The organism is Aminobacter sp. MET-1, from assembly GCF_026521175.1.
Lineage (GTDB): Bacteria > Pseudomonadota > Alphaproteobacteria > Rhizobiales > Rhizobiaceae > Aminobacter.
Genome location: NZ_JAMSHL010000003.1, coordinates 56,601 through 167,292, shown reverse-complemented (window position 1 = coordinate 167,292; position 110,692 = coordinate 56,601). Strand labels below are relative to the sequence as shown.

General features: G+C 63.0%; 115 protein-coding genes, 2 tRNA genes and 1 pseudogene (2 of these 118 only partly in view). 66 read left to right on the top strand and 52 right to left on the bottom strand.

From position 1 onward, the window contains the following. Positions 1–269 carry the end of an alpha/beta fold hydrolase gene (locus NDO48_RS05805; RefSeq protein WP_018428869.1) on the top strand. 586 nt of this gene lie to the left of the window's left edge, so 269 of the gene's 855 nt are visible here — the last part of the coding sequence; its start codon lies off the left edge, out of view; it ends in the stop codon at positions 267–269. Positions 270–353: 84 nt separating this feature from the next. Here NDO48_RS05805 and carA read toward each other — a convergent pair whose 3' ends face one another. After that, on the bottom strand, positions 354–1,556 hold the full coding sequence (gene carA, locus NDO48_RS05800; protein WP_267321084.1) for a glutamine-hydrolyzing carbamoyl-phosphate synthase small subunit: 1,203 nt from the start codon (positions 1,554–1,556) through the stop codon (positions 354–356). Positions 1,557–1,845: 289 nt separating this feature from the next. On the opposite strand from carA, the gene NDO48_RS05795 reads away from it, so the two are divergent. Next, entirely contained in the window at positions 1,846–2,295 is a 450-nt protein-coding gene (locus tag NDO48_RS05795) for a GatB/YqeY domain-containing protein (RefSeq protein WP_267321083.1), read from the top strand. Between the two features lie 237 nt (positions 2,296–2,532). Here the strand turns inward: NDO48_RS05795 and NDO48_RS05790 are convergent, their stop codons facing one another. The 7 genes from NDO48_RS05790 to NDO48_RS05760 form a co-directional block, all read right to left on the bottom strand. Then, positions 2,533–2,982, bottom strand: a complete 450-nt coding sequence (locus tag NDO48_RS05790; RefSeq protein ID WP_267321082.1) for a hypothetical protein — start codon at positions 2,980–2,982, stop codon at positions 2,533–2,535. Between the two features lie 39 nt (positions 2,983–3,021). Continuing rightward, a complete protein-coding gene (locus NDO48_RS05785; protein ID WP_157632768.1) occupies positions 3,022–3,372 on the bottom strand; it encodes a metal-sulfur cluster assembly factor in 351 nt (116 codons plus the stop codon). Beyond that, positions 3,369–4,520 carry an amidohydrolase family protein gene (locus NDO48_RS05780; RefSeq protein WP_267321081.1) on the bottom strand — a complete coding sequence of 384 codons (1,152 nt, stop codon included), beginning with the start codon at positions 4,518–4,520 and terminating at the stop codon, positions 3,369–3,371. Before NDO48_RS05780 ends, NDO48_RS05785 begins: the two co-directional genes overlap by 4 nt. Positions 4,521–4,567: 47 nt before the next feature. Continuing rightward, a complete protein-coding gene (locus NDO48_RS05775) occupies positions 4,568–5,434 on the bottom strand; it encodes an alpha/beta fold hydrolase (protein ID WP_267321080.1) in 867 nt (288 codons plus the stop codon). After that, the gene (locus NDO48_RS05770) at positions 5,409–6,413 is read right to left on the bottom strand and encodes an ABC transporter permease (RefSeq protein ID WP_267321079.1); all 1,005 of its coding nucleotides are present in this window, start codon (positions 6,411–6,413) and stop codon (positions 5,409–5,411) included. Before NDO48_RS05770 ends, NDO48_RS05775 begins: the two co-directional genes overlap by 26 nt. After that, positions 6,410–7,924, bottom strand: coding sequence for a sugar ABC transporter ATP-binding protein (locus NDO48_RS05765; protein WP_267321078.1), 1,515 nt, complete (start codon positions 7,922–7,924; stop codon positions 6,410–6,412). The genes NDO48_RS05770 and NDO48_RS05765 overlap by 4 nt, the downstream gene beginning before the upstream one ends. A gap of 83 nt (positions 7,925–8,007) precedes the next feature. Next, on the bottom strand, positions 8,008–9,174 hold the full coding sequence (locus NDO48_RS05760) for a sugar ABC transporter substrate-binding protein (RefSeq protein WP_267321077.1): 1,167 nt from the start codon (positions 9,172–9,174) through the stop codon (positions 8,008–8,010). Positions 9,175–9,322: 148 nt separating this feature from the next. Here NDO48_RS05760 and NDO48_RS05755 point away from each other — a divergent pair, with 148 nt between their 5' ends. Next, the gene (locus tag NDO48_RS05755; protein WP_245262335.1) at positions 9,323–10,270 is read left to right on the top strand and encodes a helix-turn-helix domain-containing protein; all 948 of its coding nucleotides are present in this window, start codon (positions 9,323–9,325) and stop codon (positions 10,268–10,270) included. A 509-nt stretch (positions 10,271–10,779) separates the two neighbouring features. Here the strand turns inward: NDO48_RS05755 and NDO48_RS05750 are convergent. From NDO48_RS05750 to NDO48_RS05740, 3 genes are all read right to left on the bottom strand, one after another. Further along, positions 10,780–11,364, bottom strand: coding sequence for a glyoxalase superfamily protein (locus NDO48_RS05750; RefSeq protein ID WP_267321076.1), 585 nt, complete (start codon positions 11,362–11,364; stop codon positions 10,780–10,782). A gap of 171 nt (positions 11,365–11,535) precedes the next feature. Then, entirely contained in the window at positions 11,536–12,699 is a 1,164-nt protein-coding gene (locus NDO48_RS05745; protein ID WP_267321075.1) for an amidohydrolase, read from the bottom strand. Between the two features lie 420 nt (positions 12,700–13,119). Beyond that, positions 13,120–14,784, bottom strand: a complete 1,665-nt coding sequence (locus NDO48_RS05740; RefSeq protein ID WP_267321074.1) for a Na/Pi cotransporter family protein — start codon at positions 14,782–14,784, stop codon at positions 13,120–13,122. Between the two features lie 349 nt (positions 14,785–15,133). On the opposite strand from NDO48_RS05740, the gene dnaG reads away from it, so the two are divergent. Next, complete coding sequence (dnaG, locus tag NDO48_RS05735) at positions 15,134–17,089, top strand: DNA primase (protein ID WP_267321073.1); 1,956 nt, start codon at positions 15,134–15,136, stop codon at positions 17,087–17,089. A gap of 326 nt (positions 17,090–17,415) precedes the next feature. Next, positions 17,416–19,440: an RNA polymerase sigma factor RpoD gene (gene rpoD / locus NDO48_RS05730; RefSeq protein ID WP_018428855.1), complete on the top strand. Its 2,025-nt coding sequence runs from the start codon at positions 17,416–17,418 to the stop codon at positions 19,438–19,440. Positions 19,441–19,498: 58 nt separating this feature from the next. Here rpoD and NDO48_RS05725 read toward each other — a convergent pair whose 3' ends face one another. The 3 genes from NDO48_RS05725 to NDO48_RS05715 form a co-directional block, all read right to left on the bottom strand. Then, positions 19,499–19,900 (bottom strand): DUF930 domain-containing protein, encoded by a 402-nt coding sequence (locus NDO48_RS05725; protein WP_267321072.1) that lies wholly within the window; start codon positions 19,898–19,900, stop codon positions 19,499–19,501. 410 nt (positions 19,901–20,310) lie between these two features. After that, on the bottom strand, positions 20,311–20,877 hold the full coding sequence (locus NDO48_RS05720; protein WP_267321071.1) for a class I SAM-dependent methyltransferase: 567 nt from the start codon (positions 20,875–20,877) through the stop codon (positions 20,311–20,313). 29 nt (positions 20,878–20,906) lie between these two features. Beyond that, positions 20,907–21,665: an SDR family oxidoreductase gene (locus NDO48_RS05715; protein ID WP_267321070.1), complete on the bottom strand. Its 759-nt coding sequence runs from the start codon at positions 21,663–21,665 to the stop codon at positions 20,907–20,909. Positions 21,666–21,776: 111 nt separating this feature from the next. Between NDO48_RS05715 and NDO48_RS05710 the strand changes: the two genes are divergently transcribed. Beyond that, a complete protein-coding gene (locus NDO48_RS05710) occupies positions 21,777–22,376 on the top strand; it encodes a TetR/AcrR family transcriptional regulator (RefSeq protein WP_267321069.1) in 600 nt (199 codons plus the stop codon). 79 nt (positions 22,377–22,455) lie between these two features. Here the strand turns inward: NDO48_RS05710 and NDO48_RS05705 are convergent, their stop codons facing one another. The 4 genes from NDO48_RS05705 to NDO48_RS05690 form a co-directional block, all read right to left on the bottom strand. Then, positions 22,456–23,247, bottom strand: coding sequence for a phytanoyl-CoA dioxygenase family protein (locus NDO48_RS05705; RefSeq protein WP_267321068.1), 792 nt, complete (start codon positions 23,245–23,247; stop codon positions 22,456–22,458). A gap of 259 nt (positions 23,248–23,506) precedes the next feature. Next, positions 23,507–23,893 (bottom strand): DUF1801 domain-containing protein, encoded by a 387-nt coding sequence (locus NDO48_RS05700; protein ID WP_267321067.1) that lies wholly within the window; start codon positions 23,891–23,893, stop codon positions 23,507–23,509. A 105-nt stretch (positions 23,894–23,998) separates the two neighbouring features. Continuing rightward, positions 23,999–24,436 (bottom strand): acetyltransferase, encoded by a 438-nt coding sequence (locus NDO48_RS05695; protein ID WP_267321188.1) that lies wholly within the window; start codon positions 24,434–24,436, stop codon positions 23,999–24,001. Positions 24,437–24,584: 148 nt separating this feature from the next. Then, positions 24,585–25,805, bottom strand: coding sequence for a citrate synthase family protein (locus NDO48_RS05690; protein WP_267321066.1), 1,221 nt, complete (start codon positions 25,803–25,805; stop codon positions 24,585–24,587). Between the two features lie 76 nt (positions 25,806–25,881). On the opposite strand from NDO48_RS05690, the gene NDO48_RS05685 reads away from it, so the two are divergent. The 3 genes from NDO48_RS05685 to NDO48_RS05675 all read left to right on the top strand — a co-directional run bounded on the left by NDO48_RS05685 (position 25,882) and on the right by NDO48_RS05675 (position 27,865). Then, positions 25,882–26,964, top strand: a complete 1,083-nt coding sequence (locus tag NDO48_RS05685) for a citrate synthase (RefSeq protein ID WP_267321065.1) — start codon at positions 25,882–25,884, stop codon at positions 26,962–26,964. A gap of 122 nt (positions 26,965–27,086) precedes the next feature. After that, the gene (locus NDO48_RS05680) at positions 27,087–27,344 is read left to right on the top strand and encodes a DUF333 domain-containing protein (protein ID WP_267321064.1); all 258 of its coding nucleotides are present in this window, start codon (positions 27,087–27,089) and stop codon (positions 27,342–27,344) included. 206 nt (positions 27,345–27,550) lie between these two features. Continuing rightward, positions 27,551–27,865 carry a DUF3303 domain-containing protein gene (locus NDO48_RS05675; protein ID WP_018428843.1) on the top strand — a complete coding sequence of 105 codons (315 nt, stop codon included), beginning with the start codon at positions 27,551–27,553 and terminating at the stop codon, positions 27,863–27,865. Positions 27,866–27,892: 27 nt separating this feature from the next. On the opposite strand, the gene NDO48_RS05670 is transcribed toward NDO48_RS05675, so the two are convergent. The 3 genes from NDO48_RS05670 to NDO48_RS05660 all read right to left on the bottom strand — a co-directional run bounded on the left by NDO48_RS05670 (position 27,893) and on the right by NDO48_RS05660 (position 29,755). Continuing rightward, a complete protein-coding gene (locus tag NDO48_RS05670) occupies positions 27,893–28,549 on the bottom strand; it encodes an isoprenylcysteine carboxylmethyltransferase family protein (protein ID WP_323848089.1) in 657 nt (218 codons plus the stop codon). Positions 28,550–28,704: 155 nt separating this feature from the next. Next, on the bottom strand, positions 28,705–28,965 hold the full coding sequence (locus tag NDO48_RS05665) for a YiaA/YiaB family inner membrane protein (protein WP_267321062.1): 261 nt from the start codon (positions 28,963–28,965) through the stop codon (positions 28,705–28,707). 91 nt (positions 28,966–29,056) lie between these two features. Beyond that, entirely contained in the window at positions 29,057–29,755 is a 699-nt protein-coding gene (locus tag NDO48_RS05660) for a PspA/IM30 family protein (protein WP_267321061.1), read from the bottom strand. A 152-nt stretch (positions 29,756–29,907) separates the two neighbouring features. Between NDO48_RS05660 and NDO48_RS05655 the strand changes: the two genes are divergently transcribed. Next, positions 29,908–30,525, top strand: coding sequence for a TetR/AcrR family transcriptional regulator (locus tag NDO48_RS05655; protein WP_018428839.1), 618 nt, complete (start codon positions 29,908–29,910; stop codon positions 30,523–30,525). Between the two features lie 398 nt (positions 30,526–30,923). On the opposite strand, the gene NDO48_RS05650 is transcribed toward NDO48_RS05655, so the two are convergent. Together NDO48_RS05650 and NDO48_RS05645 are read right to left on the bottom strand one after the other, a co-directional pair. Next, positions 30,924–33,092, bottom strand: coding sequence for a right-handed parallel beta-helix repeat-containing protein (locus tag NDO48_RS05650; protein WP_267321060.1), 2,169 nt, complete (start codon positions 33,090–33,092; stop codon positions 30,924–30,926). A 244-nt stretch (positions 33,093–33,336) separates the two neighbouring features. Further along, on the bottom strand, positions 33,337–33,600 hold the full coding sequence (locus NDO48_RS05645) for a DUF2798 domain-containing protein (RefSeq protein WP_267321059.1): 264 nt from the start codon (positions 33,598–33,600) through the stop codon (positions 33,337–33,339). Positions 33,601–33,829: 229 nt separating this feature from the next. Here NDO48_RS05645 and NDO48_RS05640 point away from each other — a divergent pair, with 229 nt between their 5' ends. Both NDO48_RS05640 and NDO48_RS05635 read left to right on the top strand, forming a co-directional pair. Next, positions 33,830–34,441 (top strand): LysE family translocator, encoded by a 612-nt coding sequence (locus NDO48_RS05640; RefSeq protein ID WP_267321058.1) that lies wholly within the window; start codon positions 33,830–33,832, stop codon positions 34,439–34,441. 10 nt (positions 34,442–34,451) lie between these two features. Then, on the top strand, positions 34,452–34,922 hold the full coding sequence (locus NDO48_RS05635) for a GNAT family N-acetyltransferase (RefSeq protein ID WP_267321057.1): 471 nt from the start codon (positions 34,452–34,454) through the stop codon (positions 34,920–34,922). A 59-nt stretch (positions 34,923–34,981) separates the two neighbouring features. On the opposite strand, the gene NDO48_RS05630 is transcribed toward NDO48_RS05635, so the two are convergent. Beyond that, positions 34,982–35,827 carry an N-acyl homoserine lactonase family protein gene (locus NDO48_RS05630; RefSeq protein WP_267321056.1) on the bottom strand — a complete coding sequence of 282 codons (846 nt, stop codon included), beginning with the start codon at positions 35,825–35,827 and terminating at the stop codon, positions 34,982–34,984. Positions 35,828–36,000: 173 nt separating this feature from the next. On the opposite strand from NDO48_RS05630, the gene NDO48_RS05625 reads away from it, so the two are divergent. From NDO48_RS05625 to NDO48_RS05615, 3 genes are all read left to right on the top strand, one after another. Then, entirely contained in the window at positions 36,001–36,882 is an 882-nt protein-coding gene (locus NDO48_RS05625) for a helix-turn-helix transcriptional regulator (protein WP_267321055.1), read from the top strand. 136 nt (positions 36,883–37,018) lie between these two features. Further along, positions 37,019–37,312 carry a GYD domain-containing protein gene (locus tag NDO48_RS05620; protein ID WP_018428832.1) on the top strand — a complete coding sequence of 98 codons (294 nt, stop codon included), beginning with the start codon at positions 37,019–37,021 and terminating at the stop codon, positions 37,310–37,312. 93 nt (positions 37,313–37,405) lie between these two features. Further along, positions 37,406–37,696, top strand: coding sequence for an HlyU family transcriptional regulator (locus NDO48_RS05615; protein ID WP_018428831.1), 291 nt, complete (start codon positions 37,406–37,408; stop codon positions 37,694–37,696). Between the two features lie 111 nt (positions 37,697–37,807). Here the strand turns inward: NDO48_RS05615 and NDO48_RS05610 are convergent, their stop codons facing one another. Next, the gene (locus NDO48_RS05610) at positions 37,808–38,425 is read right to left on the bottom strand and encodes a TetR/AcrR family transcriptional regulator (RefSeq protein WP_018428830.1); all 618 of its coding nucleotides are present in this window, start codon (positions 38,423–38,425) and stop codon (positions 37,808–37,810) included. Positions 38,426–38,493: 68 nt separating this feature from the next. Between NDO48_RS05610 and NDO48_RS05605 the strand changes: the two genes are divergently transcribed. Continuing rightward, positions 38,494–38,919 (top strand): VOC family protein, encoded by a 426-nt coding sequence (locus tag NDO48_RS05605; protein ID WP_018428829.1) that lies wholly within the window; start codon positions 38,494–38,496, stop codon positions 38,917–38,919. Positions 38,920–39,433: 514 nt separating this feature from the next. Here NDO48_RS05605 and NDO48_RS05600 read toward each other — a convergent pair. The 4 genes from NDO48_RS05600 to NDO48_RS05585 all read right to left on the bottom strand — a co-directional run bounded on the left by NDO48_RS05600 (position 39,434) and on the right by NDO48_RS05585 (position 45,263). Then, entirely contained in the window at positions 39,434–41,335 is a 1,902-nt protein-coding gene (locus NDO48_RS05600; protein WP_267321054.1) for an autotransporter outer membrane beta-barrel domain-containing protein, read from the bottom strand. Positions 41,336–41,553: 218 nt separating this feature from the next. After that, on the bottom strand, positions 41,554–42,003 hold the full coding sequence (locus NDO48_RS05595) for a hypothetical protein (RefSeq protein WP_267321053.1): 450 nt from the start codon (positions 42,001–42,003) through the stop codon (positions 41,554–41,556). Between the two features lie 16 nt (positions 42,004–42,019). Then, complete coding sequence (locus NDO48_RS05590; RefSeq protein WP_267321052.1) at positions 42,020–42,550, bottom strand: TIGR00645 family protein; 531 nt, start codon at positions 42,548–42,550, stop codon at positions 42,020–42,022. A gap of 385 nt (positions 42,551–42,935) precedes the next feature. Beyond that, positions 42,936–45,263: an OmpA family protein gene (locus NDO48_RS05585; RefSeq protein WP_267321051.1), complete on the bottom strand. Its 2,328-nt coding sequence runs from the start codon at positions 45,261–45,263 to the stop codon at positions 42,936–42,938. A gap of 219 nt (positions 45,264–45,482) precedes the next feature. On the opposite strand from NDO48_RS05585, the gene NDO48_RS05580 reads away from it, so the two are divergent. After that, the gene (locus NDO48_RS05580) at positions 45,483–45,929 is read left to right on the top strand and encodes a YcgN family cysteine cluster protein (RefSeq protein ID WP_026227368.1); all 447 of its coding nucleotides are present in this window, start codon (positions 45,483–45,485) and stop codon (positions 45,927–45,929) included. Positions 45,930–46,159: 230 nt separating this feature from the next. Next, entirely contained in the window at positions 46,160–46,552 is a 393-nt protein-coding gene (locus NDO48_RS05575) for a hypothetical protein (RefSeq protein WP_267321050.1), read from the top strand. A 256-nt stretch (positions 46,553–46,808) separates the two neighbouring features. On the opposite strand, the gene NDO48_RS05570 is transcribed toward NDO48_RS05575, so the two are convergent. Beyond that, positions 46,809–47,525, bottom strand: a complete 717-nt coding sequence (locus NDO48_RS05570; RefSeq protein ID WP_018428822.1) for an SIMPL domain-containing protein — start codon at positions 47,523–47,525, stop codon at positions 46,809–46,811. A gap of 133 nt (positions 47,526–47,658) precedes the next feature. Here NDO48_RS05570 and NDO48_RS05565 point away from each other — a divergent pair. The 5 genes from NDO48_RS05565 (at position 47,659) to NDO48_RS05545 (ending at position 50,607) form a co-directional block, all read left to right on the top strand. Continuing rightward, positions 47,659–47,734, top strand: a tRNA-Ile gene (locus tag NDO48_RS05565). Between the two features lie 317 nt (positions 47,735–48,051). Then, positions 48,052–48,696 carry a class I SAM-dependent methyltransferase gene (locus tag NDO48_RS05560; RefSeq protein ID WP_267321049.1) on the top strand — a complete coding sequence of 215 codons (645 nt, stop codon included), beginning with the start codon at positions 48,052–48,054 and terminating at the stop codon, positions 48,694–48,696. Between the two features lie 24 nt (positions 48,697–48,720). Continuing rightward, positions 48,721–48,906: a hypothetical protein gene (locus tag NDO48_RS05555; RefSeq protein WP_267321048.1), complete on the top strand. Its 186-nt coding sequence runs from the start codon at positions 48,721–48,723 to the stop codon at positions 48,904–48,906. Positions 48,907–49,061: 155 nt separating this feature from the next. Beyond that, complete coding sequence (locus NDO48_RS05550) at positions 49,062–49,751, top strand: outer membrane protein (protein WP_018428800.1); 690 nt, start codon at positions 49,062–49,064, stop codon at positions 49,749–49,751. A gap of 523 nt (positions 49,752–50,274) precedes the next feature. Continuing rightward, positions 50,275–50,607: a hypothetical protein gene (locus NDO48_RS05545; protein ID WP_267321047.1), complete on the top strand. Its 333-nt coding sequence runs from the start codon at positions 50,275–50,277 to the stop codon at positions 50,605–50,607. 9 nt (positions 50,608–50,616) lie between these two features. Here the strand turns inward: NDO48_RS05545 and NDO48_RS05540 are convergent, their stop codons facing one another. After that, positions 50,617–51,309: an outer membrane protein gene (locus NDO48_RS05540; protein WP_267321046.1), complete on the bottom strand. Its 693-nt coding sequence runs from the start codon at positions 51,307–51,309 to the stop codon at positions 50,617–50,619. Between the two features lie 170 nt (positions 51,310–51,479). On the opposite strand from NDO48_RS05540, the gene NDO48_RS05535 reads away from it, so the two are divergent. After that, the gene (locus tag NDO48_RS05535; RefSeq protein ID WP_267321045.1) at positions 51,480–52,178 is read left to right on the top strand and encodes an SOS response-associated peptidase; all 699 of its coding nucleotides are present in this window, start codon (positions 51,480–51,482) and stop codon (positions 52,176–52,178) included. 8 nt (positions 52,179–52,186) lie between these two features. Here the strand turns inward: NDO48_RS05535 and NDO48_RS05530 are convergent, their stop codons facing one another. Next, positions 52,187–52,855, bottom strand: coding sequence for an outer membrane protein (locus NDO48_RS05530; protein WP_267321044.1), 669 nt, complete (start codon positions 52,853–52,855; stop codon positions 52,187–52,189). Between the two features lie 346 nt (positions 52,856–53,201). Between NDO48_RS05530 and NDO48_RS05525 the strand changes: the two genes are divergently transcribed. After that, positions 53,202–53,438, top strand: a complete 237-nt coding sequence (locus tag NDO48_RS05525; RefSeq protein ID WP_267321043.1) for a hypothetical protein — start codon at positions 53,202–53,204, stop codon at positions 53,436–53,438. 45 nt (positions 53,439–53,483) lie between these two features. Here NDO48_RS05525 and NDO48_RS05520 read toward each other — a convergent pair whose 3' ends face one another. The 3 genes from NDO48_RS05520 to NDO48_RS05510 form a co-directional block, all read right to left on the bottom strand. Further along, positions 53,484–53,972, bottom strand: a complete 489-nt coding sequence (locus NDO48_RS05520) for a hypothetical protein (protein ID WP_267321042.1) — start codon at positions 53,970–53,972, stop codon at positions 53,484–53,486. Positions 53,973–54,160: 188 nt separating this feature from the next. Beyond that, entirely contained in the window at positions 54,161–54,424 is a 264-nt protein-coding gene (locus tag NDO48_RS05515; protein ID WP_267321041.1) for a hypothetical protein, read from the bottom strand. An 86-nt stretch (positions 54,425–54,510) separates the two neighbouring features. Then, positions 54,511–54,879: a hypothetical protein gene (locus tag NDO48_RS05510; protein WP_267321040.1), complete on the bottom strand. Its 369-nt coding sequence runs from the start codon at positions 54,877–54,879 to the stop codon at positions 54,511–54,513. Between the two features lie 181 nt (positions 54,880–55,060). Here NDO48_RS05510 and NDO48_RS05505 point away from each other — a divergent pair, with 181 nt between their 5' ends. Next, positions 55,061–55,339 carry a hypothetical protein gene (locus NDO48_RS05505; protein ID WP_267321039.1) on the top strand — a complete coding sequence of 93 codons (279 nt, stop codon included), beginning with the start codon at positions 55,061–55,063 and terminating at the stop codon, positions 55,337–55,339. 583 nt (positions 55,340–55,922) lie between these two features. Here NDO48_RS05505 and NDO48_RS05500 read toward each other — a convergent pair. Next, complete coding sequence (locus tag NDO48_RS05500; protein WP_267321038.1) at positions 55,923–56,519, bottom strand: LexA family transcriptional regulator; 597 nt, start codon at positions 56,517–56,519, stop codon at positions 55,923–55,925. A gap of 535 nt (positions 56,520–57,054) precedes the next feature. Between NDO48_RS05500 and NDO48_RS05495 the strand changes: the two genes are divergently transcribed. The 10 genes from NDO48_RS05495 to NDO48_RS05450 all read left to right on the top strand — a co-directional run bounded on the left by NDO48_RS05495 (position 57,055) and on the right by NDO48_RS05450 (position 66,180). Then, on the top strand, positions 57,055–57,912 hold the full coding sequence (locus NDO48_RS05495) for a YdaU family protein (RefSeq protein WP_267321037.1): 858 nt from the start codon (positions 57,055–57,057) through the stop codon (positions 57,910–57,912). Continuing rightward, entirely contained in the window at positions 57,860–58,273 is a 414-nt protein-coding gene (locus NDO48_RS05490) for a hypothetical protein (RefSeq protein WP_267321036.1), read from the top strand. The genes NDO48_RS05495 and NDO48_RS05490 overlap by 53 nt, the downstream gene beginning before the upstream one ends. Further along, positions 58,273–58,668, top strand: a complete 396-nt coding sequence (locus NDO48_RS05485) for a hypothetical protein (RefSeq protein ID WP_267321035.1) — start codon at positions 58,273–58,275, stop codon at positions 58,666–58,668. Before NDO48_RS05490 ends, NDO48_RS05485 begins: the two co-directional genes overlap by 1 nt. Then, entirely contained in the window at positions 58,665–58,940 is a 276-nt protein-coding gene (locus NDO48_RS05480; RefSeq protein WP_267321034.1) for a hypothetical protein, read from the top strand. Before NDO48_RS05485 ends, NDO48_RS05480 begins: the two co-directional genes overlap by 4 nt. Beyond that, the gene (locus NDO48_RS05475; protein WP_267321033.1) at positions 58,937–59,581 is read left to right on the top strand and encodes a hypothetical protein; all 645 of its coding nucleotides are present in this window, start codon (positions 58,937–58,939) and stop codon (positions 59,579–59,581) included. Before NDO48_RS05480 ends, NDO48_RS05475 begins: the two co-directional genes overlap by 4 nt. Positions 59,582–59,714: 133 nt before the next feature. Next, a complete protein-coding gene (gene thyX, locus NDO48_RS05470) occupies positions 59,715–60,767 on the top strand; it encodes an FAD-dependent thymidylate synthase (protein WP_267321032.1) in 1,053 nt (350 codons plus the stop codon). Beyond that, positions 60,764–62,212 carry a hypothetical protein gene (locus tag NDO48_RS05465; RefSeq protein WP_267321031.1) on the top strand — a complete coding sequence of 483 codons (1,449 nt, stop codon included), beginning with the start codon at positions 60,764–60,766 and terminating at the stop codon, positions 62,210–62,212. Before thyX ends, NDO48_RS05465 begins: the two co-directional genes overlap by 4 nt. Beyond that, positions 62,196–63,227, top strand: coding sequence for a hypothetical protein (locus NDO48_RS05460; protein WP_267321030.1), 1,032 nt, complete (start codon positions 62,196–62,198; stop codon positions 63,225–63,227). Before NDO48_RS05465 ends, NDO48_RS05460 begins: the two co-directional genes overlap by 17 nt. Beyond that, the gene (locus tag NDO48_RS05455) at positions 63,224–65,236 is read left to right on the top strand and encodes a hypothetical protein (protein WP_267321029.1); all 2,013 of its coding nucleotides are present in this window, start codon (positions 63,224–63,226) and stop codon (positions 65,234–65,236) included. Before NDO48_RS05460 ends, NDO48_RS05455 begins: the two co-directional genes overlap by 4 nt. After that, positions 65,236–66,180, top strand: a complete 945-nt coding sequence (locus NDO48_RS05450) for a hypothetical protein (protein WP_267321028.1) — start codon at positions 65,236–65,238, stop codon at positions 66,178–66,180. The genes NDO48_RS05455 and NDO48_RS05450 overlap by 1 nt, the downstream gene beginning before the upstream one ends. Positions 66,181–66,912: 732 nt before the next feature. Here NDO48_RS05450 and NDO48_RS05445 read toward each other — a convergent pair. The 4 genes from NDO48_RS05445 to NDO48_RS05430 form a co-directional block, all read right to left on the bottom strand. Then, positions 66,913–67,419, bottom strand: a complete 507-nt coding sequence (locus NDO48_RS05445; protein ID WP_267321027.1) for a hypothetical protein — start codon at positions 67,417–67,419, stop codon at positions 66,913–66,915. 94 nt (positions 67,420–67,513) lie between these two features. After that, on the bottom strand, positions 67,514–68,101 hold the full coding sequence (locus NDO48_RS05440; RefSeq protein ID WP_267321026.1) for a hypothetical protein: 588 nt from the start codon (positions 68,099–68,101) through the stop codon (positions 67,514–67,516). A 101-nt stretch (positions 68,102–68,202) separates the two neighbouring features. Next, a complete protein-coding gene (locus NDO48_RS05435; protein WP_267321025.1) occupies positions 68,203–68,550 on the bottom strand; it encodes a DUF6693 family protein in 348 nt (115 codons plus the stop codon). A gap of 85 nt (positions 68,551–68,635) precedes the next feature. Continuing rightward, positions 68,636–69,226 carry a hypothetical protein gene (locus NDO48_RS05430; RefSeq protein WP_267321024.1) on the bottom strand — a complete coding sequence of 197 codons (591 nt, stop codon included), beginning with the start codon at positions 69,224–69,226 and terminating at the stop codon, positions 68,636–68,638. Positions 69,227–69,633: 407 nt separating this feature from the next. Between NDO48_RS05430 and NDO48_RS05425 the strand changes: the two genes are divergently transcribed. Then, positions 69,634–70,782, top strand: coding sequence for an amidohydrolase (locus NDO48_RS05425; RefSeq protein WP_267321023.1), 1,149 nt, complete (start codon positions 69,634–69,636; stop codon positions 70,780–70,782). A gap of 193 nt (positions 70,783–70,975) precedes the next feature. Here the strand turns inward: NDO48_RS05425 and NDO48_RS05420 are convergent, their stop codons facing one another. The 4 genes from NDO48_RS05420 to NDO48_RS05405 form a co-directional block, all read right to left on the bottom strand. Then, positions 70,976–71,173: a hypothetical protein gene (locus NDO48_RS05420; protein WP_267321022.1), complete on the bottom strand. Its 198-nt coding sequence runs from the start codon at positions 71,171–71,173 to the stop codon at positions 70,976–70,978. A gap of 203 nt (positions 71,174–71,376) precedes the next feature. Then, positions 71,377–71,450: transfer RNA gene (locus NDO48_RS05415), tRNA-Cys, on the bottom strand. Further along, positions 71,444–71,770, bottom strand: a complete 327-nt coding sequence (locus tag NDO48_RS05410) for a hypothetical protein (RefSeq protein ID WP_267321021.1) — start codon at positions 71,768–71,770, stop codon at positions 71,444–71,446. The genes NDO48_RS05415 and NDO48_RS05410 overlap by 7 nt, the downstream gene beginning before the upstream one ends. Beyond that, positions 71,767–72,030, bottom strand: a complete 264-nt coding sequence (locus tag NDO48_RS05405; protein ID WP_267321020.1) for a hypothetical protein — start codon at positions 72,028–72,030, stop codon at positions 71,767–71,769. Before NDO48_RS05405 ends, NDO48_RS05410 begins: the two co-directional genes overlap by 4 nt. Positions 72,031–72,564: 534 nt before the next feature. Between NDO48_RS05405 and NDO48_RS05400 the strand changes: the two genes are divergently transcribed. Next, entirely contained in the window at positions 72,565–72,876 is a 312-nt protein-coding gene (locus NDO48_RS05400) for a YMGG-like glycine zipper-containing protein (RefSeq protein ID WP_267321019.1), read from the top strand. A gap of 87 nt (positions 72,877–72,963) precedes the next feature. Beyond that, positions 72,964–73,266 carry a hypothetical protein gene (locus NDO48_RS05395; protein ID WP_267321018.1) on the top strand — a complete coding sequence of 101 codons (303 nt, stop codon included), beginning with the start codon at positions 72,964–72,966 and terminating at the stop codon, positions 73,264–73,266. A gap of 147 nt (positions 73,267–73,413) precedes the next feature. Here NDO48_RS05395 and NDO48_RS05390 read toward each other — a convergent pair whose 3' ends face one another. The 4 genes from NDO48_RS05390 to NDO48_RS05375 form a co-directional block, all read right to left on the bottom strand. Further along, the gene (locus NDO48_RS05390; RefSeq protein ID WP_267321017.1) at positions 73,414–73,662 is read right to left on the bottom strand and encodes a helix-turn-helix domain-containing protein; all 249 of its coding nucleotides are present in this window, start codon (positions 73,660–73,662) and stop codon (positions 73,414–73,416) included. A gap of 137 nt (positions 73,663–73,799) precedes the next feature. Beyond that, entirely contained in the window at positions 73,800–74,411 is a 612-nt protein-coding gene (locus NDO48_RS05385; protein WP_267321016.1) for a L,D-transpeptidase, read from the bottom strand. A 13-nt stretch (positions 74,412–74,424) separates the two neighbouring features. Further along, a complete protein-coding gene (locus tag NDO48_RS05380; protein WP_267321015.1) occupies positions 74,425–75,504 on the bottom strand; it encodes a helix-turn-helix domain-containing protein in 1,080 nt (359 codons plus the stop codon). 278 nt (positions 75,505–75,782) lie between these two features. Beyond that, a complete protein-coding gene (locus NDO48_RS05375) occupies positions 75,783–76,760 on the bottom strand; it encodes an AraC family transcriptional regulator (RefSeq protein WP_267321014.1) in 978 nt (325 codons plus the stop codon). 243 nt (positions 76,761–77,003) lie between these two features. Here NDO48_RS05375 and NDO48_RS05370 point away from each other — a divergent pair, with 243 nt between their 5' ends. Both NDO48_RS05370 and NDO48_RS05365 read left to right on the top strand, forming a co-directional pair. After that, on the top strand, positions 77,004–78,200 hold the full coding sequence (locus tag NDO48_RS05370; protein WP_267321013.1) for a M14 family metallopeptidase: 1,197 nt from the start codon (positions 77,004–77,006) through the stop codon (positions 78,198–78,200). A 27-nt stretch (positions 78,201–78,227) separates the two neighbouring features. Next, entirely contained in the window at positions 78,228–78,548 is a 321-nt protein-coding gene (locus NDO48_RS05365; protein WP_267321012.1) for a hypothetical protein, read from the top strand. 295 nt (positions 78,549–78,843) lie between these two features. Here NDO48_RS05365 and NDO48_RS05360 read toward each other — a convergent pair whose 3' ends face one another. Next, positions 78,844–80,322 carry a protein adenylyltransferase SelO gene (locus tag NDO48_RS05360; RefSeq protein WP_267321011.1) on the bottom strand — a complete coding sequence of 493 codons (1,479 nt, stop codon included), beginning with the start codon at positions 80,320–80,322 and terminating at the stop codon, positions 78,844–78,846. Between the two features lie 440 nt (positions 80,323–80,762). Next, a complete protein-coding gene (locus NDO48_RS05355) occupies positions 80,763–81,884 on the bottom strand; it encodes a helix-turn-helix domain-containing protein (protein WP_267321010.1) in 1,122 nt (373 codons plus the stop codon). Between the two features lie 54 nt (positions 81,885–81,938). Between NDO48_RS05355 and NDO48_RS05350 the strand changes: the two genes are divergently transcribed. Both NDO48_RS05350 and NDO48_RS05345 read left to right on the top strand, forming a co-directional pair. Beyond that, positions 81,939–86,201, top strand: coding sequence for an autotransporter domain-containing protein (locus NDO48_RS05350; protein WP_267321009.1), 4,263 nt, complete (start codon positions 81,939–81,941; stop codon positions 86,199–86,201). A 164-nt stretch (positions 86,202–86,365) separates the two neighbouring features. Beyond that, positions 86,366–86,836, top strand: coding sequence for a metallophosphoesterase family protein (locus tag NDO48_RS05345; protein ID WP_267321008.1), 471 nt, complete (start codon positions 86,366–86,368; stop codon positions 86,834–86,836). A gap of 124 nt (positions 86,837–86,960) precedes the next feature. On the opposite strand, the gene NDO48_RS05340 is transcribed toward NDO48_RS05345, so the two are convergent. Continuing rightward, complete coding sequence (locus NDO48_RS05340; protein ID WP_267321007.1) at positions 86,961–87,602, bottom strand: dihydrofolate reductase family protein; 642 nt, start codon at positions 87,600–87,602, stop codon at positions 86,961–86,963. A gap of 131 nt (positions 87,603–87,733) precedes the next feature. Between NDO48_RS05340 and NDO48_RS05335 the strand changes: the two genes are divergently transcribed. The 21 genes from NDO48_RS05335 to NDO48_RS05235 all read left to right on the top strand — a co-directional run bounded on the left by NDO48_RS05335 (position 87,734) and on the right by NDO48_RS05235 (position 108,083). After that, positions 87,734–88,066 carry an ArsR/SmtB family transcription factor gene (locus NDO48_RS05335; RefSeq protein ID WP_267321006.1) on the top strand — a complete coding sequence of 111 codons (333 nt, stop codon included), beginning with the start codon at positions 87,734–87,736 and terminating at the stop codon, positions 88,064–88,066. Further along, a complete protein-coding gene (locus tag NDO48_RS05330) occupies positions 88,067–88,555 on the top strand; it encodes an SRPBCC family protein (RefSeq protein WP_267321005.1) in 489 nt (162 codons plus the stop codon). Positions 88,556–88,615: 60 nt separating this feature from the next. Continuing rightward, positions 88,616–89,674, top strand: coding sequence for an aminopeptidase (locus NDO48_RS05325; RefSeq protein ID WP_267321004.1), 1,059 nt, complete (start codon positions 88,616–88,618; stop codon positions 89,672–89,674). Positions 89,675–90,163: 489 nt separating this feature from the next. Further along, on the top strand, positions 90,164–91,357 hold the full coding sequence (locus NDO48_RS05320; RefSeq protein ID WP_267321003.1) for an ABC-three component system protein: 1,194 nt from the start codon (positions 90,164–90,166) through the stop codon (positions 91,355–91,357). Continuing rightward, on the top strand, positions 91,354–91,842 hold the full coding sequence (locus NDO48_RS05315) for a three component ABC system middle component (RefSeq protein WP_267321002.1): 489 nt from the start codon (positions 91,354–91,356) through the stop codon (positions 91,840–91,842). Before NDO48_RS05320 ends, NDO48_RS05315 begins: the two co-directional genes overlap by 4 nt. Further along, entirely contained in the window at positions 91,839–93,785 is a 1,947-nt protein-coding gene (locus tag NDO48_RS05310) for a DUF3732 domain-containing protein (RefSeq protein ID WP_267321001.1), read from the top strand. Before NDO48_RS05315 ends, NDO48_RS05310 begins: the two co-directional genes overlap by 4 nt. Before the next feature lie 525 nt (positions 93,786–94,310). After that, the gene (locus tag NDO48_RS05305) at positions 94,311–95,462 is read left to right on the top strand and encodes a transporter substrate-binding domain-containing protein (RefSeq protein ID WP_267321000.1); all 1,152 of its coding nucleotides are present in this window, start codon (positions 94,311–94,313) and stop codon (positions 95,460–95,462) included. Between the two features lie 13 nt (positions 95,463–95,475). Further along, the gene (locus NDO48_RS05300; protein WP_267320999.1) at positions 95,476–96,084 is read left to right on the top strand and encodes an ANTAR domain-containing response regulator; all 609 of its coding nucleotides are present in this window, start codon (positions 95,476–95,478) and stop codon (positions 96,082–96,084) included. Positions 96,085–96,576: 492 nt separating this feature from the next. Beyond that, positions 96,577–97,824 (top strand): transporter substrate-binding domain-containing protein, encoded by a 1,248-nt coding sequence (locus tag NDO48_RS05295; RefSeq protein WP_267320998.1) that lies wholly within the window; start codon positions 96,577–96,579, stop codon positions 97,822–97,824. A 71-nt stretch (positions 97,825–97,895) separates the two neighbouring features. Continuing rightward, positions 97,896–98,786 (top strand): urea ABC transporter permease subunit UrtB, encoded by an 891-nt coding sequence (gene urtB, locus NDO48_RS05290; RefSeq protein ID WP_267320997.1) that lies wholly within the window; start codon positions 97,896–97,898, stop codon positions 98,784–98,786. Between the two features lie 25 nt (positions 98,787–98,811). After that, on the top strand, positions 98,812–99,972 hold the full coding sequence (gene urtC / locus NDO48_RS05285; RefSeq protein WP_267320996.1) for an urea ABC transporter permease subunit UrtC: 1,161 nt from the start codon (positions 98,812–98,814) through the stop codon (positions 99,970–99,972). Positions 99,973–99,974: 2 nt separating this feature from the next. Further along, entirely contained in the window at positions 99,975–100,763 is a 789-nt protein-coding gene (gene urtD / locus NDO48_RS05280; protein WP_267320995.1) for an urea ABC transporter ATP-binding protein UrtD, read from the top strand. Continuing rightward, the gene (urtE, locus tag NDO48_RS05275) at positions 100,756–101,451 is read left to right on the top strand and encodes an urea ABC transporter ATP-binding subunit UrtE (RefSeq protein WP_267320994.1); all 696 of its coding nucleotides are present in this window, start codon (positions 100,756–100,758) and stop codon (positions 101,449–101,451) included. Before urtD ends, urtE begins: the two co-directional genes overlap by 8 nt. A 71-nt stretch (positions 101,452–101,522) precedes the next feature. Next, entirely contained in the window at positions 101,523–101,975 is a 453-nt protein-coding gene (gene ureE, locus NDO48_RS05270; RefSeq protein ID WP_267320993.1) for an urease accessory protein UreE, read from the top strand. Further along, a complete protein-coding gene (locus tag NDO48_RS05265; protein WP_267320992.1) occupies positions 101,972–102,655 on the top strand; it encodes an urease accessory protein UreF in 684 nt (227 codons plus the stop codon). The genes ureE and NDO48_RS05265 overlap by 4 nt, the downstream gene beginning before the upstream one ends. A gap of 13 nt (positions 102,656–102,668) precedes the next feature. Then, positions 102,669–103,364 carry an urease subunit beta gene (locus NDO48_RS05260; RefSeq protein WP_267320991.1) on the top strand — a complete coding sequence of 232 codons (696 nt, stop codon included), beginning with the start codon at positions 102,669–102,671 and terminating at the stop codon, positions 103,362–103,364. 14 nt (positions 103,365–103,378) lie between these two features. Then, positions 103,379–105,091, top strand: coding sequence for an urease subunit alpha (gene ureC, locus NDO48_RS05255; protein WP_267320990.1), 1,713 nt, complete (start codon positions 103,379–103,381; stop codon positions 105,089–105,091). Positions 105,092–105,095: 4 nt separating this feature from the next. Beyond that, complete coding sequence (ureG, locus tag NDO48_RS05250; RefSeq protein ID WP_267320989.1) at positions 105,096–105,743, top strand: urease accessory protein UreG; 648 nt, start codon at positions 105,096–105,098, stop codon at positions 105,741–105,743. After that, positions 105,740–106,660, top strand: a complete 921-nt coding sequence (locus NDO48_RS05245; protein ID WP_267320988.1) for an urease accessory protein UreD — start codon at positions 105,740–105,742, stop codon at positions 106,658–106,660. The genes ureG and NDO48_RS05245 overlap by 4 nt, the downstream gene beginning before the upstream one ends. A gap of 40 nt (positions 106,661–106,700) precedes the next feature. Further along, entirely contained in the window at positions 106,701–107,303 is a 603-nt protein-coding gene (locus NDO48_RS05240; RefSeq protein WP_267320987.1) for a HupE/UreJ family protein, read from the top strand. Positions 107,304–107,369: 66 nt separating this feature from the next. Continuing rightward, positions 107,370–108,083, top strand: coding sequence for a helix-turn-helix domain-containing protein (locus NDO48_RS05235; RefSeq protein WP_267320986.1), 714 nt, complete (start codon positions 107,370–107,372; stop codon positions 108,081–108,083). Between the two features lie 60 nt (positions 108,084–108,143). On the opposite strand, the gene NDO48_RS05230 is transcribed toward NDO48_RS05235, so the two are convergent. Beyond that, a complete protein-coding gene (locus tag NDO48_RS05230; protein WP_267320985.1) occupies positions 108,144–109,478 on the bottom strand; it encodes a ComEC/Rec2 family competence protein in 1,335 nt (444 codons plus the stop codon). A gap of 147 nt (positions 109,479–109,625) precedes the next feature. On the opposite strand from NDO48_RS05230, the pseudogene NDO48_RS05225 reads away from it, so the two are divergent. Together NDO48_RS05225 and NDO48_RS05220 are read left to right on the top strand one after the other, a co-directional pair. After that, positions 109,626–109,846: pseudogene (locus NDO48_RS05225) on the top strand (hypothetical protein); the annotation flags it as partial. A 232-nt stretch (positions 109,847–110,078) separates the two neighbouring features. After that, positions 110,079–110,692, top strand: partial view of a DUF294 nucleotidyltransferase-like domain-containing protein gene (locus tag NDO48_RS05220; protein WP_267320984.1) — the 5' portion only. It continues 439 nt past the right edge of the window; the window shows 614 of its 1,053 coding nt (coding positions 1–614); it begins with the start codon at positions 110,079–110,081; its stop codon lies off the right edge, out of view.

Sequence of the window (110,692 nt, the reverse complement as noted above, 5' to 3'; positions counted from 1 at the left end):
CGCCGTTCGACTGGACCGCCGACCTCGCCAGGATCAAGGCGCCGGTGCTGCTGGTTGCGGGCGATGCCGACGTCGTCACGCTCGGCCATCTTGCCCAGATGCACGCCGCACTCGGCGGTCATGCCAATGGCGACATCAACGGCCCGTCGCGCAGCCAGCTTCTGGTGCTGTCGGGCACCACTCACATGGGCATCCTCGCCGACCCGGCGAAAGCGCAGCAGGTGGCGCTGGCGGCCAATGTCTTCCTCGGCGCTCCCGCTGCGAAATAGGCGCGCGTCCGGTCAGCTTCAGCGCAAAAGAAAAAGGCCCCGCATCGCGGGGCCTTTTGTCTGTTTGTCGGTGCCTGCCTGGTCTCAGCGCTCGGCGAGTACGGATTCGCCCTGGCGTTCGCGGATCAGGTTGGCGAAGCGGCGGAAGAGGTAGTGCGAGTCCTGCGGGCCGGGCGAGGCCTCGGGGTGGTGCTGGACCGAGAACACCGGACGGCCGGTCAGCGCGATGCCGCAGTTGGAGCCGTCGAACAGCGAGACGTGGGTTTCTTCCACGCCCTCGGGCAGCGAGTCGGAATCGACGGCGAAACCGTGGTTCATCGACACGATCTCGACCTTGCCCGTGGTGTGGTCCTTGACCGGGTGATTGGCGCCATGGTGGCCCTGGTGCATCTTGGCCGTCTTGCCGCCGAGGGCCAGCGCCAGCATCTGGTGGCCGAGGCAGATGCCGAAGACCGGCAATTCGGTCTTGAGCAGGTCCTTGATGACGGGCACGGCATATTCGCCCGTCGCCGCCGGATCGCCGGGGCCGTTGGACAGGAAGATGCCATCGGGCTTCATCGCCAGGATGTCTTCGGCAGAGGTCTTGGCCGGCACCACGGTCACCTTGGCGCCGAGGCCGGCGAGCAGGCGCAGGATGTTGCGCTTGACGCCGAAGTCGACGGCGACCACGTGCATGGTGGCTTCGTTGCGCTCGCCATACCCTTCGTTCCACACCCACGGCGTCTCGGTCCAGGACGACGACTGGCCCGAGGTGACCTCCTTGGCAAGGTCAAGGCCGATGAGGCCCGACCAGGCGCGGGCCTGCGCCTTCAGGTTGTCGATGTCGAACTTGCCGTCGGGCGCATGGGCGATGACGGCATTGGGCATGCCCTTTTCGCGGATCAGAGCGGTCAGCGCGCGGGTGTCGACGCCGGACATGGCGACGATGCCGCGACGCTTCAGCCACTGGTCGAGATGACCGGCGGCGCGATAGCTCGACGGGTTGGTGACATCGGCCTTGAACACCGCGCCGACCGCGCCGGAGCGCGCCGCCGGGTTCAGGTCCTCGATGTCCTCGTCATTGGTGCCGATGTTGCCGATATGCGGGAAGGTGAAGGTGACGATCTGGCCGGCATAGGAAGGGTCGGTGAGGACTTCCTGGTAGCCGGTCAGTGCGGTGTTGAAGCACACTTCGGCAACGGCTGTGCCGGTGGCGCCCAGGCCTCGGCCGGTGATGACCGTGCCGTCGGCCAGAACCAGAACGGCGGTCGGCACTTCGGTTGCCCAGGGGGCGGTCTCTGAGGCCATGGCGATGCTCCTGCGTAACGGGCGCCGCGACTTGAAGAATGGCTCGCAAGGGGCCATATCGCGCAGCGAAAAGCACGGACGACCACCGTCAGGCGGGCCCCGTGCACAAACCAAAAAAGTCCTTGCAAGGCGCGGACAATAAGCGAAGGCCCGATTGCGGTCAATGACTGCGGCGGCATTCGTGGCTAATTATTTTTCTGAATAGAATCAGGAAGTTGGCCGTTGTCATCGGGTTTGCCGCTGTGGCAGATCGGCGCTATTGTCTGCGACACGTTCAGGAGAAATGGTCATGCGTGCAACGCTCGCCGAGGCGCTAAAGACTGCATTGAAGGCCGGCGACAAGCGCCGCACCTCGACATTGAGGCTGATTCAGGCCGCGATCCAGGACCGTGACATCGCCCAGCGCGGCGCCGGCAAGGACGCCGTGACGGATGATGAAATCCTCCAGATCCTGACCAAGATGGTCAAGCAGCGGCAGGAATCGGCCAAGGCCTTCGAAGACGGCAACCGTCTGGAACTGGCAGCCCAGGAGCGCGACGAAAGCGCCATCATCTCCGAGTTCCTGCCCAAGCAGATGAGCGAGGACGAGGTGCGCGAGGCGGCGAAGGCGGCGATTGCCGAGATTGGCGCGGAGGGGCTGCGCGACATGGGCCGCGCCATGGCCGTGCTCAAGGAGCGTTATCCCGGCCAGATGGATTTCGGCAAGGCCAGCGGCATCATCAAGGCGCTGCTGCAGTAAATTCGAGGGCTTATGCCCCTGTGAACGCGACGCCCCGCCTGCGATGCAGCGGGGCGTTTTTCGTTTTTGGGCGCTTTTCCGGCATTAGGTTGCAAAGACCACCAGCCAGAATGCGACGCTGCGTGGCGACTGGTGACCTTTGGCAGCAAGCGACCTCAATTGAGACATAAGAGGTCGAACTACGAAATCCCAAAAGCAGTCATACACCCTCGAGCCTGCGACAGCAGCTTTTAGTCCTCAAGTCGGCCGTTCGCCTACGCCGCAGATTTCCCGAAAGCGGATATCTGACAGCCTATGGCGCAGCGGCGCGACTGCCGGCGCGTCGGTGGCGCATGCCAGATCGTCTACCGTATTGCTTCCATAGCTTACCGGCCAGCTTTGACCCAGAGTATGTCCTTGATCGTCGTCGGCACGCCGTCCGCCGGGGAAAGCGGTGCGATTCTTCTCCATCTTTGTTCCGAAAGGCGCGCTGCTTCCAGCGCGCCTTTCGGAATCCAGTCTGGTGAAGGCGTTGAACCGCGCCTGTACCAATTCCGCCCGCTTCAGGACGGAATGGGTCACTTCGACAGGCGAAAGCGATCCCGATGCGTAGGCTAAGGCCAGTTGCCGGGCGTCGAGCCTGCACACTTCGTCCGCGTCAGCCAGCGAAGCAGCGCGCGGCCCATCAGCGCTTATCGTCTCGGCCATGCAGCCTCCCCTAGGCTGTTCCGATCAGGCAAGAGCGTCCTATGTCTCGGGATAGCCGATCCGCGGTCCGCTCAGGGTCGCGCGATAGGACGCGGCCATATGCCCGGGCGTCCAGTCGATCTCCGGCGAGATGGACACCTCGACCGAACCAATGCCCTGCAGGTTCATCAGCTTTTCCTTGGCTTGCGCCGTGAAGCTTGGGCCCATCATGCAGCAGGGCGATGTCACCCGCAGCTGCAGTTTCACGGCGATCGCGTCGCCTTCCGTCTCGAGGTCGAGTCCCTTGATCAACCCCATTCGTACAAGTCCGACAGGCTTGCCGATCCCCGCGCTGCAGGGATCTATGATTTCATCTAGTGCGGCTTCCACCACGCTGCGCATATCCATCATGCTGTCCTCCTGCCGCTTGTCCAAGGCTCTGCCAGTCGGTCGCGATTGGCAAACTCATCGGTGGCGGCAACCCGCTTCAGCTTTTCCACGTCAAGGTTCAGGATGCGTGCCTGGGTCCCCCCGAGCATCATGCGCTTGATCTCGGGTGTCAGCGCCGGATAGGCATAGCCTTCCTGCATGCTGACCGGAATCTGGAAGTTCCAGAACGCCTCGAGGAACGGCTGGGGATGGATGACCGGAACGCCGGTTCCCCAGACAACACGGTCCGCCGCGCCCGCCTGAACCAGCGAGCCGAGTATGTGGGCAAGCCGTTCCGGTGCATAGAAGATCAGCGCGCTGGTGCCTTCCAGGTTGATCGTCACGTTCGAGTTGTAGGTCGCCTTGAGGACGGTGTCTTCGAGGAAGGCAAAACCGCCGTGGAAGATTTCGAAGTTCATTTCCGGGAAACTGGTCGCGGCATCGTTGACGTCATCGACCATGAAGTACTCGTGGCCGACATTGCCGAAGGGGATCGCCTTGTGCATCGCCACGGTCTTGATGCCACGCTTGAGCATCCGCTCGTACAGCGGGAACATCAGCTTCTCGTCGTCCATCCTGGTGCCGCGCACCGTGCCGCCCACCAGATCGAGGGGATAGAACTTGAAGGCCGATACCTGCTCCTCGTCGATGAAGCGGTCGATCTCGTCGAGCACGTTGTCGTGGTAGGGGCTGATGCCGCCATAAATCAGGACACGGCCGGGCCAACGGTCACGCATCTCCTTGCCGACGTAGAGCGGACCGCCGCCATCCCTGAAGAGATTGAAGATTGGCAGGTGATGATAGACGCACGCATCGACCTGGCTCTCGCCGAAGAGCGAATGGCCGATCAGGTCGGCGTCCTGCATTATCCGATGCTGCTGCGGCACAAGCCATTTGGGCACACCGCGCGGCGTATAGAATTCGTGGATGCCCCACAGCATCTGCGTCATCATGGGCGCATATGAACCGGGCACCAGATTGTCCGGGTCGTGATTATAGGTGTGCGCAACCCCGTCTATGACGAAGATGTCATCCGGAAGCGCCTCCCAGGCCTTCCCGTCGGAAATGCGGGCGGCAATCTTCTGGTCGATCCCGGTTCCTCCACCAAACTGCGCTGCTTGCTCCGACATCGTTTTTCTCCCTGGCTCTCTGGCTGTATATGGCCGCCCTACCTTCTTCATTCCTGCTGGTGGCGAAGCAGGAAGTTCAGGGCGGCTGCGTTGAAATCTACCGGGTTCTCGATGTTGAGAAGATGGCCAGCATCCGGCACCACGGTCAACGTAGCCTGCGGGATGAGCTGGGTGATCTCTCTGGACATGGAGAGCGGGGTGAGCGGATCGTCGGACCCGCACATGACATGGGCCGGCACTGCGATGTGGTCCAGGCTGACATGGGTGTCGAGATTCACCAGCGCCTCGATACTTTTGATGTAGCTGTGCTTGTGAAGCCTCGACATGCTGTCGACGAGCTGGGCCAGAGCTGCCGCTGACGCCTTCGGCCCCATGAGCGATTGCGCCACGGGCCCGGCGATGTCGACCGGCTCCTTTCCGTTCATCAGCGGTTCCCTGCGGGAGCGGATGAATTCCGCTCGGGCCTCCGGCGAGAAGCGCGAAAAGCCTGTGTTGGTCGCGCATAGGGTGATCGTGCGCAGCCGGTCGGGATAGGCGTAGGCGAAATCCATCGCGATGCGACCGCCCATCGACAGTCCGATGATGTGCGCGCGCTCTTCGCCGAAATGATCGAGCACCCTCGCCAAATCGTCGGCGAAATCCCGGAACCGCAGCTCCGTTTCGTAGTCGTCGCTGTCGCCGTACCCGCGAGCATCCCAGGCGACGGCGCAAAAATGCTCGCCGAAAACCGGGAGATTATCTCGCCAGTTTCGCCTGTTGCCGCCGATGCCGTGCATGAAGACGACAAGCTCTCCCTCGCCAACGCTCTCGACCGCGATGCGGGGAGATGCGCCGACGAAACTCGTTTGTATTGTGGCGTTTGGCATGGCGGGAGTCACTTGGCTGGCATCACTTGTGCGGGAGGTTGCGGACACGTGATCCGCCTGTCGCAGCGATAAGTACTGCACCTGCGAACAGCTGCTGCGAATAGGCCGGTGCGCCGATCAGGAGCAGGCCAAGGGTGCCGGTCCCGATGATATAGACGCCGATCACGGTGCCGAGAATGTGGAAGCGCTTGTTGGCCAGAGTCACATAGCCGAGGAAGGCTGCGGCATATGCCGGAAGCATCATCGATGTGCCGAACAGGGGCGTCAGCGAGCCCTGCCTGGCGGTATACATGAAGCCGGTGATGCTCGCCAGGACGGCGCAGGCAATGAACGCGAGAAGGACGTTGCGGTTGACCCGAATTCCAGCCATGCGGCTTGCTGCCCGGTTGCCGCCGGTCGCGTAGAGATGGCGTCCAGTAACCGTGTAGCGCAGTGCTACGGCGATCACGACGGACAGAACGAGAAGATAGAAGAATGGCGCCTGCAATCCGGCGATGCGCCACGAGCCGTACCGTATGAACGCATCGGTAAAGCCGGTGAAAATGACAGAGTTTCCTGTCACCCAGAGCGTCGCGCCGTCAAGCAGGCTTGCCGTACCGATCGTCGCGACCAGTGCTGGAATTTCAAGCACTGTGACGAGAATGCCGTTGAACGCACCGATCACCAGAGCGCTGATCAAAACGACCAGCAACGCCGTCGGAATCGGCCAGCCGAACTGCGTGATCAGGACTGTCGCAAGCGCGCCGGCGAAAGATGCCGTCGCGGCGATGGAAAGATCGAATTCGCCGACGATCAGCACCAGCGTCAGGCCGCAGGCGAGGAGCGCGAGCAGGGCTCCATCATTGAGGATGGTCACGAAGTTTTCGCGGGTCGGGAAATATGCGGGCTCGGCGATCGAGAAGCCGATGATCAGCACAAAGAGAAAAATCACAGGCGCCGCGGACGCCAGGTCAAAACTGCCGGTCCAGGAAGAGCGCTCGGTGGGACTGGTTGTGGTGGTTTGGGCGGAAGTTTCCGGGATCGTCATACCGCGACCTTTGTGCTGTCAGAAGAGGATAGAAGACGATGCAGCATCGAATCCTTCGAGATATCGGCGCCGCTAAGTTCGTCGATGATCGTTCCATCCCTCAGCAACAGAACGCGATCGCAAAGGGCTTGGAGTTCCTCCAATTCTGATGACACCACCAGAACCCCGCGACCTTCGCCGGCAAGCGCGCGAATGGCGCCATAGATCTGGGTCTTGGATCCGATGTCGACGCCATGCGTCGGCTCATCGAGCAGGAGCAGGCGAACCGGACCCAGCACCCATCGCGAGAAGATGACCTTCTGTTGATTTCCGCCGGAGAGAGCCGACATGGAGGCGTGGATCGAAGGCATCCTCACGGAGAATCGCTTCGTCGCTTCCTCGGTCTTCTGTTGTTCGGCGCGAAGATTCAGAAGTCCCCCGGTTCGGAACCGGCTGGCCCATGGCAGGGTTACATTCTGCCAGATGGGCAGCGTGTCGACGAAGCCATCATGGCCCCGTTCTTCCGTCACAAGCGCAATCCCCGCCTTCAGGGCGTCCCGGACGGAGCCGGTTGCGACGGGCCTGCCTTCAATGAGCACGTCGCCGGCAGTGCTGGGTGACGCGCCTGCAAGCATGCGAAGTATTCGTGACCTGCCTGAGCCTCCGAGGCCGGCTATTCCAATGATCTCGCCCCTGGCTATGTCGAAGTTGATATCGCTGAGCCTGCTGTCGCCAAGCCCTTTCACCGAAACCAGCGTTTCGCGATCCTTGGCGACCGGACCGGTCTTGCGTACAAAAAGGTCCTGCATGTCGGACCCAACGATGTCGCGCACCAGTCCGCCCTCGGTCATTTCTGCAAGCGGCGTGGTCGATATCCGCCGCCCGTCGCGCAAGACCGTCACACGGTCGGCGATCCTGAAAACCTCTTCAAGGCGATGACTGACATAGATGACGCTTACACCGCGCTCCTTCAGTTTGCGGATGGTGTCGAGGAGAGTACGAACTTCCGGTTCGGACAGAGACGCCGTGACCTCGTCGAGAACCAGCAGCCTGGGCTTGCGCAGCAAGGCCCTTCCCAATGCGACCATCTGGCGCTGATGCGCGCTCAGGGAGGCGAGAGGAGTCCGCGGATCGACCGAGAGTCCCAGCGATGCCAGACTCGCTTCGCATTCGCCATGCTGGGTTTTCCAGTCGATCAGCCCTGCCTTCCGATGTTGATAGGGAAGGCCGAGGAGAAAGTTCTCCGTGATCGAAAGGTCGGGGATGAAAGGCGGTCTCTGATGGACGAAGCCAATTCCGGCAGCCAGCGCATCGCTTGGATGCAGGAGGCGCAGCGGGCTTCCGGCCAGAAGCATTGAACCGTGATCAGGCGAGAAGTCTCCCGCGAGTATGCGGATGAGTGTCGACTTTCCGGCGCCGTTCTCTCCGACGAGCGCGTGGATTTCGCCTTTGCGCACATCGAAATCCACTCCCTTCAGTGCGCGGGTCTCGCCGAAGGTCTTTGCGATGTTCGAGAATTGGAGAAGCGACATGTCGATGCTTTGTCCGCGAGCGTATGGAGCCTGCGGCGGGCGCTGTGCCTGCCGCGATGGCCCCGACACATGTGTTCCGCCGGCTAGTTCGCCGCCGCCCAGATCTCACGATATTTCGTCTTGAAGTCGAAGCCCGGATCGTAGCGCTTGCGGGGTGTTGCATTCGACTGGATGGTCAGCTGAAGTGGGAAATCCTTGTTCACGCCGACCTCAGCCTTGTTGATCGCGCGATTGCATTCGTCGATGCCAGCCCACGCCACCCATTCCAGGCCCCAGTTGATCGTCGCGACCTGGCCGCCTCCCGAAACGATGGAGTCTACCGCGACGGGTTCACCGTCAAAGCCCAGCGCCTTGATCTCGGTCCGGTCGCGCTGCCGTGCCGTCGCGAGAACCGGAACGAGCGATTCGTCATACGGTCCCAGCACCCACTGGATGCTGTCCTTGGGGTGCTTGGTCAGCAGCGCCTGTGTCTTGGTGATCAGGTCGGCGGCGCCCGCGCCTACATTGAACTCTACCTCTTCCACGACCGTGGCGACATCACCGCCATGCTCGGCGAGATAGTCCTTGAAGCCCTGAAGCCGTTCACCCAGCTGCGGGAAGGCGGGGGCCGTGAACATGACGACGTTGCCGCCGCCATTGGCAACCACATAGGCTGCGAGAAGCTTGCCGGCAGCGGTCTGGTCGATGCCGAAGCCAATATCGCCGCCAAACTCCCTCGGGTCGTCGGAGAAGCCCGTCACGAAAGCGATCCCCTTCTCCTTGCCCCGCTGGATCTGAGCGCGGATATCGCGCGATGGGGAGCCAAGGGTAAGCACGCAGCTTACATCGCGGTTTATTGCTGCCTCGACGGCTTTTTGGGTAACCGCGGGATCGCCCTTCGAATCGATCGGTATGACCTTCCAGCCCATAGCCTCGGCGGCCGCCGTGGCGTCCGCAAGTGTGGTCTGGCAAACGGAGAGAGCGAGAGGGCATGGAACCACCGCGATCGTCGCGTCCTTGACGGGTTTCGGCGAGGCTTCCGCGCCGGTCCAGCGCGATGAGCCTTCGCCCAGCGGATCGCGTGACATGACGGTGTTGGTAGCCTGGCCGACGACTTTCTTGGCGAAGTCGATGGCGGCCTGATTCGCGCTGGCCGGCAGCACTGCGGTCGCCGCCAATGCGAACGCTGTAAACGACACACCAGTCATTCTGCGTGAGATACGGTTCATCGTTGTTCCCCAGATTGTTGAATGCATGGTTGTGATCACCATCGCTTGATCCCAGTAAAGCTTCGACGGGGAAGGAAGTCTTGGTACGATCGTGCATGAAGAGTGCCGCGATTGTGCACTCCGGCGGGTGGAGTTGTGCACTTGTGAGCGCTGGACCGCTGCGCTAACGTGCATGGGGTTGTTGGTGCCGATGATCACTGTCCTGTCCACTGATGCGGTCGATCCGACCGCCCGTTTCACGAGTTTCCAGGAGGCAATCTGCCAGATCGCCGATTTGTCGGCTCATCGGTTCGAAACCAACGCCTACCAGGCCAAGATTAGAAAGAGTCAGGTCGGTTTCCTCGACTGTTCCTTCGTCGACTGTGAACCGGTCGTCATCGAACGAAGCCTTGCCAATATCGGCCGTGACAATGGCAAGGACTATCTGCTGGCGCTGCAGGTGGTCGGAACCGGTGTCACGCGGCATATCGGCCGTGACGTGCGTCTGACGCCAGGCGACTTCAGCATCGTCGACAGCACTCTGCCCTATTCCATCGAGTTCGAAGGCCCGGTTCGGCGGGTCGTGGTCCGGTTCCCGCGCAACGAGTTCGTTCACCGTGGGCTGAGCACCGACAGGGTGTGCGGGCACATATTCCGCGGTGAGGGCGGCGCCAGCGGCCTGGCTTCCCGGATACTGCGATCGCTCGAAGCCGATCCCACGGATATGGGACCACAGGCTGGATATTCACTCGCTACCGCGATCCTGGATCTTATCGCCGATTCAGACCCGGACGACGATACGTCCCTGGGCGATGAACTCACGCAATCGCACGACCATATCATCCGACGCATCCGCAGCATCGTGATCGTCAATCTTTCGGACCCGGAGCTGTCGGTTTCCTTCGTGGCGGCAAAGGCGGGCATTTCCGTTCGCTACTTGCACAAGCTTTTCAGTGCCACGGGAACGACCTTGCACAAATGGATCGAGAGCGAGCGCCTCGACCGCTGCTACCGCACGCTCCAGCGCTCAAACCAGCGCAACCGGACGATACAGGACATTGCATTCGCCAACGGGTTCAATGACCCGGGCTATTTCAGCTACCGCTTTACCCGCAAATACGGAAAGAGTCCGCGTCAGGTGCGAATGAAAGCTCGTTAGCTGCTTGTCCGACCAGAAACTCGCGCTTGTTCTGCTTGAATAAATATAGTCTCCAGAAGCCGCCGATCCGATTTCGGCCCCTGGTTCGCTAACCCACCAATGTCTGCTTTTCTTGGAGGCTCTTCCAAAAGCCGACAGTTCACTAACCACCCCTTGTCAGTCATCGAAAATGCTATTTGCAATCAATGACTTGATATGGCGTTGGTGGCGTTTTCTACCTAATGTCGCGCTTTTCCTTCTCCCCTTGTGGGAGAAGGTGGATCGGCGCGCAGCGCCGAGACGGATGACGGGTGCTGGAAGGAATGAGGCGGGGCAGAATAGGGTGCTGTGAAGCGACAGGCCTTCGGATGCCGAAGCTCCGTCCAGCACCCCTCATCCGCCCCTTCGGGGCCGCCCGGCCCTCCGCTATGGCTCCGGGCGTTCGTCGTTGGAAAAGCCAAATCGTTGGCTTTTCCTGGCCTTCGGCCACCACTCCTTACCCCGCAAGGGGGGCAAGGGGCGCTGCTCCGTCAGGCCGCGCGGCGGAGCCTGACGGGCGTCCTGTCGCGCAGGGCCCAGATGTGGCCGAACGGATCAAAGACAGTGGCACCGCGCCGGCCGTCGGTGGCGGACGCGAGCTCTCCTCGTAGCCTTGCCCCTGCGTCGACTGCCCTCTGCAGGGCCGCCGCTGCGTTGGCGACCTCCAGTATGAAGACGACGCTGACGGCACCATCAGCCTTGGGGAAGAAGGGACCGCCGCGATGCGGCTCGAGTTCCCGCCGCGGATTGGCGCCGCCAACCTGGACGGCAACGTCGCCGATCCTGAGGTCTATCGAAATCGGCCTGCCCTCAAATCTGTAGACCCCGCCTCTGACGGCGCCGAAGGCATGCTGGTAGAAGGCTGCCGCTTCTTCCTCGCGACCGTGTTTGACCAATATTGAGATGCCGAGGCCCGTTCCGGCGTCGCAACTGGCCTTCAGCATGTTCCAGTCGGTGCAGCCGAGTTGCCGGGCAACGGTTTCGAGACAGGCGCTGTGGGAGAGGTGTATGCCCTGTTCGGCCAGGCTGTTGCGCAGGTCTCTGGCCATGGACTTCACGCGGTCAAGCGTTGGCATGGGTGTTTTCCCTATGGGGGCGACTTCAGGCGTCAGTGCTCGCGTTGCCGACGGTCGCCCGCGAGGGGAAAACCTGGTTCGTGGTGCATTCACCAATCCCAAGGGAGCGAGCGGCAGGCTGCACGGCCTTTTCAGAGTTTACGAACTCGGTCGATTCGCGCAAGCAGCGGTTCACCCGACCGGCAGGCGCTGGCGCACGATGGCGGCGTGGAAGCCGGCGCCGTGGATCAGGGCTGCGTCGTTGAAGTCGAAGCGCGGATTGTGCAGCGGGGCCGAGGTCTCGCCATTGCCGATATAGGCAAAGCAGCCCGGCACGTGGTCGAGGAAGCGGGCGAAATCCTCCGAAGCGGTGACCAGTTCGCCCTTGCCGTTGATCGCGGCCGGCTCGAACACCGCTGCTGCGGCTGCAAGGGCTGCGGCGGTGGCGTCGGCATCGTTGACCAGCGGCACGAATTCCCTGCTGTAGGCCACCGAGACCGTGCAATTGTAGGCAAGTGCGGTGCCTTCGGCGATGATGCGCATCTGCCGTTCGATCTCGGCGCTGACTTCGGGGCGGAAGCTTCTGGCGTCGCCGAGGATGCGGGCGTGGCCGGGCAGGGCGTTGCGGGTGCCGTCGGTGATGAGCTCGGTGACGGAGACGACGGCGACATCGGCCGGGTTGAGCCGGCGCGCGGCAATGGTCTGCAAATTGGTGACGACAGCGCAGGCCGCCACCAGCACCTCGCGGCCGACATGCGGGCGGGCGGCATGGCCGCCCAGGCCTTCGAGCACGATCTCGAAATTGTCCTCGGCCGACATCAGCGGGCCGGGCCGCGTCTCGAAATGGCCGAGCGGCAGGCCGGGCATGTTGTGCAGGCCATAGATCTCGTCGAAGGGGAAGCGGCTCATCAGGCCGTCGTCGAGCATGGCGAGAGCGCCCTTGCCCCATTCCTCGGCCGGCTGGAAGACGAAGCGCACGGTGCCGTCGAAGCCGCCGTCGGCGGCGAGCATCTTGGCGGCGCCCAACAGCATCGCGGTGTGGCCGTCATGGCCGCAGGCATGCATGACGCCTGGCGTCTGCGAGGCGTAGGCGTGGTTGCCTTGCTCGGCGATGCGCAGTGCGTCCATGTCGGCCCTCAGGGCAACGGCACGGTTGCCGCTGCCGCGCCGGAGCGTGCCGACCACGCCGGTTCCGCCGACGCCCTCGACCACCTCGTCGAGGCCGAACTCGCGCAGCTTCTGCGCGACGAAGGCGCTGGTGCGCCGTTCCTCGAAGCCGAATTCCGGGTGGGCATGCAGGTCATGGCGCCAGGCGGTCATGTCCTGGATGAGGCTTTCCCGGTCGAGCGCGGCCATGTGCTGATCCCCTGAAGGTGGAAATGCAGCCTCGCCCGGATCGGGGCGGACAGGCAAGGGCCGTCGCTGGGGCCAGGATGGGCGCTTTTCGTCTCGGGGCGAGGGCGGCGCAAACTTTCCTTCTCCCCTTGTGGGAGAAGGTGGATCGGCGCGCAGCGCCGAGACGGATGAGGGGTGTTGGAAGAAATGAGGCGGAGCAGAATAAGGTGCTGTGAAGCCTTGGGACGCCGCGTTCCGTCCAGCACCCCTCATCCGCCCCTTCGGGGCACCTTCTCCCACAAGGGGAGAAGGGGAGGTCGCGCTGGCCGGGCCCTCCGCCAGGGCTCCGGGCGTTCGTCATTGGAAAGGCCAAATCGTTGGCTTTTCCTGGCCTTTGGCCACCGCTCCTGACCCCACAAGGGGAGAAGGGATCGACGCTGCTCAGCTTGCCTTCAGGCGCGAGCCCTGGAGCAGGCCGTGCTCTTCGAGGACCGGATAGGCCATGGAGGCGAGCATGGAGTTGATCTGCTTGAGGTCGCGGATGGTGTCGAGGTGGATGGAGCTGGTCTCGACGCTCTTGATGGTGCCGTCGCGCAGCCTGAGGAAATGGCTCTGGCTGGTTTCCTTCTCGACGTCGCGCAGATGGTCCTTTTCGGCCACCAGCTGGCGCGCCGTCTTGAGGTCGCGTGAGACCAGCACGTTGAAGGACAGCCTGGCGTTGGCCAGCACCGCCTGGTGGAAGCTCAGCAGTTCGCGCCAGCCTTCGGTCGTGAATTCGAGGCCGCGGTCGAGCTTCTTCTGGACATGGGCGAGCATGTTGCGGACGATGATGTCGCCGACCTGCTCGAGCTTGACGCAGGCGCCGAGCAGCTCCTGGCAGCGCAGCGCCTCGTCCTCGGTCATCGGCCGGATGGTCGCCTTGGCGAGGTAGAGCTTGATCGCCGCATGCTTGCGGTCGACGCGGTCGTCGAGGGCGGCCAGCGCCTTGATCTTGTCGGCGTCGGCATCCTCGTAGAGCTCGATGATGCGCTGGAGCATGATCTCGACGGTTTCGCAGACGCGCACGACCTCACGGGTGGCGTTGGCGAGCGCCTGGGACGGGGTATCGAGCGCTGCCTCGTTCAGCGCGCTGAGCTCGACCACCGCCATGTCCTTGGCGGCATCGGGCTTGGTGCCCATCGCCACGATCTTTTCCGAGGCGCTGTAGACCAGCCTGGCGAGCGGCAGGCCGGCGACCAGGATGATGCAGTTGAACAGGATGTGGGCGTTGATGATCTGGTCGGGCACCGATGTGCCGAGGAAGGCCACCGGCGGCTTGAACGACAAGAACAGCACCAGCATGACCAGCGAGCCTGCGCCGCGCATCAGCAGATTGCCCACCGGCACGACGCGCACCGCCGGCTCGGCGCTGCGGGTGAGCAGGGGGGCGATGACCGAGCTGCCGAGATTGACGCCGAGCACCAGGACGATGCCGAGTTCGGGCGGCACCAGCCCGCGGCCGGCCAGCGTGACGATGAGCAGCACCGCTGCGATCGACGAATGGAACAGCCAGGTGATCAGTGCCGCAAGCAGATAGGCGGTGACGGGATCGCCTTTGAAATAGTCGATGATGACGGGCAGCAGCTTGCTTTCGCGCAGCGGCTCTGATGCCTGGCCGACCATCTCCAGCGACAGCACCAGCAGGCCGATGCCGACGAGGATGCGGCCGAACTGCTGCCAGGAGCGGCGCTCGGTGGCGAGGAACATGGCGGTGCCTGCGGCAAGGCAGACCGGCACCAGAAGCGACAGGTCGAAGGTCAGGATCTTGATGACCAGCGCCGAGCCGATCTCGGCGCCGCGCACGGCGAGCTGGCCGGCCATGCCGCTGACGATGCCCGCACCGGCAAAGGAGCCGACGAGCAGGGTGACGGCGGTGGAACTCTGCAGCGCGATCGCCAGCGCAGTGCCGGCAAGCACCGCCATCAGCGGGTTGCGCATGGTGTCGCGCAGCTTGTGGCGCAGCACGTCGCCATAGGCGCGCTCGACGCCGGTGCGCACCATGCGCGTGGCAAACAGCAAAAGTGCCACCGCGCCGGCGAGATGGAGGAGGACGACCGAACCGCTCACCGTGCGTACCTCGCTGGGGTGTTGGCCTGCTGTCCTGGCTTTTGGGCGCTGAGGCGAATCACTGTGTTGACCATGCCGATTAGATTAGCCGGATAATATCTTTCGTCCATATTGCACAGCTGTGCAAATGCAACAAGAGGCGACTGTCCATATGTAGTGAGGTTCGACATCGGGCGTGGTTCCGGCGCGACCGCGACGCGCCGCAATCTGGATGGCCTGGCTGAATGGCCTCGCTGAATGGCTGGCTGGACGGCCGGGCTTGTGACCTGTGAAAACCGGGCATGGGTGCGAATAGGGGTCGCTGGCCGGCGTGGGCTTGCTTATATGAGGATGAAACAAGCAGGGCCCGATGCGCTTTTCCGACGGATTTTTGAGCGAGATACGCGACCGCGTGCCGATTTCGGCCGTGATCGGCCAGCGCGTGACCTGGGATCGCAAGAAGACCAACACCCAGAAGGGCGACTTCTGGGCCTGCTGCCCGTTCCATGGCGAAAAGTCGCCGTCGTTCCACTGCGAGGACCGCAAGGGCCGTTACCACTGCTTCGGTTGTGGCGTGACCGGCGACCATTTCCGCTTCCTCACCGAACTCGACGGCATGAGCTTTCCCGAAGCGGTCGAGCGTATCGCCGAGATGGCGGGTGTGCCGTTGCCGGCGCGCGACGCCCAGGAAGAGCGGCGCGAGCGCGAGAGGGCGTCGCTGCACGACGTCATGGAGCTGGCGACGCAGTTCTTCCAGGACCGGATGCAGGGGGCGGACGGGGCCAAGGCCCGCGCCTATCTGCGCGACCGCGGACTGACGCCTGCGACGCAGCAGTCGTTCCGGCTCGGCTATGCGCCTGAAAGCCGCAATGCGCTGAAGGAGTTCCTGGCCTCCAAGGGCGTCGAAAAGGTCCAGATGGAGGCCTGCGGGCTGACGGTGTTCGAGGACGTGCCGGTGTCCTATGACCGGTTCCGCGACCGCATCATGTTCCCGATCCCGGATTCGCGCGGGCGCATCATCGCCTTTGGCGGCCGCGCCATGTCGGCGGACGCGCCGGCCAAATATCTGAACTCGCCCGAGACCGAGCTCTTCCACAAGGGCAACGTGCTCTACAACTTCGCCCGGGCCCGCAAGGCGCTGCAGAAGGGCGGGGCGGTGATCGCCGTCGAAGGTTATATGGACGTGATCGCGCTGGCCCAGGCCGGGTTCGAGAATGCGGTGGCGCCGCTCGGCACGGCGCTGACGGAGAACCAGCTCGAGCTTCTGTGGCGCATGTCGGGCGAGCCGGTGCTGTGTTTCGACGGCGACAAGGCTGGCCTGAAGGCGGCCTACCGCGCCGCCGACATGGTGCTGCCGCTGGTGGCGCCGGGCCATACGGCGCGCTTTGCACTGCTGCCCGAGGGCAAGGACCCCGACGATCTGGTCAAGGCCGAGGGGCCGGAGGCGTTCCGCACGGTGCTTGAGGCGGCAAGGCCCTTGTCCGACCTGATCTGGATGCGCGAGACGTCGAACGGCATCTTCGAGACGCCGGAGCGGCGGGCGGAGCTTGAAAAGACGCTGCGCGAGCTGACCAGCCGGATCAAGGACGAGAGCGTCCGCTACCACTACCAGCAGGAGATGCGCGAGCGGGTGCTGAATTTTTTCGGCAGCCAGCGCGGCCGCCAGCAGGGCGGCCAGGGCGCGGGCGGCAAGGGCTCGTTCAACAAGGGCGGCAAGGGCGGCGAGCGCGGCCAGTGGAACAAGGGTGGGCCAGGTGTCGCCGCCGGCAGGCTGGCGGTGTCCGACAGCCTTGCGCGTTCGGCCCTGGTCAAGCGCGCCGGCAGCATCCTGCCGCTGCGCGAAACCTGCCTTGTCGTGGCGCTGGTCAATCACCCCACGCTGGTCGACGAGAATTTCGACCATGTCGAAAGGCTCGATCTCAGCAATGCCGAGCTCAGGCAGCTGCATGTCGCGCTGATCGACGCGATGGCCCATGACGAGGCCAACAACCGCGACGAGGTGGTGGGCGCCATCAGCCGCGCCGGCTGCAACGAGATCTGGGAGCGGGCCGTGGCACTTGTGCGCAAGGCGCGCCAGTGGACGGCGCTGGAGGATGCGGCGCTCGAAGACGCCCGCGACGCCTTCGCGCAGACGTTGCACTTGCACCGAAGCGCTCGCACCTTACATAAGGAACTGAAACAGGCCGAAGCGGCACTCGCAACCGATCCGACGGACGAAAATTATCGGCATCTGGTGGAGATCCAGGCGCAGTTTCATGACGTGCAGGCCACCGAAGCGCTTATCGAAGGCTTTGGCGTGTCCTCTGGCCGAACCGGGCGGAATTGAGGCGGGGACGCTGTCCATCCAGCAATTGATTCGCCTTTTTGAGGCGAATCATGCGACAGGCGCTTGACCTTCCGCCAGAATGACGGAATCAGGTCGATTCGAAAAGTTAACCGGTAGCCAGGCTGCCGATCGAGTCACTGGCCTGAAAATGCGGGGTGGTGGTGCTTGTCACTGGACAGGAAGATATTCCGCCACAGATATCAGGGTTAATCTGGACTTAAGACAGGTGAAGCTACTGGCAGTTCAGGCGCAGGTTGGATGAGCGCATCTGATTTGCACTGTACGGAAGTTTAAGCGGCTGAAAGGCCGTCTGGAGAAAGCGAAGAATGGCGACAAAAGAAAAGGAAGAGGTCGAGACCGAACGCGAGGGCGCAACCGACGGCCCCTTGCTCGACCTTTCCGATGACGCTGTCAAGAAGATGATCAAAGTCGCGAAGAAGCGCGGCTATGTCACCATGGACGAGCTGAATTCGGTGCTGCCCTCGGAGGAAGTGACCTCCGAACAGATCGAGGACACGATGGCGATGCTGTCCGACATGGGCATCAACGTCGTCGAGGACGACGAGCAGGGCGAAGAGGCCGAAGCCGCTGAAGGCGACGCCGAGGAAGACGCCAACGAGCTTGCCGAACAGACCGGCACGGCCGTTGCCGCCACCACGACCAAGAAAGAGCCCACCGACCGTACCGACGACCCTGTGCGCATGTATCTGCGCGAGATGGGGTCGGTCGAGCTTCTGTCGCGTGAGGGCGAAATCGCCATCGCCAAGCGCATCGAGGCAGGCCGCGAGACGATGATCGCCGGCCTGTGCGAGAGCCCGCTGACCTTCCAGGCCATCATCATCTGGCGCGACGAGCTCAACGAAGCCAAGATTCTGCTGCGCGAGATCATCGATCTCGAAGCCACCTATGCCGGCCCCGAGGCCAAGCAGGCGCCGATCGTCGAGCGCGTCGACGAAGACGCCAAGCCGAAGGACGAGCCCAAGGCCGGCCGCCGGCGCGGCGGCGACGACGAGGACGACATCACCAATGTCGGCGGCGACAATCGCGGCGAGGAAGAGGAAGAAGACGAGGACGAGGCCAGCCTGTCGCTGGCGGCCATGGAAGCAGAGCTTCGGCCGCAGGTGATGGAGACGCTCGACGTCATCGCCGACACCTACAAGAAGCTGCGCAAGCTGCAGGACCAGCAGGTCGAGAACCGTCTGGCTGCCGCCGGCACGCTGTCGCCGAGCCAGGACCGTCGCCTCAAGGAGCTGAAGGACCAGCTGATCACGGCGGTGAAGTCGCTGTCGCTGAACCAGGCCCGCATCGAGGCCCTGGTCGAGCAGCTCTACGACATCAACAAGCGCCTGGTGCAGAACGAGGGCAAGCTTCTGCGCCTCGCCGAAAGCTATGGCGTGCGCCGCGAGGAGTTCCTCAGGGAATACCAGGGCTCCGAGCTCGACCCGAACTGGATCCGCTCGATCTCGAACCTGTCCAGCCGCGGCTGGAAGGAGTTCACCAAGAACGAGAAGGACACGATCCGCGACCTGCGCGCCGAGATCCAGAATCTCGCCACCGAAACGGCGATCTCGATCCTCGAGTTCCGCAAGATCGTCAACCAGGTCCAGAAGGGCGAACGCGAAGCCGCGATCGCCAAGAAGGAAATGGTCGAGGCAAACCTGCGCCTCGTGATCTCCATCGCCAAGAAATACACCAACCGCGGCCTGCAGTTCCTGGATCTGATCCAGGAAGGCAATATCGGCCTGATGAAGGCCGTCGACAAGTTCGAGTACCGCCGCGGCTACAAGTTCTCGACCTATGCCACATGGTGGATCAGGCAGGCGATCACCCGTTCGATTGCCGACCAGGCCCGCACCATCCGCATTCCGGTGCACATGATCGAGACGATCAACAAGATCGTCCGCACGTCGCGCCAGATGCTGCACGAGATCGGCCGCGAGCCGACGCCGGAAGAACTGGCCGAAAAGCTCGCCATGCCGCTCGAAAAGGTGCGCAAGGTGCTGAAGATCGCCAAGGAGCCGATCTCGCTCGAAACCCCCGTGGGCGACGAGGAGGATTCGCATCTCGGCGATTTCATCGAGGACAAGATGGCGATCCTGCCGATCGACGCGGCGATCCAGGCCAATCTGCGCGAAACGACCACGCGCGTGCTGGCCTCGCTCACCCCGCGTGAGGAACGCGTGCTGCGCATGCGCTTCGGCATCGGCATGAACACCGACCACACGCTGGAAGAAGTCGGCCAGCAGTTCTCGGTCACCCGCGAACGTATCCGTCAGATCGAGGCCAAGGCGCTGCGCAAGCTCAAGCACCCGAGCCGGTCGCGCAAGCTGCGCTCGTTCCTCGACAGCTGATCGGTTCGACATCGTTCAGGAAAAGCCCGGCTCAGGCCGGGCTTTTTCGTTTCGGCGCCTAGTCTTCCGGGTCGCCGGCGACGAGGTTGTATTCGGCCCATCTCGCCTCCGGGATCGGCGCGCCGACACTGAACTCGAAAGCCGTGACAGCGCCTTCGGCGACATCGCAAGAGAAGGTCACGCCGTACCAGAGCCCCCTTGAACGGAAGGCTCCGCCTTGCGCGTGGATCGCGCCGCCGTCGATGCCGAGATTGCCGGTTGCATAGGGGACGACGAGATCGGGGCGGAATTCTGCCTTCCAGCGACGGATCTGCTCCATGGCCTCGATGTTGCAGAGCTGGATGGCGCGTTCGTCGGGGGCAAAGGTCGTAAGCTCCTGCCGGGCGCGGCGGCTGCGCGGATCGGCGAGCACCTTGGCGGCGTAGAAGCTGTGTGCCTTGACCAGGGCCGGTTTTGGCACTGCCGGCGCTTCGGCTGCTTGGGTTTCGGGCGCTTGGGTTGCGGGCGCTTGGGGTGCGGGCGCTTGAGTTGCGGGCTCTGGGGTTTTGGGCGCTTCGGGCGCCTCGGGCCGTGGTGGGAGCGCAGCGCTGGGTGACTGCGCACCGGTGGGAGCTTGCGGTTGGAGTTTCGCCTGATCGGGCGTGGGCGCCACCAGCTCGACCGGCACCGAATCCTCCGCAGGAAGCCTCAACTGATGCGGCCTCGGCAACGACAGGATGGCCGCCAGCAGCAGGCCATGCAGTGCCAGCGAGATGGGCCAGCTGGGATCCAGTTTCACGGCATGCGTCATGCGACCGGCTTTCTGATGCAGCCGGTTGGTTCGCCTGTCACTGTGGCGCGATTGCGGCGCGGGCTACGGCCGCTCGCCGGTCAGCCCGCCCAGTTGCGTTTGCGCCTGAAGACGTAGACGACCGCCGGCGGCAGGTTGCGGCAGACACGCGGCGAGCGCGTGAACTCCAGGCCGAGGCTTTCGGCGATGCTTTTGCGCAGCGGCGAGAACAGCCCGTAGGTGAACTGGATGTAGACGCCGTCCGGCCCGAGCCGCGAGAAGGCGGCGGACAGGATCGCCTGCTGCTGGCTGGCCGACATCGACAGCAGCGGCAGGCCCGAGACGACGGCATCGACATGTGCGGGGCCTGACGACGCCAGTTTCTCGGCCGGTTCGTCAAAGACGGACACGTCGGGATGACGCTCGCGCAGCATGCGGCAGAAGACCGGGTTGACCTCGTAGAGGAAGAGATCGGCAGGCGCGATGCCGAGCTTGAGGATTTCGCGGGTGATGTTGCCGGTGCCGGGTCCGAACTCGGCGACCCGCCGCGCCGAGTGTGGAATCTGGCCCGCCATGAGCTGGCACAAGCTCGGCGACGAAGGCGCAAGGGCCGACACCTCACGGGGTTTTCGCAGCAGTTGGGCTGCGAAGGTGTTGAATTCGGTCATCTCTGAGGTCCTGGCTGGGGGATAGACGGTCAGCGGTCGCGCATGATGCGGTAGGCGAGCCCGGGCGAAAGCCGGTGGACGAGGCGCAGAAGCCTGGTCTTTTCGATCCAGATCTCGTCGAGCCCGCGTTCGACGCCTGAAATGACGTCGGCGGCGGCGCGTGCCGGGGGGTATTTGCGGAACGAACCGGCGCGCGACAGCGTGGTGTCGACGACGGTCATGACGGCCTCGGTGACCTGGACCGGCAGCCTCGCGGCGCGGCACTGGTCGCGCAGCGAACGGGTGAAGCTGCGCAGGGCGGCCTTGGTGGCGCAGTAGACGGCGGCCCCGCGCTTCGGCGCGATGGCGAGCCCGGAGGTGATGTTGACGATGGCCGAGGCGGGGTGGGCCTTCAGCACGGGCACCATGGCGACCGACAGCTGAAGCGGTGCGGCCAGGTTGACCGAAATCTCGGCCGCTATGGCGTCGAGCCGGGCCGGGCCGTCCGCTGTCAGGTCGTCGTGATGCATGATTGCGGCGTTGTTGATCAGGACGCTGCATTGTGGATGCGTTTCGCGCAGCCAGTGTGACAGGGCCTCGACGCCGCCGGGCGCGCCGAGGTCGGCCTGCATGACGGTGACCGAGCCATTGAGCTCCATCGCCAGCGCGTTGAGCGAGGCTGCGTCGCGTCCGACCGCGATCACATGCGCGCCTTTGGCGACCAGCTGGCGGGAGAGCTCCAGGCCGATGCCGCGCGCGCCGCCGGTGATGAGCACGGTTCTGGTGTCGAAGTCGAAAGTCTTGCGCATTCCCTGACCCGGTCGGCTCCCTGTTCAGGCGACTTGCCTGTTGACCCGTGTTCGGGTGCGGGAAATATTGCGAATATTCGCTTCCCCCTCTACTCGCATCCGAGGAACGCCTTGCAGTCCAGGCTGAACCCCCGCAAGACGCCGCGGCAAGAGCGCAGTGCCGTCACTTGCGCTGCGATCCTGGAGGCGGCTGCTCGCATTCTGGAGACGTCGGGAAGCCAGGGACTCACCACCAATCATGTCGCTGTGCTGGCGGGCGTTTCTGTCGGCACGCTCTACCAATACTTCCCGGCGAAAGAGGCGATACTGGCCGAGCTGGTCCGCCGGATGCGCCAGGAGATGCTGGCCGACTTCGTCGGTGCAGCCCGCCAGGCCGAAGGCAAGGGGCTTGGCGATGCCGTCGATGCGATGGCGGCGGCGAGCCTGCGCCATCATCTCAGGCGACCGGCCCTGGCGCAGGCGCTGGAGCATGAGGAGCTCGAGCTCAAGCTCGACAAGGAGACGGTGCAGCTGAAGGCCGACATGCGCGACCTGATCGTCGGCGTCCTGCGCGACCACGGCATCGACCAGCCGGAGCGGACGGCCTTCGACCTGATGGCGCTGTCCAGGGGCATCGTCGACGCCGCGGTTCGGGCCGGCGAGCGCGACTTCGACGATCTGCAGGCGCGGCTGCGCCGGGCGGTTTCAGGCTATCTTGGCGTCGCTGGCTAAATTGTCTTCGCAATTCCTGATGGAAAACATTGCTCAGGAAGGCGGGGCCCAGAACGGTCCTGTCCCAGGCCCCTGACGACTAGAGTTCCATCCCAATGGCCCTGCGGATGGCTATTTGCACTGCAGATGGAGGTAGCGACGGGTCAAACTCACCCTTCGGCAGGAGCGGAGGTTGGGCCATGAAACGGGGCCTGGCTCCCCGATGCGGTTGTGCGGAGTGGACGAGGAAGGGGTGGCAGAGATAAACGGTCCCAGGCTCCCCGGTGGCCAGCACTTCGGCACAGTCGGCAGTCGATGCGAAGCCGTCAGCAGCCAGTTCGCCGAGTGTGAGACCTGCCTCTCCGGCTGGCAGCAACTGCTTTGCGATCGTGCTGTGCGACCCTTTCCTGATCTTTGTCGGCGCATCCAATTCACCGACATCGGAGAAGAGGAAAAGCATGAGCAAGGCGCGGCCGCTGCTTTTCACGTTGACCCGCCACTGCATGAAGTCGGGGTTGTCGGTGCCGAAGCTTGCATCAACGTGCCATCCCGCATCACCTGGATCGTTTGGTGACGGAAAACGCACCGGGAAAGTGCCCAGGCCATTGGGCCTCAACCACCGGCCTTCGCCGACCAGGGCATCGTATGATGCGTGCAGGAGCGGTGTGTTGGCGGCCTCCGCGAAAGGCTTGCCAGTCAAAAAGCCCAAGCGCACAACCGGCTGTTTCCACGTCTCTGGCGCGTCGGGGGAAAGGCCCATGGCCCTCCAAAGCTGCTCCTGCCCCTGTGAGGCAAGGCCGCCATCGAAGGCACCCTCCAGTTTGATGTATCCATGTTCAATGAAGTGCGCGATCTGAGCCTCACTCAGACCGGAACTATTAGCTTCCGACATTCGACAATTCTCCGCACGGCCTCCACTCGGGACAGGCCGTTATGATCTTAAGCGGGCACCTGGATGCTACGACGATACTGGAGCGTCAGATCAGCGGGAAGAGTGTGGACTTAAACATCATCATGGCGCGTGTTTAGCAGCCGCATATTTTCCAGGCAAGAATGTCAGCAATCTGGCTCAAAGTCAGATAACGATGTCCGCACTTCAGAATATGACGGAATGCATACTCTGGCCGAAATGGAGTCGACAGCCGAATGGCCTAGACGCCCTTCGTCGGGTCGCCGACCTCGTTGTTCAGCCGCACGGCTTCGCGGACGAGCGTTTCGGCAAGCCCGATGTCGACCGTGTCGCCCTCGACGAAGGTCATGGTGGCGAGCTGGTATTTGCCGCCCGCCTTCAGCCTCGGCTCGATGTGGCGCAGCCGCTTGCCGCGCCAGAAGCCGAACAGCACGCGCGCTTGCTCGGCACGGATGAGCAGGACCGGGCCATTGGAAAAGCAGACGATGTGGCCCCATTTGATGCGCGCCTCGGGATCGCCCGCCGCGCGCGTGGCCGCGCGCAGGGCTTCGACGATGTCGCGGCGCCAGCCGCTCAAGGCCTCGACATAGGCCTCCGGGCTCTCGGCCGGAATTTCCCTGCGCATCATCGGCTGTACTCCCCGGTCGGGAAGTCTATCCCGGTCGTAGCGGCTGTGAACCCCTTACATTCGGCGCAATGACGTGGCCGGGATCGAAGTTCGGAGGCCGGCCGATCAGTTCAGATGTTCCAGGTGGATGAGCGGATACGGCCGACCCTTTCCGTCGACAGGCGAACGGCCTGTCTGTCTGAACCCCATTCGTTCATAGAAGCGAACAGCCTGATCGTTCTGCGCGTTGACATCGGTTGTCATTTTGGGATGAAGCGCGAGACCGTGCCGCACAAGGGCAGCACCGATGCCGGTTCCGCGATGGGCCGGATCGACGAACAGCGCCTCCATATGCCCACCGTCGATCAGCATGAAGGCCAGCGGGCGGTCGTTTTCATCAACCGCCACCCAGAGAGGCGCTTGCGGGAGGAAACCGCACACCATGTCGTCGATGGCGAGACGATCCGCAGGCGTCAGAAAATCATGCGTGGCGTCAACCGCGCTTCGCCAGATTTCGATGTTGCGGTCGCCCTCGTCGGGGCGGGAACGTCGGATCGTGATCATGGTCCCGGGATACACCAGTTTTTCCAGTGCGCCAGAGGGCTCGCGAAAAGACTTGCCGCAAGGCATGCCACGCATTGGCGACAGCGGCCCGATCGCGCGGCCTTACGGTTTCCTGTTTGCTCTCCGCCCGGTTTTCGATCATTCGCATTCATGAGTTCGAGACCTGGCCGCCGCCACGCCCCAGTGCGGGCCCGACATAGCGGGCGCGCGGGCGGATCAGCACGCCCGAGGTCAGCTGCTCGATGGCATGCGCGACCCAGCCGATGGAGCGGGCGATGGCAAAAAACGCCGTCTCGTGGCCGATCGGCAGGCCGAAGGTGCGCACCATCACCGCCAGCGCGTAGTCGATATTGGGATGCAGGCCGGTGGCTTCGGTGATGAGCGCCGGCGCTTCGACGGCGAGGCGCCGGTCGGCGCCAGCCTCGGCCAGGGACGTGAGCAGGCTGTCGGCGCGCGGATCGCCGTCGCGGTAGACGGTATGGCCGAAGCCGGGGATGCGGTCGCCGATGGCGACACGCTCGCGGATGTTGGCGGCGACATCGGTGGCGGCGAAGTCGGCGACCATATGGGCGGCCAGCGGTCCGGCCCCGCCATGCCTGGGGCCCTTGAGGGCGACCAGCCCTGCGATCAGCGCATCATAGAGGTTGATCCCGGTCGAGGCGGCGCAGCGCACCGTCCAGGTCGATGGGTTGAGCTCGTGGTCGGCGAGCAGCACCAGCGCGCGGCGGAAAATGGCCTGGGCGTGCGGATGACCAGGGGCCCAGGCGTCGGCGACCTGCCGATGGATCGGCGCGGGCGAGGGCGTGGTGCCGAGGATGCCCGAGGTGAGCAGGCGGATGGCGCGGGCGCCGACCTCGACGCGGCCCTGGCGCGAGCGGTTAAAGGCGCGTGAATCGTTGCCGCCGGCCAGCGCCAGCATGGCAATGGCGCGGGGAATGGGTGCTTCGCCCGTTGTGACGGAAGCCACCGACCGCATCGTGTCGCTGACGACAGGCATGTTGGCGGCGGCGAACGGGTCGGCGTCGTTCATGTCCCACAGAAGCGTCGCCGCCTGTTCCAGCGTCGCATGTTCGGCCAGCGCCACCGCCTGGACGCCGCGATAGACCGAGCCTTCGCTGGTGATGGTCGAGATGGCGGAGTCGAGAACCGGCGCTTCGCTTTCGCCGGCGCTTGCCAGACCCGCCGGGGCGCGCCGCGCCAACAGGGCACGGACGTCGTCGGCGCGGTAGCGCCGGGCGCGTGCGTCGTCAGAGGGTTCGGAGCGGATCAGGCCGCGGCTGACATAGGCATAGAGGGTCGCCGGCGAGACGGCGAGCTCGCCTGCGGCCTCGCGGGCGGAGAGATAGAGCGGTTCGGAGGCTTTTTTCATATTGATCAAGCTAATCAAGATTGATCAATATGAAAAGCACCGCATCTTTGTTGCATCGCACCAAGGAGCAGAGCCCATGACACTTCATCAGACCACCGCCGGGCTGGACGGCGTGACCGCGGCCTTAACAGCGCTTTCCCATGTCGACGGCGAGGGCGGCGAACTGATCATCGCCGGCAGCCGCGTGGCGCAGCTGGCGGCCGAGACCGACTTTGAAGGTGTCGCAGCACGGCTGCTGTCGGCGGCGGGCAAGGAAACTGCCGCCGGCGCGCTGAGGGCGAAGCTCGGCGAGGCGCGTGTCCGGGCCTTTGCGCGCCTCGACAAGATCCTGCCCGCCACCGAAGGCCTGGCGCTCGGCGCCGGCTTCCGCGCCGCGATCGCGGCGATCGACAAGGGGGAGGGGCTGGACGACGAGGTCGCGCTTCTGGGCGCGATGCCGGTGCTGGCGGCGGCGCTGGCGCGCCGCGCCGACGGCCTTGCCCCGGTGGCGCCCGATGCGACGCTCGGCCAGGCGGCCGACATGCTCAGGATGATGCGTGGCCAGGCTGCGCGCGAGGCGGAAGCGGCAGCGCTCGATGCCTATCTGGTCACCGTCAGCGACCACGGCATGAACGCCTCGACCTTTGCCGCGCGTGTCGTGGCATCGACCCAGGCCGATCTGTTCATGGCGATCACGGCGGGCTATTGCGCGCTTTCGGGCCCGCTGCATGGCGGAGCGCCTGCGCCTGTTCTCGACATGCTGGAGGCGATCGGCACGGCCGACAACATCGCGCCCTGGATCGACGCCGCCCTTGGGCGCGGCGAGCGCCTGATGGGCTTCGGCCATCGCATCTACAAGGTGCGCGACCCGCGCGCCGACGTGCTGAAGCGCGCGGTGGGCACGCTGGGCTCCGAAGGCATGGATCTCGGGCTCGCCGCCGAGGTCGAGGCTTATGCCCGCGAGGCGCTCGCCCGCGCCAAGCCGGGCCGGCGGCTCGACACCAATGTCGAGTTCTACACGGCGATCCTGCTCGGCGCGCTCGACATTCCGCGCGAGGCCTTCACGCCGGTCTTTGCCGTCGGCCGCACCGCTGGCTGGGTTGCACATGCGCTGGAACAGCAGCGCACCGGCCGCCTGCTGCGCCCGGCGTCGGTCTATACCGGGCCGATGCCGGCCTGAGGCTGGCAACGCGGCATTTTCCAAAAGCCCGGGCACGCTCCCGGGCTTTTTCATTTGGCAATTGCCTTTGCGTTGAACAACTCTAGTTGCAGCGATGGACAGGAAGCTTCAGGGAGAGCGCGATGCGGCAGCTTGCGGCACGTTCGGCGGGACTGGCGGCGATGTCGCTTGTCATCATGGGGGCGGCGGCGGCGCCGGCGCAGAAGCCGGTCGGCCTCGCCAACCCGGCCTCGGTGCATTGCGGCAAGATCGGCGGACGGCTGGAGATCCGCAAGGATGCGGCCGGCAACGAAACCGGCTACTGCCGCCTGCCCGATGGAAATCTGTGCGAGGAATGGGCGCTGTTCCGCGACCAGCAATGCGTGGCGCCGAAAGACTGATCTCGCCGGGTCGGGCGGTGCAAATGTATATTCAATTGTGCTAATATTTATGTGCTGATATTTTTGCCGGGCCGTGCTGTCGGCGGCCTGCATTTGCATGCAGCGCGACCTTTGAACTCGGTCTTTTTGGAAGCTGGAACCATGGCGGCGCGCCTCGTTGGATGTGGCGCGGTTTGCCGTTGCGGCTCAATCGTGGAGGCTGGTCGATGAAATACATGATCAACTGGTTCGAACGCTCGCAAGGTTCGGCGGCGGAATATGAGCAGGCCCAGAAGCGCATACTCGACGTGTTCACCCAGTGGACGCCGCCGGCCAATTTCAAGATCGAGATGTTCGTGGTGCGGGTGGGGGAGTGGGGCGGGCATATGCTTGTCGACTGCGACGACCCGGTGGCCGTCCACAAGGCGTGCTCGACCTTCGCTGCGTTCGAATTCGAGGCGCGGCCGGTGATCCCGGTAGAGGAGGCGGTGCGCGTCGAACTCGAGGCCATTGCCTGGCGCGACGGGCTGAGGCGTCATTGATTGAACACGGCCCTGCGGGCCGCCGCTTCAATACAGCCCGGGGATGAGCCGCCAGGTGCGGCTGAAATAGGCCTCGTAAGGTGCGCCGAAATGCTGGCGCAACAGGCGTTCTTCGGAACGGATGCGCGCCACCAGCGGCACCAAAGTGAGCGCGGTCAGCATCAGGCCTGCACCTGAACGGAAGACCAGCGCCCAGCCGAGCGAATTGACCAGCAGGCCGAGATAGCTGGGATTGCGGATGACGGAATAGATGCCCGAGGTGACCAGCCTGTGCCCGGGCTGGATCGCGACCAGTCCGCTGAACCTGTTGCCGAGCACGAACACCGGCCACAATCTGAGCACGCCGCCCGCCGCAAACAGCGCGACGCCGATCCAGCGCAGGGTTTCGCCGCCGAAGGTCCAGACGTCCAAGCGGTCGGTATAGGCAGGCAGGAAGGCATTGAGCAGGCCGATGACGCCGAAGGCCACGAGCACCCAGCGGTCGGAGCGGTCCTCGCGCTCGCCGCGGCTGAGATTTGCGTCGCTGAACAAGGCAGCAAGCCACAATGCGATGGTGAGGAGGGCAGCAGCGGTGCGCGCCGGATTGGAAAAATAGGCTGTCATGCCGCCCGCGCCGACAAAGGCGAGGCCCAAGGCGACAAGCATGCTTGCCATGGCAAACAGCAGCATTCTGGGCGAGGTCATCGTCATTGCCGCCCGAGGTCCAACTGCAAGCCTTGATAGCAGAAAATGCCGCCGGCAGCGAATGACGGCAAAGGCCCGCGCGGCGTGTACCGCGCGGGCCTGCCAGACAGCTGGCCAGATACCGGCCAGATGCCGGCCAGATGCCGGCCAGAGGGTCATTCCTTGCCGACATACTCGCTGAGCAGCTTTTCGTTGCGGGCCTTTTCGATCTTTGCCGTCTGCTCTGCGGCCAGGCGATCGTCCATGCGGTACTTGACCAGGTTGACCAGCGCGCCGGTGAGCAGCAGCACGCCCATGCCCCAATAGCCCTTGGTCGAGAGATCGACAGGCGCCAGCCACAAGGACAGTGACAGCATGAAATAGGCGACGGCGACGGAAGCGGCGTTGAACAGGATGTAGGTCTGGTTCGGGCTCATGATTTCCTCCTTGGTTGCTGAGACTGAGATTGCTGAGATCTGGGGTTGCTGAGTTGGAATTGCTGAAAGTTGGGGTTGCTGCGACTTGAGATCAGTTGGTCGGCGGGCTTTCGGTGCTGGCTGCGAGACGCTGAAGAACCTGGGCCGCGTCGACCCTGACCGGCCGGCCGTGGCCGGCATTGGCCAGTCTGGTGCGAACGGCATCGCCGTTCAGTTCGTCGTCGATGGCATCGATGACGAAGGCTTCCTCGAGCGGGTCGCTGCGGTCATGGATGCGGGCGATGAGCGCTTCCGCCTCCTTGAAGCCAGTGGAACCACCGAGCGAGCTGTTGAGACCGCGCTGGGCGCGATGCTCGGCGTCGAGCGCCCTGGCCGAGATCAGGCCCTGGTTGAGGTCGACGATCCTGGCATGGGCCTTTTCGATGGACAGCCGCATGCGGGTGATGCGCTGCTCGAGTGCTGCAAGCGTCGCCTGGCGAACCGCGCGCTCATTCTCCAGTTCGGCGATGACGGTCGCCCCGTCATGGGCCAGTTCGTTCGAGCCGGCCTGCAGGGCGCTGGCGGTCCGCTGTTCGAGGTCGCCGATGCGATAAGCGAGGCGCGACAGTGCCGCCTGTTCGCCCCGGTGCCGGATGACGATTGCCGCAAGCGTCTGCTTGGCGGCGGCGAGGCCGGACTGGGCATTCCTGATGTGCTGTTCGAGCAGGTCGATGGCAAAGCGGTTTTCAAGACCGGTTTCAGCCTTGGCTCCCGCCACTGCCAGCAACGACCTGAAGACGTTCCGTATCATGCTTTCCTCCCATGAACATTGTTCATATTTGCAGGCTACCATAAAATGAACATTGTTCAAGAGGAATTTTGAACGATGTTCATTTTAGGTCGTCCGTGCTATCAGGATGGCAAGGGCAGGGCTTCGACACAGGCCCTAGAGACAGGAATCACATGGCGCTGGATCGCAACGAAACCAAGGAACGGGTGCTCGGCATCGCCGAGCGGCTGCTCAACGAGGGCGGGGCTGCCAGGCTGCAGGCGCGCACCATCGCCGGCGAGGCCGGGATCGCCGTCGGCTCGATCTACAATCTGTTCGGCGACCTGACCGGCATCCTGCGGGCGGTCAACACCAGGCTCTTGGAAAAGCTCGATGCTGCCGGCAAGCAGGTGCTCGGCGAGCTGGAGCGTCAAGGCGTGAGCGATCCGGTGCAGCTGCTTCTGGCGCTGGCCGGGGTCTATCAGCGTTTCGTCGGCGAAAATCCCGGCAGCTGGCAGTCGCTTCTGGCCACCGGCCTTGCCGGGGAGCCCTCTGATGAAACCAGGGCTTACGAGGATCGGCTGTCCAGCAGCTTCATGCTCATTGCCGACATTCTGGAAAAGAGCGGCCTGATAACCGACCCGCGCCTGAGAGGGACGGCAGCCCATGCCTTGTGGTCGAGCGTCCATGGCATCGTCAGCGTCGGTTATGCGACCGAGGCCATCGAGGGCAGGCGAGGGGACGTGTCGGAGCAGATAACGCTTCTGGTGACGACCTTCGTTGCCGGCCTCAGGCAAAAGGCGAGCGCCTGACGGGGCAGGCGTAAGACCCGCGCAGTTTGCGCCGTGCGGATCCTTGGAGGTGACAAGCCATCGAGGGCGCAAACTTCCTTCTCCCCTTTTGGGAGAAGGTGGATCGGCGCGCAGCGCCGAGACGGATGAGGGGTGTTGGAAGAAATGAGAGGGCAGAGGCTGGTGCCCTCCTGAAACGCCGCGTTCCGTCCAACACCCCTCATCCGCCCCTTCGGGGCACCTTCTCCCACAGGGGGAGAAGGAAAGGTCGCGGCGCCCGGCCCTTTGCTACCGCGCCGCGCGTTTGTCGTTGGAAAAGCCAAATCGTTGGCTTTTCCTGGCCTTCGGCCACCATTCCTCACCCCACAAGGCGAGAAGGAACCGCGCCACCGAAAACCGCTGCGCAGTTTTCCTGGAGGTCAGCGGCAGGTGGTCTTGAGCCTGCTTGCCTCGAGTTCGCTGCCGTTGAGCCTGAGCACCGCGCCGCCGGTCTGGGTCAGCGCGGTGCCTGACCATGCGCCCTGGTCGGCGAGGCAGTCGAGCGGCGTGCCGACGACTGAGACGTCGCCGCGGATGTTTTCCGCCGGGCCGGAGAAATAGAGGCCCGCGGTGCGTGCGCCTTCGACGCGGAAGTTCTCCAAGGTGATGTCCTTCACCGGGCCGCCGAGGAATTCCCACTCGCTGCCATAGATATAGGCGCCATAGGTGCCGGCATTGGTGACGGTGACGTTCTTCAGGTGAATGTCGGACACCGGATTGAAGAAGACGCCGGCATTGCGCGTGCCGTCGATCCTGAGCCCGTCGACACGCACATTGGTGGTTTTCGCCTCCTCCGGCAGGGTCGAGGCCGAGACCAGCATCAGACCGTTGATGCCACCCAAAAGCGTCATGTCGCTGATCGTCACGTTCGAGGTGCCCTGCAGCACCACCAGGTCCATGTCGAGGCCCTGCTCGGAATTGTCGACCGTCACCTTGTTCATCTTCACGTCGTCGGCTGCGACCAGAAGGATGCCCTCGCGGCGCGACCTGGAGATGGTGACGTTGTCGATGACGATGTCGTGCGCGGCATTGGCGATGACGGGCGGCCAGTCGCTGTCGTCGATCCGGCTGCCGGCGAAGATGCCGTAGGTGACGCTGTCGATGACGGTGTCGCGGACCGTAAGCCCGCTGGTGCCGAGCGCGGCGATCGCGGCATGGGGGGCGAGGTTGGGCCGGCCGACGGCGAATTCGCAGGCTGTGTTGCTGTTGCAGATGAAGAGGTCGTGGATATTGGCCCCCTCGATGGTGGCGCCGACGACATTGTCGAGACGGATTCCGTCGCCGGCCGTCCTGGAAATGTCGACATCGCGGATCGAAATGCCGGACGCGCCGTTCGCGGCGATGCCGGCCAGGCCGCCGGTGATGGCGAGGCTCGATATCTCGCTGCCCGATGCCATGGTGACGACATTGGCGGCGGCATTGGTGCCGTTCAGCGTCGTCGCCTGGCCGGCGTTGCGGAAGGCGGTCTCGATGCGGCTGTTCTGGCCGCGCACGCCGATGACGCCGCCGCCGCCGAGCATGTGCTGGCCGGCGCCGAGCTGCAGGGTCTGGGCCAGCGTCATCGTGCCATTGGCGAGCACGAGCGCGTTCTGGCCGGCAGCGGCGAGGGCTGCGTTGATCGCCGCAGCATCGCCCGATGCGGCGTCGACGGTGATCACCTGACCGACCGCCTGGCCGCCATGGACGAACTCGGCTGCCTCGACCGTACCGTTGCCGTCGGCGTAAGTGCGGACGAAGTCGCTGCGCTCGATACGCTGGAACAGCGGATCGAAGGCCGCCTTGCCGGTGCGGTTCGAGCCGCCGAGCGGCACGCGCAGGCGCGCGGTCAGGCCGAATTCGGTCTTCTTCTCGTTGTCGTGGGACACAGAGGCGCCGAGCGTGAAGGTCGAGCCGGAGACGCCGGGCAGGCCGGCGAAGCTGACTTCGGTGCGCGCCTTGATGCCAAGCGTGTCGTCGAGGCCGCGCGCGCCGTCATACCAGTAGGCGCCGCCAAACACCTTCATCTCGGCATTCATGTCTTGAGGGAAGACGGGCAGGCGCATGCCTGCTTCGGCGTCGGCGCCGGTGCGGGCGAATTCGCGTCCGGCCTGGAATTTGAGCTCGCTGCCGGAAACGAAGGCATGGCTCAGCTCGGCTGCGACCTTGTCGCCGCCGAGCGGCAGGTAGATGTTGGCGCGCCCTTCATAGACAGGCCCGAGCACCTCCGCGCCGAAGGACAGCTGGTTGAAGCTGTTGCCGTGGTCGCTGTTGAAGACGTCGAAATAGCCATAGCCACCCAGCAGCCAGCCGTTTTCGATGCGATGGCGATAGCCCATGCCGAACGAGGCCTGCCGGGCCGAGCCCTCGACGAAGCTGCCGCTGGCGTCGAAGAACAGCGCATCGCCGCCATCGAGCAGGAAGGGCAGGAACACGCCGAGGCCGCCGGTGCCCTGTCCGTAGGCGAGATTGCCGTCGAATTCGAGGATGGGCTGCTGGGCTTGCGCGAGGGCATGGCTGGAGAGGGCGGTGCCGGAAACCAGCGCCGCTGCAAACAGGCTCGAAAATTTCATGATCTTTATGTGGGCTTCCGGTTGAACGGCGTTCGAATATTATACATGAGTAGAAGAGTCCAGTTTTAATCTGGGCCAGATGTCGACGGAGCTTGTTGTGCCAATTCAATGGGTTGGCGCGCGGGGATGGTTTTGCCGCGCGCGCCGTTGCGGACGCTGGGGCAGGTCGGCGCAGGCAAAGCCTGTGGAAAAGAGCCGTGTCGGCCGGGTGGAGGCAGGGCGGCAGGCGCCGCCCTGACTGAGGTCACGATGTCCTGGGAGCCTCGACGACCAGCGCCACGATGCGGCGGACGAGCGGCAGCACGAGGAGCAGGGTGGGGAACGCCACCAGCCACGACAATGCCCAGGCGGACGGCCAGGTGGCGAGGAAGGCCGGCGTCGGGCCGAGGCTCTTCAGCGTCGAGATGGCAGAGACCATCGAGGTCATCAGCACCGACAGGACGAGTGGCATGACGAGGGCGGCATAACGCGCCGGCAGCTTGCGGCGCGGCTTCGGATGGAAGGTCATTGGGGATATTTCCTGGAAACGGCATCGATCACGAGAGCGCAAGACATGGCATTCCTCCCGGTCGGGCCGGTTGAATGCGTTGCTTGACGTGAGACGCTTACGGCGTGCGCGTGGCGCAGCGGCCCGTTCCTAGTGGGCCTTTCCGGAAAAGGCAAGGCGCGCGAAATCGGGTGGCTTCCGCCACGTGACGGCTTCAACTAAGTTCGTCGCATTCCAAGGGGAGAGAGCCGTGTCGATCGAATTCCTGCTGACCACGCTGATCATCGTCGCTTCGCCGGGTACCGGCGTGGTCTACACGCTGGCTGCGGGGCTTTCGCGCGGCGGCAAGGCAAGCGTGCTTGCCGCCTTCGCCTGCACGCTCGGCATCGTGCCGCATCTGGTGGCCGCCCTTACCGGCCTCGCCGCGTTGCTGCATGCCAGCGCGCTTGCCTTCGAAATCGTCAAATATGCCGGTGTCGCCTATCTGCTCTACATGGCCTGGCAGAGCCTGCGCGAGAACGGCGCGCTCAAGATCGACGACCAGCCCGATGCCCGCAGCGCCCGCCAGGTGCTGGTCGACGGCGTGCTGATCAACCTGCTCAATCCCAAGCTGTCGATCTTCTTCGTCGCCTTCCTGCCGCAGTTCATCCGGCCGGGCGAGCCGAGCGTGCTGCTGCGCATGCTGGAGCTGTCGGGCGTGTTCATGGCGGCGACCTTCGTCATCTTCGCCATCTACGGCCTGTGCGCGGCTGCCGTGCGCGACAAGGTCACCGGCAGCCCGCGCGTCATGGCCTGGATGCGCCGCACCTTCGCCGCAGCCTTCGTGGCGCTCGGCGCCAAGCTGGCCCTGACCGAGCGCTGAGGTCCCCATCATGGTGTTCCGTATCGACCGCGAAGATCCGGCGACGCCGGAGGTGATTGCACTGCTCGAGGATGGCGACGCCTATGGCGCCTCGCTCTATCCGGCCGAAAGCAACCACTTCCTGCCGCTGGACGCACTCAGGGCCGACAATGTGCATTTCGTCGTCGCGCGCGACGAACAGAATGCGGCCGTCGGCACCGGCGCGATCGCGCTTGCCGATGACGGGGCCGAAGCGTGGGCCGAACTCAAGCGCATGTGGGTGGTGCCTGAGGCCAGGGGCAAGGGCCTGTCGAAGGCGATCCTCGGCGACCTGGAAGTGCGCGCCCGGGGGGCTGGGTTTGCGCTGCTGCGGCTGGAGACCGGCATCGCCAATCACGAGGCGCTGGCGCTTTATGAACGTACCGGCTTCATCCGGCGCGGACCCTTCGGCGACTATCGCGAAGACCCGCTCAGTGTGTTCATGGAAAAGCGCCTCGACTGATCCGGAGAGACGCCGCCACGGAGGGCGGGCAGGGCGCAGCGTCTGCGCCCTGCCTGTCGTTATCTGGCGCTCGCCGGGAAGGCCGGCAGCTTTGCGATGTCTGAGGCGTCGTGCTGGACGACGAGCGTTGCCTTCAGCGCCTTTGCCATGTCCTCGAGGCGGTCCATCGAAGCCAGGCTTTCGGCGCGGTCGAAATTGAACGGCGGCACGCCGTGGTTTGCGAACTGCTCCTCGAAATGGACGGTGTCGCCGCTGAGCAGCACCGGCCCGGTCGCGGCCAGCCGGACCAGCAGCGAATAGCTCGACGGGGTATGCCCCGGCGTCGCCAGCATCACCACCGAGCCGTCGCCGAAGACATCCCTGTCGCCGGTGACCGTTTCGACCCTGGCGCTGCCGTCGAGCCATGGCTTGACCAGCGCCGGATCGACCCCGAAACCGGGTGGTTCGGCGCGGAAGCCTTCGAGATCGGCCTTGCCGATCAGCATGCGGGCATGGGCGAAATCGGTTGCCTGGCCGACATGGTCGAAATGGTTGTGGCTGATGCCGACCGTCTCGATCTTGTCGGGTTCTATGCCGATCTCGGCCAGCTGCTCCCTGATCGTCCTGGCGAGCGTCGGGGCCATGGGGCTGGCCTCCTGGGCGGCGCCGAGCAGGGTCGCCGGCAGGCCGGTGTCCCACAGCATGTAGGCGCTGTCGTGCCGGATCAGGTAGCAGCTGTCGGTCAGCGTGCGCGCCTCGCCCTGGTAGCGGAAGGTGTCGGAAAAGGCCGAGAGATCGCTGACCTTGATCGAACCGCAGTCGAGCCGCCAGAGCTCGACATCGGCGGCCTGTGCCGCGCCGAGGGCCGGGAACGCCATCAGGGCGGCGAAGACGATCTGACTTTTTCTCACGTGACGTGGTCTCACTGGATATCTCCTTGCTTGCGGGGCCGGCCGGCCTGAAAGCCGTGGCACCGCGATCTGTGCGGCGCGAAGATGCTGGAACGCCGCCGGCGAGATGTGCCGCGATGTCGCTTCCGATGTGCCCGAAACGCTCGAACTGCGGTCGACATGGTCGCCGGCGGCGCTAGACTGCCGGCATGACGTCGCTGATCGAAATCCCCGGGCAAACCCATGCGCAGCGCCTGCTGCACCTGTTGAAGCCGCTCGCCATGGCCAGCCGCAATGCGCGCGGTCCGGGCCTGCACAGTCATGCGAGCCAACTGTTCAGCTATTGCTGCGTCGAGCGCGAGCGGCTCACAAGCGTGGTGTCGGAGACCAGCCGGATCGGTATCGTGCTGTCGGGCGAAAAGGAGTTCTGGCTGGGCGATGCCGGCCAGCGTTTCGTCGCCGGCGACGTGTTCGTGCTGCCGAAGGGGCAGGCCTTCGATGCGGTCAACATCCCGTCAGAGGCGAATGGGCTCTATGAATCGCTGCTGGTCGACGTCACCGAGGTGCCGCGCTGGGTGATGGAGATGAGAGGGGCGCGGGCGCCCTCCGGCTTCGACCTCAGGGTGCCGCTCGGCGGCGAGCTCGTCGATGCGCTCGGCCATGCCGCCATTTCGCTCAGCGCCTCCGACCATGCCGACGCGCTTGCCGGCCACAGGCTGGCCGAGGTCCTGATGCTGCTGCGCAAGGTGCCGGCGGCCGCCTGCCTGTTCGAGCAATCGCTGGCCGAGCGCGCCACCTGGCTGGTGGCGGCGGCGCCGTCGAAGCGCTGGACGGCGGCTGGTATCGGCCGGGAGCTTGGCCTGGGCGCATCGACGCTGAGGCGCAAGCTCGGCGAGGAGGGGACGTCGCTGCGCCAGGTTCTGGCTGTGGCGCGCATGCGGCTGGCGCACGACATCCTGGTGCGGGGCGAGGGCAACATTTCGGACGCCGCAGGCATTGCCGGCTACGCCTCGCGCTCGCATTTCGCCAGGCGCTTTGCCAGCGTCTACGGCACCACGCCGGCGGCGGTGCGGCTGGGCGAACGCGTCTGAAAAAGCGCCTGAATTCGGCTGCTTGCGCAGTCCCGCCCGGGGGAGGATAATTCGGCGTCGGACGCATTTTGAGGGCAATGACCCGGTGCCTGCCCCGGCCTTCCGCCGTGCGCCGTGGCACCGGAGGGAGGTTGCCATGACGACTTACATCATGCTGATCAACTGGACGGACCAGGGCATGCGCGATGTCAGGTCCTCGCCGAAGCGGCTGGACGCCGCCAAGAAGCTGCTCGGCGAAATGGGCGGCTCGTTCAGGCAGTTCTACCTCACCATGGGCGAATGCGACATGGTGGCGGTCGCCGAGGCCCCCGACGATGCGGTGGTGGCGCGCTTTGCGATGATGCTCGGCCAGGGCGGCAATGTCAGGACGCGCACCATGAAGGCGTTCCCCGAGCTCGCCTATCGCGAGATCATCGCCTCGATGGGATGAGCACATGAAGTCAGGCCAAGTCACGGCCAGTCCAAAACGCCTCGACTGAATCAAGACAAGCGTCTAAGCTTCGGAAAACAAAGGGAAGAACCGATGTCGTTTCTGAAGAGGCTTTTTGGCGGTGGCGGTGCGAGCACTGAGCCGGCTGCAACGGCGGTCGCCAAGGAGATCGAATATAAGGGCTTTTCGATCAAGGCCACGCCCTACAAGGAAGGCGGCCAGTTCCAGACCTGCGGCCTGGTCGTCAAGGAGGTCGACGGCGTGATCAAGGAGCACAAGTTCATTCGCGCCGACCGTTTCGCCGGGCTCGACGACGCCGTCGAGGTGTCGCTGACCAAGGGCCGGCAGCTCGTCGACGAGCAGGGCGACGGCATTTTCGGCTGACGCCCGAAGACATCTCCGACAACATGTTCGGCAAGGGCCCGGCCATGCGCCGGGCTTTTTGCCATCCAGAAGACCCTGTTCCGGTCGCGATTTCCGGGCGGAAAACCGCGTTCACGCCGTTGCTGGACCGGCATTTGCAGGCACAATCAGGCCGTCGATGACGGCCGATATCACCTCCAGCTGCTCGCCGGCATCAGCACCGGCATCGATGGCGAGCGCGGCGCGGTCGAAGGCAGCGGCCAGTTGCCCGGTGAGCGCCGAAAGCGGCAGCTTCTTCATCGCCCCCAAACGCATGGCGATCGCCAGGCCCTCGCGCAGGGTGCGGTTGCCGTGGCGGGCGTCGATCTCGTCCATGCCGGCGCGGCCGAGCACGGCCGGGCCGTCGAGCAGAAGCAGCCGCGTGCGGCCGGGCGCCTGCATGGCCTCGAGATAGGCCCGGCTGCCCGACATCAGCGCCTGGCGTGCGTCCAGCGCCTCGGGCGCGGCATGCTCGATCTCGGCGGCGACGGTTGCCGCTTCCTCCTCCGCCACGGCGCGGAACAGCGCCTGCTTGTCTGTGAAGTGGTGGTAGAGCGCGCCGCGCGTCACCCCGGCGGCGGCGACGATCTCGGGCGTGCTCGTCTCGGCATAGGATTTTTCGGCAAACAGCCGGCGCGCGGCGGCGATCAGCTGGGCCCGCGTCGTCTCTGTGCGGTCGCGGTTGGAGCGGCGTTCCGTTCTCTCTTGCATACATGCAGCCTGTATGTTAATTGCATCTACATACAGACAGTATGTTTTTTGAGAGGAGAAGGAAAGCCATGAAAACGACGAGCTACTATCCCGTGCTGATGACCGGTGACGTCGCCGGCACCGCGGCCTTCTACATCGAGCATTTCCGCTTCGAATCGCTGTTCGATTGCGGCTGGTACGTCCATCTGCGCTCGACCGAGGACAAGCGGGTCAATCTCGCCATCGTCGACGGCGACCACGAGACCATCCCGGCCGAGGGCAGGGGGCGCGCCGCCGGCCTGTTGATCAATTTCGAGGTCAAGGACGTGGATGGCGTGCATGACCGGCTCGTTGCCGCCGGCCTGCCCATCCTGCGCTCGCTGCGCGACGAAGCCTTCGGCCAGCGCCATTTCATCGTTGCCGATCCCAACGGCGTTTTGATCGACGTCATCAAGCCGATCCCGCCGACCGGCGAGTTCGTGGCGCTGTATTCACCCGATGTGGTGCCGGCGTGACGTGGCTGGCAGGCATGGAGGCGCCGCAGGGCGCCTCCATGCCATGTCGTTTGAGGGTCAGAGGGCGCAACCTTTCCTTCTCCCCCTGAGGGAGAAGGTGGATCGGCGCGCAGCGCCGAGACGGATGAGGGGTGTTGGCGGAAATGAGGCGGTTCCGGACGAAAGCTTGCTTGAAGCGCCGCGTTCCGTCCAGCACCCCTCATCCGCCCCTTCGGGGCACCTTCTCCCACAAGGGGAGAAGGGGAAGGTCGCACCTCCCGGCCCTCCGCTACGGCTCCGGGCGTTCGTCGTTGGAAAAGCCAAATCGTTGGCTTTTCCTGGCCTTCGGCCACTACTCCTCACCCCACAAGGGGAGAAGGAAAGATCGCGCCGTCTGGCTTCTCCAATTCCCATTAGCCTTCGGTCAGCACACTTAGAGCGTTTCCGCTTTTCTTCGAATTGCGGAAACCCTCTATCTCTTTGTTTGTGCACAATTCCTGATGGAAAACCGCTGCGCAGTTTTCCTGGAATTGCTCTAGAGCTTGCCTGAAAGGCCGATCTTGAGCGTGTGCTGCTCCCGGTCGGCGCCGAACGATGCGGCGTAGCTCGAGGTCAGCCCGATGCGTTCGCCAAGATCGACGGCAAGTCCCGCCTCGAAGCGGCCAAAGGCGCCTTCGCCTGTTTCAAGCTGGCTCAGGAACGAAGTTGCCGATGTCGTGTAGCGGGTCGAGATCGCGCCGTCATCGCCGAGAAAGGCAGCGCCGAGGCCGAGGCTGCCGAAGCCGCGCAGCGTCGTTCCGCCGGCGAGCTGCCAACTGCGGGACAGGCCGACGCCGGCAAACGTCTCGAGCCGGTCGACATCATAGGACGGCACGGCGAGATTGGCCGCGCCGGCTCCTGTCTCGGTGTAGTCGTTTACGTGTGTGCGGAGGTAGGACAGGTTGGCGAAGGGCGTGACCTTGGCCCAGGCCATGTCGAAGTCGTGCGCGGCGCCAAGGCGGGCGCCCAGGCTGTAACCGTCGACGTCGGCATTGGCCGTTCCCGCCCCGGCCGCGCGGGCGTAGCTCCAGCGCTCCGACGATGCCGACAAGCGTGCGTCGAACATGGTGCCGTTCGGCGCCTGCCAGCGGGCATAAGGCGACAGCGTGAACTGCGTGTTGTCGAGGTCGGAATAGACGCCGTCTATATCGCCATTGCCATGTCCGTAGCCGCCGGCGAGGCCGAGCAGAAGCTCCGGCGTCACGGCATGCTCGATGCCGAGGCCGGTGACATAGCCGCCGAAATCGAGGTCGCCGGCCGAAAATGTCTGCGAGCCCACGGTGTAACCGCCGAACAGGAACGCCTGATCGCCCTCGAAGCCCGAAATCCTGACCTTGCCGCCGGCATCGCTGACCGAACGGGCCAGCGCGGCAGCGCCGTCGGATCCGTTCGCGGCGTCGTCGGATGCATAGTGCAGGGCGCCACTGGCGATCTGGGCCGATACACCTCCGATCCAGGCTGCGTCGCGGTTGAGCAGGATGTCGTAGGCTTCGTGGACGCGCTGGGACAATGCGACCAGGCCGCCGGCGGCGGGCAGCGAGCCGTCGATGGCGACGTTCCAGTTGATCAGGCTCTGCACCTGCGCTGCAGTGAGGCCGGCAAAGATCGGGCTGTTGACGAAGAGCTCCGCCTGCTGGATGGCCAGGGCCACGTCGGCTGCGTAGAGAGAACCGTCCGTATCGTCGTCTCGGTCGGTGTCGCCGAACAGCAGGTTTACGTTCATGATCGAGACGGTCTGCCCTGGCGCAACGGCGATCGGGAAAACGATGAAAGGCTCGTCGTCGCCGTTGGCGAAGGACGTCGTGAGGGCAAACGCGTACTGGTTGTTGCCGTAGAGATGGGCGATGACGGGGTCGTTCGAGCGGTTGCCGGGGAGACGGTCGCCGGTCACGAAAAAGCCCTGGCCGACGCTGTGAATGTAGGTGCCGCCGTCCGAGCCGAGATTGCCGCCAAAGACGATATTGGCCTCGATGACGGCGCCGGTGTTGTTGGTGAAGCTGTCGAACCAGCGAACCGAATTGCCGGGAAGTTCGGGTATGGCGGCGTAGCTCTCGGTCTGGCGCCAGGCAGCCAGCCCATTGAACCCGGTGGCGTAGGAGGTGACGTTGGAGAGACTGCCGCCGGCGGCGCTCTGCGAACCGTACAGAATGCCCCAGGTATCGTAGGCGTCGCTGACGGAATCCGAGCCCGCTTCTTCCGCAGCGCCGGCTTCATTCCTGTCGTCGAGTGCTGCGTCGTATCCTGTGCCGATATAGGAGTCCGAGCTCAACTCGTCGCAAATTCTGGAGTTGCAGATATCGAAGGTGATCGTGCTTTGGCCCGCCTCGGACGAAGCCATGCCCAACAGAAGGGCTGCGGCCGACACCGACGTGCCGAACCCGAATGTTCTCAAATTCATCAAGTTCCCCAAAAGTCTTGTAAGTATATGCAGAATCTATTCTGCAACCCGGCCCAGATGTCTGTTAGCGCTCTGGTCGAATATATACCAGGGCTAAATTACAAAAAACTTCCGGATACATGTGCACGTCTTGGTTGCGTGGTATCGAGGCGCAAGCTGTAATTGCTCGGCAGCCCTTGATGGGTGCGTGGCTGCGCGTCGGCGCCGGCCCGGGCAGCCTAGCGGCGCCTGTCGCTGAAGAGCAGCGTGGCGCCCGTCGCGGCCAGGACGATGCCGACGATGAAGGGCGGGATGAAATAGGCCAGGGCCTCGGTGTCGTGCCAGGCAAGGCGGAAGCCGTTGCACCCCGTCGGCGACATGCCGCAGGCGAAGGCATTGAGCCAGATCCAGCCGGCAAAGGTGGCCGCGCAGAGCAGGGCTCCGAAAACGACCAGTGCATAGCTCAGCAGGCGCAGTGGAGCCTCCCTGACAAGGCGTGGCAACAGGAACGGAGACGGCTTCCGTTCGATATCTGTCTGCCGGAAAAGATTGAACAAATTCAGCCTTGTCGACGCATCTGCTGCGAAACTGAATCCGTCCGAGCCTAGAGCGTTTCCGCTTTTCTTCGAATTGCGGAAACCCTCTATCTCTTTGTTTTGCGCACTTCCGGACGGAAAACCGCTGCGCACTTTTCCTGGAATTGCTCTAGATGCTCGGGCCGTCGTCGCCCCTCTTGGCGCCCTTGGTCAGGCCGGTGAGGCGGTCGATATAGGCAAGCAGCAGGGCCGACAGCACGAAGGTGAGGTGGATCAGCGTCAGCCACATCAGCTGTTCGGAGGTGTATTGCTGGTGGTTGAGGAACACCTGCAGCAGATGGATCGACGAGATCGCCACGATCGTCGAGGCGACCTTGATCTTGAGCGAGCTGATGTCGATGGTGCCGAGCCAGTGGACCTCGCCGTCATGGTCGTCGAAGCGGCTGACGAAGTTCTCGTAGCCTGAGATGATGACCATCACCACGAGCGAGGCGACAAGTGCCGCATCGATCAGCCCCAGCACCTTCAGGATGGTGTCGGTGTCGTCGAGCACCATCACCTTGACGGTGAAGTCGTAGAGCTTCTTGACGAAGGACAGGGCGTAGATGCCGAGCGCTACGGCAAGGCCGAGATAGAACACCACGAGCAGCCAGCGCGAGGCGAGAATGACGGATTCGATGGCGAGTTCGAGGCGTTTCATCAGACGTCCGAAGTTTTGCGGTTTGGGGAAAACTGGCGATTGGGTGAGGAATTGTGCCGCACGAATGCAACAGGCGGCCGGATAAAACAAGGCCCGGCCGCTGGAGGGGGGATTCGGCCGGGCCTGTGTCTCCTAATGGTGCCGGAGACGGACGGGGCAGGGAACCACGTCACGTTCAAGGTGGCATCAAAATCCAGCGAATCAATGGCGAAAGCCTGTTGCTCGCGTGATTGTTACCGGCGGCATCAGGTCAAATGTGGCAGCCCCGGCCGGGGCAAAACCCTGCCGGGGCTGGTCTTTACAGGCACGGGCACGATGACGAACTGAATCATCGTGCCCGTGCAACCCTTTGTTTCCGCGCGGAAACCTCCGCGCGGACGCGCCCTCAGTTGGCGTTGGCGCTGGCGACCGGCGCCACCAAAGGCGTGATGCGGCGGATGGCGACGCGGCGGTTTTCGCGCTCGCGGGCCTCCGTCTTCACCTTGAGGTAACGCTCGCCATAGCCTTGCGTCGTCAGGTTCTCCGGCGGGATGCCGAAGACATTGGTCAGCGCATCGGCAACGGACTCGGCGCGACGATCCGACAGCGCCAGGTTGGCGACATCGGAGCCGACGGCGTCGGTGTGACCCTCGATCAGGAAGGTCTCGGCCGGGTTCTTCTTCAGGAGCTTCTCGATCGCGTTGGCGACGCCCTCGAGCTTGGCGACCTCGTCCTCGGAGATCGAGGCCGAGCCGAACTCGAAGTTCAGCGTGTCGAGATCAACGCGCCGGGCAATGTCGCGGACACGGGCCGAACGCTTGACCTCGTCGACCGAGTAGAGGCGCTTGACGCGCTCCACCGGCGGACGCTCGAGGAAGTCATAATAGGCCTCGGGATCGTCAACATATTGCGCATCGAGGATGTATTGCTGGCGCGGGATGCGCAGCTGGAGCGGGGGCAGGTCGAGGCCCGGATCGCGCCATTCGTCCATGTCCTGGTAATACTGGTCGTCGACGTAGTTCAGCACATATTCGCGGCCGTCCGGCGTGATGCGCGAGCGGCGGACGATATCGCCGTAGCGGTTGCGCACGGTGATGATCTGGTTGCCGTTGTCGCGGACGATGACCTCGCGCGTGCGTCCGCCCGGCAGCTCGTCATAATAGACCTCCTGGGCGTCGCGCGTCATGCGCGGCCGGTCGTTGCTCTCGACGATCACCTGGTTGTTGATCTGGATGATGATGCGGTCGCCGATCTCGCGCAGCACTTCGGTGCCTTCCGGCCGCGGACGGCGGCGGATGTCGAAATCGGGAGCCTTGTCGAGGCGGGTGCCCTGTTCGGCGATGACCGGCTTGATCTCGACCGGCTGGGCCGCTTCCTGGGCGGTCTTGTCGTCGGTGGGCGGCGGTCCGAGATCGACAGGCTGCGGCTGCTGGGCAGGCTGTTCGCCCGTCTGGCCCTGTTCGCCTGATTTGCCGGGCTTGCCGCGCGCCGGCTTCTGGCCGGCCTCGACGGGGGCGACCTCTTCCTTCTGGCTGTCGAGGATCGGCGCATCGTTCGGATTGGCCGGCTGCTCGCGCTGCATGGTCGGACGTTCTTCGACCTGCTTGGCCGGCTGTTCGCCCGTTGCGGGCTGCTCGGCGGTCGCAGGCTTTTCGCCCGTAGCCGGCTGTTCGGCAGTTGCAGGCTTCTCGCCTGTTGCTGGCTGTTCCGCCGTGGCCGGCTTTTCTGCCGGCTGGCCAGACGACTGTTCGCCGGCCGGCTTTTCGCCCTCGGCAGGCTTTTCGGCCGGCTGTGCGCCCTCGGCAGGCTTTTCGCCCGTTGCAGGCTGTTCCGTCGCCGGCTGCTCGGCAGGCTTGTGCTTGCCGGGCTTCTTGCCCTCGACTGGGGTTTCGCCCGACGGGGTCGGGGTGGGAACCTGCTCGGGCGTCACCTCTGCCGGCTTTTCCGCCGGCTTCTCGGCCTGCGGCTGCGGTTCGGGCTGAGGCGCCACCTCGGGCGTCTCGACCGGCTTGGTTTCCTCGGCCGGAGCCTTTTCCTTCTTGTTGTGCTTGGGCGCCGGCTGCTCGGCCTGCGGTTCAGGCTGGGGCGCTACCTCAGGTGTCTGGGCCGGCTGTTCGACAGGGGCCTCGGCTGCCGGCTGGCGCTTCTTGTGCTTGGGCTGCTCAGCCTGGGGCTGTTCGGCCTGTGGCTCGGGGGCCGCCTCCTGGGGAGCGGCTTCCTCGACCGGCTGACGCTTCTTGTGCTTGGGTTGTTCGGCCTGCGGCTCGGGAGCGGCCTCCTGCGGGGCTGCTTCCTCGACCGGCTGGCGCTTCTTGCGCTGCGGCTGTTCGGCCTGCGGCTCGGGGGCAGCTTCCTGCGGGGCTGCTTCCTCGACCGGCTGGCGCTTCTTGCGCTGCGGCTGCTCGGCCTGCGGCTCGGGGGCAGCTTCCTGCGGGGCTGCTTCCTCGACCGGCTGACGCTTCTTGCGCTGCGGCTGCTCGGCCTGCGGTTCGGGCGCCGGCTGTTCGGCCTGCGGCTGCTGGCGGGGCTCGGGCGCCTGCTGGCCGCCGCCCTGGCGCGCGGCGCAGGCCTCGGCCGATTCGCCTTCCTGGCATTCGGCCTGCACGCGCACCAGCGGCAGTGCCTGACTGTTCGTCGATGCCATGCCCGATGGCAGCGGCATGGCGCCCAACGGCGCGGACGCCATGAACAGGCCGATAGCCGTGCCTGCGAGAATCCGTGGTTGGCGTTTCATTGCTGGAAGTCTCCTCAAAAGGTGTCCCGTCCCCGCCCAAACAGGTGGAACCGGTAATGGTTCCGCCCGCCAGTCGCATCGTTTAGGGGCATTTGCCCGACAGCAACATGGCAATATCGTGACTTCACTGAACTGGCGATGAACACAAAACCTGCATTCGCCCGGCGCGAGGCCCGCATGCGCTTGACGCGGGATGCGATGCGCGCCACATGCCAGACCATGGATGAGCCGTACTGGAAAACCACGCCCCTGGAGGCGATGAGCCCCGCCCAATGGGAGGCGCTGTGCGACGGCTGCGGCAAATGCTGCCTGTCCAAGCTCGAGGACGAGGACACCGGCGAGATCTACTGGACGAGCGTCGGCTGCCGCCTGTTCGACGGCGCCACCTGCCGCTGTTCCGATTATGCCAATCGCCTCGCGCGCGTGCCTGACTGTGTCGGGCTGACGCCCGCCAATGTGCGCACCATCTCCTGGCTGCCCGGCACCTGCGCCTATCGCCTGGTCGGCGAGGGCCGCGATCTCTACTGGTGGCACCATCTCGTCTCGGGCAGCCGCGAGACCGTGCATGAGGCCGGAATCTCGGTGCGCGGCAAGCTGACCGCGCATGAGGACGAGCTCGCCGAACCCGAGGACTATTTCGATCACATGCTCGACCAAGAGCCCTGATCTTTTTTCCTTTCTTGCCGACATTGCCCTGACTTTTGCCCTGCCGGAGCGCACCGTCCGCGCCCGAGCCTACGCCTGTGTTCTCCAAAAGAATCAAAAAAATCAAAAACATGGCGGATGAACCGAAAATGAACGTGCGGTTCGACATCGGTTCAGATGGCCAGGTGCATTGTCTGGTCATCGCTCAGGCAACAACGGCCTGACGCCCCCGAATTCAAGGAGAAGACCTCATGAACAAGTTCACGACCGCCGCTCTTTCGGCTCTCATCGGCCTCGGCACGCTGGCCGCCATCCCGGCCTCGGCCCAGGCAGACGGGCTTTACCTCAATCTCGGCCAGGGCGAGCCGCGCGTCGGCGTGTTCGTTCAGGACAACAACCGCTGGGACAACCGCCGCGACAATCGCTGGGACAACCGTTGGGACAATCGTCGCCCCGACCAGGGCCGCTGGGATCGCCGCTGCACGCCCGACCGGGCGCTGGACAAGGCCGACCGCATGGGCCTGCGCCGCGCCCGCATCGCCGATGTCGGCCCGCGCACCATCACGGTCGCCGGCCGCAAATATGGCGAGCGCGTTGCCGTCACCTTCGGCCGCGCCCCGAACTGCCCCGTGGTTCGCTGGTAAGCCGTTCGCCGGTGATCTGGCGCTCGTAAGCCGGGCGCCGGCAACAGGATCGTCGCCCGCAGACGCGGGCGCGCGATAGTGGGGAGCCCCCGGGACAGCGGGTGCGGCTCCAGGCAAAAACCCCGGAGGCCAGGCCTCCGGGGTTTTTCGCATTCTGCGGTCATCGGCACGAAAAAAAGCCCCGTGCGATGCACGGGGCCTTGTCTCATCGGGTCTCAGGCGCCGGGGCGCGCTCGACCCCTCGGTGGAAAAAGAATCAGTTCTTCATTTCGAAGGTGACGTTGACCTGGACGCGGTAGGCGTTCTCGCCGGCCTGGACAGGGGCTGCCGCACCGGCTGCGCGGTCGAAGGCCTTGGCCTCGATCGGCATCGGCGGCGGGGCATAGGACTGGTCGGTGATCTCGACGACGCGGCCGAGGCTGACGCCGGCGGCTTCGGCCAGGACCTTGGCCTTGTCGATGGCGTCGGCAACCGCAAGCTTGCGCGCCTCGGTGATGGTCTTGGACGGATTGTCGTTGGTGAAGGTGATGCCGCCGCCCTGGTTGACGCCGAGCGACACGGCCTTGTCGAGCACTTCGCCCGTCTTGGCGACGTCGCGGACGCGCACGGCGAGCGTGTTGGTGACCTGGTAGCCGATCAGTTCGGCGGTCTGGGTGCCGTCGGGCTTGTTGGTGTAGTTGTAGCGCGGCGAGATCTGGATGCCCGAGGTCTGCAGGTCGCGTTCAGCGATGCTTGCCGCCTTCATGGCGGCGATGACCGCGGCCATGGCGTCGTTGTTGGCGTCGAGCGCTTCCCGGGCGGTCTTGGCCTCGCGCATCACCGACAGCGACAGCAGCGCCAGGTCGGGGGCCACGGTGGCCTGGCCTTCGCCCATCACGATGATGCGCGGCGAGGGCTGGTTGTCGGCATGGGCGACAGCTGCCGGAAGCGCGAGCGTTGCGGCAAGCAGTGCTGCCATGTATTTGCGATTCATAATATTCTCCATTCTGGAAGGCCCTTCCGGGAAGGTGAACTACTGTTGGATTATGGGTGCATTGCGGCAACGTGCAAGCTTGCTGAGAAGATGTCTTGTGCCCGCCCGAAAAAGCCACTATCCAGCCCGCGTGGGGCCTGTAGCTCAATGGTTAGAGCCGGCGGCTCATAACCGCTTGGTTGGGGGTTCGAGTCCCTCCGGGCCCACCATCTGCTAACAACAGCAATACATTATATTGCGGCCGGACAGCCGGTTAGGCACGACGTTGCAGCAGCGAAAGGCCGCCGACAGCGAGTCGCTCCCGTTCCGCTTCCGCCTGATGACAGCTCTATTTCGAGCATGAGCATGGGGCATTCCGTGCCTGGCAAGTCCGTCGATGGCGTTTCGCATCCGCGCGACATCGAAGCGATGTCGGCGACGGAGCTTGAGGCTATTGGCCTGTTTGGTCCTGCGGCGGCCTTCTGAGTTGCCGCAGGGGAAATTTGACTGTACCAAGTTTGTCCTGAAGCATTTGCTGGGAGGGCAAATGTCGCTCACAGTGAACTCAAAAGAATACTGGGACAATCTCTTCACGTCGGGGACGTGGGAAGGCAACAGAGGGCGGTGGCAAACCACGGAATTTGCCAAAGCCCAAGTCCGGCGCATGAATCTGCCACGCAGTTTCAACGGCACAATTCTCGATTTCGGATGCGGCCTTGGCGATGGTATGCCGATATATCGAGCGTACTTTCCGAACGCGAGGCTTATCGGTTTGGATATCTCTGCCGACGGGATCGAGATTTGCCGCAAGATCTACGGTGGCATTGCAGAATTCGTCGTAGGTACACACGAGACAATGCCTGAGGTTGATGCTGTAATCGCATCAAACGTGATCGAGCACATCGAGGACGACATCGGGGTGGTCAAGGCACTGCTGTCAAAGGCGCCACTTGTCTATGTCACTGTGCCATACGATGAGCAGCACCCACTTCTGGAGGTGCATGTCAGGTCATACGACAAGCGCAGGTTTGAGGGAGTGGCAAAACACTCGCTGGTAGTGTTCGCCTGCGAAGGGTGGTCTGAGCCACCCAAGGTTCGCCGAAGGATTTGGCGGAAAAACCTGGTGAGGGCCCTTCGCGGTCGCCCGAGGATCCACACCAATCTCCAGATCATGTATCGGTTCTCGCGCTAGTCCGGCATATCCCTCGGCAGCGCGATGTTCACCAGTTGCCGGTCCCGCGAGCTGGACAAGGCTGCTGCCACCGTCGTGCTCGCCGAGCGTTTGCAGCATGCAGAGGCGTCGCTGGCGACTTGTGTGGCGCAGGTTGATGGCGTCGGCAAGGCTCTATGGGCGGTCGGGAGGCTGCTCTCGGCTGCCGCAGCGGGTGCAGCGGCTGCCTGATATGCAATCACCGGCCGTCCACCACCCCGACCATTCTACCTGGGCCGAAAGTGCCTGTTGTGTTTCAGCAACGCGCCAAAGTGAGTTCAGGATGGGACTATAAATTTCTCGACCACGTGGTAATTTCTACTGGGGGGTAAGTCCGGAGAACTGCTGTGAAAAAGTTTTTGCTAGCGAACGTTTTCGTGCTCGGGCTGTCAGGCATTGCCTCCGCGGCCGATGCGGTCGTGCTTGAGCCAACTCCCGAAGTTTTGCCGGCAGGTTTTGTTTGGACAGGCGGATACGTCGGTCTTCAGGCAGGATATGGCTGGGGCGATGGTGACCTGTCGACCAATCCCGTCGGACCTACGGCGCCTGCGGATATCGATGGTTGGTTGGGTGGCGTCTATGCCGGCTACAATCATCAACTGGCCAACAACATCGTGGTCGGCATTGATGCCGATATCGCGTGGTCAGGCATTGATGGCTTTGGCCAAGGGTTGACCTCGGGCGTTCCAGTGGCTGGCGCGGGCATAGACTACGAGTTGAATTGGACCGGCGCTGTGCGCGCGAAACTTGGATATGCGGTCGATCGGTTCTTGCCGTACATCTCAGGCGGCGTGGCATTTGCCGGAGCCGACGCAACCGTCTTCACCGGCGGTTCGCCAACTGTGAAATTCAGTGACACGCTTGTCGGATGGACGGTGGGTGTAGGTGTTGAATATGCCTTCACCGATAGTCTGATTGGTCGGGCCGAATACAGATACACGGATTATGGTGATCTGGACTTCACCGATGTGGGCGGAAGCGGCAGCTTCGGCTTCAAGACGAGCGATGTTCGTGTCGGGTTGGCATACAAGTTTTAAGCCATGATATGAGCGCTTGTGCCCCGCTGCCGAAAGGTGGCGGGGCTTTTGTATCAATAGTTGCGCCAGAACACCCAAATGTGTGGGCGTTCGGAGTGAGATCATACCCCGGCCAGGCAGTTCCTGTTGATCGAAATGCTCACCACGCTCATAACTATTCGCTGTGCGTCGACCCTGGCAATTCCGCCAATATCAAACCCGCACTCTGTCAATGACTCGTAGCGGTTTTCTGGGTCTCGAAAGTTGTAATAGACTTTGCATACCTGATCGTCGCAATACGTGTAATTTTGTCTCAGTCTCGACAGACGCACGTTGAAGTAGCTGCCGATGAAACGCTGGGTGCAAGCCTCCGGCGTGTCAGCGCAAGGCGTGGTCGACGCTATCGGTATCTCGATATACAGACTGCAGAAGTTGCCTGCGGCGACAATGCTTGTTCCTGGCATGCTGCTCTCTGCCCCAGACAGACAGAGTTCGCGCAGATGTTGGGAGTAGCCGGCGGCATCTGTCGGAAGCTCAGCTGCATGTGCAGTTGGCAACGGCAGGCCGAGCAAAAACGAACCAGCAAGGACGTTACGAAGGATTGCTCGCCGCGACATTCTTCCTGCCCCCCAATGGATTCAGTCACTGCCTTCGTGGCAGCGGCGTGCCGCTGCCCATCGCGATGTCCATGCTTGCAGTGAAGGCGGCCGCAACCTTCTCTGTGATCTCGTCTCGCCGTGGCGAGGACTTTGGCAAGGTATCTGACGATCTTCAGGAGGTCGTCTTGATCCCGCTTTCGCGTACTGGAGAGCGTGCCTTAAGCCGCGGAGATGGTCAAACAAAAACCCCGGCCGGAACCGGGGTCTCTTTGGTCTGACTGTCGAGGTCAGAATTTGTAGCTGGCGCCGAGCCGCACGACATGGGCGTTGTTGTCGAAGTCGTATCTGAAGCCATCGAACGAGCCCTGGCTGTCCTTGAGATCGACATACAGATATTCGGCGCGAAGGGACCAGTTGTCGGTGAGCGCATATTGCGCGCCTGCGCCGATGGTCCAGCCGGCCACGACGTCGTCGGCGACGGCATGGTTGCCTGGGACGAAATCATTGTCGTCGTAGCTGCTCTTGATGTGGCCAAAGGCGACGCCGCCGGTGACATATGGCAGGAAACGGTCGACCGAATATCCCAGGCGTGCGCGGGCCGTGCCGAACCAGTCGATCCTGGTGGAAAAGCTCTCATTGGCGCCGGGGATCATGGAGTTGGCGACGGTGTTGCTGATGTCGGCGCCGGTGATGTCAAGTTCAAGGCCATAGACCAATTGGCCCGACTGCCAGTTGTACCCGGCGTGCACGCCGCCAAGGAAGCCGTTCGAGTTGAACTTGAACTGCGTGTCGCCAAACTCCGAGAACGAATAATCGTCCAACTCGGTGACCGTGGTTCGGCCGGCGCCGTAGCCGAGATGCACGCCGACATAGCCGCCGGTCCAGACAAAGCCGGCCGGGGGGACGCTCACGGCATCCGCAGCATTTGCTGCACCGATCGACATGACGAGAGCCGTTGCGGCCCAAAGCACTGACTTCATGATTATCCCCTTGCCATTGGTCGGCAAATTACGCACGAAAAGATGAATTGCAATATCCTAATGCTCTAATAGGTTGTGGAAATTGGAGCGGGTGTTGCTGCATTGCCACGAGGTGGCCACGAGGAGGCCTGGGCATTGCCAAGTCTTCCGTCAGGCGGCAGAGTTGCGCCATGTGCGGTCGCGTCTTCGTCAAGTCGACCCTTGCCGAGCTGGTGCGTGGCTTCAGCTTCGCCGACCCTTCAGGCGTGGCCGGCCTCGGCAATGCCTTCCCACGCTACAATGGTGCGCCGACGCTGATCTATCCGATCATCGTGCCGGACGAGGCCCTAAAGGGCAGCGCGATGTTCGTCCCGGCCAAATGGGGCCTGATCCCGTCCTGGCAGAAAGAGGCGAGTTCCGGGCGGCCGCCGCCGATCAACGCACGTTCGGAAAGCATCGCCACCAACGGCATGTTCAAGCGGGCCTATGCGTCCAGGCGCTGCCTGGTACCGATCGACGGCTATTTCGAGTGGCGCGACATCAATGGCACCGGCAAGGACAAGCAGCCCTACGCCATCGCCATGAAAGATGGCTCGCCCTTCGCGCTGGCCGGCGTCTACGACGACTGGCGCAATCCCGCGACCGGCGAGCTGTTGCGGACGTTTTGCCTTGTCACCTGTGCGCCCAACGAGCTGATGGCGACGATCCATGATCGCATGCCGGTCATTCTGGCGCCTACCGACTATGCCCGCTGGATCGGGCCCGAGCAGGACCCAGGTGACCTGATGAAGCCGTTCCCGTCTGAGCTGATGACGATGTGGAAGATCGGTCGCAAGGTCGGCTCGCCGAAGAACGACACGCCCGACATTCTCGATCCTCTGGGGGACTAGCCCATGCCCTAGAACTTGTAAGCGACTCCAACCCGGATGTCGTGTGTCTCCAGATTGGTGGTGTGCGGGAAAAGCCCGCCCTGCGCCGCATATTTCTTCTCACCATAATCGGCGTACCGATACTCGATCCTGGCGACAATATTGTCCGTAGCGGCATATTCAAGACCGACGCCGGCAGTCCAGCCGGTGTAGTCATCGCGGAACTTGGAGTTGTTGAAATTGATCGTATGTTCGTATTTGGCGAACGCGACGCCGCCGGTGACATACGGCATCAGCCGATCAACGGCATAACCCAGGCGACCACGCACGGAGCCATGCCATGCGATGCGCGAGTCACCGTATTCGGAAGGCAATGGGTTCGGATTGAAGGCGAGAGTTCGCCCGGCTTTGACGTCGCCTAAATTGGCGTCCCCTTCGATCCCCAGGACAATGTTGTTGGAAAACTGATGGTTGTATCCGGCATAGACGCCACCGAACCATCCCTCTGGATCGTACGGGACGTAGGCGTCGTTGATATCGACGTCATAGTTGGATTTTCCCCAGGCGTGACCGGCCTGCAGGCCGATGTATCCGCCAGTCCAGACAAAGGCTGCCGGAGCGGTTGCCGTCGCGTCCGCTGCAAGTGCTTGGCCAGCAGAAATACCGAGCAGGGCGCTCGCTAGCAGAATCGCCTTCATCGCAGAAATCCCCCAAGAAAAAGTCTGGCGAACCTAGCGGTGTATTCAATAATTTCAATCGCCTAATGCGTGCCAACTGCTTGCAGCAATTGTACCAAATGCTCGTTTGCCTCAAGCAACGTACTTTTCGCCGTCGGCCCTGTGCTCGTGGCAGAACCAAGTGCGGCGCCTGCTTGCCAGTGGCGAAGCCCCAGCCGCCATCCTTCTTGCAGCCGGCCTGCTCGCACCAGTGCTCGTAGAGGCATGACGGCTTCGGGGCTGAGATCTGTTCGTCGCTCATGCCCATAGGTCAGCCCGCGGCGAATTGACTCCGCATGGCATTTGTTCTTATTTTGTTCCAATGCCGATGCTCTCAGAATTTCCCGCCCCAAAGGTCATCATCACCTGCGACAAATGCGGGATGCGAAAGCAATATGACCGCGACGCGATGGTGAAGGCGGGCGGTGACCGCACTCTGGCGCATCTGCTGGATGAAATTGTTGCTCGCGCCGGCTGCACGCGGATCAACACACTCAGCGTCTACGATCGATGCGGAGCGAAATATGAGGAGTTGGTACGGCTATCGGCGATCTGGCGGCGGTAATGCGTCCTGCCGGAAGGTTGCCTGGACAAGCCGGGTCGAGGGGCTTCAGTTCTTCGCCGCTCGCAGGCCCGAGAGGAACCAGCCGATGAAGAGGCCAAGAGCCAGGAGTGTCAGCGGCGCTATGGTTGCCATCTGTATGGCTCGTCCAATGGCATCACGCTTGCTCCGAGCTTCCAGCTCGGTCATCACGACTGGGTAGGCGTCTTGAATGCGTCTTAGCTGGTCGGCCCTTTCGGCGTCGGGTTGGTTCGCAGCCAGGACTGCCTCGTCGGCCCTGCCGAGCCGAACAGTCTCCAATGTTCCATCTTTCACCTGGCCGGCGAGCAGCTGGTATTCGGTCGACCCCATCTCAACGGCCTTCGGAACGACACTTCCTTTGTGAAGCACGAAGGCGAGGGCAGGGACATAGGGATAGTTGCGCGGCTCCGAGGTCGCAATCCAGATGAGCGTTGCCCAAAGTGCCGAGCCGATGGCCCAAAGCTTGAATGACCAATGCCGCCAAAACACTGTGTGAGCCCCGTTTGTGTGGAGCATCGTGCTCCTCGAGCGGAGCTCGAGCAAGCCCACTGACCACCCAGGGCCGCTCGGCCTTCGGCCGCCAGGCCGGTCCTTCGGCGAGCGGGCGCCCGCTCCAGGCCCGTCGGCATGACTTGCTCCGGTCTGGAGGATGGGTGGGCGAGGTGGTGAGTGAGGCGTGAAAGGTTCGGGCTGCGGCCGCAGCCTTATTTCAGGCGCTCGAACCGTCTGGTCGCGTGGGCGCGGCGATAAAGCGCCATTGCCTTGTCGAAATGGGCCTGAGCGTCGGCGCTGAGATCTTCGAAGAGGTCGAGCGCATCCAGATAGCGAGACGGCGCGCCTGAGGCGAGGATCTGGTCGGCCCGGCGCCGCAACGTTTCCGATGTCGCCATCAACGCATTGGCCTGGTCGCGAAGCTGCTCAGCAAGCTGCTTGCATTCATGGAGCGGCGTTCCAGAAATGGAATGCATGGGAAATTCTCCAGTCGGACGATCCGGCCGGCAATGAGCGCCGGGGGCAGTGCGATTGCGCAGGCGATGGGGAAGCGGTGGGGGCGTCACGCCGCCGCCCGGGCCATGAGCCGAGCGCCGAAGCGGCGAAAGAAGCGGAAATAGAGCCGGTTGGCCCTGGCCTTGCGTATGGCCGCGGCATGGTTCTGCCGGCGCCAGGAGGGCATGTTGCGGCAGGCGAGGAGAAACGCGGCGATGTCTTGCAGCGCCTCGTCGACAGACTGCGCCGGGTGGATCATCCCCGATATCAGGTCGGGATCGGTCTTGAGCGCATCGGTGATGCGCTTGCGGTCGTGGTGGGACCTGCGGGCCTGCTCGATGCCGTGCCGGCGAACCTGCTCGAAGGCATCGAGCATCGCCGGGCTGCTGCCGGCGTAACCGCATTCCTTCGCGAATTCGATCGTGTGGGCGTTCATGTCTCGCTCCATCGGCAGTGATGACACGAAACTACAAGAAAACTAGTAAGATGGTCAACCGGAAAACCAGTCAACTAGAAGGGTAGTGAAAATCACGCGAATCGGGCGCTGCCAAAACCGCACAGTTTCGGGCGTGAACAGGGGGCTTCGGGGTCTGGACAAGGCGTGCGCACTGGCTGCAATGCCGAAGCGGCAACGCGCCACATTCGGCTCGACGCGTGTCGAAAGGGAGCGTCTCATGCTCGACGATGCTTGCGGGCGGCGTGCATGCCCAAAGCTCGGGCGGTGCGCGCATGTCTGGCATCAGGCGGCGCGCCCACGCCTGATGTCGGGCGGCGCGCGCACGCCTGAAATCAGGCGGCGCGAGATGCCCGAGATGGTATCGGCGGAGGCCTTGTGGAGCGCCCTGGCCGGCGCCTGGCTGGTGTCGCGCCCACAGCAGCCGAGCCGGCCCGACTGATAATACCGCCTGCCGTTGGCCCTGGCTCTCGTCTTGGCTGCCGGGCAGGAGGACGGAGGTCCGCCCCGTGGCCGGCCGTGCGGGGTGGTCTGGTTTCGACGCCCGTGAATTCCATCCCCGCGCGGATGACGGCGATGGATGCCGGCAAGCTGGCGGGCGGTTCGCAGGCGGGGCTTGTCCTCGTTCCTTCCGCTGTTGTCAGCGCTGCCTCGACAGCGTCGGCATGACGGTTCGGCGACCTGCGTCCAGGATGATGTCTGCGGGCGGCCGACGCCGGCCTTTCGAGACCGTGATGATCCCTGTTGTTTGCCAGCAGGCAAGAGTACTGGCCCACAGGTTTTTGCATTCATGAAGGTCTGCGATGTCGAGGCGGAAGTCGAAATCGCCAGCCAATCCGCAACGGGCGTGGTCTATTCGCGTCCTCTAAGAGGTATATGCTCGCAGGCCGGACATCGGCAGCAGAAGCCGATGCGATGTTTTAAGGCAGGTGTGTCGTGCGCGGCTTGCTGGTCTTTGTGGCTCGCGGCGCGGCCGGCGAAAGGCAGGGGGCGACGGATACCGCCATGTCGCCCCAGGTCCTGCCTCACATGTCGATCATCGACCGTTTGACGCGGCCGACGATGATGGGCTCGCGGTCGGGGAAAATCGCTTCATGGGACGGGTTGGTCGAGACCGGCTCAAACCGCATCGGGTCTGAACGGTAGCGCTTGTATGTGGCATCGCCATTGTCGTCGGCGATCACATAGCAGGCATTGGGGACCAGGCGCTTGTCCTTGCGGTTCACCGCGATGATGGAATCCGGCGGCGAGATACGGTCCATGGAATCGCCCCGGACCTGAAGCGCAATCCAGTCGCCGGCCGGCAGGTCGCCGATGTGCAGCTGGCCGAGCGCCTCGCCGCCAAAATGATCCTGCGCCATGGCGCCGGCGCTGACCCAGGCAATGAGCGGGACGACGGTGGTCGCGATGCCGCCCGCGACCGTGACATAGGCTTCGTCGATCTCGTGGACAGGGGCGCCGAGCGCCTGGGCGATGGCAGGCAGTTCCTTGGTCGAACTGTTCACGTTGCGCTCGAGCTGGGAGATCAGCTGCTGGCTGACGCCAGCCTTCTCAGCCAGGGCTGCCTGGGACAGCTCGGCCTCGGCGCGCAGGCGTTTCAGGTTTTCGGCAATGCTCGGCATGGGCCGATTCTACCAGCCTGCTAGTAGAAGGTCACACAAGGAAGCTAGTTGACGGCCAGAGTGTTTTCTACTAGTTTTCTAGTATGAACGCTTTTCGCACTCATGCCGGGCGGGCTGTTGCGCTGCTGCATGACCCCCAGATGAAGCTCACCATGGAAGGCGGGCTGCTCGCGGCAACGCATCTCATGGCTGTTGGGCGAGGCCGGCCGCGCGGCGATGGCGATTGCCTTGGAAACGGCGGCAGGCGTGTCGATCTCGCGCCACGATCTGCGGCCCGACAGGTTGGGCGCTGCGCCGGAGTGCGCGCCAGGATCAGGACCCCAGGCAGCGCCGTCCCTGAAATCGGCATTATCGGCGCAGCCGCCGCTGCCGACGACATGTCGCGCCCCTGTTTCGTCTCGGCTGCTTCTGCCCTCCCAGCAGCAGCCGCGCGCCCCCGAGGCTGTCCCTCCCGCAGCCTCGGGGGCCACCATCCTTGCGGCCCCGCGCAGCCCCACGACCGCAGCGCACGATCGCAGGCCGGGCAGGTGGTTGCATGAGCGACATGCCCTGGATCCGCTTCTTTGCCTCGGACTGGCTGGCCGGCACGCGCGGCATGAGCGCTGCCGAGACCGGCATCTACATCACCCTCGTCGCCTCGATGTACGAGCGGGGCGAACCCGTGCCTGAAGATTATGCCCGCCTGGCCAGGCTGTGCGGCGCATCGAACGCGACCTTCAGGGCAGCCCTGGAGAGCCTTGTCGGCGAGGGCAAGATCCGGCGTGTCGCCGGCGGCCTGTGGAACGACCGCGTCCAGAAGGAAAGCCTCTACCGCCAGGAAAAGTCGCAGGCAGGCAAACAGGCGGCAGCAGTCAGATGGACGAAAGTGCAGCAAAATCAACGGCCGCCGCATGCAGGGGCAGCGCCGCCGCAAAGCGCCCGCAGTGCCAACCAGAAGCCAGACGCCAGACCGGAAAAGGAAGAACCTTACGGTTCTTCCAAAAGCCGGGGGCGACGCCTTCCCGATGATTTTTGCCCCAGCCTGGAAGACGCGGCCAAGGCCGGGCTTTCGCCTGAAGAGGCCGGGCGCGAGGCGGAAAAATTCCGCGACTACTGGATTTCGCAAGCCGGGCAGAGGGGCGTCAAGCTCGACTGGCCGGCGACGTGGCGCAACTGGTGCCGGCACGCCGTCGAGCGCCGCCCCGTTGCCCGCAATACCCCGCCGGCGCCGCGACGGCGCAACTTCGTGGACGTGGCAATCGACAGACTTGCAGGAGCTAGCGATGGATCAGAAGGCCTATTTGGCAATCGCCGCAATGTTGAATTCTTTCCCCCAGACGGCCGGCAGCCCGGACCTGACGATGCAGACCTACGAGGCGGTGCTTTCAGGGGTGACAGCCCGGGCGGTCATTGAGGCGGCACAGCGCTTCACGTCGGGCGAGGTCCGCGGCCAGAACAGGACCTTCGCCCCGTCGGTCGCCGAATTCGTGCAGGAGGCCCGGCGGATCGCCGAGATCTTGCCCTATCGCGGCCGCCAGGCCCTGCCTGCGCCGACTGGGGCGTCGAAATGGGCGCCGCGGCGGGAGCCGAGGTCGGACGAGCACGCCCGCATGTGCCTCAAGCTGCCCTTGCTGCAGGCGGCCATGCGCAACAACCGGACCGATCTTCTGGCCCAGGCCAGTAGCCAGGGCCTCGGCGAGCTGATCGCGCTGGCCCAGAGCTGGGGCACGCCGGTTCCCGATGAAATCTGGCCCCAGCTGAAGAGGGTGGCGTGATGCAGACCAAAAAAGCCGAACCCATGGACTGGGACCTCGATCTCGCCGGCCGGATGCGTGGATCGGGCCTGAAGTACAACCAGATCGCCGTGATCTTCGGTCTTTCGCCCGACACGGTGCATTGCCGGCTCGATCCGGACTACCGGCGCAGGCGGGCGGACGCCAAGCGGCCGCGCTACCAGGCGGTGCACAGCTTCCGCATCCATGACGACAGGGTGACGAAAGCCGAGTTTGCGGCGCTTGTGGCCGAGCTGCCGGATGACGATCGCGATCTCACCGCGCGTGTCCTGGGCGATCCCATCTTTGTCCGTTCCGCCGCGGCAAGGGCCGCAGCACAGCCGCCCGCCAGCACCATCACGCTGCCGCGCCTCTCGATCCTCGGAGACAAGCCATGAACCATTTTCACGCCAAGGCGGAATGGATCGACGGCGCCTGGCGGGCGCTGGTCCGCTACAGCCACAAGGCCGACTACTGGCCGGTGATGCAGGGCGAAAAGCCGGCGGGTTATCCCTCGCGCGAACAGGCGCTGATCGCCGCCTACCGGGCCCAGGAAAAACACGTCAACGGCACAATCCGCGGCTTTGGCGACAAGGCCTCTGCTGCCCGGGCCGAGGCCGAGCGGCTGTTTCGGCCGGGCAAGAAGCCCGTCGTGGTGGAGCGGGCATGAGCAGCGCGGCAGGCAATATCGGCGGCATGGGCAATGCAGGCATGGGCAAGACGGGCATCAGCAAGACGGGCATCAGCAGGATGAGCACGAGCAAAGTCATGAACAAGACGGGCATCGGCAAGACGGGCAAGGCGAAGAAGCAGGCGAGGCCGCCGAGCCCGCTGGTCACGGTCGAGGTCGAAAACCCCGGCTGGCGGCCGGCGCGTGACGGCGAAAAGGCGTTTCCGCGCATCATCTCAGCCCAGAAGAACATCAGGGAAAGCGCCGTCGAAACGCTTTATGCCCGCGGCTTCCTGGCGCGCGCGCAGAAGGAGGCGGCGGACCGTTTCCGTGCTTGTTGGGAAAAGGCCGGCGGCACGGTGCGCAGCCTCGACCATGCGCTGGACCGCGTCGACGGCGGCAAAGGCGACCCGCTCGCCGCCCGCATCACCGCCGCCCACGAGCTCAAACGTTGCCGCCAGCTCATCGGCTCGCGCGGCTACCAGGTGCTGCAGCTCGTCTGCGCCGAAGGCAGGGCGCTGGCCGAAATCACCCCCCACAAACGCGAGCGCCTGACCATGGCCGACAATCTGCGCGCCGACCTCGATGATTTGGCGGCGATGTGGGGGATCCAGACGGCGCGAAGGGGGGTGGGTGGGTGAGAGGCTTCAGTGGACTGGAAGCGAATTGGCAGCTGGCAGGGATACCCGACGCGAAAGCGGACATTTGGTTGCCCTGCTGCCAGTTCGAGTGAGGTTTTGGAACCGACGTCTCTACGTCTGGAGGTCTGTCTCGATGACTCAAGCGCAACATTGCAACTTTGGCTGCCGGCATTGTAAGCTGCTCTTCGGTACTCGCCGTCGCGCCGAAAATGCCAATAATTATGAGAAAAAATTGAGCCTCAGCCCTGAACAACGAAGCGAAATTGAGGTAGCACGTGCAAACGCCTCAACAACGCTGCGGCCGACGGTTCAGGCTGTCGAAAACATTCTCTTCCAGGTCAAGCCGGTGTTGGACCACGGTTTCGTCCGCGTAATTGATTACATGGGTGATGATGCGGCCGTGATACAGGCTGCGCGCGTTTCTTATGGCCGGGGGACCAAAAAAGTTTCCGAAGATCGCGGTTTGATCCGGTATCTTATGCGACACTCTCACAGTACCCCATTTGAGATGGCTGAAATCAAACTTCACGTGAAGCTACCGATTTTTGTGGCTAGACAATGGGTAAGGCATCGTACAGCGAGCCTGAATGAGTACTCGGCAAGATACTCGATACTCGACCGAGAATTTTATATTCCGGAAACCACGCAGATCGCAGAGCAGTCGAAATCGAATCGTCAAGGACGAGGCGACGCCCTCGACGAGAAGCAGGCAGCCCGCATTATGAATATCCTCAGGAATGACGCAGAAAGGAATTACAATAATTACTCTTGGTTGATAAATGAAGGCGAGCGCGGCGAGATAGTCGACCGTAATCGGTCGAGCTTAGCTCGTGAGCTTGCTCGTATTAATCTTACGTTAAACACCTACACGCAGTGGTACTGGAAAGTTAATCTCCATAATCTTCTTAATTTTCTGCGATTGCGTGCTGATCCTCACGCCCAGTACGAAATACGCGTATATGCCGAGCAGATACTTGGAATTGTCGCATCCTGGGTGCCGCTTACCTACGAAGCTTTCCTCGACTTCAGGTTGAATTCGGTAACGCTTTCCGCGCAGGCAGCTGATGTACTGAAGGCGTTCATGGGAGGTAAGCGGGTATCGCGGGAAGATAGCGGTCTGTCCGTCCGAGAATGGGAAGAGCTCGTCTCCCGTTTTCCCGCACTGAACCCCCTGCCGAATCAATGAGCGCAACCGGCGTTCTTGCAGACGTTGAGACTGCATCATCCGCTTCAACTCTGAAGAACTCACAAGCCTATCAGGATGCGAAATCTTCCGGCGGCTACGAATCTTGGGTTGCTTATCCCGTTGACACTAGCCTCGAATTCGACCGCTTTGTCAGCGACTACGCCGTCAACCGTGTGCCCATACACGTTTCATTCCGCCACCTCGTGCACTGGATTAAAGGCGAACGAGCCAGCCACTACATCCACCCATATCCCGCAAAACTGCTGGCGCACATCGCACATTTCTTCTTAGCGGCTCGGAAACACGTCCCCCGCGGTGCTGTCGTGCTCGACCCGTTCAGCGGATCGGGCACAGTTGCCCTCGAAGCGATCCTCGCCGGAAATATCGCCTATTGGTCCGACGTCAATCCTTTGGCCCGGGCCATAACTAAAGCCAAGATCACGCGTCTCAATATCGTCGACCTCGAAGGTATCCTGGCGCGGCTTAGGCGCCGCTACAACGAAGCGAAGGACGTTTCGCCGCCCGAAGTAGTGAATATCGAACTTTGGTACAGCGAAGGGACAATTGATCGCTTGGCTCGTCTGCGAAGCGCCATCGCTAGAGAAGCCGAAGGCGATGTGGCCGACCTCCTGTGGGTGACCTTCTCGGGCGTAGCCAGAACCAGTAGCCGCGCCGACCCACGTTTCTCGGTTCCGGTCCGACGCAAGGCGGGTATCGTCGCTCGGGGAAGACCCCTTGAAGACGATCCCGACGTGTGGGCGATGTTTGAACAGGCGTTAAGGGTCAATTCTAGCAGAATTTCGAGCCTTGGAGTTGAACATGGTCTAGGAGCGAACGGCTGCGTCGGCGACGATGCTCGATCCCTCCGTGATCCGGTGGATCTCCAAAGCGAACTGCCGGTTGCAAGCGTTGACCTCATCATAACCTCCCCGCCGTACGCGGGTGCGCAGAAATACATCAGGTCGTCGAGCTTAAGTATCGGTTGGCTAGGAATGGCGTCGGTCCGGCAAATGAAGGAGCTGGACTCGAAAAGCATAGGACGCGAGCGTTTTTCAAAAGACTTTCTTGGCAACTTCGCCGAAACAGGAATGCCCGAGGCCGACGCCTTTATCCGCAGGATCGCAGAGAAGAATCCTATGCGGGCTGCCGTTGTCTATAGTTATCTCGCGGAGATGAAGGATGTCTTCACTGAGTCGAAGCGTGTTCTCCGCCCTGGCGGGTGCATGGTAATGATCGTGGGAAACAATACTATCTGCGGAGAGAACTTCGAGACATCGGAATATATGAAACTTCTGGCGCTTCGCTCCAGCTTTGAGATCAGACTGGAACTAGTCGATACCATCAAGGGAAGAGGATTAATGACGGCGCGCAACAAGACGTCCGCAGTTATCACCCGCGAATGGGTCCTTGTATTCGAAAGGCGGCCGGATGAGTCTGGTCAGTGATATCAGTTCAATCCTTCTAGAGCCCGAGGCCGACGAAACCGTTTCGACGAGGAATGGTCTGCTCGACCGCATAACAGTGCTGAACGATAGGCTTTGGGAGGGGCGGGTAAATCGACCGCTTGTCGAAGAGTGGCTGAATAACTTTGACGGGAAAACCGGCCACGACGTAGATATCGAACGGCTACACGCTCTCTACTGGCTTTCCCAGTTTCTTTATTACGGTAGCATGGAAATCAGGGTTCTTCTTAAGACTCTTTTCCGAGATTTGTTTCTGGTTCCGTTAATTCAGGAGATTAGAGCGTCAAACGGAGCAACGCGCGACCTTGGTATATTAGAACCGTTGATTGCGCAGAAAATAAGTTCAACAAGGTTCCTTGGAATAGGGAACCCTTCCGAAAGCGGCGTGCATTTGCTGTACTATTTCCGGCAGGAGAATTCGCTTTCCAAGGCTAATTTTCTGGATGCTGGACAGATTATCGAGCGGGTAGCGCTGCCGGATGGAAACGTTGCCAGAAAGATCGCCGATGAGAGCGTCGACCAGTACGTCTTCGTCGACGATGTTTGCGGATCAGGGCAGACGGCCATCCAGTATTCCCAAAACCTGCTCGCGGATTTGCGGGATCGGAATTCGAACGCTAAGTTCTGTTATTATTCTCTGTTCGGCACGAAGGCCGGCATCGATAAGGTCCGGCAAGGTAGTCTGTTTGGCGACAACTGCTCGGCGGTGATCGAGCTTGACGACTCGTACAGATGCCTATCCGACCAATCGCGCTATCTAAAGGTTGTGCCATCCGGGATAGACGTGGGAATTCTCAAGACCCTCGCGCTACACTACGGACAGCTTATATGCCCAGGTCACGCTGGCGGCTTCGAAGACAGTCAGATGCTTTTTGGCTTCCACCACAATACGCCCGACAATACCCTTCCTATAATATGGGGCGAGCGCGCCAACGGAGCGCAAGCAGAATGGGTTCCTGCTTTCCGGCGCTATCCGAAGATCGGAGCATTCGTATGATCAGTCGCCTTGAAGAAAATCCTTTCGATCTGGTCAAAGCTTCTGATTTTTCCGCAGCAGAGATTGTCGAGTACTGGGTGGACATCTCCAATACCAATGGGGGGCTGGTGCAACTGTTGCAGCCGAAACTGCGGACACCGACTCTGATTCTCGGTGGCAAAGGCAGCGGAAAGACGCATCTGATGCGGTATTGCTCAGCGCCAGTGCGGGCTGCGCTGTGTGGTGGCGATCTGGGCGCTGCCGTCGCTAACGACGGCTATTTGGGTATCTACGTACCTGCCGAAGGCCTAAATTCTCACAAATTTGCGGGGAAGGGCCAGTCTTCCGACCTATGGCTCGCTATATTTAACATGTACTTCGAGCTTTGGCTGGCGACTACCCTGCTGACGTCGATCAGTAAGTGTGTAAGCAGTCCTAGCATGGAAGAATTCGATGAGAAGGCTTTCGTGGAAAGCGTCAGAGAGCTTTTCGATATCGAGGTTGATAGTGATTTCGACACGATTGACGGGTTGATCGCATTTTTGACCCGGTTGCGAAAAAAGATAGACTATGCGGCAAACAACGTGGCCGTAACCGGACATATGGATCCGATTGAGATACCGTTCTCGCCAGGCAGACTCGTGTTCGGCTTACCAAGTACGCTTGCGGAGGTCAGTGCCGCCTTCTCAGAAACGATTTTCACCTATCTCATCGATGAAGCGGAAAATTTCACCTTTGAACAGCAGCGGTTCCTAAATACCTTAATCAGGTATCGAACCGGGAACACGACTTTCCGCATCGGCGCGCGACTTTATGGAATTCGGACCTATCAAACGCTTGGCTCGGGAGAGCCGATTAAACGGGGGTCCGAGTTCCTACAGTTGGAGTTGGACGCCTTTTTGCGCGACCATGAGCAAGATTACAAGACGTTTGCGTCCAAGCTCGTTGTGCGGCGTCTACAGCAATCAGGGTCAGCAGTAGCAACAGGTCAATCAAACCTGAACGATTTTTTCGAAGAGCTTGATAAAGACAACCATTATCAGAAGCCCCTTTTGAAATTACTGGAAAGTCGCGACAAAGCCGGGAAGGAGCGCCCATATTTCCGCAAGTTGAGGAAACAGCTCTCCGATCGCTTCGACCAAACAGCTGAATGGCAAGATCGAATAATCGAACTGCTCACCGTGCGCGACAATCCCCTTCTTGAAAAGCTCAACATTTTTCTGCTCTATCGCGACTGGTCAGAAAGCACGTCGAAACTGATGGGGACGGCGCAGAGTATCAAGAAACTAGCGGATTCCTATATTGTCGGTGGTGATCGCAAGTCCCCCAAGTACGGAGATGTCCTCGCACATTTTGACTCCGACTTGCTGGCGCAGTTGTATCGGGACTGCGGGCACAATGTCCCATATTGCGGTCTGGATACTCTAATTCATCTTTCACAGGGAATTCCGAGAAACCTAATAGGGATACTGAAGCAGATTTATCGTCGTTCGCTGTTCAGTGGTGAACAGCCGTTTGTCGGTGGCCATGTGATAAGCGTTGAATCTCAGTCTCTGGGGGTGCTGGATAGCGCTGCCTGGTTCTGGGAGGATGCCCAGCCAGATACCTTCGGGATCGAGGTAAGGGAAAGTGTAGAGGCGCTCGCCGTTCTATTTCGTACGATCAGGTATAGCGATAAGCCGTCCGAATGCGATCTCTGCACCTTTGCGGTCGACGAGGAGAAGCTTACCAGGAACGCAAAAGAGGTTCTGCAAGCATCAGAAAATTGGTCGTACCTGATCAAGGTTCCGCTAGGCCATAAGGGCAAGACCCACCGCGATCTTGGCGGAAAGTATCAATTGGGTCCGATGCTAGCGCCAAGATGGGGTGTGTCAGTTCACAGGCGGGGCACGCTACAGCTTCAAGCGGACCTCGCAAATGCCATTCTCGATAATGAGAAGAAAGACGATCTGCGGGCTTTCTTCCTGAAACGCGTCAGTGGAATGTTCGTGAGCAGCAGCTCGGACGAGAAGCAAAAGAGTCTGTTGTGATGCTGGACGTCAGTTACTTGATAGACGCCAAGCGATTATTCGATGCCACGGAGCAGGGACGGCAACGCGGAATCTTTATTTCCGCATACAACGAAAACGAACGGGTATCACAGCTTTTCACAAACGTGCTGGCCAACCGCAAAGTTTGGTGGATTCTGCCTGAATATTCTTATCAGGCTCATGAGTATCCCCCCGGAGAGATAATCGACGGGCTGCCGACTTACGAAGCCGATCTCGTGCGTGTCGGATTGGAGAAAAGTGGATTCGATCCGGCTAATCCTCAGCCGATCTGTGTGGACATCACTGGCTTCCTCCATCCGCACATTTTGCTATTCTTGAGATATTTCAAAATGTACGGCGTCAAAGAGGTGGAATTCGTCTACACCGAACCCGAGCATTACTCGCAGAAGGTGAATACCCAATTCTCGCTGGACGACAAATCTGACGTTAGGGGGATTGCGGGCTACGACGGTGCGCATGTGCCTGAGATGGAGCATGATGTCCTGATGATGGGCATCGGCTACGAACACAACCTGATGGGACAAGTGGTAACGAAAAAGGAGTCCGCGAGGTTGGTACAGGTACATTGCTTTCCACCCTTGAGTCCGGATATGTATCAAGAAAGTATACTCCGGCTTGACAGGCTGGCGTCGGCGTCGGCAAGAAGTACGGAAGACCTAAATTTCTTCACAACGGCGAACGATCCTTTCGTTACTGCCGCCGTTCTCGGCGAGGCCGTGAATTCTCTATTCCAACGAAAGAAGGTTACAAATCTTTATCTTTGCCCGCTTTCCACGAAGCCCCAGGCGCTTGGTTTCGGACTTTTTTACCTTGCTGCACTCGTAGGCCGTCCCGCGAGCATCATTTATCCGTTCGTGCAGAAATATTCGCGTCAGCATAGCCAAGGCGTTGGCAAATCTTGGATATATCCAGTTTCCTTGTGATTTTCAGATTTGACGGTCCTTGCCAGTTCTAACGGCTATTTTGCTACAGAATAGATGTAATAAAGAATAAATTTTGATTAGCTACGTCTAGGGTGACAACGGTTGAGACCACCGAAAGCCGTATGGCTGTCTAATATCCAAGTCGCCTTTTAGCACTCGAAGCGTAGCTTGATTTGTCTACTCTTGGGAGAGGCCGTTCGGCCTCTGCGGCTCATATGCGGCGCGAAGCTGCCATCCCCGGCAATGGCTGCAGTCTTCAAGACTGCCTTGAGCATCTCGCGCAAGATGCGCTCGCGGCGGCGCCTACTGGCTCAACAGCAGTCCAAGCGCATCGTGACCTTCATTATGCCGCGAGTTCGAGCCAGATGCCGCCGCCACGCGTGAAGTGTCGGCTGCCGTTAGGGCCGCACTCAGATAGGGCTCCGAACGCGGCTATCGATGCAGGCGCGATCGAGCCAGCATCCATCTATGCTACCGGTCGGCGGTGCTCGCCTGCTTCGCAACTGCCTTTTACACTTGCTTCAGGACCGCGCCCCAATAAAGCTTGAGAAGGCAATGGCAAGCACGGCTGACTGAACGCCGATTGTCATTGCCAGCATGACGACCATCATGCCCGCTTACATGCCGGCAAATATGCCGGCCAGCAGGATCGAGACAAGTGCCAGCCCGGCCCGATGGCCGTGCAGGCGGCCACCAGTCGCCAATTTTCGCGTCTGGTCGGCCAGCCTCCGCTCAAATCGACAGCGTTGTAACGGGCTCCGTGCGATATCTCTTGTCGAACTCCCGCAGCACCATTTCCAGCGTTGCCTCGAATACAACCTGTTCGAACCTCGTCGATTTGGGTTCGTGGAGATACCGCCAGTCGATGAAGGCATCCTTGTGCTGATAGAGAATGTGGCGGATGCTGTAGTCGACGTAGAAAAAGTTGGGGTGGCGGGGAGCCACCGATCTCTTGAACTCGGCGTCAAGCTTCTCCTGGCTTTTGGGCAGCAGGGCCTCAAACAGCTTGATCAGGTCGTGCGATCTCGGAGCCTTTGGATCGTCGTGGTCGAAAACGAACCAGGCTTTGAGGGCCAACTCCATCGAAAGTGCCAGGAGCATCGGCTCAACACCGATATGTCCGCGTTCGTTCGGATCTTCATGCTTGCCAAAACCCGCGGTTGGAAAGCTCCGCGTCTTTCGCAAGATCGCCTGTGCGGCTTGGCTGATCCGAATGGCTGTCGATAGGCGAGCACTCATCAGATATCCCTATGTGTTGGCTCGATATCCGCAGCAAGCGCTGCATCCGCAAGAGGTCCAACGACAGGCGTTGAATAGGCGATGTCGCTTCCGGTCAACTCCGCCAGAGAGCGAGGTTCTCCAGGAATTGCCTGGCGGCGCGGATGGCGGTCTGGGGATCGCTGCCGTCCCAGGTCAGCGCGACAAGCGTCTGGCTGGTCTTATCCTCGAACGACAGCTGCAGTTGGCCGGGCGAACCGCGTGAGCCCACCCAGCGCAGGCTCTTGCCGTCGCTGAGCGAGGTGCCGGCGAGATAGTCATGCACCAGGCGCGTGGCCAGACGGTTGCCATCTTCCCAGCTGTGGTCGTTGGCGGCAGTCGCGATCGCGCTTCTGTACCTGTCGAGCGCGAAGCTGAGATGAAGGCCGTCGCCGACCCACTCGGCAGAGCGGGGACCGATGCGCACCTCGATCGGCAGATTGTCGCAACCCGATTCACCGCAGCTGCAGCGGGCAATGAGCACCCGGCCGCCCTCGAGCAGCTCGCTCTGGTCGTAAAGCTCCAGCGGGTCCAGCCCCATCAGCTCGGCGCCGTCGCCGATCAGGTCCCTGCCGTCGGCAATGATACGGACCTCGTAACCATCGATGTGTGGCGCCGCCGCTACGTGAAATGTGAGCTCACGCACCAGTGTGACTTCGCTCATTTCTTACGCTCCCCGCCCGACCTGCCGACAGTCTGGCCGCGTCCCACCGAAGCGACCGGCCCGCGTTTGCAGCCGCGCTGCCCGTCTCGATGCCAGCGACATCAGTGATAGACGATGCGGGTTTCATTGATGACAACGCGCAGCACGCGGTAGGCGTAGAAGAAGGCGGCGATGCCGAGTGTGACGATGATCAGGACCAGCCAGATGATCACATGCCCGATGGACGATCCCAAGTTGAACCTGCAGTCGAGGTGACCGATCTCGTTGCCGGACTGATCTAGCACCTTGGTCCGGTTCAACACCGCGCGATTGAGGTAATAGGGGAAAACGACAAGGGCCAGCCCCAGCGTGATGATCGTCAGAAAGATCCAGATGATCACATGCCCGATCGAATCGCCGATGCTGAAGTCCGATCGAAGCCGCACCGCGCGCGAACTGGTACTATTCATCCAAAGCTCCCCCTGATCTCAGTCTATCATCGCCGGACAAGGCGTTTTTGCAAGAGGCTGTTCTTTCGCCAGCTGTTCCTTGCTGTCACTTCGCCTCCGCCTTCTTTTCGTTTTCCAGGCAGGCGTCGTAATTTGCCAGGTAATACTCGATGTGGACAACAGTGCGGCCATCCTCGAGGCCGTATGCCGAGACGTAGATTTCCCTGATGCCGCGGGCCTGGGCTTCGGCGGGCACGCTTGTCCAGTGATGATAATATTCGCGGTTCTTCTGGATCAGCGTTTCCAGCCAGATCTCGTCTTCGGGAATTGTCGCGCCGCTCCTGACAAAATCGGCCAGTTCCTGCGGGCGGCCATATCTGCGCGCGAGTTCGGCGGCAAACAGGTCCGTCGTTGCCCGGATCGACTGGCCCATCAGATCGGCTTCCTCGGGCCGGCTTATGGCCTTGAGCCAGCAGACGCCGGTGTCGGGGAATGCCTGGACGGCATAAAGCTCCATGCGTGAATCGGGAAAGCGCACGTTCAGGCAGTTGAGGATGCTCAACGGCTCCCGGTCAGCGACGCAGCCATGCAGCGCCGGATCCGCCGCCATGTCGATGCCATAGGCGATGTCGGCATGGGCCGGCGTCGCCAGCAGGCAGCCGGCGAGCCAGCCGAGCCATCGTCCGTAGTGTCCCATCCAGCCCTCCCCAAGGCGCGCTGCATCATCACTGTCGGCACTGTTTGCGCAAGAGGGGGCCGGCCCGGTGGCGGCGGCCGGAGGCTCGCCGGCGCTGAGAGCAGCACTTCGGGTCGCTATCGCCGAGACGTCGGCGGGCTGGTCGGCACGGAGCGGCCGCCCGGGACTTGCCGCTATGGCCGCCAAAGCTCTGCCATCGGTCTTGCGTTGGCGCGACGAGCGTCAGCGCTGGCACAGGCGTTGCTGCCGATGCGCCACCATGCCGGATCGAACCGAAGCGGTTATGGTCAGGCGGGGCAGGGCGGTCGCAGCCTGCAGAGTGGACCGGCCTGACGTCATTGCCGACCGACCTGACCTGACATGACGGCTGGCCGTCATGTCAAAAGATCCGCGGGAGAGCGTTCGAAGTGAGCCTGAGCAATCACGATGTGGTAGAACTGACGGCCTGGCGCAGGCAGCTGCATCAAAATCCCGAGATTTCCAACGAGGAAGAAAACACCGCAGCAGCGGTCGTGGCGTTCCTGCGCGACAGCGGTCCCGACAGGGTGCTGACCGGCATGGGCGGACATGGCGTGGCACTCGTCTATGACGGTGCCGCGCCGGGGCCGACGGTGCTGTTTCGCTGCGAGCTCGATGCGCTGCCGATCGAGGAGCTGTCGGGTGTCGCGCATGCGTCGCTGGTGCTGGGCAAGTCGCATATGTGCGGCCATGACGGGCATATGGCGATCCTTGCCGGGCTCGGCCGGCGCTTCGGGCGGTCGCGTCCCGCACGCGGGCGCGTCGTCCTGATGTTCCAGCCGGCCGAAGAAACCGGCGACGGGGCGGCCGGTGTCGTCGCCGATCCGCGCTATCAGGAGATCGCGCCCGATTTCGCCTTCTCCCTGCACAACCTGCCCGGCGTGCCGCTCGGCGAGGTGCGGCTCAAGGCCGGCACGGTCAACTGCGCCTCGCGCGGCATGCGGGTGGCGCTGAAGGGCAAGACCGCGCATTCCTCCATGCCCGAGACCGGCACCTCGCCGCGCCTGGCCGTGGCCGAACTCATCACCGCACTGCCCGGCCTCGGGGTGGCGACCTTTGCCGACGATGCCTTTCGCATGGTCACCGTCACCCATGCGGCGATGGGCGAGGCGGTGTTTGGCATCGCGCCGGGATATGGCGAGGTGTGGTCGTGCCTGAGAACCCGGCAGGACGACAACATGGCAAGCCTGTGCGCGGCCGCCGAAGCGCTGGTGTCGGAAACGGCCGGCGCGCATGGCCTCGACCACGACATCAGCTATCACGAGATTTTCGTCGCCAGCGTCAATGCCACAGAGGCGGTCGAACATCTCAGGCAGGCGCTGGACGAGGAGGGCATCCGGCACAGCGAAGATGCCCTGCCGATGCGGGCATCGGAGGATTTCGGGCTGTTCGGCCGCTCGGCGAAATCTGCCATGTTCTTTCTCGGCGCCGGCGCGGCGCACCCGTCGCTGCACAATCCCGACTACGACTTTCCCGACGACCTGATCCCGATCGGTGCGCGGGTCTTTGCCCGCGTCGCCGACAATCTGCTCGGCTAGGCGCGCCTCTTCCGAGCGTGCCTGGATCATGCAGGCCGGCCGACCGGGCGCGCGCTTTGCGAAAGGCCGCGAGCCCGACGCAAGCGCGCGGGTTGGTGGCGATCCCGACGCTGGCGGGCCGCGCCTGCATCTGGCTGGCTGGTGTCTGGGCGTCCGGTGTCTGGGCGTCCGGCCGGCTGCGGGCTGATCAGGGCTACAGCTCTTCAAATTCCTCGTTGAACCTGCCGCGCCTGGCCATCAGCTCGAACAAGGCCCTGGCCGTCGGGCCGATGCGCGCCGGCCAGCCCGTGGCGATGAACTCGTCGGGCTCCATGGATCCGGGCGTGTCGTCGCATGCGTCGTCCATCACCTTGGACAAGCGGAGCAGGGCCGCGTGCTCGTCAGCTGTCATGGCGTCGTTGGGAGGTGGCGCGCCATCGTCACGATGCGGGACGAAATCGTAGAACCGCTCGAAAATAATCGACAGTGCCCATCAGGTGAACAATCCCGTCACCATCAGCAAGCATTTCAGCAACATCCATGATCCTGTTGCGGAGGCGCTGATCAAGCAGGCGCGGAGACAGATCCCTCACGTCTCGTCCTCTTGTGATTGGATGGAGGTCTGAATGGGAATTGAACCCATTACGTCGGTTTTGCAGACCGATGCGTCACCGTCCCGCCCTCAGACCTTGGGTTCTTCTATGCCATACTCTGAAGGCAAATCAAGCAGCCGGTGCCCCATGACCTGCCTTTCGGTGCGGTCAACCACGATCGCCAGGAAAACGTCGGCCCGATCCGTGCCGATCAACACATGGTCATGCCGGTCCGCCCGCCAGACATGTTCGACATCGTGGATGGCGCGCAGGCCGATCCCGCCGGGGTCGATCAGCTCGACATAAGGCCAGATGTCGGCGGCAGGGTCCTGACACGCGGTGACGTCGGACATCGGCGCTTGAAAGCATGCCAGGAACTCCTGCCTGCTCAGTTCCCGCGGGCGGCGCAGGCTCATGTCCGGCCGCTCCGCTGCGGCGGCCATTCGTCCGGCATGTCGCGGGGCGTGTCCTCGTCTTCGCGCATGAGCCGATCAAGCTCCACCGGGTCCATGCGTCGGATGCGACGCTCGACGTCTTCATTGTAGTTGCGGTCGTTCGGCTCGACGCCCTTCTGGGCCTTGCGGCCATATTGCCGGACGAACAGGGCGACGTCCGCCGCCCGCAGCGCCTGCCGTTCCAGACGGTTGGGGTATCGTCCTGGCTTGTCGTCGGTCATGATTGCGCCGACGGGTTGCCGTCGTGCGGGCCGGACGCGGCAATGACTGCGCCGCCCGATGACGGGGCAGGCCGGCGGCGATGTTTTCCAGCCTGACCGGCCGCAAGGCCGGTACATCCGCCGAATCCGGCCATGTGATTTCCCCCTTCCCAAGAAGCCGATGGCATCTTCGCCCATTGCGATGTCTGCGCAAGAGGGGGCGAGCAAAGGCGAAGGGCGAGCAATCGCGCGGGCTGCCGCGCCGCCGCCCTTTTTTTGTCCGTTTCTTTCGGTCGCGGCCGATGGCCTGGCAGCCTTGCTGACGGGCCCCAGCCGCCGATAAGGCCTGACATTGCGGGCAGTTGTTGCCTTGGCCGATGCGCTGCGCGCGCCTGCAAAAAGGGCATTCGGCGGCGCTCTTTTGCCGTCGCCTCCGACCCAAAAATGGACGCAGAGTACAGTTATGGGACGCATATCAGATTGTCTGGCGACCGGGAGGGGCTAGAACTGGGGCGCTGGGGCGGCGAACAGGTTGAACCGGAGGAGATCGGTGCGATGCGAAATCTGGGTGTCCTTTCAGCCCTTGCAATGATCGTGATGGCTGCCGCAGGCTGCAACACGCCCCAGGAGCGGGCGGTGAGCGGCGGCGCGATCGGCGCTGCCGGGGGTGCGGTGGTCGGGCAGGCGATCGGCCGCAACACCGGATCGACCCTGGCGGGCGCCGCCATCGGCGGCGTGGCGGGCGCCATGATCGGCGCCGGAACCGCGCCGGGTGAATGCAGGTTCCAGCAGCTGGACAGCCGCGGCCGCCCCGTCTTCGACCGGCACGGCCAACCCGTCACCTATCTCGCGCCCTGCCGCCGCTGACAGGGCGCGTCGGAGAATGGCAGTGCGGCCGGGCAATCGCGCCGACCGCGCCGTCAAGACCAGTCGACACCAGGCGAGGACAATCAGATGAAACGAGCACTGTTGGCTTTCTGTCTCGCAATCGGCCTTGCTGCGCCGCTTGCAGCCCCGGTTCAGGCCCAGGGGCTGGATGCCCAGATCGCGGTCGGGTCCAGCCTCAACCATGGCAGGGCGATCACCTGCAGCCAGGGCCAGAGGCTGCTTCAGAATCGCGGCTTCCGCGATGTGCGCCGCGTCGATTGCCGCGGCCGGTTCTACATCTACCACGCACGACGCGGCAGCGGCCGATTTGAAGTGGCGCTCAATTCGCGCACCGGACGCGTCGTCGACCTGCGACGCATCCGCTGGTAGGCGCGACGGCGCTTCCATGCGCCGTGCTTGCCGCTGAGACCGGACGTTCTCCTGCCGTCGGTCGACGGGCCTCGCGGTCGCCGGCTGTTCGAGGCCGTTCTTGCGCCCGGACACTGGGGGCAAGGACGGCGTCCCCGCCGGGGATCTTTACGCAAGCGGTTCAGTCGTCTTCACCAGCACGGGCGCCAGCAGCTGGGTTGCCTTCACCCCCAGCGCCGCGGCGAGCTCGGCCATCGTGTTGATGGTCGGGTCGACTTCGCCGCGTTCGATGATCTCGAGATATCGCTCGCTGTAGCCGACCAGCCGCGCCAGCTCGGCGAGCGTGAGCCCCCTGGCCTGGCGCAGGCTGCGAAGATTGGTCACGAAGATCCCGATGATGTCAGGCTGTGGTGTCATTCGCTGGGCTCGTATCCGTCGTCAATCGGCCGAATTCGGTTTGGTGTGTCAGGTCGCCGGATCGGGCGCCTGGGGAACCTCTCCAGTGCCAATATGGCCGGCATGGCCGCCGCGTGTCACGGAAGGGCGCGCGCGCCCTATACGACGATGACGCGGGCTCCGTTGCGGACGGTGCCGAAGAGTTCGAACACATGCTCGTTCAGCATCCGGATGCAGCCCGACGACGCCGCCGTGCCGATGCTCCAGGGCTCGTTGGTGCCGTGAATGCGGTAAAGCGTATCGCGTCCGTCGCGGTAGAGATACAGGGCCCTCGCACCAAGCGGGTTCTGCGGGCCTCCCGGCATGCGCTGGGGCAGGGCCGGATTGCGCCGGCGCATATTGGCCGTGGGTGTCCAGCTCGGCCATCTGGCGCGCCGCTGAACCACCGCCTCGCCAGACCATCTCTGGCCGTCGCGGCCGACCGCAATGCCATATCGAACCGCCCGGCCGCCGCCCTCGATGTAATAGAGAAAGCGCTGCTGCTTGTTGATGAGAATTGTTCCCGCAGCCTCGCTGCCGGCATAGGCAACCTCATGCCGTCGGAACGGCGCGGGAACGAGCTGCTTGTCCACCAGCGGAATGTCGAAGGGCTGGTCGGGTATTCTGCCGATGTACCAGTTCCCCCGGGCGGCCTCCGCTGGCCTGGGGACGGCAAGAAGCGCCAGTGCGCCCAGTAGGACGGATCGTCTGTTGAACCGATGGTCTTCCATATGTCTCCCCCGATCAGTCACAAGCAGCGTTGGCGGCTGACCCGCCCGAAGCAAGGCAGTTCTGCAAAAGAAGCGTGCTCAGCGCCTGCGCCGCGTCATTGGGCGGCGGCTGCACCGGCATGGGCTGCTGGCCACGCCAGCCCTGCGCCCGCGCCTCTTTTGGCGTGATGCCGAACTCCTTGCGAAACATCCGACTGTAGACCGATGGGTCCATGAATCCCCATTCCTGGGCGATTGTCGAGATCGACCTTCCATCGGCGCTGTCGGCGAGGATATTGCAGGTCCTGAGCAGCCGCCTGTGGCGGATGAAGGCGGCAATGCCGCCGACCGGCTCGAACACCCGGTACAGGCGGGAGCGGGCGATGCCGAGATCGCGGCAGAGCCTTTGCGGCGTCAGATCGGGGTCGCGCAGCCTGCGCTCGATGATCCGGGAGGCGCGGTCGGCGATCACGCTGTCGATCGTGCTGCGGGCCTCGACGATATGATCGCGCGACGGGGTCAGGCAGGCGGCGAGCAGGCTTGTCGTCGCCACGACGATGTGGGGAACGTCAGTTGCCCTGAGGCCGGGCAGGGAGCGATCCATGAGAAGCATGAAATCGGCCAGGAGCTGCCTCGACTCGTGACGCATTTCGAGTTTTGACGAGCGGATGAACGGCACGCCGCGCGGCATGATCAGGGCGACGCAGCCGCCGTCTTCGCCGGTATATTCGAAAGGTTCGGCCAGCGACTGCACGACGGGCTTTCCAACCTTGCGGTCCGGGCCGCAGGCCGCCCCCGACAAGGGCAGGAACACATACCAACTGTCGACAGTGGGCCGTTTCAGATGACGCCAGCGGTAGCGGCTGCCCGGGCCCGGCAAGCGCAGCCGTGTCGCCGTCATCGTCCCGAGGTTCCACGCCATCTGGCGTGCCGGAAACGCCGGCAGCCTGTCCCGGTCGGGCTCGACGTCGCAGACACCTTCCTGCCAGCTGCGAAACAGGTCGAACTGTTCGGCCGGCGGAACCGAGGACGTGTCGACGTCGATCGCGCATGTCATGGGCTGGTCGCCCTTGATCGCCTGCGACCCGATGGCCGCCTGAAAATTGGCATTCATGGGAACTTCCATTCTTCGACAGACAGAAGCCATGCCGACGGCGTGGAGAGCCCGGCTGCGGCATGTCTCCGGCGTCGGCCAGCACGCCACCTCCCGGCTGAACCCGGTCCGGCAGCAGGGCCAGAGTCTCGCTGCGGCCGGCGAATTTCTATCCACTTTCCGACATCGGCGGATGACGTGGGGGCGGCGGGAGGGGCTCGTGTCCGCTGCTGCCGTGTCGTCGCTTCATGGCGCCTGGCGTTCCGCCCGGTCCATGCGGGGCAGGTGCGGCGCCATCTTCACGCCGCCATCGGCAGGTCGCCCCAGATCATCAGCCGCGTCTTGCTGGGCGAGCAGCCGAAAAGTGCCGAATAGGCGCCGGCGAAGCGGCCCAGGTGCCAGAAGCCGAAACGCATGGCGATATCGGTAACCGACAGGCGGTTTCCCTCGGCGAGGATGAGGCCGTGCGCCGCCCTGAGCCGCCGCTCCCGCTCATGGGCGCGGGGACTGACGCCCAGGCAGTCCTGGAAGGCGCGTTCCAGCGTTCGCTCGCCGATGCCGAGCGCGTCGCAGACGGCGCCGACCGAAACCGGGCCGTGCGGACTGGTCTCGAAAATGGCGAGCGTGGCATCGACGATCCGGCGTTGTTCGCCGGTTCCGAGCCTGCGCTCGGAGGGGGCTTCGGTAAACAACAGCGCCCGGGCGAGGGCGGCGCCCGCCTCGCTTGCCGCAACGCCGAGGCCGGCGCTGAAATCGCCGCCGCGACGGGCTGCGGCCTGGGCGTAGCCGGCCGTCCGCAGCAACCTGCGCTGAAGCTCCAGCTCGACAGTCGCCGATATGGCCGGCTGGTGCAGGCCCGGCATCAGCCAGTTGCGCCGATCCTGCCCCGATGCCAGGCGCAGCGCCTCGAGCGACGCGCCGCGCAGGCCGATCCGCATCAGGCGGTAGCTGCCCGGCAGATCCAGCTTGAATTCGGTTCCCGGCCCGAGGATCCGCAAGCGCGGCACGTCGCTGCGCTCGCCGTTGAAGAGGGTGCCTTCACCCCACAGGAACACGGCCGTCAGCGCATCGCCGTTGATCGCCCCCGACATGGCGATGCCGCCTTTGTCCTGCAGGTCGAGCACGAAGGCGTCGCCATAGTCGATGGTCGCCAGGCGCGAGGCATGAAGCTCGGCGCCGATCTGCCTGAGATGGAACTCCGCGTCGGGATCGGATTCGCGGGTGCGGGCCACGACGGAATTGTATTTTCGTGCGTACCAGTGAGGCGCGTCCAGCATCGCTATCCTTTGGACAGTCTCGTCCGGCCTGGGAGGCGCCGGACCCGATTGCTTTAGCCGGATCGGCCCTGCATCCGGCTATGCATAACATCCCAATCCTGGACGTGGTGTCCATTTCTTTTCCGCCGGGCTGTACTCGACGGGACGTGCCGTGGACTACTGCGCCGGACGACACAGATTGGTCGGGGTGCGACCGGGATGGCCGGCCATCGCGTCCGCACCCCGTTGCAAGGAGCTTTTGACATGGCGAAGGACAATGGCGAACGGCTCGACCGTCGCGACTTCATGATTGCATCGGCCACCACCATCGGCGCTGCCGCAGCACTGATGGCCGGGTCGACGCAGATGCAGGCGGCGGCGGCATCGGCGGCCGCGGCCGGAACCGGGGGCACCACCTATACGGGCGACGTCATCGCCGGAAAGAAGGTCGTCACTTCGCTCGACGTTAACGACCTGGAGCCGGGGCAGATACATCGCCTGTATTTCCAGGGTGTGCAGGCGCCCACCGGGCAATACTGGTACGTGTCGGTGACGGTCGCCAAAGGCGCCAGGCCGGGCAAGCGTGTCGTGCTGACAAGCGGTGTGCATGGCGACGAGATGAGTTCCATCCACACCGTCCACAGCGTGATGAACCAGCTCGAGCCTGAAAAGATGTCGGGCACGGTGATGGCGGTTACCGACATATCGCGGCCGGCGCTCGAAAGCATGCAGCGGCGCTGGCCGAACCAGGGCAGGGGCGCCGACCTGATCGACATGAACCGGGAATGGCCGGGCAACGAAAACGGCCTCACCGCGGCAAACCGCCATGCCGGGCTTTTGTTCAACCGGCTGTTGCGGCCGAATGCCGACGCGGCGATCGATTTCCACACCGGCACGACGGGGTTCGAGGTCACCGCCTTCAACATCGGCGAGGTGGCGAGGCCCGAGGTCAAGGCGATGCTCGATCTTTATCCCGTCAGCCAGATCCTCAACATGCCGAAGGCTGCCTATCCCACCGTCCTGCACAATGCCTTCATCGACGTCGGTATCCCGGCCATCGCCCCGGAGATCGGTGCGGCGCGTGTCCTCGACCGCGAGATGATCGCGCAGTTCGTGGAGGGCACGATGAACGTGCTCAAGCATCACGGCATCGTCGAGGGGCCGATGGGCCGCACCGCCGCGGGCATGGAGGTCTTTGTCGGCAACAGCGGCTTTCCGGTGCTGGCAACCGCCGGCGGCATCGTCGAACATCTGGTCAAGCTCAACGACAAGGTGGTGCCGGGACAAAAGGTGGCGATCCAGCGCGACAGTTTTGGCGAGGTGGTGGCCGAATATACGGCCGGAGTGGCCGGCGAAGTGTCGGGGCAGCGCAGCGATGCCATGTCCGAGCCCGGCAATCCCCTGATGTTCATCCTGTTCAACAAGACGACGCCGGACGGCGTCGAGACCTATCCCGAATAGCTGATCCGAGCGGCCTGGAGGACGACCATGTGGAAAGACCTGTCGATCGCAACACTTGGCGTGCTGACGCTTATTGGCCTGGGGCATCCCGCCTCGGCCGCGGCGGTTGGCGCCGGCAATCCCTATCCAGTCAGCGACTACACTTGCGAGGACGGCACGAAGCTCGCCGTGCGCCTGCTCGGTGACCGTGCCTCGGTCTCCGTCAACGGTGCGCCCGAGATCGAATTGCCCGCCATGGGAACGGACGGAACGACCTTTTCGAATGGCCGGCAGACGATCACCATTGTCCAGGGACAGCTGTCGTGGGGCGTCGGCCGAGCCGTGCCATCCAAGTGTACCGGGGGGTGAGCGACTGGTCGCGTCGCGTCTCGACCGGTGGGCGCGAAAGGGCATGAGTCCGGGCGGCGCGACGCCTGAGGGCAGGGCGGCGATGAACCGGATCTGACAGTCGATGCGTGGCCTTGTCCCCGTCGGGGCGCGTGATCGCCCGGACGGTGCGCCCGCCGTCAGTGAGGCCGGAGCACGGATCTGATCTGGCCGGGCATCATGTTCTCAGGGGCTTCAGGCTCCGCCCCCATTCTCACCTGACCATGCAGGGTTGAACGGTCAGACGGCTCATTCGGCACTTGTAGAGCAGTCGCAATCACGTACCGCAGAATGTCTGGAGGACGCGCTCTTCGTCTGCCGGTGGCTGCGCATAGTCTTCCATCTCGGGCTGCTCGTCGAACGGACGCGAAAGCACGGCGAGCAAGCTGTGGAACGGGCCAAAGTCGCCTTCATGGGTGGCGGCGGCGATGGCGGCTTCGACACGGTGATTGCGTGCAATGTATTTCGGGTTCACCCTGCGCATCCGAGCCGTGCGGTCGGCTGCAGTTTCCGGCTCGCGCGCCAGCCGTTCACGCCAGCGCGAGACCCAGCCATCGAAAGCAGTCGGGTCGATGAAGTGGTCGCGTGCCCGGCCGGAGCCGTCGACCTCATCAGCGAGATCGCGAAATGTGAGGGTGAAATCCGCCCCGTTGCGCGCCATCAGGTCAAGCAGTTCGGCGGCAAGAGCAAGGTCTTCAGGCTGTTCGGCAAACAGCCCGATCTTGTGGCGCATGCCTTCATGAAACGCAGCCTCGTAGCGTGCCTGGAACGTGCCGATCGCCGCTTTCGCCTGCTCGAAGCCTTCATCGTCTCCACCTGCTTCGCTTCCCACAATGGGCAGCAGCGCTTCGGCCAGCCGCGCCAGGTTCCACACGGTGATGCGGGGCTGGTTGGCGAACGCGTAGCGGCCTTGATGGTCGATGGAGCTGAACACGGTCGCCGGATGATAGGCGTCCATGAACGCACATGGACCATAATCGATCGTCTCGCCTGAGATGGCGACGTTGTCGGTGTTGAGCACGCCATGGATGAAGCCTGTCAGCATCCATTGCGCCACCAGCTTCGCCTGCCTTGCTACAACGGCACTAAGGAACCCAAGGTAGCGATGGGGGACTTCGGTGAGATGCGGATAATGCCTGGATATTGCGTGGTCCGCCAACGCCCTCAGGCCGTCGATGTCTTCGCGCACGGCAAGGTACTGGAACGTGCCGACGCGGATGTGGCTGGCGGCAACGCGCGCTATCAGCGCACCGGGAAGCCTGGTTTCGCGAAAGACGTGCTCGCCGGTGGCAACCAGCGACAGGGTTCGCGTGGTCGGGATCCCAAGCGCGTGCATCGCCTCGCTGACGATGTATTCGCGCATCATCGGTCCGAGCGCTGCGCGCCCATCGCCATTGCGTGAGAACCGGGTCGGACCGGAGCCCTTCAATTGAACGTCGCGCAATTGGCCTGTTGTATCGACCAACTCGCCGACAAGCACGGCACGACCGTCGCCAAGCTGCGGCACGAAGTTGCCGAACTGGTGCCCCGCATAGGCCTGGGCGATGGGACGCGCGTCGGCGGGGAAGCGGTTTCCGGCCAGCATGTCGAAACCTTGGGGACCACGCAACCAGCCGATGTCGAGGCCCAGTTCCCGCGCCAGCGTTTCATTCAGTTCAAGCAGACGCGGTGTCGAAACCGGGGATGGATCCGGACTGCTGTAAAGCCGTTCGGGGAGGTCGGCGGCATAAGTGTGTTGGAACCGGGGGCTGCGCATGAAGTCTCGAGCTTGTTCAGGGTACCAGCTAGATAGGGATGCCGCGATGCGCGGGCCAACACTTTGAGAGGGGCTGTCGGGTCGCACCCCAATCGCAGTTTCCGATATTGGCGTCCAGCCGGGAAGCAGCTGTCAGTTGTCGCCGTAGCGCCATTCCATATCTGGAGCGACTGAGGGTCTTTTGACGTCGTCCTCCACCGGGCCCAAGCGCAGACGAAGGACTCCGAAGTCGGTTCTCGCCAGTGCCGGCGAGGACTGATCGTTCCGGGCTCCATGAACACGCTCGGTGTGATCTCGCACGGCCTTCTGCGTGAGGAGGCTGTAGCACTTCTCCAGGGCGTCGACCACCTTGGGGGCTGCGGCTTGGCTTTGGCAGGGCAGCGGATCGCCGCCATCATGGCGAGCTAGACCAGCAAGACATGGCCATGCCGGTATCCAGGCTATCGCATCACTTTGCGAAGATAGGCCTGGAAACCGCGTTCCGCCTCGCCGGACGCAGTCGACATGCCCTCACGCCGAACCTCGCTCGGCGTCACGCCAAACTGCTCGCGGAAGGCCCGCAAGAACTGATTGCTGCTGGAGAAACCCAGATTGTGGGCGATGCTGGTGATCGAAAAGGTCTTGCCTCGGTGCGAAAGGAGCTGGCGGTAGGCGGCATTCAGCCGCCTGTCGCGGATGACGGCCCGCACCCCGCCGTCCGCGGCGAACATCCGGTAGAGATGGGCGCGCGACACCCGGAACTGCTGCATGAGAAGTGCCAGATCGAGGTCCGGGCGGTGCAGGTTCGCATCGATGAATTGCAGGACACGCTGGCGGAATATCTGGCTCAGCACCGGATCCTCCGGCAGCTCGTCGATCGTCCGGCCGGCAATCACGGAGACGAGCAGTGTCGTGACCGCCTCCTCGATATCAAGCGCAACCGCGATGCCCATGGATGGCAAGCGGTCCAGACTCAAAATCAGATCGGAAATCAGCCGGGTGACCGGCAGGCCGGCCTTGAGGAGGAGGCCGTCCAGGGGCCGGCCGGCCAGCGCCCGATCCAGCGGCGCGCGCGGCAATACAAGGGGCAGCCCTGAACCAGCGGAAAACTGACTTGTAAAAGCCCGGCCAAGATCCAGAAGGCAGACATCGCCATCTTCGATGGTCATCATGTGCCCCTGGCAATCCATCTTTCCGTTCACCGCCGTGAAGAGTTCGAGCATGTAGAAATCGCTCATCTCACTCCTCAGGGTCAGGCGCCGGCTTCGGTTGAGGTGCTGGGCACCGAAGGTCGTGCGGGAGACGCTCAGTCCGGCAATAAAACGTGCGTCGATCGATCCTTCCAGATGGGTGTTGCGCGCGGTTTCAAGCGGCTGGGCATCAAAAAACGGGGCAACCATCTCGCGCCAGTAATCGCTGCGCAAATCCGGCTCGACGGAGCTTGTCGATAATAAAAGCCTGTCCTCCATGTCGTCATTTATATCTGCCCCAAAGCCGCTTTCAACTGCCCGCATCATGATCTGCCGGCTCGCCATGAGATGAGCCCTTGCGCCGAAGAAAAAGAGCCCCTGCGCCGATCGCAAGCGGCGCGTTGCCTTTATTTCTGAAGTGGCTGGCGACGTGCGGGGGCGAAGATCATGAATGACAATCGTGGCGAGAGCCGCATCTCCCTTCTGCTCGGGAGCACGGCGCTGGCTGGGGTTGTGGCCATCTGCCTGGGATCGGACGCTGCCGCGCAGACTTTCACCGGCAACCAGACGACGAGTGGCCCATTTGTCGGCGGGACGCAGTTTTTCTACGACACCAGCGCGCTCAACGCCTCGGCCGCCGATGCCGTCAGCGGGGGGTATCAGGATTTCAACGACACCAGTGCGCTGAACGCCTCTGCTGCCAATGCCGTCAGCGGCGGGACGCAGAGTTTCTTCGAGACCAGTTCGCTGAACGCCTCTGCCGCCAATGCCCTCAGCGGCGGGTTTCAGGGTTTCAACAACGCCAGCGCGCTAAACGCTTCGACTGCTGATGCCGTCAGCGGCGGGTCGCAGAATTTCAACAACACCAGCACGCTGAACGCCTCGGCCGCCAATGCTGTCCGCGGCGGGTCGCAGGTATTCTACAACACCAGCGCACTCAACGCCTCGGCTGACGATGCCGTCAGCGGTGGGGTGCAGAGTTTCTTCGACACCAGCGCGCTGAACGCCTCGACTGCCTTTGCCGTCAGCGGCGGGGCGCAGTATTTCTGGAACAGCAGCGCGCTGAACGCCTCTGCCGCCGATGCCGTCAGCGGCGGGACGCAGGATTTCTACAACTCCAGCACGCTCGACGCCTCGACCGCCGATGCCGTCAGCGGCGGGACGCAGAGTTTCTACAACTCCAGCGCGCTGAACGCCTCGGCCGCCAACGCCGTCAGCGGTGGGACGCAGAATTTCAACGACGCCAGCACACTCAACGCCTCGACCGCCAATGCCGTCAGCGGCGGGACGCAGAGTTTCTGGAACACCAGCGCGCTGAACGCCTCTGCCGCCAATGCCGTCAGCGGCGGGACGCAGGATTTCTACAACTCCAGCACGCTCGACGCCTCGACCGCCAATGCCGTCAGCGGTGGGTCGCAGAATTTCTGGAACACCAGCGCGCTCAACGCCTCGGCCGCCAACGCCGTCAGCGGCGGGATGCAGAATTTCAACGACGCCAGCGCGCTCAACGCCTCGGCCGCTAATGCCGTCAGCGGCGGGACGCAGAATTTCTACGACGCCAGCGCTCTCAACGCTTCGGCCGCCAATGCCGTGAGCGGCGGGACGCAGTTTTTCTTCAGCACCAGTTCGCTGAACGCCTCTGCCGCCGATGCCGCGAGCGGCGGGACGCAGGTATTCTACGACACCAGCGCGCTCAACGCCTCGGCAGCCAATGCGGTCAGCGGCGGGCAGCAGATATTCGGCGGCACCAGCGCACTGAACGCCTCTGCCGCCAATGCCGTCAGCGGCGGGTCTCAGGGTTTCAACGACGCCAGCGCGCTCAACGCCTCTGCCGCCAATGCCGTCAGCGGCGGGGTGCAGTATTTCTACAACACCAGCACACTCGACGCCTCTGCCGCCAATGCCGTCAGCGGTGGGACGCAGTTTTTCATCGACACCAGCGCGCTGAACGCCTCTGCCGCCGATGCCGTCAGCGGCGGAACGCAGAATTTCTACAACACCAGCGCGCTAAACGCCTCGGCTGCCAACGCCGTCAGCGGCGGGACGCAGAATCTCGGCGACACCAGTGCTCTCAACGCCTCGGCTGCCGATGCCGTCAGCGGCGGGACGCAGAATTTCAGCGACACCAGCGTGCTCAACGCCTCGGCAACCAATGCCGTCAGCGGCGGGGAGCAGTATTTCTGGGGCAGCAGCGCACTCAACGCTTCGGCCGCCAATGCGGTCAGCGGCGGGATGCAGGATTTCAACAATACCAGTTCGCTCAACGCCTCTGCCGCCAATGCCGTCAACGGCGGGACACAGTATTTCTGGGGCACCAGCGCGCTCAACGCCTCTGTCGCCAATGCCGTGAGCGGCGGGACGCAGTATTTCAGCGAAACCAGCGTACTCAACGCGTCTGTCGCCAATGCGGTCAGCGGTGGGCAGCAGTATTTCTACGACGCCAGCACGCTCAATGTGTTGGCCGATAATGCCCTGACCAAGGATGTGACGGTCAATTTTGACAATCAATATAGCGGTCCCGGCGGTACGCTGCGGCTCAACGGTTACAGCACCGTGGTCGGCGCCGTCCAAAGCCTGTCGGCCGGTTCGGGTATCATCGAGAATGGCGGCGCTGCCGACAGCATCCTGACCATCGATGGCTCGACCGCCGGGAACTCATCCTTCTCCGGCCTGATCCGCGATGGCGGCGCGGGGCGGCTGGGGCTGACGCTGGCCAGCGGCGCCCTGACGCTTGATAGCGTGAACACCTACACCGGCCCGACGACGATCAATGGCGGCACACTGGCGATCACCTCGACTGGCGGTATCGCCTCCAGCGTCATCAACAATGCCACGTTCGGGAACGCCGGCACGGTGGCGGGCAGCGTGACCAACAATGCCGGTGCGACCTTCACCCAGACCGGCGGCAGCGTCTCGGGCGGCGTGACCAACGCCGGCACGGTGAACGCCAATGGCGGGGCGCTCAACGGTGCGATCGTCAACAGCGGAACCTTCACCGTCACCGGCTCGACGAGCGGGAACGGCGCGTTCGGCAACAGCGGCAGCTTTGCCTTGGCTGGAGGTGATTTCACCGGCCTCTCCAGCTTCACCAACAGCGGTCTGGTGACGGCGGCGAACGGCGGCACGCTGGGCGCGGCGAGCTTCATCAATGCGACAGGCGGCATCGTCGATCTGCGCAATGGCGCCGCCGCCAATGTGCTCAACGTGGCGGGCAACGTCACCTTCAACGCGGGGTCGATCTACAAGGTTGCGGTGAATGCGGCCGGGCAGTCCGACCGCATCGCCGTCACCGGCGCCGCCAATATCAGTGGCGCAACGCTCGATGTCTCGGCCTTCGGCCTGGCGCTCGCACGCTACACGGTCCTCACGGCCACCGGCGGTCTCACCGGAACCTTCGGGACTCTGACCGGCCCGATCTCCGCTTTTGTCGGCGTCACCGCCAGATATGACGCCAACAACGCCTATCTCGACGTGCTGCGGGTGCGCGACTTCGCCGACGCTGGCGTGACCCGCAATCAGAAGGCCACGGCCTCTGGCATCCAGGGCATCGCGGGCGGCAACCCGGTCTTCACCGGCAATGCGCTCTACGACGCGGTGCTGGCCTTGCCTAGCGATGCCGCAGCCCGGAACGCCTTCGATCAGCTCTCGGGTGAGGTTCATGCCTCGGCGAAGACGGCACTGATCGAGGGCAGCCATTTCGTGCGCGATGCTGCGACGAACCGCATCCGTGCCGCCTTTGGTGCCTCAGGCGCGTCGTCTGCGCCAGTCATGGCCCCAGTTATGGCCCCAGTTATGGCCTATGCCGACCCGGCCGTTGACAGGACCGGCACCTCAGCCGCCTTCGCCTCGCGCGGTCCAGGCACAGTCGCCGTCGCTCCGACGACTGACCGTTTTGCGCTGTGGGGGCAGGCTTTCGGTGGCTGGGGCTCCACGAACAGCGACGGCAATGCCGCGCGCCTCTCGCACTCGACCGGCGGCTTCCTCATCGGCGGCGACGCCCCGATCTTCGACAGCTGGCGGCTCGGCATGATGGCCGGATACGGCCGGACCAACGTCAACCTGCGGGATCGCTTGTCCTCCGGTTCGAGCGACAACTATCACCTCGGCCTCTACGGCGGCACGCAATGGGGCAATCTCGGTTTCCGCACGGGTGCGGCCTATACGTGGCATGACATTAAGACCGGGCGCTCCGTCGCCTTTACCGGCTTTGGCGACAGCCTGAAGGGTGATTATCGCGCCGGCACGGCACAGCTGTTCGGCGAACTGGGCTATGGCATCCGTGCCGGCAGCTTCGGCTTCGAGCCGTTTGCCAAGCTTGCCTATGTGAACCTCGGCAGCGACGGCTTCACGGAGCAGGGCGGTGTTGCAGCTGTGCGCAGCAACAGCACCAGCACGGGCGTCACCTTCACGACGCTCGGCCTTCATGCCTCGACCGACTTCGATCTCGGCACGACGACTGCAACGCTGCGAAGCACGCTCGGCTGGCGTCATGCCTTCGGTGACACCACGCCGCTCGCCACCTTCACCCTGGCCGGCGGCCCGCCCTTCACCGTCGCGGGCGTGCCGATTGCTGGGGATGCGCTGGTGCTCGATGTCGGACTGGACGTGGCCATGGCCAGGAATACAACCCTCGGCGTCTCCTATGGCGGGCAATATGGCGGCAGCGCCATCGACCAGTCCGTTCGCGCAAACGTCAACGTCAGGTTCTGATGAGATGAAGTTCGGGTTTTCAAGGCGTTCGCTGCCACCTTCCTGAACGCCTTGCGGCCCAGGCTCAACAACCACCGGCACTTCCCGGAGGGGCCCAGGCGCAGACGAACGACGCCGAAGTCGGTTCTCGCCAGTGCCAGCGAGCGCTGATAGTTCTGGGCTCCATGAACACTCTCGGTGTGATCTCGGATACGCACGGCCTTCTGCGTGAGGATGCTGTCGCGCTTCTCCAGGGCGTCGACCACATCGTCCATGCGGGCGACATTGGAAACCCGGCCATTATCGAGAGATTGGAACGTGTTGCGCCCGTCTCGGCAATTCGCGGCAATGTCGATGTCGAGCCGTGGGCGTCCATGTTTGCAGACACCCTTCACGTGACGCTGTTCGGGCAGAAGATATTCGTGATCCACGACCGAAAGGACATGACGTTCGCGCCAGCCATGGTGGGCATCAATCTGGTGATCTCAGGTCATTCTCATCGTGCCAGTATCGAGAGCCGCGATGACGCTGTTTATCTCAATCCGGGCAGTGCCGGCCCGCGCAGGTTCAGGCTGCCCATCACCTTGGCAATGGTCCAGATCATCGACGGGCGATTGGTGCCCAAGATCTACGAGATCGCTTCAGATGGTCGCTGAAGCCGTCGGAATGTCTGAGAAGGGGGGCGGGAGCGGACTGGCGGCATCTGCGCCGACCATTCGCAATAGCCGACATATGGACGCCTGCGGGTCGTCCATGATCGTGCTGTTCACGCGCTGGCGGTCAGCGCCGGAATGTCAGGTGCATGACGCCGCTCTCCGCCGTTTCCGACGTCACCGTGTAGCCGGATTCCAGCCCACGCAGATCGTCCCACAGGCGGATGCCGCGTCCGAGCAAGATCGGGACGATGGCGACGTGGAGGCGGTCGACGAGCCCCGCCTTGAGGAACTCGCGAGCGGTGCTGGCGCCGCCGCCGACCCGCACGTCCTTGCCGCCCGCGACGGCAACGGCCTGCCGCAGCGCCTCGGCCGGCGTCGTCTCGATGAAGTGGAAAGTCGTGCCGCCGGCCATTTCGATTGAGGGCCGCTTTTTGTGGGTCAGCACGAAGACCGGGCAGTGGAACGGCGGCTCGTCACCCCACCAGCCCTTCCAGTTCGGATCATCGGGGAAATTGTGCAACCCGAACATGCCGGCGCCCATGATCTCCGCACCGATATTGTCGAAATACGCGTGGGCATACTGGTCGTCGATGCCGGTCGTGCCTTGACCGCTGGTGTCCTTGAACAGGCGCTCGCGGAAAGTCCTTGTCGCGACATAGGCGCCGACAAGGCGCATCCAATCCTCGCCCATCGGCTGCTCGGGCGTCTGATCCGTCGTTGTCGCGAAACCGTCGAGTGAGATGTTGAGATCGACACGAACTGCCACGGGGCCTCCTTGCGTGCGGTTGCCCGGTGAGGGCTCAATACTAAGGCATGTACCTTTATGTCGAAACGCAAACACTAAGGCAAGTGCCTTTTTGTCGTTGACCGGCGGCTCCGGCCATCTTACGCATACACATGCCTCACCATTCGACCCCTCTCGACCTCGCCTTTCACGCGCTCAGCGATCCGACCCGCCGCGCGGTGGTGTCGCGACTGGCCGAGGGCGAAGTGCCGGTCAGCATCCTGGCCGAACCGTTCGACATGGCGCTGCCCTCCTTCGCCCAGCATCTCCGGGTGCTGGAGGAGTGCGGGCTGATCGCCAGCGAAAAGCGCGGGCGCAGCCGCTGGTGCCGACTGGTGAAGGCGCGCTTCGACGAGGCGGCGAACTGGATGGAAGCGGAGCGCCGGAACTGGGCCATGCGGCTGGAGCGGCTGGAAGTCTACCTGGACACGGCGGACGAGGGATGAATGAAAGACGTGGCAAGCCCGCTTGAGAGTTGGTCGCTCGATCGAGAGATCGTGCTGGTCAAGCTGCTGAACCATCCGCGCAGCAAGGTGTTTGCCGCCTGGATGAGGCCTGAGGCGCTCGCCCAATGGTTTGGCCCAACCGCGCTCAAGATCGAGAGCCACGAAGCCGATATCCGCGAAGGCGGGATTTGGCGTTTCGACATGGTTGGCACGTTCGAGGGCAAGGAACAGCGCTTCCCCAATCTCATGCGCTTTCTGGAGATCGTGCCGAACGAGCGGATCGTGATGGATCATGGCACGCCCGACCCTGACGACCCCAACCGGTTTCGCGTAACGGTGACCTTCGACGAACAGGCCGACGGCAAGACGGTTCTGACCATGCGCCAGCTCCACCCCAGCCGCGAACGGCGTCAGGTGGTCATCGACTTCGGCGCGGTGGAATACGGACTGCAGACGCTGGACGGGCTCGCCGCCTGGCTGGAAGGGTGAGCCATTGGCGACCCTGATGGGCGACATTCATTGAGGCGACGAGCAAATGGCGGATGGACTGTGAAGCGCGTTTTTCGTTTGCTTGCCGCGGTCATGGTGGGTTCCGCAGTGACCGGCTGCACAAGCATTTCCTACTACGCCCAGTCGCTGGAAGGTCATGTGAAAATCATGGCTGCACGCGAGAATGTTGCAAAGCTGATCCATGATCCTGCGACGCCCGAGCCGCTGCGCGCCAAATTGACGTCAGCAAGCGCCATAAGGCGCTTTGCAACGGACGAATTGGCACTGCCCGAGAACAACAGTTACCGCAGCTATGTCGACATTGGTCGGGAGGCTGTGACCTGGGCGGTTTTTGCCGCGCCGCAATACTCCCTGACACCACGAACGTGGTGTTTTCCCGTTTTCGGCTGCGTTCCGTACCGTGGTTATTTTGATCGGAAATCCGCAGCTGAAAACGCCGACGAACTTCATAGAGCGGGGATGGACGTCTACCTTACGGACGTCACCGCATATTCGACCCTTGGCTGGTCCAGTGACCCGCTGCTCAGCACCATGCTGCGTCAGGACAACACGTATCTGGCAAGCCTTGTTTTTCACGAGCTGGCGCATCAGCGCGTCTATGTGAACGACGACTCTGCGTTCAATGAAGCCTTCGCGGTCGCCGTCGAAACCGCTGGCGTGAGGAAATGGCTGCGCGCCGTCGGCGATCTCGCCGGACTGCGCCGCTACGAAGCCGACCGCGAACGCAGGGCCGACTTCCTTGGGCTTCTGGCGAAAACGCGAGACGAATTGCAGCGGGTTTACGAACCCTCCCGCCCCCCGGAGCAAATGGCGGCTGCGAAAGCAGCCACCATCGAAAAGCTGCGGATACGATATCGGCACATGCGAGACAGACGCTGGGCGGGATACAGGGGATACGACGCCTGGTTCGATGCGCCGATCAACAATGCGAAACTTGCCGCGACTGCTGTCTACGGTGAACAGGTTCCGGCATTTCTTCGATTGTTCGACTTGTGCTCGGGCGATTATCCAAGGTTCTACGCTTCTGTCCGACGCATCGGGGATTTGCCCAGATCTTCTCGCGCCGAAGCGCTTGAAGCTGCGAAGACGTGCGATTGATCCGGGCGAGTGCAGCGCCCTGGCTTTGCGCTGCTCGGCGTCTGATTAGGGGCCGTGTCCGGACTGTCAGGTGCTGGCCGACATTAGCAAAAAGCTGTCGTTCTGCAGCCGAGCACCAAAAGAAAATCCGATGAATGAGCTCCAGCAAGATAACCATCGGCAACTGCACGCTTTATCATGGCGACTGCTTGAATGTGCTGCCCAGCTTGCCCACCGCTGACCAGGTGACTAGGGGAAATACAATATCCGTCGCAACTCGCCCACCCGCAAAGGCCCGGCCTACCTCGGTCGGGTCGCGGCGTTGAGCTGCAGACGATTCCCCGAGCGCCAAGGTGCCTGTAATGGTCAAACGCCAAATATGTTGGCTAGCGCGTCCCGTCGCTCCGGCATTGATATTCCAGCCACCGCCATACATTATGGCTCATGACGTCGCTGGGGGGATACGTTGTCGGAGCAGTTTTGCTGGCAGTATAGTGCTGCTAATTCATTATGACCGGTAGCGCTTCAGTTTTCTCGGCCGCCGAGCCGGGACTCGGTTATGTTTTTCAAGCCAGATACGCTTTGTTGCGAATGTTTGACTTGCCGGAGGACGGCGAAGTCTACATTGAGCGCAACGACGATGTCGAGTTCGTGCAGACAGACGGCACCATCACACTGGCATCGCTGAAGCACAAAGCAGTAGGCGATCGCCTGACTGACCTATCGGTCGATTTCTGGAAATCGGTCAGAATCTGGGTTGCCCACTACAAGAGTTCAGGACGAGTCAGCTCGTCTGCGCAATTCATCCTCTTCACCACCGCCAGTGTCTCCTCCGGCTCATTTATTGAACTCTTCATCGGCTCCGGTGGGTCGGCAGAGGGGCGGGCGAGCAAGGCAGGGGAGGCTCTCGCCAGCAGTACGTCGCAGGAAATTGCCAAGGTGAAAGCCGATCTGGCTGATCTGAGCGAAACAGAAGCGCAGGACTTCTACTCCCGGATCACCATCTCGGCCCAAACCTCTCGCATCGACGACATCCCGCATTTGATCGACCAACGGCTCCGCACCACGAGAAGGGAAGATCGGACCGCGCTATTCAATCGGCTCGAAGGCTGGTGGACCGATCTCGTTATCCGCGTCCTGACCGGAAAAGCTGGTCCCGCAATCAAGGTTCAGGACGTCAGCGACAAGCTCGCCTTGCTCAGCGATCAGTTCAAAGCCGACAATCTGCCCATCGACTTCCGCGGAAAGAAGCCCGAAGACATTGATGTTGCAAAGGACTCGCGGATGTTCGTCGCCCAGCTTCGGGCTCTAAAGCTGTCCGAGCAGCGCATCCAGCATGCTATTATCGACTACTACCGTGCCTATGAGCAAAGGTCCCTTTGGGCCCGTGAGCGATTGGTCATCGCCAGTGACCTGGAAGACTACGAGGATTTGCTGATCGAGGAATGGGATCGGCACAAGGCCGTGCTGTGCGAGAAGCTCAGCGACGCCAGTCACGATGACGCCTGCATCGCCGCGGGCGAAGCGCTCTATCGCTGGGCGTTGGAAAATACCGGCCATCTGCGTATCCGCGAACGTGTCACCGAGCCTTATGTCGTGCGGGGCGCCTTTCAAATCTTGGCCAATGACCGGCCGTCACCCCGGGTCCACTGGCATCCGCGCTTCCTTGAAAACCTCGCCGGCATTTTGGGAACAGCGGCATGAAGGATTGGGGCACCAGACCGATCGAGGTTCGAAACCTCTACAACCCAGCGTTTTGTGGGCTGGTCCTCTATCGGGCGCTGGTGGGATTCCAGGAGGCTGATGCAAGGGGAATGCCCTTTTCGATGTCGCTATTGGTCCTGCCACTGGCGCTGCAGCGCCATTCCCGTGAAGTGATCCAGCGTGGCAACCGGAACTATCTGCTGCGCGTGGTCGCAGATCATCCCGAACTTCAGGTCGGCTTCCCGCAACGATGCACAGAGATGCTGCCCTTTACGCTTGAAGCGCTAGGAGTGCTGCATAGCGTCGGCACCTTGAGCGTGTCCGAAGACGGAAGACTGACCACGCGTCCGGATGGTGTCAGGAAGACTGTAAGCGGCACTGACGAGTCCAAACAAGCCCAGCGCGTCGCGACCTTCATCGGCAAGGAATTCGCCAGCATCGGTCGCAGCAGCACCATTTACGCAACGATGGGGATACGTCCGTGAAGATCAAGTCGCTTCATATTTACAGCGACGATGCTCGCCGGCGTGACGTCGAGTTCCACGATGGGCTCAACATCCTGACCGGCCAATCGTCTACCGGCAAGTCTGCCCTATCGGAAATCATCGAATTCTGCATGGGCCGATCCTCGTTCAATATCCCGGAGGGCGTAATCCGGGATAAAGTACGGTGGTACGCGGTGATCTATCGCTTTGCCGGTGAAGAGGTTCTCATCGCCAAACCTGCTCCCGGCCCCGGTGCGCAATCGTCGAGCGCGGTCATGGTCTGGCGTGCTGCCGAAGTGAACGCGCCTGCTTTCGACGAGCTCATCGTAAATGACAACGACGATGGCGTCGTTGCGCTTCTCTCGTCGCTTCTCGGGATTCCCGAGAACACCACCGATGTTCCCATTGAGAGCAGCCGCGAGAGTTACGACGCAAACATCAAGCACACCCTTTATTACCTGTTTCAAAAACAGACCATCGTCGCGAATAAGGACCAACTTTTCTATCGCCAGAACGAAGACCACCAGACTCAGACTATCAAGGACACACTGCCAATCCTTCTCGGGGTTTCGGGGCGCGACAAATTCACACTGCAAAGCAAATTGCGTACGGCGAACCGCGACCTGCGTCTCAACGCTAAGCTTGTGACGCAGGCGCAAGATGCCATCGACAATTCCGAGCAGCGCGCGATTGGTTTGCTTTCCGAGGCCCGTGCGGTCGGTATATCGATCCGGGCAGAGAGTGGCGTCGACGTCGTTGATCTGTTGCGGCAGGCCTTGGAATGGCGGCCGCAGTCAGTGCCCGACGAGGACGGAGAACGGGTATCGATCATTGAAAGCGAGCTATCGGACATACGGGAGCGCCGGCGCGAGGCCCAGAGGCAGATCGAAAGCGCCCAGCTCTTTGCCCGGCAAGCAAGTGGCTTCGAGGGAGAAATAGTCGAGCAACGCGATCGTCTCGCTTCGATAAAAGCCCTGCCCTTCAATAAGGCCACCGGTGACTGGCAATGGCCTTTCGCCCCCGCAAACCTTGCACTCGAAACCCCAATCGCTGCGGCAATGTTGGCCGAACTCGACAATCTCGATCGGGAACTGGAAGCGGTGACCGGCGAGCGGCCGGCCCTCGAGGCCTATCTGTTGGCGCAGCAAAACGATGTCGCTAGGCTCTCCGAGCAGATCCGCGGCAAGGAGCTCGAGCTGTCTTCGGCAATCGCCAGCAATGAAGCGATTGCGGAGATGGGCAGCCGGAACAATGCCGCTGCCCGTGTCGTGGGGCGCATCAGCCTGTTTCTCGAGAACCTTGCGACCGATGAGGAGCTCAATCGCCTGCTGACCGAGCAGCGCCGATTGAAAGCGGTCATCGCCGACCTCGAGGGACGTCTGGGGGCTGATGACAGCGAGTCGCGTCTCGTTGCCACGCTCTCCAATATCGCCATGCATATGTCGTCTTACATCAAGGATCTGAACGGCGAGTTCGCCGAGTTCCCCGCGAGGCTGGACCTGCACAATCTGACGGTGGTGATCGATCGACCTGGCAGGCCCGTCTACATGTACAAGTCAGGCGGCGGCGCCAGCCATCTAGCATACCATCTTGCCGCCCTGCTGTCGCTGCACCGGTTCGCCGCCGACTATGCGCAGCCGCTCCCCCGCTTCTTGGTCATCGACCAACCTACACAGGTCTATTTCCCGTCTGAAAGTGCCTATAAAGCAGCCGGCGGCTCGATTGATCAAACTGAGTTGCAGGATGCAGACCTCACCGCAGTGCGCCGACTATTTGAGGTGCTCCACAGATATGCGACGCACGACGTGCCAGGTTTTCAATTGATCGTAACCGAGCATGCAAATCTTCGGGACGATTGGTTCCAAGCCGCTTTGGTCGAGGACCCATGGACCAAACCGCCCGCACTGGTCCCTGACGATTGGCCCGATATGCCCCTTGCTTAGCACGGTAATGTCTGAGAACTGGCTGGCGTTCTTGAGGTAATGTCCGCGACCCTCCTCAAAGTAGTTGATTTGCCTGGAAAAGTGAGTGTCCGCTTTAGGGGACCGCGCCGAAAGGCGTACACGACCGAAATGGGGGCGCGAAGCGGCCGTTCGCGGCAGACGCCATTGCTGAACGAGACGTCTGCGCAAGCGCCCAGCGACAGGGCGGCGGCGAACAGGCGATGCCGGTGCTCGCTTCACGTCAGTCCTCGAGCGGCCGGCAATAGGGGGCATGACTTGGGCTGCGCGATGCCACAGGGCAGGGCTGCAACGAACTGACAGTCGATGCGCTCGGGCCATGGCACGCGACATCGCAGCTTCACTTGCCCGGCTGGACCACGGCGTTGCCTTTCGCGAGCTGTCGGGATATCTCTATGAGCCTGGAAACAGTGGCGTTTCCCAAATCTCCCAAAACATAGTCCGCCCGGCTCGCGCCGATGACCGGGAGGTATTTTATCGACCTGCTCAATAGGTGGCTTGTAGCGCATGGCGAATGACTGGCGGATTGGCGTCCTGTTTTCCAGCAGCGGAGTGACCGCTGCGGCCGAGATGGCCGAGGCGAACGCGACGCGCCTTGCGATCGAGGAGATCAACGCGGCCGGCGGCGTTCGCGGGCGCCCGATCAGCGCGGTGTTCTACGATCCGGAATGTTCGGCCAAGAAGTACCAGGAGCTTGCCGTTCGCCTTCTCGCCGAAGACAACATCAAGATCATCTTCGGATGCTACATGTCGTCGGCCAGAAAAGCCGTGATGCCGGAAATCGAGGCCTATCGCGGCATGCTGTTTTACCCGACCTTCTATGAAGGCTTCGAATATTCGACGCGCTGCTTCTATACGGGGTCGTCGTCGAACCAGAACGCGGTTCAGCTGGCGCGCTACCTGATCGAGAACTACGGCATGCGTTTCCTGCTGGTCGGCTCGAACTACGTCTTCCCTTACGAATACAACCGCGTCGTCATGGACCTAGTCACCCGGGCCAAGGGCACCATTCTCGACGAGCTTTATGTGCCCGTCGATCCGGTGCGCACCGATTTCAACCGCGTCATCAAGCAGATCGGCAAGCTCAAGCCCGACATCGTGGTGTCCACTGTCGTGGGCACCGGCGCGGTCATGCTCTACGAAGCCTACAAGGACGCCGGCTTCGACGTGGCCACCATGCCGATTGCCAGCCTGACGACCACCGAGGCCGAGGTCGCCGAGATGGCGCCCGATATCGCAGCCGGTCACCTGACCTCGGCGTCGTTTTTCGAAACACTCGACACGCCGCAGGCGCGCCGGTTCGTTTCGGCCTACAAAAAACGCTTCGGCGCCGATGCGCCGGTCACGGCGGGTGCGGAGGCCGCCTATTTCCAGCTCCATCTCTATGCCAGGGCGCTGGAACTGGCCGGCACCGACGAGCCCGAGGCGCTGGCCAAACATCTGGCCGGGCTGGAGTTCGACGCGCCGCAAGGGCGCATACGTATCGACCCCGACAACCACCACACCGAGCTGTGGTCACGCATCGGGCGGGTCAACGACGAAGGCAAGTTCGACATCATCTGGCAGTCCGAGACGAGGGTCAGGCCGGATCCCTATTTCGTCACGGCATCGTTCGATGATTGGATGAACAAACCTCATCAGCTGAAACGCAAGGCTTAGCGGATCGTTTTCGGTGGCAACCAGCATTCTCCAGGATCTGAAGGGCTTGCGTGTCCAAGTCATCCACCCGCCGGACCAGGCGGGCCTGGCCCTGGTCGAGCACCTCAGGCGCATCGGCTGCAGTTGCGAGACGACCTGGCCCTTGCCCGATGCGATCAACCCGTCGGCGGTGGTGGTGCTGGTTTCGATCGAGCAGGAAAACCGCGACAAGATCCTGAGCCTGTTTCGGCCGGTCGAGCCGTCGGATCCGGCCCTGGTGGCCGTCGTGACCTACGAGGACCCGAGCACGCTGCAGGTGGTGCTGGAGTGCGGTGCGCTTGCGGTCATCGAACGGCCGATACGCCCGTTCGGCCTGCTGACCAACCTGACCATCGCACGCGCCCTGTGGCTCGAGCGGCAGAACGCCAGCAAGCGTATCCGCAAGCTGGAGCGCAAGCTCGCCGGCAACAACCGCATCCTGCGTGCGAAGAATATTCTGATGGAAACGCAAGGGCTTAGCGAGCAGGACGCGTATGAGAACATCCGCCGGCAAGCGATGGCGAAACGCGTGCCGATGGATGATCTGGCAAGCGCCATCATCAACGCGCATGAGCTCTTGACGTTCAAGGACATGCGTGACTAATATGAATAATAATTGACGCCGGGTGAACCTCGGATGTCGATGCGGTGCGAGACAATGTGGTCTGCACCGAGTGGCTATGTAGCCCGCACGCTCCTCGTCGGAGCTGGCGGGTTTTTTTGTTTTTCGGCTTCCGACAAGGCCGTTGGCAGCCGTTGGTTCAATCTGCAGCATTTTTCCGACGCTCATGTGTCAGCGCGTGCGAACGCGTGCGCGGCATCGTTTTGTCCGGCGCCTGGAGGCATGCTGCCCCGCTTGTGAAAGGTTTTTTCTTCTTATTTCCGCGATGCGGAATGAAACCTGCAAATAATATTGGCGACCATGCATTTGATGAAATGCATGCTTTGGTATCTATATTGCAACTATACTTTGATTATAGAAAATAAAATAATAAAAATATTGACTATTAGGTATTTCTAATAAAGCGTGCCGACGGCCGCGAATGGGGCGGCTTCACAAAAAATCAAACGCACAAAGATGCGAACAGGAGGACCTATGAAGAACCATGATCGGCGTACGTTTCTGAAAGCATCGGGTCTCGCGGCCATTGGGCTCGCCGCGCCTTCGATCCTGCGCCTCGGCGACAAGGCCTGGGCAGCAGACGAGATCCCCGTCGGCATCATGTATTCGCTGACCGGCACCACCGCCATCGTCGAGAAGTCGATGAACCAATGCGCCCAGATGGCGATCGACGAAATCAACGCCAAGGGCGGGGTGCTTGGCCGCAAGCTGCGCGCCATCATCGAAGATCCGGCCTCCGAGCCGCGCATCTACAGTGAAAAGGCCCGCAAGCTCACCATCGAGGACCAGGTTCCCGTGATCTTCGGCTGCTACACCACCGCCAGCCGCAAGGCGGTGCTGCCGGTGGTCGAGCGGCGCAAGGGCCTGCTCGTCTGGCCGACATGGTATGAAGGCGAGGAGTGCTCCAAAAACGTGCTTTATGCCGGCTCGGCGGTGCCCAACCAGCAGCTGGAAAATTCGCTGCCGTGGCTGCACAAGAGCCTGGGCAAGAACAAGGTGTTCATCGTCGGCTCCGACTATGCCTTCCCGCGCGGCATGGCCAAGACGTCGAAGACGATCTGCGAAAAGATCGGCATGCAGGTGGTGGGCGACGAATATCTGCCGCTCGGTCACACCGAATGGGCGTCGATGGTCTCCAAGATCGGCTCGAGCGGCGCCGACGTGATCTTTTCCAACGTGGTCGGCGACTCGATCGTCGCCTTCTACCGGGAGCTGCGCAACCAGGGCTACGACTTCGACAAGCTGCCCTTGTGTTCCTCGACGACGACTGAGGTCGAGATCAAGGCGATGGGCCCCGAATATGCGCTCGGCAGCTACGTGTCGCTGCCCTATTTCCAGACCGTCGACACGCCCCAGAACAAGGTGTTCGTCGAAGCGTTCAAGGCCTATGCCGGCCCTGATGCCGTGACCCACGCGGCGATGGAGGCGGTCTATATCGGCGTCAACATGTGGGCGATGGCCGCCGAAAAGGCGGGCGAGCTGGCGCCCGATGCGATCGTGAAAAGTGTTGGCGGGCTCTCTTTCGACGCACCGCAGGGCAAGGTCACCATCGACCCCGACAATCTGCACAGCTACCTGACGCCGCGCATCGGCAAGACCCGCGCCGACGGCCTGCTCGACATCGTCGACCAATATGCCGAGCCGCTGGTGCCGCTGCCTTATTCCAGCGTCGGCGAGACCGCCGACAAGCGCGTGTGCACCACGAGCGGCGCAACGCTCTAGCCCCTGATCGCCAGCTGTGCCGGCGCGGCTCCGCGCCGGCACGCTCACCGACCAACGCGGATGGAAGCGGCATGGAAACCTTTGTCATCGGCCTGAGCATCGCCTCGATCTTGTTCATGGTCGCCCTTGGCCTGGCGATCATCTACGGCACCATGAACGTCATCAATCTCGCCCATGGCGAGATGGTGATGATCGGCGCCTACACCACGGTGCTGGCGACCAAGCATCTCGGCTTCAACATCTATCTGTGCCTGCCGCTGGCGTTTGTGGTGACGGCGACATTCGGGCTGATCATTGAGCGCACCGTCGTGCGCAGGCTTTATGGCCGCCTGCTCGACACGTTGCTGGCGACATGGGGCATTGCGCTCATCCTGCAGCAGCTGATCCGCATCCATTTCGGGCTCGGCCTGTTCGGCGTCGAGATCGACGGCCTGGGCTCCGACCTGCAGAACGTCCCGGTTCCGGCCGAACTGCAGCAGGCCATTCAGCTGTTCGGCGCCAATATCCCTGTCTACAGGGCGTTCGTCTTCGTCACCGCGCTGGCGCTGGGCGCCATCACCTGGGCTGTGATGTACAGGACGCGCTTCGGCAGCCAGCTGCGCGCCGTTTCGGTGGCCCGCAACACCGCGGCTGCCTGCGGCATCAATGACAAGCGCGTCAACATGCTGGCCTTCGCTTATGGCTCCGGCCTCGCCGGCATCGCCGGTGTCCTGGTGTCGGGCTTCAAGACCGTGTCGCCCGACATGGGCACGCCCTATGTCGTCGACGCCTTCCTGGTGGTCGTCGCCGGCGGCGTCGGCCATCTGCTCGGCACCTTCGCCTCGGCAGGCATTCTCGGCGAGGTCCAGAGCTTCGTCGCCACCTGGGCAAACGACGTCTACGGACGGACCGTCCTGTTTGCCGTCGTGATCTTCATTCTCCTGTTCAAGCCTCAGGGCCTCTTTGTCACCAAGAGCCGCTGAGCTTGGCTGCAACATGGACGAGCGCATGACTTACCGCACCGCTTCCATCATCGCCTACATCGCCTTCTTCGCCGTTGTGCTTGTGCTTCCGCTGGTGCTCAACAGCTTCTGGACCAACCGCGTCGCGATCTATCTGGTCTATTCGATCTGCGCGATCGGCATCAGCATGTCGTGGGGTTATGCCGGCATCCTCAGCCTGGGGCAGGGCCTGTTCTTCGGCATGGGCGCCTACATGCTGGCGATGTCGCTGACCCTTGCGGTGCCGGAAAACAATCCGGTGCCGCAGCTGATGCTGCTCAACATGGAGCCGAACGCGGTTCGCGACCTGTGCTGCGTCACCACCGGCTCGTTCCTGTGGATCCCGTTCCGGTCGGTCGCCGTCGGCATGATCGCGGGCATCGTCGTGCCCTGCGTGCTCGCCGCCGGCATCGGCTATGTCATGTTCAAGCGGCGCACGACTGGCGTCTATGTCAGCATCATCACGCTGGCCTTTGCGCTGATCGGGCAATTGCTCATCATCAACAACCAGCCGCTGACGGGCGGCTTCAACGGCCTGGCCGACCTCGCACTGCTGGAGATCGGCGGCTTCGAATTCGACCCCTATGGACCGAGCGCCTATTATGCGGTTGCGCTGACGCTGATCGCCGTCATGCTTCTGGCGCGTTACATGCTGACGGGGCGGATCGGCCAGGTGCTCAAGGCCATTCGCGAAGACGAGGCGCGGGCGCGTTATCTCGGTTACGACGTCGAAAACTACAAGCTCTTCATCTTCTGCGTCTCGGCCGGCGTCGCTGGCCTGGCGGGCATGCTGTTCACGCTCACCTCGGAATTCGCCACGCCGTCGCTGATGGCGACGTCGCTCAGCATCTCGATGGTGATCTGGGCGGCGACCGGCGGCCGCGCCTCGCTGCTCGGCGCCTGCATCGGCGCGCTGATCGTCAATTTCGTCGGCTCGCTGGCCAGCGAAAGCGCAACGTTCCAGCCGGTGTGGCCGATCATCCTGGGGCTGCTGTTCGTCGTGGTGGTGCTGTTCATGCCGAACGGCATCGCCGGGATCTTCAAGACGTTCATCGACCGCAGCGGCAACCCCGAACGGCTGAGCGGGCCCAGGCCCTCCGGACGGGCGGAACGCCTGGACAAGGCCGAGCGTCCCAGCAAGGCCGAACTGACGGCAAGGGAGGCATGACGATGAACGCCATCCAGGCATCCTTCAAGGCGGTGCCGGCTGCACCGATCCTGCAGACGCGAAAGCTGACGGTGCGGTTCGACGAGTTCCCGGCCGTGCGCGATGTCGACCTTACGATCGCCGATGGCGAGCTCAGGGTGATCATCGGCGCCAACGGCGCCGGCAAGTCGACTTTGCTCGACCTTCTGTGCGGCAAGACGCTGCCATCAGAAGGCGAGATCTGGCTGCGCGACCGCAACATCACGGGCATCGGCGAAGCGGCCATCGCCCGCAGCGGCGTCGGCCGCAAATTCCAGACGCCGACTGTGTTCAAGGACATGACCGTGCTGGAAAACCTGCAGGTCGCCAGCAATCGCCGCGTCCGCGTCTTCGAAAACCTGTTCGAGCGGGTGAAGCGGGGGCCGAGCGACAGGGAGGTCGAAGTTGCCGAGCGCACCGGGCTTCTCGGCCAGATGAAGCGCAAGGCCTCGGAACTGTCGCATGGCCAGCTGCAATGGCTGGAACTGGCGATGGTGCTGAGCCAGGAGCCCAAGATCATCCTTCTCGACGAGCCCGCCGCCGGCATGACCGCGGCCGAAACCGACAAGACAGCCGAGCTTCTGCTCGACCTCGCCGGCGGCCACACGGTGCTGGTGATCGAGCACGACATGAGCTTCGTGCGCCGCATCTGCCGCACCATCACCGTGATGCACCAGGGCGCGGTGCTTGCCGAGGGCACCGCCGAGGAGATCGAACGCAACCCCGCAGTGATCGAGGCCTATCTTGGATCGGCGACGCTCAGCCATGCTTAAGTTCAAAGACCTCAACGTGTTCTACGGAACCAGCCACATCATCCACGATCTCAACCTCGAGATCCGCAAGGGCGAGGTGTTCTGCATCATGGGCCGCAACGGCGTCGGCAAGACGACGCTGCTGCGCAGCCTGCTCGGCATCGGCGTGCAGTCCAAAGGCGCCATCGAGTTCGAAGGCACCGACATCAGCGCCGACCTGACCTACCAGCGGGCGCGGCGCGGCATCGGCTACGTGCCGCAAGGCCGCGAGATCGTGCCCGGGCTCAGCGTGCTCGACAACATCCTGCTCGGCTGCAATGCACGCGCCGACGGCCAGAGCGCGGTGCCGCCGCTGGTGTGGACGCTGTTTCCCTTCCTCAAGGATCACCTCAGCCGGCGCGGCACCAACCTGTCGGGCGGACAGCAGCAGCAACTGGCGATTGCGCGTGCGCTCGCCACCGACCCGAGCATCCTGGTTCTCGACGAGCCGACCGAGGGCATCCAGCCCAACATCGTCGAGCACATCGAAGAGGCGATCGTGTCGCTCAACCGCGACCATGGCCTGACCATCATCCTCGTCGAGCAGAAGATACGCTTTGCCCGCAGTGCTGCGCATCGTTTCGCCATTCTCGAAAAGGGTCAGATCGCGGCGGCCGGCGACACCGCTGAACTGAGCAACGAGCTGATCCACAAACATATGGGCTTGTAGCGCCGCCGCGCGCAGGCCTGCCGCATATCCGATCACGCCCACCAGGGGTTCAGTGCAGAAAGGTTGTTGAGATGCTGCGAGTTGAAACCGTTCTTGGCAGCCGGGGCGATCCGGCCATGCATGAGGCGATCCACCACCTCGAACACCACCATGCGGTGGAATTCGTGACGGTTGCGGTCGGCGATCTCGACCGGCGTCGGCTGATGGCGCGCACCGACAAGGGCGAGGAGGTGGCGATCACCTTGCCGCGCGACCAGAAGCTGCATGACGGGGCGGTGCTGGTGCTTGACCAGCATCGCGCGGTGATCGTGCGTGCCGGCGAGCAGCGCTGGCTGAGGTTCTCCCCGCGTTCGGCCAGCGATGCGCTGGAGCTCGGCTATCACGCCGGCAACCTGCACTGGCGGGTGCGTTTCGACGGCGAGGATCTTCTGGTGGCGCAGGACGGCCCGGCCTCGGCCTATGCGGCGCGCATCGACACGCTCGTCTCGGGTGGCCGCGTCGAGATGACCGAGGAGGCCGAATGAGCCTTTCGCCGACACATCTGCTGATTGCCCTGCAGCATGCCGACGGCCAGTTTCCCTCGGGCGGCTTTGCCTTCTCGCAAGGGCTCGAGGCGTCGTCTTCGCTTGCCGGCAAGCTCGGCCCCTTCGATTTCGCCGATTTCGTTGCGACCCAGATCCGCCATCGCTGGGCCGATGCCGACCGCGTCGCTTTGGTGCGTGCCCACAGGCTTGCAGGCGATCTCGACGGGCTTGCCGAGCTCGACCGCGAGGTCGAGGCATCGACCTTCGTCGAGGGGCTGCGGTCGGGCTCGCGCCGCAACGGCATGGCGCTTCTGACCACCCACGGGCGGTTGGGAACGAAAGGGGCCAGCGCCTGTCGCGACATGGTCCGCAAGGGCGACGCCTGCGGCCATCTCGCTGTCGTCCAGGGCCTCGTGTGGCAGGCACTCGACCTTGACGAGGCGACCGCCGTTGCCATCGGCGGCTACCAGATGGTCGCCTCGCTGGCGACGGCTGCGGTGCGGCTTGGCCTGATCGGCGCCATCGATGCGCAGGCCGCGACGGCACGGGCGCTGCCTGTGATCGAAGCCGCGGCCTGCCGGGCGGTCGCCGACGACGAAGCGCTGCGGTCGTTCACGCCGCTCTGCGAGATCGCGGTCGCCCTGCACGGCGCTTCCGGCCAGCGCCTGTTTTCCAATTGACGAGGAGCACGCGATGCTGCTGACCCCGACCGAACTTGAACGCTTGACGATCTACACGGCAGCCGAACTGGCGCGCAAACGCAGGGCCAAGGGGCTGTTGCTCAACTATCCCGAAGCGGTTGCCATCATCTCCGACGAGATCCTCGAAGGCGCCAGAGAAGGGCGCTCGGTCGCCGAGATGATGTCGATCGGCTCCGCCATCCTGACCCAGGCCGAGGTCATGCCCGGCGTGGCGGCGATGTTGCCGATGCTGCAGATCGAAGCGACGTTCCGCGACGGCACCAAGCTGGTCACCGTGCATGAGCCGTTGCGCCCGGCCGCCGGTGCCGTAGCCGACGATCTAGAGCCGGGCGCTATCATCACCGAAGAGGGCGAGATCGAGCTCAATGCCGGCCGCCGCAAGTCGACGCTCAAGGTCGTCAACACCGGCGACCGGCCGGTGCAGATCGGCAGCCACTATCATTTCTTCGAGGTCAACAAGGCGCTCGACTTCGACCGCGCCGCGGCCTTCGGCATGCGCCTCGACATTGCCGCCGGCACGGCGGTGCGTTTCGAACCGGGGCAGGAGAAGGACGTGGTGCTCACCACCTTTGGCGGGCAGCAGCTGATGTCCGGCCTCAATGGCCTGTCGAACGGCTCGGCCGACGATGCGGCGGTCAAGGCCGCTGCCCTTGATAACGCCCGCGCCCGCGGCTTCCGCGGCGCCTGAGGGGAGGAACGATCATGGCAACCCTGTCACGCCGCGACTATGCGGCCATGTATGGCCCGACAACAGGCGATGGCTTTCGCCTCGGCGACACCTCGCTTGTTGCCGTGGTCGAGAAGGATTTTGCCGTCTATGGCGACGAATGCCTGCATGGCGGCGGCAAGACGCTGCGCGACGGCGCAGGCCTTGCCGCCGGCGTCACCAGTGCCGAGGGCGCGCTCGACTTCCTGTTGTGCAACGTCACCGTGATCGATGCGGTGGTCGGCATCGTCAAGGGCGATCTCGGCATCAGGGACGGCAAGATCGTCGGCATCGGCAAGGCCGGCAATCCGGCGATCATGGACGGCGTCGATCCGCGCCTGATCGTGTCGGCGGCAACCACGGTGCGCGACTGCGAGGGCCTGATCGCCACCGCCGGTGCGCTCGACGTGCATGTGCATTTCGACAGCGCGCAATTGTGCGACCATGCCATTGCCTCCGGCATCACCACCATGCTCGGCGGCTCGCTTGGGCCGATCACCGTCGGCATCGATTGCGGCGGTCCGTTCAATGTCGGCAAGATGCTGCAGGCAGCCGAGCAATGGCCGATCAATTTCGGCTTCCTTGGCCGCGGCAATTCGCACCGGCCGGCCTCGCTGGTCGAGCAGATCGAGACCGGCTGCCTCGGCCTCAAGCTGCATGAGGACTGGGGCACCATGCCGGCCTCGATCGACACCTGCCTGACGGTGGCCGATCAGCTCGACTTTCCGGTGCAGATCCACACCGACACGCTCAACGAATCCGGCTTCCTCGAAGACACGCTCGCCGCCATCAACGGCCGCACCATCCACATGTACCACACCGAAGGGGCAGGGGGCGGCCATGCGCCCGACATCATCAGCGTTGCGGGCGTGCCGTGGTGCCTGCCGTCGTCGACCAATCCGACCAATCCCTACACGGTCAACACCTTCGACGAACATCTCGACATGACGATGGTGTGCCATCACCTCAACCCGGCCATCCCGGAAGATGTCGCCTTTGCCGAAAGCCGCATCCGCGCCCAGACGATCGCCGCCGAAGACATCCTGCACGACATCGGCGCGATCTCGATGCTCGGCTCCGACAGCCAGGGCATGGGCCGCATCAACGAGGTGATCTGCCGGACCTGGCAGCTCGCCGACAAGATGAAGAAGCAGCGCGGCCGCCTGCCCGAGGAGGCGACACGCTTCGGCGACAATGAGCGCATCAAGCGCTATGTCGCCAAATACACCATCAATGCGGCCCGCACCTTCGGCATCGCCGAACATGTCGGTTCGCTCGAGGACGGCAAGATGGCCGACATCGTCATCTGGCGGCCGGCCTTCTTCGGCATCAAGCCGGAACTGGTGATCAAGGGCGGCTTCATCGCCTGGGGCGCCATGGGCGACAGCGCTGCTTCGCTGATGACCTGCGAGCCGCTTTTGCTGCGCCCGCAATGGGGCGCCTTCGGCCGGGCCAAGCAGGCGCTGTCGGCCTGTTTCGTCAATCCGCTGGCCATCGAACGGGGGCTTGCCTCGACGCTCGACCTGAAGAAGGCGCTGCTGCCGTCGCGCGGCAATCGCGCCCTGTCGAAGAAGGACATGCTGCACAACGACGCCTGTCCCAACATCCGCGTCGACCCGCAGACCTTCGACGTCTTTGTCGACGGCGAACTCGCCACCTGCGAGCCGGCGCACGAGCTGCCGCTGACCCAACGCTACATGCTGAGGTGATATCATGGATATCAGGACGTCTTCTTACTCCGTGTCTTCCTCGCGCGTCGGTGCTGCCCGCATCGGCATCGGCGGCCCGGTCGGCTCCGGCAAGACCGCACTGATCGAACGCCTGATCCCGGCCTTTGCCGAACGCGGCGTGTCGCTGGCAATCGTCACCAACGATCTGGTGACGGCCGAGGACGCCGAGCGCATCCGCCGCTCGGGCCTGATCGATCCGGCGCGCGTCGCAGCCGTCGAGGCAGGCGCGTGCCCGCACACGGTCATCCGCGAGGACCCGACGCTCAACATCGCCGCAGCCGACGATCTGGAGGCGCTGTTTCCCGATGTCGAGCTGATCCTCATCGAGAGCGGCGGCGACAATCTCGCCTCGACCTTCTCGCTCGATCTCGTCGACTGGTGGATGTTCGTCATCGACGTTGCCGGCGGCGACGACATTCCGCGCAAGAACGGTCCCGGCGTGCTCAAATGCGATCTGCTTGTCGTCAACAAGACCGATCTTGCACCCTATGTCGGGGTCGATCTTGCGGCCATGGCGGCACAGGCCACCGCCGCCCGGGCCGGCCGGCCGATGGCGCTCACCAACTGCCGCAGCAATGACGGGGTCGGTGCGATCGCCGACCGCATCGTAACCGACGTGTTGTTCAGATGACGAGCCATTGGCCGCAACCTCATGCCGTCCGCGCGCCTGCGCCGCGTCAGGCCGGGGCGCGAAGCGGTCGCTTCGAGCTGGCGCTGTCGCGCCACGGCGCGCGCAGCCATATCGGCCGCCAATACGTCTCCTACCCGTTCCACATGACGCGGCCGTTTGCGCTCGATGCCGCCATTCCCTCGCTGCTGACCGTCTACCAGCAGTCGTCTTCGGGGGGGCTTTACCGCGACGACCGGCTTGCGAGCCGCTTCGACATCGGGGCGCAGGCCGCCTGCCACGTCACCACCCAGGCGGCGACCGTCGTGCATGACTGCCATGGCCAGCCGGCGCAGCAGACAACCGAGATCGTCCTTGAAGAGGACGCGTTCCTGGCGCTGACGCCCGATCCGCTGGTGCTGTTTCCCGGTGCCGCCTGTTCGAGTGTTACCCAGGCCAGGCTCGCACCCGGCGCGGTGCTGCTGTTGTCCGACGCCTTCGCTTTGCACGACCCCGAAGGCCGAGGCCGTGCATTTGCGCGCCTTAAAGCAAAAGTCGACATTCGCGACGCTGACGGCCGGCTGCTCGTCCGCGACAATTTCGATATTGCCGGGCTCGACATTGCCGGCCCAGACCTCGCCGGCCCAGATCTCACTGGCTCAGACCTCGCCGCAACGACATCGCCCATCGGCGGCTGGAAGGTCGTGTCAAGCTTCATGCTTTTAGGCGCGCCCGAGAGGCTTCCCACCGCAAACGAGCTGGCCGCCCTTGGCCGGGCGGAACGCCAGGTCGTGGGCATCACGGCACTGCCCAACGGTGCCGGCTGGGGCGTGCGCTGCCTGGCAGCGGATGCCATTGCCGCGCGCAACATCGCCGAAAGCCTGTTTGCATGTGCCGTGGTGGCAGCCTTTGGCCAGCAACCCGTGCCGCGGCGCAAGTGAGTTTTGTTTTCGCACCCAATATCGAAAAAGGAAGCAGACCATGAATACCAAGTCTCTCGTCAGGTTCGCGGCCGTGGCAGCCTTCGCGCTCGCCCCAGGCCTGGCTGACGCCCACACCGGCCTTGGCCATGTCGACGGTTTCGCCCATGGCTTTGCCCACCCCCTTGGCGGGCTCGACCATGTGCTTGCCATGGTGATGGTCGGCCTGTTTGCCGCCCAGCTCGGCGGCCGCGCCCGCTGGCTGGTGCCGGCAAGCTTCCTGGCTGCGATGGTGGCGGGCGGCGCCCTTGGTTTTGCCGGTGTCGGCGTGCCCTTCGTCGAGCTCGGCATCGGCCTGTCCATCGTCGTTCTTGGCGGCGTCGTCGCCTTCAACCTGCAGGCGGGCGTGACGGTGGCGATGGCGCTGGTCGGTTTCTTTGCGGTCTTTCACGGTTATGCCCATGGCGCCGAGATGCCCGAGAGCGCCAGCGGCCTGGCCTATGGCGCGGGTTTTGCTCTGGCGACGGCTCTCCTGCATGCGGCGGGGCTTGGCGTCGGTCTGGCGCTCGACGGCAAGGCGGGCGCACGAAGGGCCATGGTCGTCCGGTCGATCGGGGCGCTGGTCGCCTTCGCCGGCATCGGCGTGGTGACGGGCCTCGTGTGAGGCCGGCCCGGACGGGCGCCGCTCTGTGGCGGCACCGTCCAAAGACAACAGCAATGAGGTGTCAGGATGAGCAGTTCAGTTCTCTTGCGCCCGGCGCGCTCCACGGCCTTGGCCGCGCAACCCGTCGCGGGTTTCGCCAGGAAAACCGCTCCGGTCGGGTTGCACCAGGATCCGCATGCGGTGCGCCCGCGCGGCGAAAACGAGCTGCAGGCGGCGATCGGGCGCGAGGTCAGGGCCTGCCGCAAGCGTCATGGCATGTCGGCCACCGAGCTTGCCTGTGCCGCAAAGATCTCGGTCAGCATGATGTCGAAGATCGAAAACGGCCTCATCTCGGCATCACTGACCACGCTGCAGGCCCTGTCGCAGGCGCTCGGCGTGCCGATGACGGCACTGCTCAAGAGCTTCGAGGAAGAACGCAGCGCTGTTTTCGTCCGGGCAGGCGCGGGGGTCGAGATGGAGCGGCGCGGCGGGCGCGCCGGCCTTCACTACACGCTGCTCGGCCATATCGGATCGACGTCCGGCGCGGTGTCGGTCGAACCCTACCTCGTCACCTTGACCAGCAAGACCGACGCCTTCCCGCTGTTTCAGCATACGGGCATGGGCTTCCTCTATCTGCTCGACGGCGAGGTCACCTACCGGCACGGCACCAAACTCTTCCACATGGCCCCCGGCGACAGCCTGTTCTTCGACGCCGACACCCCGCACGGCCCCGCGCAACTGACCAGGCTGCCGATCCGCTTCCTGTCGATCATGTCTTTTCCGGGGGTCGAGGAGGATTGATGCCGCAGGCCGGCCTCGATCCGGCTTCATCCAGTGCAAAAGCCTAGGTCTTTGCGACAGTTACCGCGCAGGTGTGTTCCCCACCTGATATACCCCGCCTGAAGTTGCCTGCATGACAATGGTGCCTGCCCAACCCGTTCCGTAGATTTCTTTTGTAAGTTCGTACGGTTCGAAGGTGGATTTCTCGGCGGGGGAAGCAAGAACCGTCACCGGGCCGCCGGGCAAACTGTTTGAGACGATGGCCGGCGGCTGTTGCAGTGCATCCAGGGTCGCAATGCGAGGGTGGCCGTACCTGAAGCCGTCGGGGCTGTTCGCCTTGCCCATCGAGAGGACAGCAATACGCGGCGTGACTGCGGCGAGCATCTGGTCTGTTGTCTCTTGATCCGCGCCGTGATGGCTGACGAGATAGACGTCCGCATCGAAGACGCCAGGGTTCGTGCTGTATTGGTCGAGCATGTCGGCCACACCCTTGTCTTCCAGATCCCCCACAAACAAGAACGAGGCGCGGCCGAAGTCCACGCGGACGACGACACTGTGATTGTTCGGGTTCCTGTAATCGCCGCTGCCTGCAAGCTCGGCGCGGCCTCCCCAGAATGCGGTGATTATGGGATCGACGCCCTTGCAGGCGAAGGGATCGATGTTGGCATTGGTTACACCCGTAGCTGTCACCTGTGGAGCCACTGTGACTCCAGTGTACCCAGCGCCAAGCTCGGCCGCGGTCTTGTGGAACTTCGCCTGTTTGGCAAGCATTCCGCTGGTGCCCTCGAAACCGTTGTCGACAACGTTCTTGATGGTGTAGGCGCCGCCAGCCTCCGGAAGCAGCAACGCCGCGCCGTTCAGGTGGTCGGCGTGGGGATGGCTTAGGAACACCACGTCAATTGTGTTGTTCAGATACGGCCGTGTTTGGAAAAACGTGTCCAGATAGGTCTTGAACATGATCTCACCGTCGACACCGCCGCTGGACCACTCTCCGCCGACGTCGATCAGCGCAACACCACATGGAAATTCGAGAATTGCGCCGGCACCCTGTCCCACATCGACATAGTGGACGTACATGATGGCGTCCGACGAAGCGTTGGGGTCGCTGGACGCCATTTGCTGACGACCGCTGAACCCGCCATTGAAGTCGGCGCCGAGCGAGAAATCCTTCCTGAGCGGAACGCTGAAGGGCGTGAGGTTGGGCAATGTCTGCCGATCGGCAGGGAGCGACAGCGTTTTCGTTCGGGGGAAGACGCTTTGCGGCAGTGTCAGCAGCGCCTCGGGAACGGCAACGCCTGCGTTGGGACTGCCGATATAGTACTCACCCAGCCTGGCAGATGTGGTTGGCAGATAGTCTCCGCCATATTGCTCTTCGCCATACTCGTTGACAGGGATGTCCGAAGTCTGCGCAAGCACAGGGCCTGCTATGACGATGGCGGGCAGTATCCATAGCGCTCTCACGTGATCCCCCTCGCTATCCAGCCGTCACGCGTAGCATCTCATACTGGCCGGTGGAGTCTATCACCCTTTGCCGATATGCTCGGCCGCGACACGGCAGCCGGTCGCGGGCTCGTTCGTCAGTGGCAGGCCTTCGTCTCGGCCATCCGCACCAACCCGCCCGTGTCAGCCGAAGCATGCACGTCGTCGCCTGCATCGGAGCGGCGTTCAAGGCCTCGCGGGAACGCCGGGAAGTGGTGGTGGCGATGGGCGTCCGTCGAAATGTGTGGGGGCGGCTCTGGGGTCGATTGCTGACCGTCAGTTTTCAAGTCGCGCTTAGTGGATAGCTGCAATTGGGCAAGCGACCCTATTGTCGTCAGGACGACTGATTTGGCCAGCGCTTCAAAAGCGGACTTGAAGACGGCCTTGCTAATGCCGGCACCTCCTATTTTGACTATGGCGTGATCTGAGATTGCAGCCTGCGACGCATTGTCGATCTCGGAAAAGGGAACGTGAGCCAAGACAATCGCGCAGCGAGGGGCTATATCAAGAGCGAGTCTCGAAAGGTGGTCCTGCATTATGTCAAAATCGGCCCTTGATGCCTTGCGTGGGCCCGACGCCGACCGCTGGGGAAATGTCGCAACCGCGCAGTCGTTAAGTGAGCAGAAGTGGTCAGAGTTGGCCAGTTTGGTAGCTCAAGAACTCACGACCGACGAGGTCAGCTTTGTGGTGTTCGGGTCGCTGGCCCGCGAGGAGTTCACACTCGGCAGTGACCTCGACTGGACGCTGCTGATCGATGGGCGAGCCGATTCCGGGCATCTTGAAATCGTACACTCCATAAGGGCTGCGCTCGGAACCGCTAACTATAAGGTTCCCGGTCCGACCGAAATGTTTGGCGGAATGATATTCAGCCATGACCTCGTCCACGCCATTGGTGGCGATGAAGACACAAACAAGAACATGACCCGGCGTCTGTTGCTGCTCCTAGAGTCAACCGCCATCGGTACTTCTACGCAAAAGGCTGCACATGAACGCCTTATCCGCGGAATCCTTGGTAGGTATGTCGAAGAAGACGCCAATTTCATCACCGGCAACACGCGTCACGATAAGATTCCGCGCTTTTTGCTCAACGACGTAGTTCGGTTCTGGCGAACAATGGCAGTCGACTATGCCAATAAGTATCGCGCTCGAGC

What these genes read in the sequence shown, in the direction of transcription:
- carA (WP_267321084.1), bottom strand. Translation starts at nt 1,556, where the DNA reads ATGGCCTCAGAGACCGCCCCCTGGGCAACCGAAGTGCCGACCGCCGTT.
- NDO48_RS05795 (WP_267321083.1), top strand. Translation starts at nt 1,846, where the DNA reads ATGCGTGCAACGCTCGCCGAGGCGCTAAAGACTGCATTGAAGGCCGGC.
- NDO48_RS05790 (WP_267321082.1), bottom strand. Translation starts at nt 2,982, where the DNA reads ATGGCCGAGACGATAAGCGCTGATGGGCCGCGCGCTGCTTCGCTGGCT.
- NDO48_RS05785 (WP_157632768.1), bottom strand. Translation starts at nt 3,372, where the DNA reads ATGATGGATATGCGCAGCGTGGTGGAAGCCGCACTAGATGAAATCATA.
- NDO48_RS05780 (WP_267321081.1), bottom strand. Translation starts at nt 4,520, where the DNA reads ATGTCGGAGCAAGCAGCGCAGTTTGGTGGAGGAACCGGGATCGACCAG.
- NDO48_RS05770 (WP_267321079.1), bottom strand. Translation starts at nt 6,413, where the DNA reads ATGACGATCCCGGAAACTTCCGCCCAAACCACCACAACCAGTCCCACC.
- NDO48_RS05765 (WP_267321078.1), bottom strand. Translation starts at nt 7,924, where the DNA reads ATGTCGCTTCTCCAATTCTCGAACATCGCAAAGACCTTCGGCGAGACC.
- NDO48_RS05760 (WP_267321077.1), bottom strand. Translation starts at nt 9,174, where the DNA reads ATGGTGATCACAACCATGCATTCAACAATCTGGGGAACAACGATGAAC.
- NDO48_RS05755 (WP_245262335.1), top strand. Translation starts at nt 9,323, where the DNA reads ATGATCACTGTCCTGTCCACTGATGCGGTCGATCCGACCGCCCGTTTC.
- NDO48_RS05750 (WP_267321076.1), bottom strand. Translation starts at nt 11,364, where the DNA reads ATGCCAACGCTTGACCGCGTGAAGTCCATGGCCAGAGACCTGCGCAAC.
- NDO48_RS05745 (WP_267321075.1), bottom strand. Translation starts at nt 12,699, where the DNA reads ATGGCCGCGCTCGACCGGGAAAGCCTCATCCAGGACATGACCGCCTGG.
- dnaG (WP_267321073.1), top strand. Translation starts at nt 15,134, where the DNA reads ATGCGCTTTTCCGACGGATTTTTGAGCGAGATACGCGACCGCGTGCCG.
- rpoD (WP_018428855.1), top strand. Translation starts at nt 17,416, where the DNA reads ATGGCGACAAAAGAAAAGGAAGAGGTCGAGACCGAACGCGAGGGCGCA.
- NDO48_RS05720 (WP_267321071.1), bottom strand. Translation starts at nt 20,877, where the DNA reads ATGACCGAATTCAACACCTTCGCAGCCCAACTGCTGCGAAAACCCCGT.
- NDO48_RS05715 (WP_267321070.1), bottom strand. Translation starts at nt 21,665, where the DNA reads ATGCGCAAGACTTTCGACTTCGACACCAGAACCGTGCTCATCACCGGC.
- NDO48_RS05705 (WP_267321068.1), bottom strand. Translation starts at nt 23,247, where the DNA reads ATGTCGGAAGCTAATAGTTCCGGTCTGAGTGAGGCTCAGATCGCGCAC.
- NDO48_RS05700 (WP_267321067.1), bottom strand. Translation starts at nt 23,893, where the DNA reads ATGATGCGCAGGGAAATTCCGGCCGAGAGCCCGGAGGCCTATGTCGAG.
- NDO48_RS05695 (WP_267321188.1), bottom strand. Translation starts at nt 24,436, where the DNA reads ATGATCACGATCCGACGTTCCCGCCCCGACGAGGGCGACCGCAACATC.
- NDO48_RS05690 (WP_267321066.1), bottom strand. Translation starts at nt 25,805, where the DNA reads ATGAAAAAAGCCTCCGAACCGCTCTATCTCTCCGCCCGCGAGGCCGCA.
- NDO48_RS05685 (WP_267321065.1), top strand. Translation starts at nt 25,882, where the DNA reads ATGACACTTCATCAGACCACCGCCGGGCTGGACGGCGTGACCGCGGCC.
- NDO48_RS05680 (WP_267321064.1), top strand. Translation starts at nt 27,087, where the DNA reads ATGCGGCAGCTTGCGGCACGTTCGGCGGGACTGGCGGCGATGTCGCTT.
- NDO48_RS05675 (WP_018428843.1), top strand. Translation starts at nt 27,551, where the DNA reads ATGAAATACATGATCAACTGGTTCGAACGCTCGCAAGGTTCGGCGGCG.
- NDO48_RS05670 (WP_323848089.1), bottom strand. Translation starts at nt 28,549, where the DNA reads ATGACCTCGCCCAGAATGCTGCTGTTTGCCATGGCAAGCATGCTTGTC.
- NDO48_RS05665 (WP_267321062.1), bottom strand. Translation starts at nt 28,965, where the DNA reads ATGAGCCCGAACCAGACCTACATCCTGTTCAACGCCGCTTCCGTCGCC.
- NDO48_RS05660 (WP_267321061.1), bottom strand. Translation starts at nt 29,755, where the DNA reads ATGATACGGAACGTCTTCAGGTCGTTGCTGGCAGTGGCGGGAGCCAAG.
- NDO48_RS05655 (WP_018428839.1), top strand. Translation starts at nt 29,908, where the DNA reads ATGGCGCTGGATCGCAACGAAACCAAGGAACGGGTGCTCGGCATCGCC.
- NDO48_RS05650 (WP_267321060.1), bottom strand. Translation starts at nt 33,092, where the DNA reads ATGAAATTTTCGAGCCTGTTTGCAGCGGCGCTGGTTTCCGGCACCGCC.
- NDO48_RS05645 (WP_267321059.1), bottom strand. Translation starts at nt 33,600, where the DNA reads ATGACCTTCCATCCGAAGCCGCGCCGCAAGCTGCCGGCGCGTTATGCC.
- NDO48_RS05635 (WP_267321057.1), top strand. Translation starts at nt 34,452, where the DNA reads ATGGTGTTCCGTATCGACCGCGAAGATCCGGCGACGCCGGAGGTGATT.
- NDO48_RS05625 (WP_267321055.1), top strand. Translation starts at nt 36,001, where the DNA reads ATGACGTCGCTGATCGAAATCCCCGGGCAAACCCATGCGCAGCGCCTG.
- NDO48_RS05620 (WP_018428832.1), top strand. Translation starts at nt 37,019, where the DNA reads ATGACGACTTACATCATGCTGATCAACTGGACGGACCAGGGCATGCGC.
- NDO48_RS05615 (WP_018428831.1), top strand. Translation starts at nt 37,406, where the DNA reads ATGTCGTTTCTGAAGAGGCTTTTTGGCGGTGGCGGTGCGAGCACTGAG.
- NDO48_RS05610 (WP_018428830.1), bottom strand. Translation starts at nt 38,425, where the DNA reads ATGCAAGAGAGAACGGAACGCCGCTCCAACCGCGACCGCACAGAGACG.
- NDO48_RS05605 (WP_018428829.1), top strand. Translation starts at nt 38,494, where the DNA reads ATGAAAACGACGAGCTACTATCCCGTGCTGATGACCGGTGACGTCGCC.
- NDO48_RS05600 (WP_267321054.1), bottom strand. Translation starts at nt 41,335, where the DNA reads ATGAATTTGAGAACATTCGGGTTCGGCACGTCGGTGTCGGCCGCAGCC.
- NDO48_RS05590 (WP_267321052.1), bottom strand. Translation starts at nt 42,550, where the DNA reads ATGAAACGCCTCGAACTCGCCATCGAATCCGTCATTCTCGCCTCGCGC.
- NDO48_RS05585 (WP_267321051.1), bottom strand. Translation starts at nt 45,263, where the DNA reads ATGAAACGCCAACCACGGATTCTCGCAGGCACGGCTATCGGCCTGTTC.
- NDO48_RS05580 (WP_026227368.1), top strand. Translation starts at nt 45,483, where the DNA reads ATGGATGAGCCGTACTGGAAAACCACGCCCCTGGAGGCGATGAGCCCC.
- NDO48_RS05575 (WP_267321050.1), top strand. Translation starts at nt 46,160, where the DNA reads ATGAACAAGTTCACGACCGCCGCTCTTTCGGCTCTCATCGGCCTCGGC.
- NDO48_RS05570 (WP_018428822.1), bottom strand. Translation starts at nt 47,525, where the DNA reads ATGAATCGCAAATACATGGCAGCACTGCTTGCCGCAACGCTCGCGCTT.
- NDO48_RS05560 (WP_267321049.1), top strand. Translation starts at nt 48,052, where the DNA reads ATGTCGCTCACAGTGAACTCAAAAGAATACTGGGACAATCTCTTCACG.
- NDO48_RS05555 (WP_267321048.1), top strand. Translation starts at nt 48,721, where the DNA reads ATGTTCACCAGTTGCCGGTCCCGCGAGCTGGACAAGGCTGCTGCCACC.
- NDO48_RS05540 (WP_267321046.1), bottom strand. Translation starts at nt 51,309, where the DNA reads ATGAAGTCAGTGCTTTGGGCCGCAACGGCTCTCGTCATGTCGATCGGT.
- NDO48_RS05535 (WP_267321045.1), top strand. Translation starts at nt 51,480, where the DNA reads ATGTGCGGTCGCGTCTTCGTCAAGTCGACCCTTGCCGAGCTGGTGCGT.
- NDO48_RS05530 (WP_267321044.1), bottom strand. Translation starts at nt 52,855, where the DNA reads ATGAAGGCGATTCTGCTAGCGAGCGCCCTGCTCGGTATTTCTGCTGGC.
- NDO48_RS05525 (WP_267321043.1), top strand. Translation starts at nt 53,202, where the DNA reads ATGCTCTCAGAATTTCCCGCCCCAAAGGTCATCATCACCTGCGACAAA.
- NDO48_RS05520 (WP_267321042.1), bottom strand. Translation starts at nt 53,972, where the DNA reads ATGCTCCACACAAACGGGGCTCACACAGTGTTTTGGCGGCATTGGTCA.
- NDO48_RS05515 (WP_267321041.1), bottom strand. Translation starts at nt 54,424, where the DNA reads ATGCATTCCATTTCTGGAACGCCGCTCCATGAATGCAAGCAGCTTGCT.
- NDO48_RS05510 (WP_267321040.1), bottom strand. Translation starts at nt 54,879, where the DNA reads ATGAACGCCCACACGATCGAATTCGCGAAGGAATGCGGTTACGCCGGC.
- NDO48_RS05505 (WP_267321039.1), top strand. Translation starts at nt 55,061, where the DNA reads ATGCCGAAGCGGCAACGCGCCACATTCGGCTCGACGCGTGTCGAAAGG.
- NDO48_RS05500 (WP_267321038.1), bottom strand. Translation starts at nt 56,519, where the DNA reads ATGCCGAGCATTGCCGAAAACCTGAAACGCCTGCGCGCCGAGGCCGAG.
- NDO48_RS05495 (WP_267321037.1), top strand. Translation starts at nt 57,055, where the DNA reads ATGAGCGACATGCCCTGGATCCGCTTCTTTGCCTCGGACTGGCTGGCC.
- NDO48_RS05490 (WP_267321036.1), top strand. Translation starts at nt 57,860, where the DNA reads ATGCAGACCTACGAGGCGGTGCTTTCAGGGGTGACAGCCCGGGCGGTC.
- NDO48_RS05485 (WP_267321035.1), top strand. Translation starts at nt 58,273, where the DNA reads ATGCAGACCAAAAAAGCCGAACCCATGGACTGGGACCTCGATCTCGCC.
- NDO48_RS05480 (WP_267321034.1), top strand. Translation starts at nt 58,665, where the DNA reads ATGAACCATTTTCACGCCAAGGCGGAATGGATCGACGGCGCCTGGCGG.
- NDO48_RS05475 (WP_267321033.1), top strand. Translation starts at nt 58,937, where the DNA reads ATGAGCAGCGCGGCAGGCAATATCGGCGGCATGGGCAATGCAGGCATG.
- thyX (WP_267321032.1), top strand. Translation starts at nt 59,715, where the DNA reads ATGACTCAAGCGCAACATTGCAACTTTGGCTGCCGGCATTGTAAGCTG.
- NDO48_RS05465 (WP_267321031.1), top strand. Translation starts at nt 60,764, where the DNA reads ATGAGCGCAACCGGCGTTCTTGCAGACGTTGAGACTGCATCATCCGCT.
- NDO48_RS05460 (WP_267321030.1), top strand. Translation starts at nt 62,196, where the DNA reads ATGAGTCTGGTCAGTGATATCAGTTCAATCCTTCTAGAGCCCGAGGCC.
- NDO48_RS05455 (WP_267321029.1), top strand. Translation starts at nt 63,224, where the DNA reads ATGATCAGTCGCCTTGAAGAAAATCCTTTCGATCTGGTCAAAGCTTCT.
- NDO48_RS05450 (WP_267321028.1), top strand. Translation starts at nt 65,236, where the DNA reads ATGCTGGACGTCAGTTACTTGATAGACGCCAAGCGATTATTCGATGCC.
- NDO48_RS05445 (WP_267321027.1), bottom strand. Translation starts at nt 67,419, where the DNA reads ATGAGTGCTCGCCTATCGACAGCCATTCGGATCAGCCAAGCCGCACAG.
- NDO48_RS05440 (WP_267321026.1), bottom strand. Translation starts at nt 68,101, where the DNA reads ATGAGCGAAGTCACACTGGTGCGTGAGCTCACATTTCACGTAGCGGCG.
- NDO48_RS05435 (WP_267321025.1), bottom strand. Translation starts at nt 68,550, where the DNA reads ATGAATAGTACCAGTTCGCGCGCGGTGCGGCTTCGATCGGACTTCAGC.
- NDO48_RS05430 (WP_267321024.1), bottom strand. Translation starts at nt 69,226, where the DNA reads ATGGGACACTACGGACGATGGCTCGGCTGGCTCGCCGGCTGCCTGCTG.
- NDO48_RS05420 (WP_267321022.1), bottom strand. Translation starts at nt 71,173, where the DNA reads ATGACAGCTGACGAGCACGCGGCCCTGCTCCGCTTGTCCAAGGTGATG.
- NDO48_RS05410 (WP_267321021.1), bottom strand. Translation starts at nt 71,770, where the DNA reads ATGAGCCTGCGCCGCCCGCGGGAACTGAGCAGGCAGGAGTTCCTGGCA.
- NDO48_RS05405 (WP_267321020.1), bottom strand. Translation starts at nt 72,030, where the DNA reads ATGACCGACGACAAGCCAGGACGATACCCCAACCGTCTGGAACGGCAG.
- NDO48_RS05400 (WP_267321019.1), top strand. Translation starts at nt 72,565, where the DNA reads ATGCGAAATCTGGGTGTCCTTTCAGCCCTTGCAATGATCGTGATGGCT.
- NDO48_RS05395 (WP_267321018.1), top strand. Translation starts at nt 72,964, where the DNA reads ATGAAACGAGCACTGTTGGCTTTCTGTCTCGCAATCGGCCTTGCTGCG.
- NDO48_RS05390 (WP_267321017.1), bottom strand. Translation starts at nt 73,662, where the DNA reads ATGACACCACAGCCTGACATCATCGGGATCTTCGTGACCAATCTTCGC.
- NDO48_RS05385 (WP_267321016.1), bottom strand. Translation starts at nt 74,411, where the DNA reads ATGGAAGACCATCGGTTCAACAGACGATCCGTCCTACTGGGCGCACTG.
- NDO48_RS05380 (WP_267321015.1), bottom strand. Translation starts at nt 75,504, where the DNA reads ATGAATGCCAATTTTCAGGCGGCCATCGGGTCGCAGGCGATCAAGGGC.
- NDO48_RS05375 (WP_267321014.1), bottom strand. Translation starts at nt 76,760, where the DNA reads ATGCTGGACGCGCCTCACTGGTACGCACGAAAATACAATTCCGTCGTG.
- NDO48_RS05370 (WP_267321013.1), top strand. Translation starts at nt 77,004, where the DNA reads ATGGCGAAGGACAATGGCGAACGGCTCGACCGTCGCGACTTCATGATT.
- NDO48_RS05365 (WP_267321012.1), top strand. Translation starts at nt 78,228, where the DNA reads ATGTGGAAAGACCTGTCGATCGCAACACTTGGCGTGCTGACGCTTATT.
- NDO48_RS05360 (WP_267321011.1), bottom strand. Translation starts at nt 80,322, where the DNA reads ATGCGCAGCCCCCGGTTCCAACACACTTATGCCGCCGACCTCCCCGAA.
- NDO48_RS05350 (WP_267321009.1), top strand. Translation starts at nt 81,939, where the DNA reads ATGAATGACAATCGTGGCGAGAGCCGCATCTCCCTTCTGCTCGGGAGC.
- NDO48_RS05345 (WP_267321008.1), top strand. Translation starts at nt 86,366, where the DNA reads ATGAACACTCTCGGTGTGATCTCGGATACGCACGGCCTTCTGCGTGAG.
- NDO48_RS05335 (WP_267321006.1), top strand. Translation starts at nt 87,734, where the DNA reads ATGCCTCACCATTCGACCCCTCTCGACCTCGCCTTTCACGCGCTCAGC.
- NDO48_RS05330 (WP_267321005.1), top strand. Translation starts at nt 88,067, where the DNA reads ATGAAAGACGTGGCAAGCCCGCTTGAGAGTTGGTCGCTCGATCGAGAG.
- NDO48_RS05320 (WP_267321003.1), top strand. Translation starts at nt 90,164, where the DNA reads ATGACCGGTAGCGCTTCAGTTTTCTCGGCCGCCGAGCCGGGACTCGGT.
- NDO48_RS05315 (WP_267321002.1), top strand. Translation starts at nt 91,354, where the DNA reads ATGAAGGATTGGGGCACCAGACCGATCGAGGTTCGAAACCTCTACAAC.
- NDO48_RS05305 (WP_267321000.1), top strand. Translation starts at nt 94,311, where the DNA reads ATGGCGAATGACTGGCGGATTGGCGTCCTGTTTTCCAGCAGCGGAGTG.
- NDO48_RS05295 (WP_267320998.1), top strand. Translation starts at nt 96,577, where the DNA reads ATGAAGAACCATGATCGGCGTACGTTTCTGAAAGCATCGGGTCTCGCG.
- urtB (WP_267320997.1), top strand. Translation starts at nt 97,896, where the DNA reads ATGGAAACCTTTGTCATCGGCCTGAGCATCGCCTCGATCTTGTTCATG.
- urtC (WP_267320996.1), top strand. Translation starts at nt 98,812, where the DNA reads ATGACTTACCGCACCGCTTCCATCATCGCCTACATCGCCTTCTTCGCC.
- urtD (WP_267320995.1), top strand. Translation starts at nt 99,975, where the DNA reads ATGAACGCCATCCAGGCATCCTTCAAGGCGGTGCCGGCTGCACCGATC.
- urtE (WP_267320994.1), top strand. Translation starts at nt 100,756, where the DNA reads ATGCTTAAGTTCAAAGACCTCAACGTGTTCTACGGAACCAGCCACATC.
- ureE (WP_267320993.1), top strand. Translation starts at nt 101,523, where the DNA reads ATGCTGCGAGTTGAAACCGTTCTTGGCAGCCGGGGCGATCCGGCCATG.
- NDO48_RS05265 (WP_267320992.1), top strand. Translation starts at nt 101,972, where the DNA reads ATGAGCCTTTCGCCGACACATCTGCTGATTGCCCTGCAGCATGCCGAC.
- NDO48_RS05260 (WP_267320991.1), top strand. Translation starts at nt 102,669, where the DNA reads ATGCTGCTGACCCCGACCGAACTTGAACGCTTGACGATCTACACGGCA.
- ureC (WP_267320990.1), top strand. Translation starts at nt 103,379, where the DNA reads ATGGCAACCCTGTCACGCCGCGACTATGCGGCCATGTATGGCCCGACA.
- ureG (WP_267320989.1), top strand. Translation starts at nt 105,096, where the DNA reads ATGGATATCAGGACGTCTTCTTACTCCGTGTCTTCCTCGCGCGTCGGT.
- NDO48_RS05245 (WP_267320988.1), top strand. Translation starts at nt 105,740, where the DNA reads ATGACGAGCCATTGGCCGCAACCTCATGCCGTCCGCGCGCCTGCGCCG.
- NDO48_RS05240 (WP_267320987.1), top strand. Translation starts at nt 106,701, where the DNA reads ATGAATACCAAGTCTCTCGTCAGGTTCGCGGCCGTGGCAGCCTTCGCG.
- NDO48_RS05235 (WP_267320986.1), top strand. Translation starts at nt 107,370, where the DNA reads ATGAGCAGTTCAGTTCTCTTGCGCCCGGCGCGCTCCACGGCCTTGGCC.